This window comes from Sphingomonas chlorellae, assembly GCF_056485145.1.
The window spans coordinates 109665-216964 of record NZ_JBQXXM010000005.1; the positions used below are offsets into that span (position 1 = coordinate 109665).

A 107300-nucleotide genomic window follows, 5' to 3' on the forward strand; every position below is an offset into this window, starting at 1 on the left:
CTCTTCACCGTGTCGGCCACGGCGTTGCTGCCCACCGCGATCAAGGTGCTCGAGCGCAGCGGCCTCGAACGGCTCGTCGTCGGATCGGTCGCGGGGGCGCTGCCCGCCGCCAAGTCGATCGCCTATCGCCTGTTCCGCCGCAACGAAGTCGCGCCGCGCCCCGACGATGCGCGCATCACCGCCTTTTCCAGGCTGATCGCCAATGACGGCCGCTTCCCCGTTCCCACGATCGATCCCGAAAACGACCTTGCGCTGATCCAGTATACCGGCGGCACCACCGGCACGCCCAAGGGCGCCATGCTGACGCACCAGAACCTGTCGGCCAATGCCCGGCAGGTCGCGCGGCTCGACCCCGACATGGGCCACACGGTCGACCGTATCCTGGGCGTGCTGCCCTTCTTCCACGTCTTTGCGAATACCTGCGTCCTCAACCGCACCGTCGTCACCGGCGGCGAGATCGTGATGCTGCCGCGCTTCAACGCCGCCCAGACGATCGAGGCGATGCGCCGCACCCGCCCGCGCGCGCTGCCCGGCGTGCCGACGATGTACCAGGCACTGCTCGACGTGCCGGGGATGAAGGCCGCCGACTTTTCCAGCCTGCGCTTCTGCATCTCGGGCGGCGCGCCGCTGCCCGAACAGCTCAAGCAAGCGTTCGAGCGCATCACCGGCGCGACGGTGATCGAGGGCTATGGCCTGTCCGAAACCTCGGGCGTGGTCTCCGCCAATCCCTATGTCGGGCTCAACAAGTCGGGCACGATCGGCCAGCCGATCGCGGCGACGAGCGTGCGGCTGGTCGACAAGGAAGACCCCACCCGCCCGCCGCCGCCGGGCGAACCGGGCGAGATCGTCGTTTCGGGGCCGCAGATCATGCGCGGCTACTGGAACCGCCCCGATGCCGATGCCGGCGTGTTCGTCGACGGCCGCTGGCTGCGCACGGGCGATGTCGGCGAGATCGACGAGGACGGCTATATCCGCATCGTCGACCGGCTGAAGGACATGATCGCCGTCGGCGGGTTCAAGGTGTTCCCCAGCCACATCGAATCGGTGCTCTATTCGCACCCGGCGGTGAAGGAAGCGCTCGTGATCGGCCTTCCCGACGCCTATCATGGCGAGCTGCCGCACGCCTATGTCACGCTCAACGAGGGCTCGCATGTCGAGGGGCCGGAGCTGTGCATGTGGCTCAACAGCCGCGTCGGCAAGCATGAGCGCGTGACCGAACTGGTCGTGCGCGATGCGCTGCCCAAGACGATGATCGGCAAGCTGAGCCGCAAGGACCTGATCAACGAGGTCAAGGCAGAGAAGGAAGCCCGCGCGGCGTCCTGATCCACGCCGGTCGCAATGCCGGGGGGAGCGCGTCGGCAGCGGCGCGCTCCCCCTTTTTCGTTGCGGTTCAGTCGCCCGCGCGCGGCCCCGTGACGCCCGCCTTGTCGGCGTACATCACCGATTTGAGGTTCATGAACTCGTGCAGCCCCCAGGGGCCGAGTTCGCGGCCATGGCCCGAAAGCTTGATGCCGCCGAACGGCGCCTCCGGCGTCGAGGCGAGCAGGCTGTTGACCGCCATCATCCCCGATTCGATGTCGCGGGCAAAACGCGCGACCTCGGCGCTGTCGGCGGTCCACACGCTCGCCCCCAGGCCATAGGGGACGTCGTTCGCCAGCGCGATCGCGGCATCGATATCGGCGGCGCGATAGACCGCGGCCACCGGGCCGAAAATCTCCTCGCGCGCGACGTCGAGCGTGGGATCGAGGTCGACGAGCACGCCCGGCGTCATCCACGCCCCCGGCCGGTCGATCTTCTCGCCGCCGACGAGCAGCCGGCCGCCGGCGGCCTTGGCGCGCATCACCTGGTCGAGCACGGCGTCGCGCTGCGCGACGCTCGACAGCGGGCCCATCCCCGTCGCCGCGTCCATCGGGTCGCCGATCTTCACCGCGGCCATGCCGGCGACGAAGCGTTCGAGGAACGCGTCATAGATGTCGGCATGGACGATCATCCGCTTGCCGCAGATACAGCTCTGGCCGGCATTCTGGACGCGCGCGGTCACTGCCGTCTTCACCGCCCGGTCCAGATCGGCCGAAGGCATGACGATGAACGGATCCGAACCGCCGAGTTCGAGCACGACTTTCTTGAGCGCCTGCCCCGCCGCCTGCGCGACCTTGGCGCCCGCCCCCTCGCTGCCGGTCAGCGTGACCGCGACGACACGGCGGTCGGCGATGATCGCGGCGACCTGGTCCGACTTGATCGGCAGGTTCTGGAACAGCCCGGCGGGCGCGCCCGCGGCCGTCGTCAGCTCCTCGATCAGCGCGGCGCAGCCCTGCACGCTCGACGCGTGCTTGAGCAGGCCGACATTGCCCGCAAGGATCGTCGGCGCCAGAAAGCGCACGACCTGCCAGTACGGGAAGTTCCACGGCATCACCGCCAGCACCGGCCCGATCGGCAGCCAGTGCGCGACGGCATGGCCGCTCGCGGTCGCGATCTCCACCGGCGCCAGATGCCGCGCGCCCTCACGCGCATAATAGCGCCAGCCGGCAATGCACTTTTCCACCTCGCCGATCGCGCCGGTGATCGTCTTGCCCATTTCGCGCACCGCGGTCTCGGCAAGGCGGCGCTTGTTGGCCTCCCACTGGTCGGCGATCGCGTCGAGCAGCGCGGTCCGCCGTTCGATCGGCGACGTGCGCCACTGCCGATAGCCCGTGGTCGCGGCGTCGAGCGCGCGTTCGATGGCGTCGGCGTCGAAGGCGGCGAACGATTCGCCCGACTCGCCGGTGGCGGGATTGATGCTGGTGAACATGCAGAAAGACTCCTTTCGCCCGGGCTTCCAACCGATTGCGGCGACGACGGTTGCAAAGCGAACCTCGCCTGCCGCATAGCAGCAGCCATGGCAGAGGAAGCGGATATCGCCGCGCTGTCCTTCGAGGAAGCGCTTCGCGAACTGGAACGGATCGTTGGTCGACTGGAGAGCGGCGAGGCCGAGCTCAAGGAGGCGATCGAGCTTTACGAACGCGGCGACCGGCTGCGCCGGCAATGCGCCGCGCGGCTCGACGAGGCACAGGCACGGATCGAGGCGATCCGCACCGACGCGGAGGGGCGGCCGACCGCGGCCGTTCCCTTCAACGCCGGCTGAACCGATGGCCGCCACCGTGCCCGATGCCAGCCTGACGCTCCGATCGGCGCTCCAGCAGGTCTCCGAAGAGATCGACCGCCAGTTCGACCGCCTGCTCGCGGTTCCCGGCGATCCGCGCGCCGCGCTCTACCGCGCGATGCGCCACGCCGCGATCGGCGGCGGCAAGCGGCTGCGCCCGCTGCTCGTCTTTGCCACCGCGCAGCTCTTCGGCGTCGACCGCGGCTGCGCGGCGCGCGTCGCGACCGCGCTCGAGTGCATCCATGTCTATTCGCTGGTGCATGACGACCTGCCCGCGATGGACGACGACGACATCCGCCGCGGCAAGCCGACCGTGCACAAGGCGTTCGACGAGGCGACGGCGATCCTGGCCGGCGACTGCCTGCACGCGCTCGCGTTCGAGATTCTCGCCGACGAGGCGACGCATCCCGACCCGTTCGTGCGCGTCGAGCTGATCGGCGCGCTGGCCCATGCCTCCGGCCCCGCGGGCATGGCCGGCGGGCAGATGATGGACCTCGAGGCCGAACGGTCGAGCTTCGACCTTGCCACCGTCACCCGGCTTCAGGCGCTCAAGACCGGCGCACTCATCAGCTGCGCGGTCGAATCGGGCGCAATCCTGGGCCGTGTCGCGCCTGAAGGGCGCACGGGCCTGCGCGGCTATGCGCGCGATATCGGGCTCGCCTTCCAGATCGCCGACGACATCCTCGATGCCGAAGGCGACGAGGCGCTGGCGGGCAAGAAGCTCCGCAAGGACGGCGCGCGCGGCAAGGAAACCTTCCTGACGCTGCTCGGCCTCGAACGCGCACGCGACCAGGCGCGGCTGCTCGTCGATCAGGCGGTCGCGCACCTCCACCCCTATGGCGCCGAGGCCGAGCTGTTGCGCGACATCGCGCGCTTCGTGCTCGAACGCGATCGCTGACGCCCCACCCCATCCTGCCTCCCCCAGGCGCGACGAGAGACTGGCCATGACCCTTCGCACCGGCGTCTATCCCGGCACCTTCGACCCGATCACGCGCGGCCATATGGACATCATCCGCCGCGGCGCGAAGCTGGTCGACCGGCTGGTGATCGGCGTGACGACCAATCCGTCCAAGTCGCCGATGTTCTCGATCGAGGAGCGCATGGCGATGGTCCAGCGCGAGGTCGCGGGCATTTCGGGCGAGATCCACGTCGTCAGCTTCGATTCGCTGCTGATGGACTTCGCGCAGCGTGAAGGCGCGAGCGTGATCGTCCGCGGGCTGCGTGCCGTCGCTGATTTTGAGTATGAATATCAAATGGCAGGGATGAACCAGCAGATCAACGACCGGATCGAAACGGTCTTCCTGATGGCCGACGTCTCGCTCCAGCCGATCGCCAGCCGGCTGGTCAAGGAAATCGCCCTCTATGGCGGGCCGATCCGCAAGTTCGTCTCCCCCGCGGTCGAGGCCGACATGATCGCGCGCGTCGCGCAGATCGGGCGCAAGGGGAGCTGAACGCCGCCGGCCGCGCCGCCCGAAAGGCTGCGCGCCGACCCTTTCCGCGGCGCGGCGATTGCTCTAGACCCCTGCCCAACAAGCCATTCCGATTGGGGACGTTGATGCGTTTCGTTGCCGCGCTGGCCGCTCTGGCCGCCATCTTCTCCGCTGCGCCCGCCGCGGCGCAAAAAGGCCCCGCCGCCAAGCCCGAGGTCCAGGTGCTGCGCGGCGTCGAGGCTGCCAAGGAGGCGGTGGTCCCCGTCAATGTCGGCGCCGATCCCGACAATACCTGGGTGCTCGACCTGTCCACCGGCGGCCGCGTGCTCGTCCGGCTTCGCCCCGACGTCGCGCCGAAGATGGTCGAGCGGATCAAGGTGCTGACGCGCCGCAAATTCTACGACAACACGATCTTCCACCGCGTCAACGACGCGCCCGAGAACATGGCGCAGGGCGGCGATCCCACCGGCACCGGCACCGGGGCGTCGGACCTGCCGAACCTGCCCGCCGAGTTCAGCAACCTGCCGCATGTGCGCGGCGCGGTTTCGGCGGCACGCGCGACCGATCCGAACAGCGCGAACAGCCAGTTCTTCATCATGTTCGGCGCGCATCTGGGCTTCGACCACGACTATACCGTGTTCGGCCGCGTGATCGACGGCATGCAGTGGGTCGACAAGATCGAACGCGGCGAACCGCCCGCGCGTCCGACCCGGATCATCCACGCCTATATCCTGGCGGACAACCCCCCGCCCTATCAGCCCGCGCCGGTGAACGTCCCCGCGCTGCCGGCGGGCGAGACCAAGGCCGTGCTGCCGCAATAATGGCTGCCCGCCCGTGAACGTCGACCTTTTCGATTTCGACCTGCCCAACGACCGGATCGCGCTGCGCCCCGCGGTGCCGCGCGATTCGGCGCGACTGCTGGTGGTCGAGCGCGCGGCGATGCGCGACGCCGTCGTGCGCGACCTGCCGACGCAGCTGCGCCCCGGCGACCTGCTCGTGTTCAACGACACGCGCGTCATCCCCGCGCAGCTCGAGGGCATGCGCGGCGAGGCGCGGATCGGCGCGACGCTGCACAAGCGCGAGGGGTTGCGCCGCTGGCGCGCCTTCATCCGCAACGCCAAGCGGCTGCACGACGGCGACGTGATCGATTTCGGCGAAGGCGTCACGGCGGTCGCGCACGACCGTGCCGAGGACGGCAGCTTTGCGCTCGATTTCGCGGGCGACGAGCCCGTCGAACTGCTTCTCGAACGCTGCGGCCGGATGCCGTTGCCGCCCTATATCGCCTCGAAACGGCCCACCGACGCGCGCGACGCGCAGGATTATCAGACGATGTTCGCGCGTGAGCCCGGCGCGGTGGCGGCGCCCACCGCCGCGCTCCACTTCACGCCGGATCTGCTCGACGCGCTCGCCGCGGCGGGCATCGGCCATGCGACGCTGACGCTCCATGTCGGCGCGGGCACCTTCCTGCCGGTCAAGGCCGACGATACCGACGATCACCGGATGCACGCCGAATGGGGCCGCATCGACGCCGCGACCGCCGACCGGCTCAACGCCGTCCGCGCGGCGGGCGGACGCATCATCGCGGTCGGCACCACCAGCCTGCGCCTGATCGAAAGCGCCGCGGGCGACGATCGCGTCATTCGTCCGTTCGAAGGCGATACCGCGATCTTCATCACCCCCGGTTATCGCTTCAAGGGGATCGACGGGCTCGTCACCAACTTCCATCTCCCGCGATCGACGCTGTTCATGCTCGTGTCAGCGCTGATGGGTATCGACCGCATGCAGGCGGCCTATTCCCATGCGATTGAAAATCATTATCGCTTCTATTCCTATGGGGACGCGTCGCTCTTGCTTCCCTGATCCGCGTTGCGACACATTCGCAACCAAGGAGATTCGTCCGATGCGCGTGCTGCCGATCCTTGCCCTGCTGATCGCCCCGCTGCCCGCCGCGGCACAGGACCAACCGGGCACCCGCGCGATCGTCGCGGTGCCGCCGGGGCCGGGCGGCAAGCCGGGGATGCCGCCGATCCGTGGCGCCGAACCGGCGGCGTTGTTCATCGCCGGCTGCGACGCCGACGGCGACGCGCACGTCACCCGCGCCGAACTGTCTGCGTGCATCGAACGCAGCTTCGAACGGTTCGACCCGCGCCGGACCGGGGCGATGGGCTATATCGGCTTCTCGGACTGGTCCGAACGCTATCTGGGCGACCGCAACACCGTCCCCAGCCCGTTCGAGGTCGATCGCGACGGCGACAACCGCATCACGCTCGCCGAGCTCAAGGATCGGTTCGAGGCCTATTTCGTCCGCTTCGATGCCGACAAGGACGGAACGGTGACGCGCGCCGAACTGTTGACGATCCAGCCGCAGATGCCGGGAATGCCCGGCCGCGGCCGCGGCCGCGACGGCCGTCGCGGTCATTGACGGGAACCCGCCGCGCATGACGCCTCCCGCCCCGCCCCATAATGACGCGCATGGCCACGATCCCGCGCACGATCACGCCGCGCCGCACAGCCATGCTGGCGCCGGTCATGGCCATTCGCACGATCACGGCCATGCCCATGGGCTGGGGCACAGCCATGCGCCCGCCGATTTCGGCCGCGCCTTTGCCATCGGCACCGCACTCAACCTCGGATTCGTTCTGGTCGAGGGCGCGGCGGGCTTCATCACCGGCTCGGTCGCGCTGCTCGCCGATGCCGGGCACAACCTGTCCGACGTCCTCGGCCTGCTGATCGCATGGGCGGGCGTCGAGCTCGCGCGGCGCCCGGCGCCCAAGCGCTTCACCTATGGCCTCGGCGGCAGCTCGATCCTCGCGGCACTCGCCAACGCGCTGCTGCTGCTCGTCGCAGTCGGCGCGATCGCGTGGGAGGCGGTTCAGCGCCTTGCCGATCCGCCCGCGGTCGCCGGCGTGCCGGTGATGATCGTCGCGGCGATCGGCATCGTCATCAATCTCGGCACCGCACTGCTCTTCGCACGCGGGCGCAAGGGCGACGTCAACATCCGCGGCGCATTCCTGCACATGGCCGCCGATGCGGCGGTCTCGGCCGGGGTCGTGGTCGCGGCGGGGCTGATCCTCGTCACCGGCGCCCGCTGGCTCGACCCGGCGATCAGCCTGGTGATCGTCGCGGTGATCCTGTGGAGCAGTTGGGGGCTGATGCGCGATTCGACCGCAATGGCGCTCCAGGCGGTGCCGCCGGGGATCGACGCCGATGCGGTGCGGACCGCGCTCACCGCGCTGCCCGGCGTGTCGCGCGTCCACGATCTGCACATCTGGTCGATGAGCACGACCGAAGCGGCGCTCACCGCGCATCTGGTGATGCCCGCCGGGCACCCGGGCGACGCCTTTCTCGACGCGCTCCAGCACCGGCTGGCGCATGATTTCAACATCGAGCACAGCACCGTACAGATCGAACTCGGCGACGGCGCCGAATGCCGAATGCACGGCCATCGCCATGCCTGAGCCGTCGGCAGCGCCCGTCCGGCTGGTCATTTTCGACTTTGACGGGACGCTGTCCGACAGTGGCGACTGGTTTCTTTCGGTCGTCGACGATCTCGCGCGCCGCTATCGCTTCCGCACGATCGCGCCCGACGAGGTCGAGCATCTGCGCCACCGGTCGAGCCGCGAGGTGATCGCGCATCTGGGCATCGCGCGGTGGAAGCTGCCGCTGATCGCCCGCCATCTGCGCCGCCGTGTCGCGCGCGAGGCGCACCGGATCGAACTGTTTCCCGGCACGCCCGACCTGCTCGAGCGGCTGGCGGCGATGGGCGTCCGCATCGCGCTCGTCTCGTCCAATTCGGAGGCGAACGCGCGCGCGATCCTCGGCCCGGCGCACAGCGCGCGGATCGAGCTGTTCTGTTGTGGTTCGTCGCTGTTCGGCAAGGCGCCCAAGTTCCGCCGCGTACTCCGGCGGCTGGGCGTCGCGCCCGAACACACGCTCGCGATCGGCGACGAGACGCGCGACATCGACGCCGCGCGCGAAGTCGGGCTGCGCGCCGGATCGGTACTGTGGGGCTATGCCAGCGCAGAGGTGCTGCGTGCGCTCGGCCCCGATGCGCTGTTCGCGACGCCGCACGACATTCTCGACTATGTCGCGGCGCATCGCCCGGACGCGGGGCGCGGCGAGGCGCCCTGACCCCGCGCGGCGTCAGGCGCCGCCGATCCCCTCGATCACCCGGCCGGTGCCGCCGCAATCGGGGCAGTCGTGCTGGTCGATTCGGCCGCTGCCGCCGCAACGGGGGCACAGATTCTCGCCCGTTCCCGGCGTTCCCGGCGCGGCCTCGTCGCCGGGATTGGTCGGTTGCGGCGTCGCGGATCGCTGCGTCATCGGCGGTTCCTCATTCCAGATGCACTGCCAGCCAAACACTCGGGCGATCGCTTGCGGTCCATGTCACCCAGTGTTTCTGCCCGCGCGGGATGAACAGGTGGTCACCCGGGCGCAGCGTCACCGCCGCCATGCCCTCGATCCGCAGCCCCGCCGCGCCGGCGAGCAGCACCACCCATTCATCCTGCGCCTGCACCATCGGCGCGTCGGCGGGCGTCGCCTGGCCGTGCGACACGATGCGCTCGATCCGCACCCCCGGCCGTTCGAGCAACGCCTCGAACGCCTCGGCGTCGCGCGCAGGCGGCAAGGCCGCGAACAGGTTGGCGACGGGCGGCGGTGGCGGCGGCGGCGGCGGGACGACCGGCGCGGCCGCGGCGCGCGGCGGCCGCGACCGACGCCGCGCCTTCCCCGTTCCGCCCGCCGATTCGCCCCAGCTTGCGACTGCCGCCGCGTGGAGCCAGTCGGCGATTGCGGCCGCATCGGCCGTCAGCGTCCCATCCGCCGCGATCCCGAACACCGCCGCGCCCGCCGCGTCGCGCAGCCCGTACCGCCCGTAATCGCCGCCGGGCCTGCGCCGCCGCGACTTGACCAGCTTCAGCCCGCGATGCGCGGCCAGCGCGCGCAGCGCCGCATCGTCTGCCATCCGCCTCTCCCCTTTCCGCCCGCGCCGCCCGGCCCGCCGCCGGGCGCACGGCCCTTGCTCCACTCGACTTCGCCGCACGAACGCGGCAAGGGCTGTCCATGCCCCGTTTTCAGTTCACCATCCACGCCACCGACGGCAAGGCGCGCCTCGGCACGATCGCGATGCAGCGCGGCGAGATCCGCACCCCCGCCTTCATGCCCGTCGGCACCGCCGCCACGGTCAAGGCGATGAAGCCGCAGGACGTGCGCGCCGCGGGCGCCGACATCCTGCTCGGCAATACCTATCACCTCATGCTGCGCCCCACCGCCGAGCGCGTCGACCGGCTGGGCGGGCTGCACCGCTTCATGGGCTGGGACCGGCCGATCCTCACCGATTCGGGCGGCTATCAGGTGATGAGCCTGTCCGATCTCACCAAGCGCTCCGAAGAGGGCGTGGCGTTCAAGTCGCATCTCGACGGTTCGCGCCATCTGCTCAGCCCCGAACGCTCGATGGAAATCCAGCGGCTGCTCGGCTCGGACATCGTCATGGCATTCGACGAACTCGTCCCCACCACCTCGACCCGCGAGGTTCAGGCGCGCGCGATGGAGCGATCGATGCGCTGGGCGCGGCGTTCGCGCCAGGGCTTCGACGCGGGCGGCGCGCATGCCGAACGCGCCGCGCTGTTCGGCATCCAGCAGGGCGCGCTCGACGAGGGGCTGCGCAAGGCGTCGGCCGACGCGCTGAAGGACATCGGCTTCGACGGCTATGCGGTCGGCGGCCTCGCGGTGGGCGAAGGCCAGGAGGCGATGTTCGGCGTGCTCGACTATGCCCCGGGCCAGCTCGACGCGAGCAAGCCGCGCTACCTGATGGGCGTCGGCAAGCCCGACGATATCGTCGGCGCGGTCGAACGCGGCATCGACATGTTCGATTGCGTGCTGCCCACCCGTTCGGGGCGCACGGGCCAGGCATTCACGCGCACCGGGCCGATCAATATCCGCAACGCGAAGTTTGCCGAGGATCAGGGGCCGCTCGATCCCGAATGCGGCTGTCCGGTGTGCCGCCAGTGGAGCCGCGCCTATCTCCATCATCTCGTCCGCGCGGGCGAGATCCTGGGCGCGATGCTGATGACCGAGCACAATCTGTGGTTCTATCAGCAGTTGATGGCCGATCTGCGCGCCGCGATCGGCGACGGGCGCCTCACCGCCTTCGCCGATGATTTCCGCCGCCGCTATCACGGCGACAAGGCGGCGGGCTGATCGGCGCCGGCCGCACCGGCGGTCGCGACATGGTAAGCGGGACGTTGGCTTAACCATCTTCTGTTCCGCCGCGGGACGGTGCCGAATCGCCCCGCGCCGCGGCGGTCGATCTGGGCTATAGCCGCGCGCGACGGACGCTCGGGTCCGTCGCGGCGGCAGGAGCGACAGGCAGGGTGGCACGGTGGCGGATCGAGGCACGCGGCGTCGCGGCGGCGCTGGTCGCGTCGCTGATCGGCGCCGGCTTTTCCGCACACGCGCTCGGCCCGGCGCCTGCCGTCGCGCGCGCCGACGCGCCGCGCACCGGCTATGAGGCCGACGATCATTTCCCCGGCGCCGCCTATTTCACCGCGGTCGACGACAATGCCGCCGCCGCGCGCGGCAGCACCGGCACCGCGACGCTGCCCGACCTGCCCGTGCCGCACGATTTGGCGAGCGACGGCACGGTGCACCCCGCCCTCCCCTTCGTGTTTCGCGGCAGCACGGCCGACCGCGCCCGCGCGCTCCAGTGCCTGACGAGCGCGATCTATTACGAGGCCGCGACCGAACCCGACGACGGCCAGCGCGCGGTGGCGCAGGTGATCCTCAACCGCGTCCGCCATCCCGCCTTTCCGGCGACGATATGCGGCGTCGTCTATCAGGGCTCGGAACGGCGCGGTTGCCAGTTCAGCTTCGCCTGCGACGGCGCGATGGCGCGCGCGCCCGCACGCGCCGCGTGGCTGCGCGCGTGGCGCGTCGCCGACGCCGCGCTTTCGGGCAGCGTCTTCGCCCCCGTCGGGCTGGCGACGCATTACCACACCTATGCCGTCACACCCGCCTGGAACCGCAGCCTGGTGATGACCGGCGTGTTCGGCGCGCACTTCTTCCACCGCTGGCAGGGCTGGTGGGGCACGCCTGCCGCGTTCAGCCAGCCCTATCGCGGCGGCGAACCTGCGCCCGGCCCGCACGCCGCGCCCGAATCGCCCGCGCTGATCGTGGCGGCCGCACAGGCCGCATCGGTCGCCCCGTGGACCGCACCGGCGTCGCCGCATCCCGCCGCCGCCGTGGCCGCGTCACCGGCGCCGGTTCCGGCTCCTGCGCGCGACGCGGTTCAGCCCGGCTATGGCGACAGCGGCCAGATCCAGCCCGCCTATGCCGCACCCGTCACCCCCGATTCGCAGATCCTCGATCGGTGGAAGGACAGCGGCAAGCCGATCCGCTGACGGCAAACGGCCCCGCCTGAACCGGTCAGGCGGGGCCGAATGCGTTCGGCTTGGTCGCGCGATCAGCGGCGATGGCCGTTGCGGTCGTGCTTCTCGAACCGGATCCGCGCCGACAGCGCGTCGAAACGGCGGTCGAGGTCGCGGCGTTCGCTCATCGACAAGCCGCCGCCCGACCGGCGATACTGCGCCTCCAGCCGTTCGAGGCGGCGGAAATCGCTGCGCAGCTGCACCGCCTCGCGGTGCGACAGCGCGCCCGAACGGACGCCGCGGTCGATCCGCGCCTCCAGCCGCGCCTGCCGCGCATTGATGTTTTCCCAGCCGCGCTGAAACGCCGGTGCCGGCGCGAATGTCGCGGCGCTGGCGACGGCGGGGGCGCCGGTGGCGGCAAGCGCGATCGCGGCGGCGATGGGGGCAAGGAACTTCATCGGTCTCTCCTCTGGCAAATTCGCGGCCGGCGCACCGGCCATGCAGGGAGGTATGAAACGCATCTGTCGCGCGGCTGTCCCACGGACGGCGCGAAACTGTCACCGATTGTCGCAACTGCGCGCGCTTCGTTCAGCTTCGGTGTCCCGCGCCCGCGCTCAGTCGGCGGCGAGCAGCCGTTCGGCCTGCGCGCGCGCCTCGGGCGTGATTTCGGCGCCCGACAGCATCCGCGCGATCTCCTCGCGCCGCTCGGCGGGCGACAGCGGCGTGACGCCGGTGCGCGTGACGGTGCCGTCATGGCTCTTGGCGATCAGCAGATGCTGGCTGCCGCGCGCCGCCACCTGCGGACTGTGCGTCACCACCAGCAGCTGCGCGTGCCCCGCCAGCCGCGCGAGCCGCTCGCCGATCGCGCTCGCCACCGCGCCGCCGACGCCGCGGTCGATCTCGTCGAAGATCAGCGTCCGTGCGCCGCCTTCCTCGGCCAGCGACACCTTGAGCGCGAGGATGAAGCGCGACAATTCGCCGCCCGACGCGATCTTCATCAGCGGCGCGAACGGTGCGCCGGGGTTGGTCGAAACCTCGAACTCCACCCGGTCCATCCCCGCCGCGGTCCACTGGCCGGGATCGAGCGGCTCGACGACGGTGCGGAAGCGCGCCGCGTCGAGTTTGAGCGGCTTCAGCTCGCCCGCCACGGCCGCATCGAGCCGCGCCGCCGCGGCGATGCGCGCCGCCGACAATGCCTCGGCCGCCGCGCGATACGCCGCCTCGGCCTGCGCCAGCGCGCGTTCCAGCGCGGCGATTCCCGCCCCGCCGCTCTCCACCCGCGCCAGTCGCCCAGCCAGTTCCTCGAGCAGCGCGGGCAGGTCGTCTGGCTGGACGCGATGCTTGCGCGCCAGCCCGCGCAGTTCGAACAGCCGCGCCTCGTCGGCCTCGAGCGCGGCAGGATCGAATGCCAGCGCGTCGGCGGCCTCGTCGATCCGGCCTTGCGCGGCCTCTCCCTCGATCAGCGCCCGGTCGATCGCCGCCAGCGCCTCGCCCAGCGCGGGATGGTCGTCGGCGATCCGTCCCAGGATGCGCGCCGCCTGGCGAAGCTGGCTCAACCCGCCGTCGGAGCCTTCGAGCAGGTCGGCAATCCCCTGCAATTCGCCCGCGATGCGTTCGCCGCGCTGCATCGCCGCGCGCCGTTCGGCAAGCTGCGCCTCCTCGCCCGGCTGCGGGTCGAGCTTGCGCAGCTCGGCGACGGCATGTTCCAGCCATTCGCGATCGCGCTCGGCCAGATCCTGTTCGGCGCGCGCCACCGCCAGCGCACCCTCGGCGTCGCGCATCGCCCGGTGCGCCTGCGCCACGCCGCCATGGTCGAGCCGCCCGAATGCGTCGAGCAGCGCGCGGTGGCCGCGCGGATTGAGCAGCCCGCGATCGTCGTGCTGGCCATGGATCTCGACCAGGTGCGGTGCCAGTTCGCGCAGCAGCCCCGCCGATGCGGGCTGGTCGTTGACGAAAGCGCGGCTGCCGCCGTCGGCCTTGACGATGCGCCGGATCATCAGCGGCTCGCCGGGATCGAGCGTCAGCCCGTTCTGCGCCATCAGGTTGGCGACGCCGCCGTCGGGCGCGGGCGGATCGAAGCTCGCCGTCACCACTGCCTGCGCCGCGCCCTGCCGGACCAGCCCCGAATCGCCGCGCGCGCCCAGCGTCAGCCCCAGCGAATCGAGCAGGATCGACTTGCCCGCGCCGGTCTCGCCGGTCAGCACGCCAAGCCCGTTACCGAATTCGAGGTCGAGCGCCTCGATCAGCACGACGTCGCGGATGGACAGAGCGGTCAGCATGGCCTTGCCCTATTACAGGAACGGAGCAAGAACGGAAGAGCCCGCCGCGCGGGTTCAGCCCGCCTTGGCGGGCGCCGGGGCCGGCGCGGTTTCGCCGGCGGCCGGCACGGCAGCGGCAGGCGCGGCGGCGGGGGTGACGCCCGCAACGCCCGGCACCTTCGCGACCAGCCCCTGATTCGCCTGCATCAGCTCATAGGCATGCTTGTACCAGTCGGTGCCCGGATAGTTGGCGCCCAGCACCGCCGCGGCCTTCTGCGCCTCGCCCGGCATGCCGAGCGACAGATAGGTCTCGGTCAGCCGCATCAGCGCCTCGGGGACGTGCGTCGTCGTCTGGTACTTGTCGACGACGGTGCGGAACCGCGACGCGGCGGCAAGCCACTGGCCGCGCTTCTCATAGAAGCGGCCGATCTCCATGTCCTTGCCCGCCAGGTGGTCGCGCACCAGGTCGATCTTCAGCCGCGCATCGGCGGCATAGCGCGTGTTGGGATAACGGCGCGCCAGCTCGCCCAGCGAATCGAGCGCCTGCTGCGTGATCTTCTGGTCGCGCGTGACGTCCGAGATCTGCTCGTAATAGCACAGGCCGATCAGGTAATAGGCATAGGGCGCGTCGCGGTTGCCGGGGTGAACCGACAGGAAGCGCTGCGCCGACGCGATCGATTCGGTGTAGTCACGATTCAGATAATAGGAAAACGCGCCCATCAGCTGCGCGCGACGCGCCCAGACCGAATAGGGGTGCTGGCGCTCGACTTCGTCGAACAGCGCCGCCGCCAGCTTGTACTGGTGCTGGTCGAGCCGCTGCTTCGCCGCGCTGTAGAGCGTGCCGACGTCGCGGGCCACATAGGGCAGGTCTTTCGGTCCGGTGCGCTTGGCGCAACCGGCGACCGTGAAGGCAAGCATCGGGACAAGGGCGAGCGCGAAAAGGCGTGCAGGGCGGTTACGCATGGCGCGGGTCTTAGCCGAGGGCGATGGCCGCAAACAATCCTTTTCGGGGCGGGATTGCGGCGGAGCGTCCGACGCGCCAAGTCGTTGGGACGCGGAGCCATGTTCGAACCGCAGGGAGATTCGCTCAATGCCCGCTTTTCTGCTCGCCACGCGTCGCGTCGAAAAGCCCTGGGGACGGCACCGGCTGTGGCCGGGCTTCGCCGATCCCGCCGCCGACGGCGCCCCCGTCGGCGAAATCTGGTTCCAGGCGCCGGCGGGCGCCCCTGCCGACATCCTCGTCAAATATCTGTTTACCGGCGAGAAGCTGTCGGTCCAGGTCCATCCCGACGACGATCATGCCCGCGCGCACGGGCTGGCACACGGCAAGGACGAATGCTGGCTGATCCTCGACGCCGCCCCCGATTCGACGATCGCGCTCGGCCCGCGCGAACCCGTCGCCGCCGATGCGCTGCGTGCCGCGGCGCTCGACGGCACGATCGAGGCGATGCTCGACTGGAAGCCGGTCCGGCCCGGCGATTTCCTCTATGCCCCTGCGGGCACGATCCACGCGATCGGCGCCGGAATCACGCTGATCGAGGTTCAGCAGAACAGCGACACCACCTATCGCCTCTATGACTATGGCCGTCCGCGCGACCTGCATCTCGACGATGCGCTCGCGGTCGCCCACCGCACGCCTTATGTCGCGGCGCGCGCGCCGGCGGTGATCGCTCCCGACCGGATGCTTCTGGTCGAAGGGCCGAAGTTCGTGCTCGAACGCCGCAAGGGCGGGCGCCACGACTTCACGCTGCCCCCCGGCGTCGCCGGCTGGCTGGTCGTCGTCGCGGGCGACGGCGTGGTCGACGGCGTCGCGTTCGGTGCGGGCGAATGCCTCCGGCTCGACGGCGCCTGCGCGCTCGAAGCGTCGATGGGCAGCGACCTGCTGCTCGCCTATCCCGGCACGGCGCGGCTCTGACGCACGAACCCGATCGGCTGGCGCGATCCTGAACGGGCGGTAGTTTGCGGTTCACGCAACCGCGCCGCGCGACGGCGCGTTGGCCCCGCATCTGAAACGATCGGGAGTACGATCATGCGCATTGTCCTTGCCGCCACGCTGGCGGCGCTGGCGCTGCCTGCCGCGGCGCCCGCCGCCGCCGGCCCGGCGCCCACCGCCGTCGCCACGCTCGCCGCCGCGGCGCCGCTCCAGGACTGGCGCGACCGCGACCGCGACCGCCACGATCGCTGGGAACAGGGGCGCGACAATCGCTGGCAACGCGACCGCGACGACCGCTGGACCCGCGATCGCAACGGCGACTGGCGGCGCGATTGGCGACGCTGGCGCAACTATGACTATAACCGCCCGCCGCGGGGCGAAGGTCGTTACTGGGCCGACGATTATTATCGCGACGGCCGCTACTATCGCGAGCGCCGCCTGACGCGGTACGACCGCATCTATCGCGGTCGCGACGGCCGCTATTATTGCCGCCGGACCGACGGCACCACCGGCCTGATCGTCGGCGGTGTCGCGGGCGGCCTGCTCGGCAACGCGCTGTCGAGCGGCGAATCCTCGACGCTCGGCACGCTGCTCGGCGCGGCGGCGGGCGCGGCGCTCGGCTCGTCGGTCGATCGCGGCCAGGTCCGCTGCCGCTGACGGTGGATCGCCGGGGCGCGGGATCGCCCGCCCCCGGCGGCACGGCGGTCGCGAAGCCGCCTAGAAGATGAAACCGCCCATCCACAGCCGGGCACAGCCGATCACCAGCACCAGCATGTTGAGGTTGCGCCCGGCATTGCCCGACGAAAGCGTCCCGAACGCCAGTCCGACGATCGCGAGCGGCAGCACGGCATAGTTGAGCCAGCCCAGCAACGGCACCAGCGCCACGAGCATCACCGGAAAGGCCATCAGGCCGAACAGCAACGAGATCAGGTTCAGCATGGCGGCAACATGGGATCGCCGCGCTGTCTTATCAAGATAAGACACGCTCGCTTCGTCGCATCGCGCGCCGCCCCGGCCGGCGCCGCACCGGGCTGCCGCCGCGCCCATGTCCAAGCCTTCCTTAACCTTCCTTCGCCATGGTCGCCGCGCCCTGCCCCGGGCCGTCTGCATGGAGCGTCGCTTGGCCCCCCGATCCGCCCTTTTGCCGATCCTCGCGCTCGCACTGGCGGGCTGCTCGGGATCCGCGCCCGCGCCGCAGAACGAGGCAGAGGTGCCCAATGTCGCCGATCCCGCGATCACCGCCGCGCTTCAGCAGGCGATCATGGTCGATCCGCAGCTCGGGCGACAGGCCAACGGCCAGGCGATCCGCCCGCCCGCGCAGCCGGCGACGGGCGGCGTCCCCGACGATGCGGTGGCTACCAACAACGGCCGGGTCGACAGTGCGGGGCTGCGCCATGCGCCGCCGCCCTTGGCGCCCGGCGGCGGCTGTCCGCGCTGCGCCGCGGCGCGCCGATCGGTAACGCTGGGCGGGCTCGCCGCGAAACAGCCCGATCCCCGGACGCGCGACTGCGCCGCCGGGCTCCGCTATTCGGCCGACTGGGCCGCGCGCCTGCCCGCCGACCTGCCGCTCTACCCGCGCGCGCGCGTGGTCGAGGCGGCGGGCAACACCGCGGGCGGCTGCCGCCTGCGCGTCGTCAGCTTCTCCGCGCCCGAGCCGCTCCAGACGATGCTCGACTGGTATTACACGCGCGCCCTCGCCGCCGGTTACGATGCCGAGCATCAGGCCGAGGGCGGCGAGCATGTCCTGGGCGGCACCCGCGCGCGCGACGGCGGCGCCTATGTGCTGTTCCTGCGCGCGCGCCGCGACGGCGGCACCGACGTCGATCTGGTCGCCAACAACGGCAGTTGAGCCGCCCGCGCGCCGCCGGGTCGCGCATGGGGGCTTTATGTCGGCGCCCGGTCACGCTACCGGCGCACGATGCCCAGCCTTTTTCTCGTCATGCTCGGCGGCGCCCTCGGCTCCGCTGCGCGCTATCTCACCGGCAAGCTCGCGCTCGCCTGGTTCGGGCCGGCCTTCCCGTGGGGAACGCTGGCGGTGAACCTGATCGGCGGCCTCGCCATGGGGCTGGTCGCGGGCTCGCTCGTCCGGCTGGGCGAGGCGTCGGAGCCGTGGCGGCTGCTGCTTGCGGTCGGCGTGCTCGGCGGCTTCACCACCTTCTCTTCCTTCTCGCTCGAACTCGTCACGATGCTCGAACGGGGCGACTGGCTGCTCGGAATCGGCTACGTCCTCGCTTCGGTGATCGGCGCCGCCGCGGCGGTCGCGGCGGGGCTCGGCATCGCACGGGGGCTCGCATGACCGATATGGTGCGCCAATTCACCGTCGCCGCCGACGACGACGGCATCCGGCTCGACCGCTGGTTCAAGCGGCACATGCCCGACGTCAGCTTCAACACCGTGTCGCGCTGGGCGCGTACCGGCCAGCTTCGCGTCGACGGCGCGCGCGCGACGCCGGGCGACCGCATTACCGAGGGACAGGTGCTGCGCATCCCCCCCGCCGAGCCGGTCGCGCCCGCCGCCGCCGCGCGGCCCCGCACGCCGCGCGTCACGCTCACCCCCGAACAGGTCGAGTTCGCGCAGAGCCTGGTGATCCACCGCGATCCCGCCGCGATCGTCATCAACAAGCCCCCCGGCCTCGCGACTCAGGGCGGCACGCGCACCACCGAGCATGTCGACGGCCTGCTCGACGCGCTCCAGTTCGAGGCGGAGGGGCGCCCCAAGCTCGTCCACCGGCTCGACAAGGACACGTCGGGCGCGCTGCTCGTCGCGCGCAGCGCCCGCGCCGCGGCCTATTTCTCCAAGCATTTCTCGGGCCGCAGCGCGCGCAAGGTCTATTGGGCGATCGTCGTCGGCGTCCCCGATATCGAGGACGGCATGATCGAGCTGCCGATCGCCAAGCAGCCGGGCACCGGCGGCGAGAAGATGCAGGTCGATGAGGAAAACGGCCAGCCCGCCCGCTCGCGCTACCGCGTCATCGAACGCGCGGGCAACCGCGCCGCCTGGGTCGAGCTTCAGCCGCTCACCGGCCGCACGCACCAGTTGCGCGTCCATATGGCCGCGATCGGCCACCCGATCGTCGGCGACGGCAAATATGGCGGGCAGGACGCGTTCCTCACCGGCGGGATCAGCCGCAAGATGCACCTCCATGCGCGCCGCATCCGCATCGACCATCCCGACGGCGGCAAGATCGACGTCCGCGCCGCGCTGCCCAACCATTTCGCCGAGTCGCTGACGATGCTGGGCTTCGACCCGGCGCTCGGCGACGCGCTGCCGCTCGACGACGGCCCGCCCCCGCCCTCGCGCGAACAGCTCAAGGCGCGCGCGCGGGCGCATGCCAAGACGATCCGCAAGGAACGCCGCGGCGAACGTCGCACGCGCAGCCGCCGCTGACGGGGGCGCGCGCATGAACCGCCTCGCGATCTTCGACTGCGACGGCACCCTCGCCGACGGCCAGGCCAATATCTGCCGCGCGATGGCGCAGTGCTTCGCCGATGCCGGGCTGCCCGAACCCGATCCGCTCGCCGTGCGCCGGATCGTCGGGCTCAGCCTGGTCCCCGCGATCGCCACGCTGCTGCCCCAGGCAGCACCTGCCGACCATGCCGCGCTCGCCGATGCGTACAAACGCACCTTCTTCGCGCTGCGCAGCGACGGCGCGCTCGACGCCGAACCGCTGTACGAAGGGATCGCCGAGGCGATCGCCGCGCTCGATGCCGACGGCTGGCTGCTCGGCGTCGCGACGGGCAAGTCCGATCGCGGGCTGCTGCGCGTGCTCGATCATCACGGGCTGCGCCACCATTTCGTGACGCTCCAGACCGCCGACCGCCATCCGTCCAAACCGCATCCCTCGATGCTCGAAACCGCGATGGCCGAAGCCGGCGCCGCGCCCGAAACGACGGTGATGATCGGCGACACCAGCTTCGACATGCAGATGGCCGCCGCGGCGGGCGCGCATGCGCTCGGCGTCGCCTGGGGCTATCATCCGCCCGAGGAGCTGATGGCGGCGGGCGCCGCGCAGGTCGTCGGCCATGCCCGCCAGATTCCGCCCGGCCTGGCACAGTTGATCGAGGGGGTTCGATGACCGAGACGGAACGACTTGCCGCCCGGCGCTATTATGTCCTCACGGGCGTCAACCTTGCGGGCGCGCTCGGCGCGGTCCTGGGTCTGCTCGTGGCCGGCCGCTCCCACACGACCGCGCAGACGCTGCTGGGCGGCGCGCTGGTCCTGTCGGCACTCTATGTGATGGCCGTGGTGCCGCGCGCGCTGGCCCGGCGGTGGAAGACACCGGAGTGAGCGTGAGACGATTCTGGAAAGAGGTGAGCGTCACGCCCGAAAACGGCGTCGCGCTCGACGGCAAGCCGGTCCGCACGCCCGGCCGCGCGCTGCTCGCCGCGCCCACCTCGCGGCTGGCCGAAGCGATCGCCGACGAATGGCGCAGCGTCGGCGAAAGCGTCGATCCGCGCGCGATGCCGATGACCGGGCTCACCAACGCCGCGATCGACCGGATCGGCGCCGACCCGCGGCGCTTTGCCGAGGGGCTGGCGGGCTATGGCGAGACCGACCTGCTCTATTACCGCGCCGATTCGCCCGCGGGGCTCGTCGCGCGCCAGGCGGCGCTGTGGGATCCGCTGCTCGACTGGGCGCGTGATCGCTACGACGTGCATTTCGACCTGCGCATCGGCGTGATCCACCAGCCCCAGCCGCTCGCGACCGCACGTCGCCTTGCCGATGCCGTCACCGCGCTCGATCCGTTCCGGCTCGCCGGACTGTCGCCGCTCGTCACCGTGTCGGGCTCGCTCGTCGCCGCGCTCGCGCTGCTCGAAGGCGCCGCCACCGCCGATGCCGTATGGCAGGCGGCGATGGTCGACGAGGACTGGCAGGCCGAACAATGGGGCGCCGACGATCTCGCCGCCGCCGCGCGCGCGGTGCGCCGCGCCGATTTCGACGCGGGCGCCCGCTACCTCGCGCTGCTCTGAACCCCCGGCGCCGCGGGCGCGGGCAGGAACCAGCGCGACAGCACCAGCCCGGCGACGGTCCAACTCGTCCAGTCCGCCGCCAGCGCGAACAGGAAATAGCGCCACGGCGCGTGGTTGTAGATCGGCTGGCCGATCGCGCCATAGCCCACGATCGCCAGCGCGACGATCGCGACCAGCCGCGCCCGCCCGCCCCAGTCGAGCGGCACCCGCCACAGCGCGATCGCGAGCAGCAGTGCGCAGCCGATCGAAAGTCCCAGCCCGATCAGCAGCGCCGCGGTATCGACCGCGGGCAACCCCGCATTGGTGAAGAAGATCGTCGCGACCGGCCCGCCCGCGTGCAGGATCGTCCCCGCCGTCGTCGCGGGCGACGGCACGACGTAAACGCCCGTCCCTGTCGGCCCCAGTTGCGCGCGCAGCACCGCCTGGATCGCCTCGGCATTGGCGTCGGGCGTCACCGAATAGGGGATCCACCCCAGCAGCGGCCCCCAGAAGACAAAGCCCACCAGCCACATCGCAAAGCCGGCAGCCACGCTGCCCAGCACCAGTCGCCGTATCACGGCCATGTCCGCCTCCTGTTCGCGCCCGTCGTCATCATCGAACGCATGGGGGCGCCGATCAAGGGCGTCGATCAACCGCGCGCGCGGCGGAAAAGGTTCAGGATTTGACGAGGCTGCGGATGAAACCGATCAGGCCGGTCTGGCGCGAACGGCGCAGCCGCTCGGCCTTCAGGATCGTGTGGACCGACTGGAAGCAGCGCTCGACATCGTCGTTGACGAGCACATAGTCATAGCCGTCCCAGTGGCTCACCTCGTTCGCCGCGCGCGACATGCGGGCGTCGATCACCGCCTCGCTGTCGGTGCCGCGGCGCTTCAGCCGCTCGTGCAGTTCCTTGAACGACGGCGGCAGGATGAAGATGCGGACGACATCGCCCCCGGCGAGCTGGAAAAGCTGCTGCGCGCCCTGCCAGTCGATGTCGAACAGCACGTCGCGCCCCTCGTCGAGCATCTTCTCGACCGGCCCGCGCGGGGTGCCGTAACGATTGTCGAACACGTGCGCCCATTCGAGGAACTCGTGGTTCGACACCATGTCGCGAAACTTTTCGAGGTCGACGAAATGATAGTCGACGCCGTCCTGCTCGCCCGGGCGGATCGGACGGGTGGTATAGGAAACCGACATCTCGAGGAACGGATCGGCCGCCAGCAGCTTGCGCGCGATCGTCGATTTGCCCGCGCCCGATGGCGAGGACAGGACGAACAGCACGCCGCGCCGGCGGAATTTATGGGGATCGTTCTCGAGGTCGTGAGGCATGGGCGCTACTGGCGCGCGCACCCCCCGTCCGTCAAGCAGCTAGATGCGGCCCGGCGGATCGATCCGGGGCAACCGCCCCCCTTTTGCGCTGTTCCGCGTCAGGCGCGGCCGGGCTGGCCCAGCTTGCGCTGGATGACGTGCGCGCCATAGGCGGCGGCGCCCAGCACCAGCGCGGCGGGCACCACGCGCTTGCCCACTTCCCACACCGCGACTCCGGCAAGCGCGCCCAGCGCGCCGCCTTCGCCGTCACGGGCGTCGATCTTCGCGCCCAGCCACCCTGCGATCGCCTTGCCGATCATCGCCTGCTCCTTTTCGCAAAAGCCTTTGGCCGTTCAACCGGCGGGCGCACGCAGGGTTCCGTGGCTTCCGTGGCGTCAGCGCCCCACCATCGTCTCGGGCCGCACCAGCCGGTCGAACGTCGCGGCGTCGATCAGCCCCAGCTTCAGCCCCGCCTCGCGCAGCGTCAGCCCCTGCTGGTGCGCGGTCTTGGCGATCTTGGCGGCGTTGTCGTACCCGATCTCGGGCGCCAGCGCCGTCACCAGCATCAGCGACCGCTCGACCAGCTCGGCGATCCGCCCCTCGTTCGCGCGGGCGCCCTCGACCGCGCGTTCGGCAAAGCTCGTCATCGCCACCGACAGCAGGTGGATCGAACGCAGCACGTTGGCGCCGATCAGCGGCTTGAACACGTTGAGCTCCAGATGCCCCTGCATCCCGCCGACGGTCACCGCCATGTGATTGCCGATCACCTGGCCCGCGACCATCGTCAGCATCTCGCTCTGCGTCGGGTTGACCTTGCCCGGCATGATCGAGCTGCCGGGCTCGTTGGCGGGCAGTTCGATCTCGCCCAGCCCCGATCGCGGGCCGGAGGCGAGCAGCCGGACGTCGTTGCCGATCTTGGTCAGCGATACCGCCAGCGTGTTGAGCGCGCCCGACAGGAACACCAGCGCGTCCTTCGCCGCCAGCGCCTCGAACTTGTTCGGCGCGGTGACGAAATTCAGCCCCGTGATCGCCGCGATCTCGGCCGCCATCGCGACGTCGAAGCCCTTGGGCGCGTTGAGCCCGGTGCCGACGGCGGTGCCGCCCTGCGCCAGCTTCAGGATGTTGCCGTCGACTGCGCCGCGCAGCCGGTGGCGCCCCGCGACGAGCTGCGCGGCATAGCCCGAAAACTCCTGCCCCAGCGTCAGCGGCGTCGCGTCCTGCAGGTGCGTGCGCCCGATCTTGACGATCGCGTCCCAGGCCCGCGCCTTGTCGCCCAGCGCGGTCTCGAGCCGGTCGAGCGCCGGATAGAGCTGGTCGTGGACGGCGCGCGCCGCGGCGATGTGGAGCGCGGTCGGGAACGAATCGTTCGAACTCTGGCCGCGATTGACGTCGTCATTGGGGTGCACCGGCTGCTTGCCGCCGCGCTTGCCGGTCAGCATCTCGTTGGCGCGGCCGGCGATCACCTCGTTGACGTTCATGTTCGACTGGGTGCCCGACCCGGTCTGCCAGATCACCAGCGGGAACTGGTCGTCCAGCTTGCCCGCGATCACCTCGGCCGCCGCCGCCTCGATCGCGTCGGCCTTTTCGGGCGCCAGCCCGTGCTGCCGGTTCACCCGTGCCGCCGCCTGCTTCACGATCGCGAGCGCATGGACGATGCCGATCGGCATCCGCTCCATCGCGCCGAAGGGGAAGTTCTCGATCGAACGCTGCGTCTGCGCGCCCCAATAGGCGTCGGCAGGAACCTCGATCGCGCCGATCGAATCGGTTTCGGTGCGGGTGGCGTGGGTCACGTGGGCATGCCTTCCGTGCTGGGCCAGCGATGGCCGTGGCTGAACGCCGCCCGGCCGGGCGGCCTGTCCCCGCGATTTAGCGCGCGGCGACGTCCCCGCAACCCCGCGCCGTCGCCATGCCCCCGGCACGGCGCGGCGCATCGGGCACGAAAAGGCTTATTTCTTGCGCTTGAAGTCGACCGAAACGACGTTCGATCCGTCCTCGACGGGCTTCACCGCGGGGCCGTCATTCTCGGCCTCGTCGTGCGGCTCGGGGCCGTCGGGCATGTCGCTCACCTGGAAGCGCAGCTCGAAATTGACCGCGGGGTCGTGGAAACCGGTGATCGCCGCGAACGGGATCGTCAGCAGCGCGGGCACCTGGTTGAAGCTCAGCCCCACCGAAAAGCGCTGACCCTCGACCTTCAGGTCCCAGAAACGGTGCTGGAGGACGATCGTCATCTCGTCCGGGAAGCGCTCGCGCAGCCGGTCGGGGATGTCCACGCCCGGCGCATGCGTCTTGAAGGTGATGTAGAAATGGTGCGTCCCGGGCAGCACGCCCGTTTCCGCCACCGATCCCAGCACACGTCCTACCACGGCGCGCAGGGCTTCCTGCACGATCTCGTCATAGGGAATCAGGCTGTCGGGCACGTTGCCAGTCATGCCCCCTTCGGTAACGGTTCGGGACGAAGGGTCAAGATTGCATGATGCGGACGACACGCTATGTGCGAAGGATGATGCGGACAGCCACCCTCTCGCGCACCACCCACGAAACGTCGGTCGACGTGACCGTGAACCTCGACGGCACCGGGGAATATTCGATCTCGACCGGGATCGGCTTTCTCGACCACATGCTCGAACAGCTTTCGCGCCATTCGCTGATCGACCTCCAGGTGCGCACCGTCGGCGACCTCCATATCGACCAGCATCACACGACCGAGGATACCGCGCTCGCGATCGGCGAGGCGGTCGCGCGCGCGCTGGGCGACAAGAAGGGCATCCGCCGCTACGGCGACGCGCTGTCGCCGATGGACGAGACGCTGACGCGCGTCGCGCTCGACATTTCGGGCCGCCCCTATCTCGTCTTCCGCTGCGCCTTCTCGCAGCCGCGGCTCGGCGAGCTCGATACCGAGATGTTCGAACACTGGTTCCACAGCTTCGCGCAGACCGCGGGGCTGACGCTCCATGTCGAGACGCTCTACGGCCACAACAACCACCATATCGCCGAAAGCGCGTTCAAGGGCCTCGCCCGCGCGCTGCGCACCGCGATCGAGATCGACCCGCGCAAGGCCGATTCGATCCCCTCGACCAAGGGAACGCTCGGATGATCGTCGTCCTGCTCGAATACAAGGTCGGCCTCGACGTGATCGACGGTCTGCGCGCCGCGCATCTCGACTGGCTGCGCGAGGCGATCGCGGCGGGCCGCCTGCTCGTCGCCGGCCCGCAATCGCCGCGCACCGGCGGCATGTTCATCGCGCGCGGCACGCTCGACGAGATCCGCGACTGGGCGGCGAACGATCCGTTCGCGCTGGCCGGCGCCGCCGACTACCGCTTCATCGAGGTGACGCCCTCGCTCGTCGCGCCGGGGCTCGAGGCGCTCGCACAATGAACGTCGCGCTGATCGATTACGGCGCGGGCAACCTCCATTCGGTCCACAACGCGCTGCGGGCGGCGGGCGCCCCCGACATCGCCGTCACCGCCGATCCGGCGGTGGTCGCGGCGGCGGACCGGATCGTGCTGCCCGGCGTCGGCGCGTTCGGCGCGTGCATGGCCGGGCTCGCCGCGATCCCCGGCATGGTCGACGCGCTCGAACGCCGCGTGCGCGAACAGGGCGCGCCCTTTCTCGGCGTGTGCGTCGGGATGCAGTTGCTCGCCGAACGCGGCGAGGAACTGGGCGAGCATCGCGGGCTCGGCTGGATTCCGGGCACCGTCGCCGCGCTCGCCCCGTCGCACGACGCGCGCGTGCCGCACATGGGCTGGAACGACGTCGTGCCCGTCGCCGATCATCCGCTGATCGTGCCCGGCCAGGCCTATTTCCTCCACAGCTTCGCCTTCACCGGCGCGGGCGACGCGGTGCTCGCGACGACGCAGCATGGCGGTCCCGTCACCGCCGCGATCGGCCGCGACAACATCGTCGGCGTCCAGTTCCACCCGGAAAAGAGCCAGCGCTACGGCATCGCGCTGCTGGAAAAGTTCCTGCAATGGCGGCCCTGACCGGCCCGCGCGCCCTTTTCCGTCCTGCCCCTGCCCGCCCCTTCCCCGTCGCGGGAACGGCGAACCGGATCTGATCCCATGTCGCTCATCATCTTCCCCGCCATCGACCTCAAGGCCGGCCAGGTCGTCCGCCTCGCCGAGGGCGATATGGCGCGCGCCACCGTCTATGGCGACGATCCCGCCGCCCAGGCCGAACGCTTCGGCCAGGCCGGCGCCGAATGGCTGCACGTCGTCGATCTCGACGGCGCCTTTGCCGGCGAATCGGTCAACGGCACCGCCGTCGCGGGCATCCTGTCGCGCTTTCCGGGCAAGGTTCAGCTCGGCGGCGGCATCCGCAACCGCGACTCGATCGCGCGCTGGCTCGATCTGGGCGTCACCCGCGTCGTGATCGGCACCGCCGCGCTCGAAAATCCCGATCTCGTCCGCGACGCCGCGCGTGCGCATCCCGGCCGGATCGTCGTCGCGGTCGATGCGCGCGACGGCATGGTCGCGACGCATGGCTGGGCCGATGTGTCCGACGTCAGCGTCGTCGATCTCGCCCGCCGGTTCGAGGATGCGGGCGTCGCCGCACTCCTCTTCACCGATGTCGGCCGCGACGGGCTGCTCAAGGGGTGCAATGTCGACGCGACCGTGGCGCTCGCCCGCGCCGTGTCGATCCCGGTGATCGCCAGCGGCGGCGTCACCGACATCGACGACATCCACGCGCTGCGGCGCCATGTCGACGACGGCATCGAAGGCGTCATCTCGGGCCGCGCGCTCTATGACGGGCGGCTCGACCTCGCCCGGGCGATCGAGGCGGCGCGATGACCGTCCGCGCGCGCGTCATCCCCTGCCTCGACGTCGCCAACGGCCGCGTCGTCAAGGGCGTCAACTTCGTCAACCTCGTCGACGCGGGCGATCCGGTCGAACAGGCGCGCGCCTATGACGCCGCCGGCGCCGACGAACTCTGCTTCCTCGACATCACCGCCAGCCACGAGGCGCGCGGCACGCTGCTCGACGTGGTGCGCCGCACCGCCGAGGTGTGCTTCATGCCGCTCACCGTCGGCGGCGGGGTGCGCACCGTCGACGATGCCCGCGCGCTGCTGCTGGCCGGCGCGGACAAGGTCGCGGTGAACAGCGCGGCGGTGTCGCGCCCGGAAGTGGTCGCCGAGATCGCCGACCGCATGGGCAGCCAGTGCGTCGTCGCCTCGGTCGACGCGCGGCGCACCGGCGACGGCCGCTGGGAAGTGTTCACGCATGGCGGCCGCCGCGCGACCGGCATCGACGCGGTCGAACATGCGCTGCGCCTTGCCGAACTCGGCGCGGGCGAGCTGCTCGTCACCTCGATGGACCGCGACGGCACGCGCGACGGCTATGACCTGGAGCTGATCCGCACCATCGCCGACCAGGTGACGGTGCCGGTGGTCGCCTCGGGCGGCGTCGGCGGGCTCGACGATCTCGTCGCGGGCATCCGCGACGGCCATGCCTCGGCGGTGCTTGCCGCCTCGATCTTCCATTTCGGCCATGCCTCGATCGCCGACGCACATGCCGCGCTCGCCGCGGCGGGGATTCCGGTCCGCGACCCGCAGCGCCCGGCTTAACGCTTTCTGCGCGGATCGGGGTTAGGACGGCGGCACCATGGCCCTGCTCCGTGTCCTGATCCGCGCCCTGATCCTCGCGCCGTTCGCCGCCGCGCCCGCCGTCGCCCAGTCGCTCGCGCACAGCGGCGCGGTCAGCCAGCGGCGCATGCCCGAACTGTCCGACATCGCGCTGTTCGTGTTCGCCGCCTTCGCGCTGTGGTTCGTCCGCCGCGCGCTGCGCGCCCGCTTCCGCCGCACGCGCCGCGACTGAACGCGCGGCCGAGGATTGACACGGCGCGCGCGCTCGCTCAGCCGAGTGGCCATGCCCGACTCTGCCGATATCCTCGCCACGCTCGAAACCACGATCCGCACGCGCCGCGGCGCCGATCCCGAAACATCCTATGTCGCCCGCCTGTCCGCGCGCGGCCGCGCCAAGATGGCGCAGAAGGTCGGCGAGGAAGCGACCGAGGCCGTGATCGCCGCGATCCAGGACGACCGCGCCGAGATGGTCAAGGAATCGGCCGACCTCCTCTTCCACCTGCTCGTGCTGCTCGCCGACATGGGGCTCGGCCTCGACGATGTCCGCGCCGAGCTCGCGCGGCGCGAGGGGCTTTCGGGCATTGCCGAAAAGGCCGCGCGGGGGGCGTGAGCCTGTCGGCGCCTTTCCTTCCTTCCCGTTCCCGGGCGGATCTGAACTACGGAGCACCCAATGCCGATCGACGCCACGCTGCCCTATGATCCCGACAACATCTTCGCGCGCATCCTGCGCGGCGAGATTCCGGCGCGCACCGTCTATGAGGACGATCACGCGCTCGCCTTTCACGACATCAATCCGCAGGCGCCGCACCATATCCTCGTGATCCCGCGGGGCGCCTATGTCAGCTGGGACGATTTCTCGGCACGCGCTTCCGATGCCGAAATCGCGGGCTTCGTCCGTGCGGTCGGCAAGGTCGCGCGCGATGCGGGACTCGTCGCCGACGGCTATCGGCTGCTCGCCAATATCGGCGGCGATGCCGGGCAGGAGGTGCCGCATCTTCACGTCCATCTCTTTGCGGGACGCCCGCTGGGACCGATGCTGGCGCGCTGAAGCCCGCTCGCGCAATATCCTTACAAAGCGGCTCCGGACGGCACGAAAGACCGTACAGTAAGGGATTGCACGTGGTCATTTTGCGTTTAGGCTTGCGCCTTCGCAAAAGGGGCGGCGCGTCACGCGTCGCAAAGGGGATCACCTAAATGATATTCGGGCGCATCAAGCCACTCGATGCCATCCTCGCCACCGCCGAAAAGAAATCGCTCCATCGCTCGCTCGGCGCTTTCCAGCTGACCATGCTGGGCGTCGGGGCGATCATCGGCACCGGCATCTTCGTTCTGACCGCGGAAGCCGCGCAAAAGGCCGGCCCCGGCATGATGCTCAGCTTCGTCATCGCCGGTTTCGTGTGCGCGGTCGCCGCGCTCTGCTATTCCGAAATGGCCTCGATGGTGCCGGTTTCGGGTTCCGCCTACACCTACAGCTACGCCGTGATGGGCGAACTGGTCGCCTGGCTGGTCGGCTGGGCGCTCGTGCTCGAATATGCGGTCGCGGCCGGCGCGGTCTCGGTCGGCTGGTCGGGCTATTTCGTCGGGCTGCTGCGCGAATATCTGGGGGTCCATCTGCCCGGCGCGCTCGTCAACGCCGACGCGCTGATCGCGCATATCCAGGTGGCGTTCGGCGCCGCCCAGACCGACGCGATCCGCACCGCGCTCGAACATGGCGGCTATGTCAACCTGCCCGCGATGCTGATCGCGCTGCTCATCACCTGGCTGCTGATCGTCGGCACCAAGGAGAGCGCGGCGGTCAACGCGGTGCTCGTCGTCGTCAAGATCGCGGCGCTGTCGCTGTTCGTCGTGCTCGCGCTGCCGGTGATGAAGTCCGAACATTTCCACCCGTTCGCGCCGCTCGGCTTCGGGGGCATCTCGGCCGCTGCGGCGTCGATCTTCTTCGCCTATGTCGGCTTCGACGCGGTCTCGACCGCGGCGGAAGAGACCAAGAACCCGCAACGCAACATGCCGATCGGCCTGATCGGCAGCCTCGCGATCTGCACGCTCTTCTACATGCTCGTCGCCGCCGGCGTGATCGGCACGGTGGGCGCCCAGCCGCTCGTCGATGCGGCGGGCAAGGGCATTTCGCCGGGCAGCACCGAACTCGCCGCCGCCTGCGCCAATATCGGCAGCCAGGCCGTCGTCTGCTCGAAGGAAGCGCTCGCCTGGACGCTGCGCGAAATCGGCTGGCGCCAGATCGGCAACCTCGTCGGCCTCGCCGCGGGCATCGCGCTGCCTTCGGTCATCCTGATGATGATGTTCGGCCAGACGCGCATCTTCTTCGTGATGAGCCGCGACGGGCTGCTTCCCGAAGTGCTCAGCCGCGTTCACCCCAAATATGGCACGCCGCACGTCGTGACGGTCATCACCGGCGTGTTCGTCGCGCTGTTCGCGGCGCTGTTCCCGGTGGGCGCGCTTGCCGACATCTCGAACTCGGGCACGCTGTTCGCCTTCGCGATGGTCGCGGTGGCGGTGATGGTGCTGCGCCGCACCGATCCGAAGCGGCATCGCCCGTTCCGTACCCCGGCGGTGATGATCGTCGCGCCGATCGCGGTGCTGGGCTGCGTCTATCTGTTCCTCAGCCTGTCGCTCTACACGCTGTCGCTCTTCTTCGGCTGGGCGTTCATCGGGCTGATCGTCTATTATCTCTACAGCCGTAACCACAGCCATGTCGGCCGCGGCATCGTCGAGATCCACGAGGCGGATGCCGACGCGCCGCCGCAGCCGGTCGCGCCGATCGGCGACGCGCACACGCCGGGCTATCGCGACGCCTGACGCCGGCGACGCGTACCGCAACCGAAAAGGCCGGGGGAAACCCCGGCCTTTTTGTTTGCCCCGGCGCCTCCCCCGGGCGCCGGGCGGGTCACAGCCCGGCGGCGTCCATCTTCGGCGCTTCATAGGCGCCGTCCTCGCCCGGATAGCGCAACCGCGCGTCGAACCGGCCGTCCGCTTTCGCCAGCGACCAGACCAGGCTCTGCCCTGCGGGCAGCACGTCGGGCGCGCGCGCGAACAGCGGCGCGGCAAAGGCCGTTTTCGCGTCGATCAGCCGCCAGCCGCGCGCGCGGAACATCGCCAGCATGTCGTCGAGGAACAGCCCCGTCGTCAGCCGGTGGTGGAGCAGGATCGTGTGGTCGATCGAATGGCCGAACAGCGATTGCGCCAGCCCGTCATAAAAGGTCGCGCGCTCCCAGATATGGTCGAGGTACAGGCGCCGGTAAGGCCCCAGCGGCGTCGCCGGCGCGGCCGCGAGCCGCGTCTTCAGCCGGTTGTCGATATACCAGTCGGACGTGTCGATCGTCACATGCGCGTTGGCATAGCCATGTTGCGTCAGCAACGCGCGCATCCGGTCGCGTCCCGCCGCGGTTCGCCCCTCGGCCAGAAAGGGGAAACGGAACAGCCTCGTGAAACCGGGATAGCGCGACAGCAGCGGCTCGCACCGCAGGATGTCGGCCATCAGCGCGTCGGGGTCGGCGCCGCTGAAATTACGGTGCGAAAAGCTGTGATTGCCCAGGATATGGCCGTCGGCCGACCATGCCGACAGGACGCGCGGGCTCCGCTCGGCATCGACATATTTGCCCGCGACGAAGCCGGCGGCCTTGATCCCGTGGCGCCGCAACGCGGCACGGATCGCCGTGTCGCGTTGCGCGCCGCCCATCAGGGCGGTGTCGGACAGGTCGAAATCGTCGATCGTGACCGCGATGCCCGGCCTGCGCCCGCCCCGCGCGCGGCCTGCCGCCGGCGCGCCGGCGACCAGCCCCAGCGCGGCAAGCCCGGCCAGGAGCGACCGGCGATCGACCCGCAACGACATCCGCCTTCCCCCTCTCGCCGCTGCGCCGTGCGCGCAACGATCCCGGCGTGCGGCGATGTCGGGCCTTGCGCAACGCGCGTCGCGGCCGGGCAGGGTCGAGCGCCGCTTCGCCGCGACGAACCGCGCCGCACATGAAAGGGGGCCGGAAGGCGCCTGCCCCCCGGCCCCGCTTTCGGTACGTGCCCGCCCCGTCCGGGGGCGGCGGCGGCGTCAGCCCAGCTTCTGCTCGGCCAGCGCTGCCAGGTCGACTTCGGCGCGCGCGCCATAGTGCGAGATGATCTCGGCGGCACAGATCGCGCCCAGCCGCAGCGAATCGACCAGGCTGCGCCCCTGCGCCTGGCCGTGCAGGAAGCCCGCCGCGAACATGTCGCCCGCGCCCGTCGTGTCGACCACTTTCTCGATCGGCTCGGCCGGCACCGCGACGCGCTCGCCGCCCGCCACCGCGATCGCGCCCTTTTCCGAACGCGTCACGACCAGCAGCGGCACCTGCCCCGCCATGTGCGCCACCGCGGTCTCGAAATCCTCGTGCTGGCACAGCGCGAGCAGCTCGTTCTCGTTGGCGAACAGGATGTCGATCTGCCCGTCGGCGATCAGCTTGCGGAAATCGTCGCCATGGCGCGAGATGCAGAACACGTCGGACAGCGTGAACGCCACCTTGCGCCCCGCCGCGCGCGCGATGTCGATCGCGGCGCGCATCGCCCGGCGCGGTTCCTCGGGATCCCACAGATAGCCTTCGAGGTACAGGATCGCGCCCTGCTCGATCAGCGCGCGGTCGAGCGCGGCCTCGGGCAGGAACTGCGACGCGCCCAGAAAGGTGTTCATCGTCCGCTGGCCGTCGGGCGTGACGAAGATCAGGCAGCGCCCCGACGAAGGCGCCCCGTTGCGCGCGGGCGTATCGAAATGCACGCCCGCCGCGCGGATGTCGTGCGCGAACACGCTGCCGATCTGGTCGTCGGCGACCTGGCCGATAAAGGCCGAACGCCCGCCCAGCGCGGCGACGCCCGCGACGGTGTTGGCGGCCGAACCGCCCGAAACCTCGCGCCCCGGCCCCATCTTGGCATAGAGCGCGTCGGCCTCCTCGGGCGAAAACATCAGCTGCATCGATCCCTTGGGAACGCCGATCTCGTCGATGAAGCTGTCTTCGGCCTGGGCAAGAATATCGACGATCGCGTTGCCGATCGCGACAACGTCAAAGGCAGGGCTGGTCAATGCTGGGCTCCAATTGGGTTGCGCAATCGCCCTATAGGGCGGCATGGGCGGATGCAACCAAGGGCCCTGCCGGCAAGGCGGCGGCGACAAGGGATCGCAGCATGGGAGAAACCGCGATGAAGTTCTGGCCGATCGCCGCCGCCGCGCTGGCGCTCACGGGATGCAGCGGCGAGATCGTGCCCGCCGCGCGCCCCGCGGGGCATGTCCCCGTCCCCGGCACGCGCCCGGCCGTCCCCGTCCAGCCGCTCGGCCCCGGCGCCGCGGCGCTCATCGGCCAGACGGCGCCGCGGCTGATCGCCCAGCTCGGCCGCCCCCAGCTCGACGTGACCGAGGGGCCGGCGCGCAAGCTTCAGTTCGCGGGGCCGATCTGCGTGCTCGACGCCTATCTCTATCCGCCCGCGCGCGGCCGGGGCGAGGCGGCGGTGACGCATATCGACGCGCGCGAGCGCGACGGCAGCCCGATCGACCCGGCAAGCTGCGTCGCGGCGCTCGGCGCGCGCCGCGGCCGCTGAAGGTTCAGAGCGGCAGGCCCAGCCGCGGCCCGATCCAGCGCAGCGCGAGGTACAGCGCGATCGTCAACGCGCACCCCGCGCCCAGCGCCGTCCAGAAACCGGCGCCGCGGCGCAACAGCATCGGGATCAGCAGGAACATCGGCAGCGACGGCAGCACGTACCAGAAGGTCGCCTCGGCATGCGCGGCCATATTGTCCGCATCGGGTTTCTCGCCCCACAGCCACATCATCCCGACGACCGAGACCAGCGGCAGCGACGCGATCAGCGCGCCGACACCGGGATAGCGCCGCGCGATCGTCGACGCGGCGGCGATGAGCACGCCCGACAGCGCGGACTTGATGGCAAGATACAGCATCGCGCCATGCTAGGGCGTTTTACCCCCGGGTGAACACGCTCCTTTTTGGGCGGTCGCATTTTCGGGGTCGTCGCCCGTGGACGGGTCGGGCCGGAATGGCGCCCGCCCGCACCGCGCCCGGCGCCGACGGCGCGTCAAGCCGCGGGGGCGTGCCGCTCCAGGCATCCGCGCAACAGCTTTTCGAGCGCCATCGTGTTGCGCTCGCGCTGCAGCCGCTCGGCCAGCGCGCGCGTCTGCGGCGCCACCTTGTCGAGCCAGGCGCGCCCGCCCTGCTTGTCGATGATCGTCTTCTGCCGCGCGGCCATCTCGCGCGCGAGCGGCTGGTTGCCCAGCCCCATCGCCTCCATGCTCGTCGCGCGAAAGATCGCGAGGCACTGCGCGGGGTCGCTGCTGTCATATTCGAGCGAGGACAGGTCGCCGCATCCCGCCAGCGCCGTCGCCACTACCAACCATCCGGCCCAACGCATCGACAATCCCCTCTCGTTACCGTCCTTGGGGCCACGGAATGAACAACCCGTTACCCATCGAATCCGCCCCCACCCCGCCGCCGAACAGCCGCCCCCCAAAATCCTCCCCGGCCCCGCCGGGGAGGGGGACCACCGGCCGCCAGGCCGGTGGTGGAGGGGCCGCGCCGCCAGGCGCGGAAACCCCCGCGCCACGACGCCCCCCGCCGAACGCCCTACCCCAGCCACTCGCAACGCACGCCGTCGTCCGTCTCGCCCGCCAGCCGCGCGTCGCGCATCGCCGCCCACGCATCCGGCGCCAGTTGCGCGAGCGCCCAGACGGCGGCCCCGCGCACCACCGGCGCGGGATCGTCGAGCAGCCGCCGCACGCGCGGCAGCAGCGCGGGCGCCCCGCTGTTGCCCGCCGCGATCAGGCAGTTGCGCACCATCCGGTCGCGCCCGATCCGCTTGATCGGCGACCCCGAAAACACCGCGCGGAACCCCGCATCGTCGAGGTCGAGCAGGTCGGCGAGCATCGGCACGGTCAGTTCGGCGCGCGGCAGGAACGCGCGGTTGGCCTGCGCCGCCGCGGCGAACTTGTTCCACGGGCACACCGCCAGGCAGTCGTCGCAGCCATAGATGCGGTTGCCGATCCCGGCGCGCAGCGCGTGCGGGATCGGCCCGGCATGTTCGATCGTCAGGTACGAGATGCAGCGCCGCGCATCGAGCCGATAGGGCGCGGGGAACGCGTCGGTCGGGCACGCGCGCTGGCACGCGTCGCACCGCCCGCACCGGTCGCGCCCGCCCGCATCGGGGGCGAGCGTCAGCGTGGTATAGATCGCGCCCAGGAACAGCCAGCTGCCGTGGCTGCGGCTGACCAGATTGGTGTGCTTGCCCTGCCAGCCCAGCCCCGCCGCCTCGGCGAGCGGCTTTTCCATCACCGGCGCGGTGTCGACGAACACCTTCACATCGGCATCGGCGATCCCCGCCTTCGCCGCCGTCTCGACGATGAAGCGCGCCAGCGCCTTCAGCGCGCGCTTGACGACGTCGTGATAGTCGGCGCCCTGCGCATAGACCGAGATCCGCCCCGCCTCGGGCACCGCCGCGAGCGCGAGCGGGTCGGCGGCGGGGGCATAGCTCATCCCCAGCGCGATCACGGTCTCGACCGCGGGCCACAGCCCGCGCGGGCTTTCGCGGTGGTGCGCGCGGCTTTCCATCCACAGCATCGACCCGTGCGCGCCGTCGTCGAGCCAGGCGCGCAGCCGCTCGGCGGTGCGCGGCGCCGCGTCGGCGCGCGCGAAGCCGCACGCGGCGAACCCCAGTTCGGCCGCCTTGGCGCGGATCGCCGCTTCAAGTGACTTGCCTTCGTACATCACCGCCCGCTAGCATAACCCGAAATGCGAGGGGCCTGAAATTGCGCGACGATCTGGCGGTATCGGCCACGGCACTGGTCAAGCGGTTCGGCGCGCGCAACGCGGTCGACGGCGTCGACATCGCGGTGCCGCGCGGGTCGATCTATGGTGTGCTCGGCCCCAACGGCGCGGGCAAGACGACGACGCTGCGGATGCTGCTCGGCATCATCGAGCCCGATGACGGCGAACGCCGCGTGCTCGGCGAATCGGCGCCGCGCCGCGCGAGCGACCGGATCGGCTATCTGCCCGAGGAACGCGGCCTCTATCCGGGGATGAAGGCGCGCGAGGCGATCGCGTTCATGGGGGCGTTGCGCGGGCTGCCCTGGGCGGTCGGGCGCAAGCGCGCAGTCGCGCTGCTCGCCGAGGCGGGGCTCGCCCACGCCACCGACGAAAAGATCCGCAAGCTGTCGAAGGGCATGGCGCAGTTCGTCCAGTTGCTCGGCGCGGTGGTCCACGAACCCGATCTGCTCGTGCTCGACGAACCCTTTTCGGGGCTCGATCCGGTCAACCAGGAACGGCTCGAACGGCTGATCCGCGCCCAGCGCGACCGCGGCGCGACGATCCTGTTCTCGACGCACGTCATGGCGCATGCCGAACGGCTGTGCGACCGGCTGTCGATCATCGCGGGCGGCACCGTCCGGTTCGAGGGCACGGTCGAGGCGGCGCGCGCGACGCTGCCGCTCCAGGCGCATTATGTCCCGCGCGCCGACGCCGACGGCGCGGCGGCGCTGCTCCCGCCCGATGCGCGGCGCGACGGCGCGGGCTGGCGCTTCGCGATGCCCGATGCGGGAATCGAATCGGTGCTCGTCCGGCTGATCGAGGCGGGGCACGGCATTTCGGGGCTGTCGATCGAACGGCCGGGGCTTCACGACGCCTTTGTCCGCATCGTCGGCGCGGCGGCGATCCAGGACGACACGACGGAGACGGCGGCATGAGCGATTTGACCCGGATGCTGCGCCAGACGCTCACCGTCGCGCGGCGCGATTTCGTCGCGACGGTGTTCACGCCCACCTTCCTCGTCTTTCTCGCCGCGCCGCTGATGATGGTCGCGTTCGGCGCGGTGGGCGGGCTCGGCGCGCGCCAGGTCGCGGCGTCGGCGGGCGACCGCACGCACATCGTCGCGATCGCCGGCGGCGCCGATGCCGCGTCGCTCCAGGCGGCCGACACCGCGCTCCGCCGCCTCTATCGCAGCGACGAGGGGCCGCCCGCGCTCCGGATCGAGGCGCCCGGCGCCGATCCGCTGGCGCAGGCGCGCGCGCTGCTCGCGGCCAAGGGCGGTGCGGCCACCGCCGCGCTCGCCGGGCCGCTCGAACGCCCGCACCTCTATTATGTCGCGCCCAGCGCGCGCCATGCGACCTATCTCGGCCAGCTCGCCGAGGATGCGCTGCGGCTGCGGTCGAACGGCGGCAAGGCGATGTCGGTGCCGGTGGTCGAGCCGGTGCGCCGCAGCGGCGCCAGCCGCGTCGCCGAGGGGGCGGCCTCTTATCTCGCGGTCGTCGCGCTGTTCGTGCTCAGCCTGATGCTCACCAGCCAGGCGGTGGGCACGATGGCCGAGGAACGCTCGAACAAGGTGATCGAGGTGCTCGCCGCCGCGGTCCCGCTCGAGGCGGTGTTCCTCGGCAAGCTCGTCGGGATGTTCGGCGTCGCGCTCGTGTTCATCGGCTTCTGGGGCACGGTGATCGGTCAGGGCGGCGCGCTGCTCCCCGGCCCCGTCGCCGCGCTGATGGCCGAGGCGTCGCCCGCGACCGGGGCTGCCTTCCCCTTCATCTTCTTCGCCTATTTCACCATGGCCTATCTGCTGCTCGGCGCGGTGTTCCTCGGCATCGGGGCGCAGGCGTCGACCCCGCGCGAGATCCAGATGCTGTCGCTGCCGATCACCTTCTTCCAGATGGGGATGCTCGGCTTCGCGACCGCGGCGGCGAGCCAGCCCGAGTCGTGGATCGCGCGCGCGGCGGAGATCTTCCCGTTCAGCTCGCCCTTCGCGATGGCGGCGCGCGCGGTCGCGCGGCCCGAATTGTGGCCGCACCTCGTCGCGCTCGGCTGGCAGGCATTGTGGGTCGCGGCGACGGTCGCGCTCGGCGCCGCGCTGTTCCGCCGCGGCGTGCTCAAATCGGGCAGCCCCCGCCGCACCCGCCGCAACGCCGCCGCCTGAACACGCCCGCCCGCGCCGCCGCACGGCGCGGGCGGCGACGGACCGACACGCCGCGCGACCGGCAGCAAAGGGCACCCCCCGCCGGCCACCTGCACCAAGCGCGCCGCCCCTCGCGGAACGGCAGCGGGACGACCCGCATCACCGCCCCGATCGGCGCCCAGCGCGCCGCCCACATCACCGGCCGCGCACGGCAACGATTCGCGCCCGCAGCCACGCCGCCGCCGGACCACGCCGCACAACCCCCGCACCGCGCACCCACCACCGCAGCGGATCGCCGCCCCGCCGCAGCCGACGACCACCCTCAGCGATCGGCAGCACGCCCGGCGCGGCCCACGGCGAAAGGCGAGCCCCGGCCGGCGACCTGCGCCACGCGCCTCGCACCTCGCGAAACGGCAGCGCCGCGACCCGCATCACCGCCCCGATCGGCGCCCAGCACGCCGCCCACATCGCGGGCTGCGCACCGCGACGATTCGCGACCCGGTCCCCATCGCAATCGCCACCCACAGCCGCGCCGCCGCCGGACCACGCCGCACCACCCCCGCATCGCGCCCCCACCACCGCAGCGGATCGCCGCCACGGCCGCCCCGGCTTCCCCACCTCCCCGCGGCCCGCCCCAGCCGGGCCACCTTCGCCTGCCGCCCCGCCGCAGCCGAGGACCGCCCCTCGGCGATCGACGGCGCGACCGGCGCAGCGCACGGCGGCCGGGGCGAGGCCAGCGGCGACCGGCAGGCGCAGTGGCCCCGGGGCGGCGTTCAGGATTTATCGGATCAACGCGTGCGACGGCGCGCATCCATGAACTTCATCCGGGAATCGGTGGCGCGAGGCGGTGCGTCATCGGCGTCCTCGCAACGGCAGGATTTGCGTGTGTAACGACGCGTTTCGCTACCCCGAATGCGCGAAAATGCCGACCGCAGCGTGCGATCGGCATGTCTTGTCCTGTCGTTGAGGCGGGGCGACGGCGCGGCCGCCGCTCGCGGGACCACCGATCAGTTGGCGGCGGTCTTGAGGTCGCTCAGGTCGAGTTCGAGCGAGGCGACCAGCACCTTGTCGCTCTTCTTCGCCATCTCGATGCGCGGCGAATTGTCCGAATAAATGAAGCCGTTGACCGGATAGACCGACGTGCCCAGATCGCCCGTCGGCGCGAACCAGACGCGCACTTCGCTCCAGTCGCCCGCCGGCGAAACGTCGATCGCGCGCACGTCGCGCTCGATCCCGCCGCGATGCGACCAGTTGGCATGCGTCAGCAGCACTTCGCGCTCGCTGATGACCTTCGAAACCATCGCGACATGGCCGAACGGCATCTTGCCGGTGCGCTGGAACGACATCACCGCACCGACGCGCGGCGCCGAACCGCGGGCATAGCGGCCCTCGGCCTGGCTCCACCAGGTCCAGGCGTTGCCGTACAGATCGATACCCGAAACTTCCCGTGCATAGGGCGCGCACTGCAGATAGCCACCCTTGGCCTCGGCGGGCACGGTGGTGATCAGGGCGCAAGCCGCCATCAGCGCAAAACGCGCTGCAAAAGCACGGAAATTCATAGACCCCCCGGTCAAGGAAGCGGTGTTGCCATCTTCGTAGCGGGGCGATCGGAGCGGAAAAAGCCCTGCGGCTCGTCGATCCGACGAACCGTTGCGGTGAGCCGATGGACCGATGGAACGCGCTTTGCGGCGCCGCCCGGCCCTCCGCAACGGTACGGAGCTACGCCCGCGGATCACCGTTTTCCTACCTAAAGCATCTTCCACGAGCAGCGCCCGCGCCCCCGGCGGCGCTAGGCTTTTCTCACAGGATCGTTACCTATCGACATCAGATCACGACATAAGTTTTCTTGCTGGTGGGGCTAGCGCGCAATTTTTGTTGCGTCGCAGCACGAATCACGGTCCTATAATGGGAGAAACCGGAGGCGCGCATGCGGGTCGTGTTAACCATTTCGACGCAAGGTCGGGCATCGGTTTCCAGCGGGTGGGAGTAAGACAATGACGTCAAGAATGAAGCCGGCCGAAGGTGCGATGACGCTGGCTGAAATGAAGGAATTCGCCGGCTTCACCGCCGCGACGCAGCGCTATATCCGTCGCTCGCTCGACGTCGGGCTCGAACGCGAGGACGCGCTCGCCCGCTGGTCGCGCGACGTCGTCGAAGCCGCCAGCATCCGCGCCCAGTCGCGCGTCTATGAGCGGCTGAACGAGGTTCGCGCGCTCCTTCCCGACGATTCGTCGCTCGAAGCGGTCGAGACGTTCATGGCGCCGCTGATCGCGGTCTCCGCCTTCGATCTGACGCAGGGCCGACTGACCAGCTTCTCGGCCTATCGCTTCCTCTACGAGCGGCTGATCGGTGCCGAGGCGCGGCCATGGCTCCCCGCGTCGTTCTGCGCGGCCGCCGCGCTGCCCAATCTCCATCCCGAATTGCGCCGCGGGCTGCTCCAGTCGATCAGCGAGGCCGCGGCCACCGCGTCGGGCTGGTCGAACCGCCAGCCGGCCTTCTTTCCGCAATGGGTGGAAAAGGTCGATCCGCGCTCGCTGCCGAACTGACCTTCGCGCCGGAACCGCCGCCCCCCACCGGCGGCGGTCCCCCGCCCCCGCCTGCGGTCGGTTCAGCCGCGGCGCGCCACCGCGAAGGGCTCGCTCGTCACCGGATAGCCAAGCCCTTCGGGAATGCACAGATGCTCGGCCCCCGCACGCTGCTCGATCCAGGGGGTGATCGTCTCGATCGGATGCGCACGGGCATGCGCAACCGCCGCATCATAGCTGGGCAAGGTCGCCAGCCGTTCGACATTGCGCCGCGTCGGATAGATCAGCGTCGCCCGCCCGGCATCGGCTTCGGCCAGCAGCGCCGAGGCGCTTGCCCAGAACAGCCGCACATTCTCGCCGCCGTCGGGCGTCGCCGTCGCCGTCCCGGGCGCACGCGCCAGATAGAAGCGCGTGTCGAACACGCGGCTGGGCAGGCCATAGGGCAGCCAGCGCGCAAAGGGTTCGAGCATGTCGAGCGTCAGCTTCGCGCCGGCGCGCGCGACCGCCTCGGCAAGTGTCTGCCCCTCCAGCAGCCATGCCCGCATCGCCGCCGCCGCCTCGTCGGGCGCCGCCAGCCCGATCGCGAGCCCCGCCTCCTCCAGCGTCTCGCGCACCGCTGCCAGCCGCGCAGCATTCTCGTCGCGATCGCCGGGCAGTTCGGCTGCCCATTCGCGGTCGGCCGGGTCGACGCGGCCGCCGGGAAACACCAGCGCGCCGCCCGCAAAGACCAGCGAAGCGGCGCGTTCGAGCATCAACAGTTCGGGCGGCCCGTCGCCGCGTTCGCGCATGACGACGATCGTCGCGGCGGGAATCGGGGAATCGCCTGCCCGCGCCGATGCACCGGCGCCCGGCTTGCCCCCGCTCGGCCCATCGTCGCGCATCGTTCCTCTCCCGGCCATCCGATTCATTCCCCCGCCGCGATCGCCGCCACCGCTTCCCCGGTGCGCCCCGTCGGCAAGGACACGCGCGCGAGCAGCCCGCCATTGGGCTGGTTGGCCAGCACGACCTCGCCGCCGTGCGCGCGCGCCATCGCCTGCACGCTCGCCAGCCCCAGCCCCAGCCCGCCGGTATCGCGGTTGCGCGATCGCTCGCCGCGGAAAAACGGGTCGAACGCGTGCGCCAGATCGTCGTCGCACATCCCCGGGCCGCGGTCGCGCACCTCGATGATCGCCGATCCGTCGCGGGTCTCCAGCAGCACTTCGGCGCCGCCGCCATATTTGACGGCGTTGGAAACGAGGTTGGCGAGCATCGTCTTCAACCCGGCGGCATAGCCGTCGATCACCAGCGGCGCGCCCGGCAACAGCGTCACCGGCAACCCGGCATCGGCCATCTCGTCGATCAGCGTCTCCGCCAGCGACCGCAGGTCCAGCCGCCGACGATGCGCCGTCACCCCCGCCTCGCGGACATAGCCGATCGTCGCCGCGATCATGGCGTTCATGTCGCGAATATCGCTCTCGCACGCGGTCCGGATCGAATCGGGCGCGTCCTCCAGCCGCAGCGCCAGCCGCATCAACGGCGTCCGCAGGTCGTGCGCCAGCGCGCCGATCACCGTGGTCCGGTCGTCGATATAGCGGTTGAGCTGCGCCTGCATCCGGTTGAACGCGGCGGCGGCCTCGGCAATCTCCTCGGGGCCCTCGATCATCATCGGCGCCGCACGCGGATCGCGTCCCAGCCGCTCGGCGGCAGCGGCGAACAACCCGAACGGCCGCGCGACGCGCTGCGCGAGCAGCCAGGCAAAGGGCGTCACCGCCACCAGCGTCGCGGCGAGCCAGAACAGCACGAACCAGCGCCACGGCCCCAGTTCGGCGGTGGGCCGCACGCGTACCCAGCGGCCGTCGGGGCGCTGCCATGCCGCCCAGAAATCGTCGGTGAGCACGAAGCCGCGCGCGACATCCTTGCTGATCGGCACCTCGGGGATCGGTGGTCCCCGGTCGAAACGCGGCTGGCGCTGGAACGGCGGCGGCTCGAACCGCACGCGCACGCGGTCGCGCGGCACGTCGAGCAGTGTCGCGATCGCCATCGCCATCCGCTCGCTGCGCGGGTTCCACGGCACCGGCTCGATCGAATCGACGATGATGCGGTCGATCCGCGGCGCGGCCGGCGTCGGATCGCGGAGCGCATCCGCGACCTGCTCCGCGGTAAAGAACTCCGCCCGGGGGGCCTGCGCCGCCATCAGAGCGACGAGGTTCAACACCTGCGCCGCCGCGACACAGGCAAGCATCAGCAGAAAGATGCGCAGGAACAGCGGCGATCGCCCGCCGCCCGCTTGGCTCACAGGCGAACCACGCGCGGGACGAACAGATAGCCCTCGTTGCGGACCGTGCGGATGATCTCGTCGCCGCTCGCGCGCAGCTTGCGACGCAACCGGCTCACCTGGACGTCGATCGCGCGGTCATAGGCTTCCGAATCGGGACCGCGTGCCGACTGCAACAGCACCTCGCGCGACAGCACGCGCCGCGGCCGCTCGATGAACACTCGAAGCACCGCGAATTCGCCGTCGGTCAGGCCGACCAGCACGCCGTTCGGATCGAACAGCTCGTGCGAGCCCAGGTCGATCCGCCACCCGTCGAAACTATAGGCCTCGGGCGTGGGCGCCGGCGCGGCATGGCGCTTGCGCAACGCGGCGCGCACCGTCGCCAGGATCTCGCGCGGGCTGCACGGCTTGGTCAGATAATGTCCGGCGCCGACCTCAAGCCCCAGGATCCGGTCCTGTTCCTCACCCAGCGCGCTCAGCAGGATAATCTCCGGCCCGCCGTCACGCGCGATCCGGCGACACGCCGACAGCCCGTCCTCGCCCGGCATCATCACGTCGAGGATGATGAGGTCGACGGGCATCCGCCCAAGAATTTCGTCCATTTCGGCCGCCGAGGCCGCGGTTTCGACATGATAGCCGCGCGCGCCAAGCGAATTGGCGAGCAGTTGACGAATTTCGCGGTCGTCATCGACGACCAGCAATGTCGCGGCGTCCTGACTTACCTGGGGAGCTCCAAACATCTGCGTCCTTGCCAACCGTTATTCTGCATTTTTTGCCCCCGCAACGATTGCGCCTTACAGCAGCGCCGCGGACGTGAACAGCCGTTCTCGTTTCCGCATCCGCGCAAGCCTGAAGAAGCCGACGCGCGGACCGCCCCTCGGTATATCCCCTGTTCACGACGCCATGGAAACGGCGTATGGCGCGCGCGACTCTGTGAATGACTGCGTATTGACCCCGACGCATCTATAATGCCGCCATCCCCAAGGGCGCGGTCGAAGGCCGAAGTCACGGCCCCCCCCCCGCACGCCCGCCGGGACGCATAGGGAAGAAAACTCTCTTGGACACGCTCGCACCCGCTGCCGCAGGGCAGTCTCAACCCGCCGCGCAGGCGGCCCCGGCCGCGGCGCCGCACGCCACGCACGACGACAGCTTCACCGCGCTGGCCGTGGGCGCGATCGGCGTCGTGTTCGGCGACATCGGCACCTCGCCGCTCTATGCGCTCAAGGAAAGCTTCATCGGCCATCATCCGCTGGCGGTCGACCGGCTCCACATCTTCGGCGTGCTGTCGCTCGTCTTCTGGACGATGATGCTGATCGTCACTGTCAAATATGTGCTCATCATCCTGCGCGCCGACAACAAGGGCGAAGGCGGCAGCCTGGCGCTGCTCGCGCTGATCGGCGCACGGCTGGGGCAGAGCCGCTGGACGCCGCTGATCGCCGCGCTCGGCATCATCGCCACCGCGCTCTTCTATGGCGATGCGATCATCACCCCCGCGGTGTCGGTGCTCTCGGCAGTCGAGGGGCTGACGGTGGTCGAGGACAATCTGGCGCCGCTCGTGCTGCCGATCACCATCGTCATCCTCATCGGGCTGTTCGCGATCCAGTCGCACGGCACTGCGCGCGTCGGGCGGCTGTTCGGGCCGGTGATGCTCGTATATTTCCTCGTGCTGGCGGTGCTGGGCATCAACGGGATCGCCCGCGCGCCCGAAGTGCTGCTGGCGCTCAACCCGTGGCACGCGATCGCCTTCTTCCTCGCCGATCCGCGCCTCGCCTTCCTCGCGCTCGGCTCGGTGGTGCTGGCGGTGACGGGTGCCGAGGCGCTCTATGCCGATATGGGGCATTTCGGACGCCGCGCGATCATGGTGTCGTGGCTCTACATCGCCTTCCCGTGCCTGATGCTCAACTATCTGGGCCAGTCGGCGCTGCTGCTGCACAGCCCTGAGGCGGTCGAGAACCCGTTCTTCATGATGGCGCCCGACTGGGCGCGGCTGCCGCTCGTCGGCCTCGCGACGATGGCGACGATCATCGCCAGCCAGGCGGTGATCTCGGGCGCCTTCTCGGTCTCGCAACAGGCGGTCCAGCTCGGCTTCCTGCCGCGGCTGCGCATCCTCCACACCAGTGCCAAGGCGGCAGGACAGATCTATGTTCCGCTGGTCAACTGGGCGCTGCTCGTCCTCGTCATCCTGCTCGCGCTCGGCTTCAAGAGCTCGAGCAACCTCGCCGCGGCCTATGGCATCGCCGTCACCGGCACGATGTTCATCACCGCGTGCATGCTCGGCGTGCTGGCCTTCGCCGTGTGGCGCTGGTCGCCGTTCGTGGCGATCCCCGTCACCGGGCTGTTCCTGGTGATCGACGGGCTCTATTTCGCGTCGAACGTCACCAAGATCCCCGACGGCGGCTGGTTCCCGCTGCTCGTCGCCGCGGTCGCCTTCACGATCCTCACCACCTGGTCAAAGGGTCGCAAGCTGATGCGCGACCGGCTGCGCGAAAGCGCGATCCCGATCGAGGTGTTCGTGCGCTCGACCGGCCAGTCGGTTCAGCGCGTGCCCGGCACGGCGGTGTTCCTCGCCTCGACGGTCGACGACATCCCCCCGGCGCTGCTCCACAACCTCAAGCACAACAAGGTGCTGCACGAGCGCGTCGTGGTGCTCACCGTCGCGATCCAGCCCTTCCCCCATGTCAGCGCGGGCAACCGCACCGACGTCAAGGCGCTGGGCGACGGCTTCTATCGCATCGTGCTGCGCTACGGCTTCATGGACGACGTCAACGTCCCAGCCGCGCTCGCCGCCATCACCAGCGCGGGAACGCCGTTCAAGCCGATGGAGACCAGCTATTTCCTCGCCCGCCAGACGCTGATCGCGTCGCAGCGGCCGGGAATGGCGATCTGGCGCGAAAAGCTGTTCGCCTGGATGGTGCGCAACGCCGAAAGCGCGATGCAGTTCTTCAAGCTGCCGACCAACCGCGTCGTCGAACTGGGCAGCCAGCTCGAAATCTGATCGGGCGTCGCCGGGACAGCCTGTCCGCGCGAACAGGCTGTCCTGCCCGGTGGAGCGGGCTAGTGCCCGGCCATGCCGCGAATGGTCAGGAAACGCGATCTGCCGAGCAAGCCCTGCGCCCGCTGCGGCCGTCCGTTTACGTGGCGGCGCAAATGGGAACGCGACTGGGACGCCGTCAGATATTGCTCGGATCGTTGCCGCGCGGGGAAAGCGAACTGAGGAACGCCTCGGCATCCGCCGCGATTTCGGCCTTCCGCGCCGCGCTGAAACGGTCATAGCCGTTGACGATCTGCGCCATGCGCGGGTTGCCGCGCAGCCGGTCGCGATGCCGCGCGATGAAATCCCAGTAGAGATAGTTGAACGGGCACGCCTGCGCCCCCGCCTTGCGCTTCACGTCGTACCGGCACGCCCCGCAATAATCGGACATGCGGTCGATATAGGCGCCGCTGGCGGCATAGGGCTTCGACGCGAGCAGCCCGCCATCGGCGAACTGGCTCATCCCGACCGTATTGGGCAGCTCCACCCACTCATAGGCGTCGGCATAGACCGCCAGATACCATTGATGGAGCGCGTGCGGGTCGATCCCCGCGAGCAGCGCGAAATTGCCCGTGACCATCAGCCGCTGGATATGGTGGGCATAGGCTTCGCGCCGCGTCTGATCGACGCAATCGCGCACGCACGCCATTCCCGTTTCGCCGGTCCAGTAGAAATCGGGGAGCGGCCGCTGCGCCGCCAGCGCATTCTCGCGGTCATAGCCCGGCATCTTCAGCCAGTAGATGCCGCGCACATATTCGCGCCACCCGATGATCTGGCGGATGAACCCCTCGGCAGCGTTCAGCGGAACCCGGCCGGCCCGGTATTCGGCCTCGACCCGCCGGCACAGCGCGCGCGCGTCGAGCAGCCCGCAATTGAGGTACAGCGCCACGACGCTGTGGAACAACGTCGGTGCGCCCGCGCGCATCGCGTCCTGGTAATCGCCGAAATGCGGCAGCGCGTGCGTGACGAAATGGTCGAAGGCGGCCTCGGCGCCCTTGCGCGTCGTCGCGAACCAGAACGGTTCGAGATCGCCGAAATGATTGTCGAATCGCACCGCGACGAGCGCCAGCACATCTTGCGTCACCGCATCGGGCGCCTCGCGACGGGGCTGCGGCACGGCGAGCGCGGGCGGCAACGGCTTGCGGTTGTCGGCGTCCAGGTTCCACTTGCCGCCCGCCGGCTCGCCGCCGTCCATCAGCAGCCCCGTGTAGCGGCGCATCTCGCGATAGAAATACTCCATCCGCAGCGACTTGCGCCCTGCGGCCCATCCGGCGAATGCCGCGCGGCTGGCGATGAAACGGTCGTCGGGCAGCACCTCGACGCCGGGGATCGCGCGCAACGCCGCGTCGAGCCGCCATTCGCCGGGCTCGGTGAGCCGCACAGGGCGCGTGCCGTGCCGCGCCTGCGCGCGTGCCACCTCGCCGATCAGCGATCCGCTGTTGGCCGGATCGTCCAGCGTGACATAGTCGACCGTCCAGCCTCCGGCGCGCAGCTCATCCGCAAAATGGCGCATCGCCGCAAACACGAACGCGATCTTCTTCTTGTGGTGGCGGACATAGCCGGCCTCCTCGGCCACTTCCGCCATCAGCACGACCGCCGCGCGCGGATCGATGCCGCGCAGGCTCGACAACTGCGGACTCAGCTGGTCGCCCAGCACCAGGATCAGGGGGCCGTTCATCGCGTCTTTCGCCATCGCCTCGGGGAAGCCCGATGCCCTATCGCAGCGGCACCGCCCCGCCCCGATGGCCGTTGGTGCAGCTTGCGGATTCACGTCCCCCTCCCCAATCGGGCAGCATGCAGGGACAAGCGTTTTCGTTGCCGCGCCGTGCGGTCGGTCTCGGCCTCGCCGGGCTCATTCCCCAGCTTGCCGCGTTGGCGATCGCGCTGGGCGGCGGCCTCGACGATCACTGGATCGCGGTGGCGGCGGGCTATGGCTATGCCGCGCTGATCTTCAGCTTTCTGGGCGGGCTGTGGTGGGGAATTGCGCTGGTCCGCCCCGATGCGCCGCGCTGGCTTTTCTACGTCGCCGTGCTGCCGTCGCTGATCGCCTTCGCCACCTTCGTGCCGTGGTTGTGGGGTCAGGGCGTGCCGCGCGGATCGCTGTTCGTGCTCGCGCTGTGCCTGTTCGCCTCGCCGCTCGTCGATCGCGTGGTCGCGCGGCGCCTCGGCCTGCCCGCCGAATGGCTGGTGCTGCGCTTCGCGCTGTCAGCCGGCCTGGGCGTGACGACGGCGGTACTGGGTCTCGCCTGAAAGCCCGGTGACGCGCCGCGCCAGATCGCGGCCCGAGCACCAGGCCAGCTCGACGCGCGGGCCGATCAGCCAGTCGCCGCACGCCCCCAGCAGCATCGTCGCGTCCCACAGCGCGTGGTCGCCGCTCCCCTGCGCCATGGCAAAGCGCCAGCGGTGGCCGATCGCCAGTTCGGGTGCCGGCAGCGCCTGACCCAGCGCCTCGCCGAGCGCCTGCGCCAGCGCGCGCGCGACCCAGTCCGCCTCGGCCTCCAGGTGCCGGGCCGACCAGTCGGCGCGGGCATGGACGACCCAGTTCTCATGCCCCGCATCGCCGCCGCCATGCCCGGGCTTCGCACTGTCTCGGCACGCCCACACGATCGGGCCCGATTCGCGCACCACATCGGGCACGCCCGCAATTGGCGCGGGGAAGCGCAGCATCGCGGCCCAGCACGGCTGCGATCGCGCCGCCATCGCCCGCCGCGCGAAATCGAAATGATGCAGCGACAGGAGCGGTGCCGCCTGATCGCACGGCACGGCGACGATCACCGCGTCGAAACCGCCGGCGGCACCGCCTTCGTGCGCCACCGACCATCCGGTCGCCGTCCGCGCGATCCCCGTGACGCGGCATCGCCATTCGACGCGGTGCCTCGCGGCCATCGCCCGGATCGGCGCGTTCATGCCGGGCGTCCCCACCCAGGCATCCGCGCCCAGCGCGGGCCAGCGCGCGACATGCCCCTCGGCCTGCCAGCGGGCGACCGCTGCCGCGAAACCGGGATCGCGCACCGTGAAATACTGCGCGCCATGGTCGAAGCTGGTCGGTCCGTCGGCCAGGTCGACCCGGCGCGTCGACATCCGCCCGCCGGGGCCCCGCCCCTTGTCGAACAGCGTCACGCCATGCCCCGCAGCGACCAGCCCGTCGGCACAGCTCAGCCCGGCGATACCCGCCCCGATGATCGCGAAATCCACGCGCCGACCCTCTCGCCTGCGGTCAATAACCCATCAGCGACAGCACTTCGCGGCGGCTGCGCGCATCGTCCCGGAAACAGCCGAGCATCCGGCTGGTGACGGTGCCGACGCCGTGCGTCCGCACGCCCCGGCCGCTCATGCAGCCATGTTCGGCGTCGATCACCACCGCAACGCCGCGCGGCTGGAGGTGCTGCCAGATGCAGTCGGCGACCTGTGCGGTCAGCCGCTCCTGCACCTGCAGCCGCCGCGCATAGCCGTGGAGCACGCGCGCCAGCTTCGAAATGCCCACCACCCGGTCGCGCGGCAGATAGGCGATCGACGCGGTGCCGGTGATCGGCGCCATGTGATGCTCGCAATGCGACTGGAACGGGATCTTCTTCAGCAGCACGACGTCGTCATAGCCGCCGACTTCCTCGAAGGTGCGCGCCAGATGCGCGCCGGGATCCTCGTGATAGCCCTGGCAATATTCCAGCCAGGCGCGCGCCACGCGCTTGGGCGTGTCGATCAGCCCCTCGCGCGCCGGATCCTCGCCGGCCCAGCGCAGCAGCGTGCGCACCGCTTCCTCGACTTCGCGCGGCACATCCGGCTTCGCACCGCCGCCATGCGCGCCGGCTTCCTGGGGATCGAAATACATGAAACGCCTTCCCGCTCTGCGCCCGCTGGACGAATGGCTGCATCCGTCCCATGTTCGGGCCCGTATCTCCGATGCGCTGCCGGGCGGTTTCCGGCAACATGGCTTAAGGGGAACGTCCGCTTTGGCGGACGAGGAAGCGAGGGAATTCAGGAATGTCGTTGTCCGACATGATCGCCGCCAGCCCGATTGCGGCTGTCATCAGCAATCCGCGGCTGCCCGATAATCCGATCATCGACTGCAACGATGCGTTCATTCAGCTCACCGGCTATGCGCGCGACGAGATTCTGGGGCGCAATTGCCGCTTCCTCCAGGGGCCGGAGACCGAACCCCAACTCAGCGCGACGATCCGCGACGGCGTCCACACCAAGCGCCCCGTGCTGGTCGAAATCCTCAACTACAAGAAGGACGGCACGCCCTTCCGCAACGCCGTCCTCGTCGCGCCGATCTTCGATGCGGAGGGCGAGCTTGAATATTTCCTCGGCTCGCAGATGGAGATCGACGATCCCGGGCTCGGGGCGGCGACGCGCCGCGGCGAGGCGCAGGCAAAGATCGACGCGCTCTCGCCGCGCCAGCGCGAGGTGCTCGTCCACATGGCCGCGGGCAAGCTCAACAAGCAGATCGCCTATGAGCTCGGCCTGACCGAACGCACCGTCAAGATGCACCGCGCCGCGCTGTTCAAGGCGCTGGGGGTCAAGGCAAGCGCCGACGCGATCCGCCTGGCGATCGAGGCCGGCTACTGACCGGTCCGCCGGGCGCCCCGGGTTTCAGGTCCGGGTTTCGGGCCCGGTTTCAGGGGTGCCGCGGCCGCGCCTCGCGACAGAACAGCGCATGCACCGTCTTTAGCAGCCGCGCCGCGTCCTCGCTGGCCAGCGAATAGAAGATCCGCTGCCCCTGCCGCCGCGCGCGCACCACATGCTCGCGGCGCAGCAGCGCCAGTTGCTGCGAGACCACCGTGTCGCGCGCGCCCGTCAGCCGGACGAGTTCGGCGACCTGCTTCTCGCCGTCCTGCAGGTGGCACAGGATCATCAGGCGGCTGCGACCCGAAAGCGCCTTGAGCAGCACCGATGCCCGGTCGATCGCGCCCAGCAATTCGGTCGTCATCGCAGCTCTCCGCCTTTCGGGGGCAAGGCTAAGCCCATGGTTCACAAGGATCAATACGGTGACGCAACGATATTGCGCACCTGGCGCAAACACGGCAGGGTCGCTGCCCCCCGGCCGTTTCGGGGCCGCAGGGGCGGAATCGCGCCGTTGCGTCGGCGCACCGGGGGCGTAAAGCGGGCGGCATGACCGCCGCGATCGAACCCTTTCACGCCATTGCCATCAGCCGCCTCGCGCATCAGCTCGAATCCGAAGGCCGCTCGATCCTGCACATGGAGTTCGGCCAGCCCTCCACCGGCGCGCCCGCGCGCGCGATTGCCGTTGCGCATCAGGTGCTCGACCGCGATCCGATGGGCTATTGGGAAAGTCCCGCGCTGCGCCGGCGGATTGCGCGCCATTATGCGGATCGGCACGGTGCCGCGGTCGATCCCGAACAGGTGCTGCTCACCTGCGGCGCGTCGCCCGCGCTCGTGCTGGCGCTTGCCACCGCCTTTGCGCCGGGCGCGCGCGTCGCGCTCGCGCGGCCCGGCTATGTCGCCTATCGCAACACGCTGCGCGCGCTCCACATGGTCCCGGTCGAAATCGAATGCGGCGCCGATACGCGGTTCCAGCTCAGCGCCGAAGCCGTCGCCGCGCTCGATCCCGCGCCCGACGGGCTGATCCTCGCCAGCCCGGCCAACCCCACCGGCACGATCCTCGCCGATGCCGAAATGGCGGCGATCATCGCGCTGTGCGCCGAACGCGGCATTCGTCTCGTCTCGGATGAGATCTATCACGGCATCAGCTTCGCAGGCCCGACGCGCTCGGTGCTCGAATGGACTGCCGACGCGCTGGTGGTGAACAGCTTTTCCAAATATTTCAGCATGGCGGGCTGGCGGCTTGGCTGGCTCGTCGCGCCGCCTGCGCTGGTCGCGCCCGCGCGCGCCCGCATGGGCAACCTGTTCCTCACCCCACCGGTGCTCAGCCAGCACGCCGGCTTGGCGGCGTTCGACTGCCGCGACGAGCTCGAGGCGCATGTCGCGACCTATGCGCGCAACCGCGAACGCCTGCTCGACGCGCTGCCGCGGCTGGGGCTCGCGCGGATCGCGCCGCCCGACGGCGCCTTCTACGTCTATGCCGATATCGGCCATCTGACCGATGACAGCCTCGCCTTCTGCGAACGGCTGCTCCGCGATACCGGCGTCGCCACCGCCCCGGGCATCGACTTCGATCCCGTCCACGGCCACCGCTTCATGCGGTTCAGCTTCGCGGTCTCGACCGCGCAGGTCGAGGATTCGATTGCGCGGATGATCCCCTGGTTCGCCGACCGCGCGCGCGAGGCGGCTGCCGCCCGCTGATCGCGCCCGGCCCGGGCGGGGCGATCAGGCGGCGAGCGCCGTGGGTGCGGTCTCGGCATCGCCCTGCGCCCTGCCGCCCAGGATGCCCGCGTCGGGGGCAAGCAGCCCGGCGCGGCGCGCGACGATCGTGGGCACCAGCATCTGACCCGCGACGTTCACCGCGGTGCGCCCCATGTCGAGGATGGGGTCGATCGCCAGCAACAGCCCCACGCCTTCGAGCGGCAGCTTGAGCGTCGAAAGCGTCAGCGTCAGCATCACCGTCGCGCCGGTCAGCCCCGCCGTCGCCGCCGACCCGATCACCGAAACGAACACGATCAGCGCATAATCACCCAGGTGCAGCGGCACGCCGAAGAACTGGGCGACGAAGATCGCGGAAATCGCCGGATAGATCGCCGCGCACCCGTCCATCTTCGTCGTCGCGCCCAGCGGCACCGCAAAGGCGGCATAGGCGCGCGGCACGCCCAGCCGGGTCTCGGTCACCGCCTCGGTCACCGGCAGCGTCCCGACCGACGAGCGCGACACGAAGCCAAGCTGGATCGCCGGCCACGCCGCGGCAAAGAAGCGCAGCGGGTTGAGCCCGTTGGCCGCAAGCAGCGCCGGATAGACGACCAGCAGCACCAGCCCCAGCCCCAGATAGATCGCGCCCGCATAGCTGCCGAGCGCCGCCAGCGCCTCCCAGCCATAGCGCAGCACTGCGTCACCGATCAGCGCCGCGGTCCCGATCGGCGTCAGCGCGATCACCCAGCGCAGCAATTGCCGGAATACCGCCAGCGCCGACGCGTTGAACGACAGGAAACCCTCGCCCGCCTTGCCGACCCGCACCGCCGCCGCGCCCACCGCGATCGCGGCGACCAGGATCTGGAGCACGTTGAACGACAGCGCCGTCGTCGCATGGCCGTCGCCGCCGATCGTCGTCGCCGCGCCGAGGCCCAGGAAGTTGACCGGCACCAGCCCCTTCAGGAAATCGAGCCACGACGCGCTCGTCCCGGGCGCCTTCGCCGCGGCAAGGTCTACGCCGGCGTGCAGCCCGGGCTGGATCGTCACCCCCAGCACGATGCCGATCAGCACCGCGATCAGCGCGGTGATCGCGAACCACAACAGCGTCTGCGCCACCAGCCGCGCCGCATTGTCGAGATCGCGCAGCGCCGCGATCGACGCGACGATCGCGGTAAATACCAGCGGCGGCACCAGCGCCTTGAGCAGTTGGACAAAGATCTGGCCGAGCGTCTTCAGCGTCTCGCCCAGTGCCGCGGCGGCCGGCGCATCGCCCAGCGCCCGCGCCGCCAGCCCCAGCGCCAGCCCCGCCGCCATGCCGATCGCCACCTGCGCGGCAAAGCTGGGGGCGCGGCGCGCGCGCGGACGGGTCTGGGGGGCGGCCATGGCATTCTCCTGGGCGGCGGGATGACCGGGCCAAGGATATTCCACCGCATCGCTAGGTGAACAAAGTTTTGCTTGGCCGTCCCCGCGTCCGGCTTTGCAGCGGCTAGCCCCGCTTCGCCGCCAGTCCCGCCGCGATTGCAGGACCGATCGCCGGGGCGATCAGCGGAGCAAGGCCGATCCCATTGGTCGGGTGTGCGATACTGTCGGTCGACACGACGCGCAGCGGCCCCGCAGCGCACAGTGCGGCATGGGCATCGCCCGCGAACACCGGATGCACCGCGATGCACACCGGCGAACGCCCGGTCGCGGCGCGCAGCCGCTCGACCGCCTCGATCATCGTTCGCGCGCTCGATGCGATGTCGTCGACGATCACCGGCGTTTCGTCCGCGCCGATCTCGGGCACCGCACCCGCAATCGCGACGTCATAGTCGCCGCGGCGCGTCTTGCGCAGCACTGTCGCGCGCGCGCCCGCCAGCGCCGCGATCCGCTCGACCCATTGCGCGCTCTCCTCGTCGGGACCGATCAGCACCGGCCGCACCACCTCGGCCTTCAGCCATTCGGCCACCGCCGTCGCGGCGGTCAGCGCAAAGGCGGGAATCGCATAGACGACGTCGAGCGTCGGGTGGCGATGCAGATGCGGATCGACCGTCACCAGCCAGTCGACCGCGCGCGACAGCATCGCGCCATAGCTCACCGACGTCACCGCCTCGCCCGGCTGGAACGCCTTGTCCTGCCGCATATAGCCCAGATAGGGCGCGACCAGCCCGACGCTCCGCGCGCCCTGCCCCCGCGCCGCATCGGCGGCAAAGATCAGCGCCAGCGTCTTCTCGTCGGCGCGATCGAGCGTGCACAGCAGCAGCACGTCGCGCCCCGCCACCGGCGTGTCGAACCGGACATAGCTTTCGGCGTCGGGAAAGCGACGGACGGTGATCGCTCCCACCGCCAGCCCGGCCTGCGCCGCCAGCGCATCGGCGAGCGACGGCGCCGCGTCGATCGTGAACATCAGCGGCGCGGTCATCGCGAACGCACCCGCACCACCGCGCCGTGATTGGCCTCGGCAAAGGCCAGCGCATAGTCGAGCTCGCCGCGGCTCTCGGCGTGCAGCGTCATCACCGGCTGCCCCGCCATCACCGTCTCGCCCAGCTTGACGTGCAGTTCCAGCCCAGCGGTCGCCGCCTGCGGCGCCCCGGCGAGCTTGGCGACCCGCGCGAGCAGCCGGTTGTCGATCGCGCGGACCACGCCGGCGTGCGGCGCGGCGATGACATGGCGCAGCGGCGCGCTTCCCGGCTCGCGAAAGCCGCCCTGCGCCTCACAGATCGCCATGAACTTGGCCAGCGCCCGCCCGTCGTCGAGGATCGCCGTCGCCAGTCCGTGCCCCGCCCCTGCCGGCGCCGCGCCGCCCAGTTCGATCAGCTCGCCCGCGAGCAGCAGCGCCCGCGCGCGCAGGTCGGCGGGCGCCCAGGGCGCGCCGCGCAGCACCGCCAGCACGTCGCGCGCCTCCAGCGCGGGGCCGATCCCCACGCCCACCGGCTGCGTGCCGTCGGTCAGCACCGGGCGCACCGTCTGGCCGAATGCGCCCGCGACGGCACGCAGCACGGCTGCCAGTCGATGGGCATCGTCCTCGGTCCGCACCTTGGCCGTGGGGCCGATCGGCAGGTCGAGCAGCACGTGCGTCGATCCTGCGGCAAGCTTCTTCGACAACACCGACGCGACCAGCTGCGCCTCGCTGTCGAGGTCGAGCACCCGCTCGACGCGGATGAAGATGTCGTCGGCGGGGCTCAGCCGCACGCTGCCGCCCCACGCGATGCACCCGCCCTCGCGCTCGACGACGCGACGCATCGTCGGCAGGTCGAGGTCGACCGGCGCCATCGTCTCCATCGTGTCGGCGGTGCCCGCCGGACTGGTGATCGCGCGCGACGAGGTCTTGGGGATCGTCAGCCCCGCCGCCGCCGCGATCGCGACGACCAGCGGCGTCGTCCGGTTGCCGGGCAGTCCGCCCACGCAATGCTTGTCCGCGACCAGCGGCGCCGGCCACGACAGCCGATCGCCCGCCTCCAGCATCGCGCGCGTCAGCGCGATCGTCTCGGCAAGCTGCGTCGGCTGCGCCGAAAAGGCGGTGATGAACGCCGCGAGCTGCACGTCCGAATAGCGTTCGGCGACGACGTCGGCGACGATCGCCTTCAGCCGCGCATCGTCGAGCCGATGGCCATAGACCTTGGCGCGCACCGCGCTCATCGATTCGATCGGGCGGGCGTGGCGCACCTGCACCGGGCTGCCCTCGGCTGCTCCCAGCCGCCGCCACGCGACTTCGGAAAGGCCCACCTCGCCCGGCGCCAGCATCCCGTCGGTGACGAGGTACAGCGTCGCGATCACGCTGCGCCCGCCCGCCTCCAGCTCGACCTGGCTGCGTGCGGCGACGCCCTCGGCACGGCCCACCGGGCAGTCGGCGCGCATCAGCACCACCGGCTCGCTCTGCGTCTCCAGCCCCAGCCGACGCAGGCACAGCGGCGCCCGCGCCGCGGCGGCGATCGCGTCGGGGGCGGCCGTCGTCTCGGCCGTCGCGCTCACGCCAGCACGACCTTCTCGCCCTGTTCGGGCACGCGCGCGGCCCAGCCGAGCGTCTCGGTGATGGTGCGACGGAAGCTGTCGGAAGCCTCGGCCTCGCCATGCGTGACAAAGGTCATGCGCGGTGCCGCCTCGAACCCGCCCAGCCAGCGCAGCAGCTCGTCGCGATCGGCATGCGCCGACACCATGTCCAGGCTCGCCACCTCGGCGCGCACGGGCACGTAATCGCCGTGGATCTTCAGTTCCTGCGCCCCGGCCTTCAGCGACGCGCCGCGCGTGCCGCCGGCCTGGAATCCCGCCAGCAGGATCGTGTTGCGGCGCATCGGCGCATAGTGGCGCAGGTGATACAGGACGCGCCCGCCGGTCGCCATGCCGCTCGCCGAAATGATGACCTTGGGCGTCGGGTCTTCGTCCAGCGCCTTCGAATCCTCGGTCTCGCGCGTGTAATGCACCATGCCGAACGCTTCCTGGCACTGCGCCGCGCTCAGCCGGTGCTCGCCCGCGAACTGGCAGAAGATCTCGCTCGCATTCACCGCCATCGGGCTGTCGAGATAGACGGGCACGTCGACCAGCTTGCCCTGCCGGCGCAGCACGCTCAGATGATAGATCAGCGACTGGGCTCGCCCCACGGCAAAGGCCGGGATCACCACCGTGCCGCCGCGCTGCACCGTGCGGCCGATAATGTCCTCCAGCACCGCCTCGACCGAGCCATGGTCGTGCAGCCGGTTGCCATAGGTCGATTCGACGACGACGTAATCGGCATGGTGCACCGGCGTCGGCGGCACCATCGTCGCCGAGTCATACCGGCCGACATCGCCCGAAAAGACGATGCGCAGCCCCTCGCACTGCAATTCGATGTTGGCCGCGCCCAGAATATGCCCCGCGGGGCGGAAGATCGCGCGGCAATCCTCGGTCACGTCGACGGGCTTGTCGAAATCGTGCGTGCGGAACGGGCGCAGCGCCGCCTCGGCATCGCGCTGGGTATACAGCGGCAGCGCCGGGTTGTGCCGCGTAAAGGCGCGCTCGTTGGCAAAACGCGCATCGGCTTCCATCAGGTGTCCGCTGTCGGGCAGCAGCAGTTCGCACAGCCGCTTGGTCGCGTGCGTGCTGTGGATCGGCCCGCGATACCCGTCACGCACCAGCGCCGGCAGATAGCCCGAATGGTCGAGGTGCGCGTGCGTGATCAGCACCGCGTCGATCGACGAAGGCGCGACGGGCAACGGCGCCCAGTTGCGCTCGCGAAGCTGTTTGAACCCCTGGAAAAGCCCGCAATCGATCATGATGCGGCTGCGATCGGTCTCGATCAGATATTTGGACCCGGTCACCGTGCCGGTGCCCCCCAGAAACTGCAGCGAGACGCCCATGCGCTTCCTCTTCCCGATCGTGACTCTTGACGATGCGGGGCTAGCGCGAGGCGGGGTGCCGACGCTCTACGTGGAGTTCCTGAACACGCACCGCACGAACCGTGCGCGCGGCGTGGGCGGGCAAAGCACCCGGGCTGCCCAAGGTGCTGTCATGCCATTGATTTTTTTGGAAAAGAAGTGGGCGGCTGGTGGAGCTGAGGGGAATCGAACCCCTGACCTCTGCAGTGCGATTGCAGCGCTCTCCCATCTGAGCTACAGCCCCGCCGCCGGACCCGGCATCGCCGGGAGGCGCACCCCTTAGCGGCGTCTTTCGGGCGATGCAACAGGGTTGATGCACTTTTCTCGACGCTTTTTGCGCGATGCTCCATTGCCTTGCGTCGCGCGACACCTCCGATTGCGGCGGGCGCCCCCGCCCGGCACGACGAACAGTGCGCCCCTGCGCCGAAATCCGGAACGAAATGCGCTTCCGCTCGCTCAGACGATCGAGGCTGTCGCCGCCCGCAATGGCGGACAAGACGGCCCCGACGTAAAGTCAAGCAGGAGATGATCGACATGGACGACCGCACCAATCGTTACGGTCAGCGCGATGAAACGCGCGGCGGATTCGATCAGGATTATGGTCAGGATTTCGGCTCCGGCCGCAACTACAGCTATTCGAGCGCGCGTGACTATGCCGCCGCGGGCGCATTCGATCGCGACGATGGCTGGCGTGGCCGCGGCGGCCGCGGGCGCGACGAGTGGAGCGGCGAGGGCCGCGAGCGCGGCAGCTATCGCCAGGGCGGCCAGGGCTATGGCCGGGGCGGCTATGGCGGCGGCTATGGCGGTTTTGGCGGCCGCGATCAGGACGAGTTCGGCGGCTATGGGCCGGGCAGCTACGGCGCCGGGGGCTATGGTCAGGGCGGCTATGGCCAGGGCGGCTATGGCCAGGGCGCCTACGGACAAGGTTACGGCTCGGGCGGCGCCGCGGGCTATGGCGGCTATGGCGCCCAGTATCGCGGCGGCTGGCGCGACGACGTCCCCAATCGCGAGCGCAGCCGCGACTGGGGCCATGACGCCGCGCACCGGCGCAACGATCCGCGCGACCGCGGCTTTTTCGAACGCGCCGGCGACGAGGTCCGCTCGTGGTTCGGCGACGAGGATGCCGAACGTCGTCGCCTGATGGACCAGCGCTATGACGAATCCCGTTCGCGCAGCGAAGGCCATGGCGACAATCATTACCATTCGTGGCGCCGCCAGCGCATCGCGGAGCTCGACCGCGACTATGACGAATATCGTCAGGAAAACAGCCAGCGGTTCGAAAACGAGTTCAACAACTGGCGCACCGACCGTCAGGGCCAGCGCGAAAGCCTGCGCAAGGTCGAGGAGCATATGGACGTCGTCGGGTCCGACGGCAGCCATGTCGGCACGGTCGACAAGGTGCGCGGCGACCGGATCATCCTGACCAAGAGCGATACCGACTCGGGCGGGCACCACCACTCGATCCCGTCGCGCTGGATCCAGTCGGTCGACGACAAGGTGACGCTGCGCAAGACCGCCGAAGAGGCCAAGGCGCACTGGCGTGACGAGGAACGCGCGGGCGCGCTGTTCGGCGAGGACGGCGAGCGCGCCACCAGTGACCGCATCGGCGGCGAGCGGACCGGCGACCGCGACCGCCAGCAGGGCGAATGGTCGACCGGCGGCAATTTGAACCGCAGCTTCTCGGGCACCTACTGAGCCCCGGCCGCCGATCGCGGCGGCCACCCCTTTCCTCCCAACGCCGCCTCGAGCCCCGCTCGGGGCGGCCGCGGGCGGATCACGATATGCCGCGCAGCCGGGGAGCCGCCGCGACGCGCTCGACGCGCCGTCAGAACGCCTCCCGGCACGTTGCGCCCACATCCGCGTCGCCGGCCGCTTTTCGCCCGCGTCCGCGTCGATCCGTGGGCAAGGCGCCGCCCGGCATCGTCACCGCGCAGGATGCCCCGCCCGCAACGCTGCGCCCGCTACCCCGCAAAGGCGGCGTCCGCCCCTTTCCGCCCGGCGACCAAGTCGCGGGCCGGGCTCAGGCGGCCTCGACGCTGCCGATCCCCTCGGCATCCGCCGGTGCGGAAAGGTTGCGCGCCTCGGGGCTGCGATCGACATGCCACGCATCGAAATCGCGAAACATCGGCGCGCCGCATCCCGTGCACCATGAACGGAACTGCTTGCCGTCGAACCAGGCCCGCCGCCGATCACGATGATGTTTTCCACAAGCACAGGCGACGAGCTGGAGAATCGACATACACGAACCCCATGACCGGATGGCGTTGCGCGCCAGCGACCAACAGGGTCGCCCATCGATTTTTACATCAACACCTGCGAATAATCAACAAGATGATCGTGATGATTCGCGAAGTCGTTCGACGATTGCAGCGGCTGCAATACTCAGCGTATCGTCACGTGCGCCCATGATGACGATGCGGTCGCCGGACTTCGCGACTTGCAACAGCGAAAGTAATGCCGCATCGCGATCGGCGATATGGCGTGCCGCATGGCCGGCCGCAACAATATCGCCGACGATATCGGCGCTCGTGACTTCCCGCCGCACCGTTCCGCCATGATAGACCGGATCGGGCAGCACCAGCTGGTCCTCGGGCGCCAGTCGCTTCGCGAACATCGCCACCAGTTCTTCGCGCATAACCTTCAACGGGCCATAGCCGTGCGGCTGGAACAGCACGAGCAACCGCCCGGGAAAGGCGTGGAGCGTATCGAGCGTCGCGGCGATCTTTTCGGGATTGTGCCCGAAATCGTCGATCACGGTCACGCCGCCGGCCTCGCCCACCACGTCGAAACGGCGCTTGAGCCCGGCAAAGCCCGCGATCGCCGCCACCGCCTCGTCCAGCGGCACCCCCGCCGCGTCGGCTGCGGCGAGCGCGGCGAGCGCATTCTGGACATTGTGGCGCCCCGGCACCTGCAACGCCACCGGCCGCCGCACCCCGTCGGGGGTCACCAGCACGAAGCGCACGGCAAAGGGCGCCGGCTCGATCGCCTCGGCGCGATAATCGGCCGCGGCGTCGATCGCGAAGCGCCGCACGCGCCCGGGCGGGAGTTGCGCCGCCAGCGCCGCGCTCTCGGCGTCGTCGGCATTGACGATCGCCACCGCGGCGCGCCCGATGAACCCGCCGAACAGCGCGCGCAGCTCCTCGAGCGACTTGTGGTCGAGGCTCACATTGTTGAGCACCGCGATGCGCGGATGATAGAGCGCGATCGACCCGTCGCTTTCGTCGACCTCGCTGACGAACGGCGCCCCCGTCCCCACCAGCGCGCCGGCAAAGGGTGCGTCGGGCGCGGCGAAGTTCTTCATCACCGCGCCGTTCATCACCGTCGGCGCGCGGCCGCAGGCGTGGAGCAGCCAGCCGATCATGCCGGTCACCGTCGACTTGCCGCTGGTGCCCGCCACGCCGATCGGCAGTTCGGCCGCGTCGAACAGCCGCGCGAGCAGTTCCGCGCGTGTCATCCGCGCCGCGCCGATCTGCGCCGCGGCGACCATGTCGGGCACGTTCGCCTCGACCGCCGCTGATGCGACGACGATCTGGTCGGCGCTGGTGATGCCGCTGCCGTCCTGCGGGAACAGCGCGATCCCCAGCCGGCGGAGATGGTCGAACTTGGCGGTCAGCCGCGCCTGGTCCAGGCTGCGGTCCGATCCCGCGACCGTCGCGCCGCGCGCCGCAAGGATCATCGCCAGCGGCATCATGCCCGAACCACCGATGCCGACGAAGAAGTAGGATTTGCCGTGCTCCATGGCCTCGGGCTATCGGCGCTTTGGCGGCAGGGGGCAAGGCTCTGCCGGGATCATGCGGGGAATGGCGAATGCGTATCGGCGTGGTGGCACCGGCTCGGCCCGTCAGCAGGGAGGGCTCGCTGCGTCTCTCGGCGCTGATGGCGCTCACCTATCCCCAGCACGAGATCGTCTTTCACCCGCAATGCTATCTGTCCGAGGGGCATTTCGCCGGGCCGGACGCGGTGCGCGCCCAGGCGTTCCTCGATTTCGCCAACGATCCCGCGTTCGACGCGATCTGGTTCGCGCGCGGCGGCTATGGCTCGAACCGCATCCTGCACCAGGTGATGCCGCAACTCGGCCCGGCGGCGCGCGACAAGACCTATGTCGGCTTTTCGGACATGGGCTTCCTGCTCGCCGCGCTCTATGCCCGGCGGATCGGGCGCCAGGCGCATGGCGCGATGGCGAGCAGCCTCGGCATCAACGATGCGGGCGAATCGACCGGCTGGGTGCTCGGCTGGCTGATCGAAGGCGATCGCCAGGGGCTCGAGCCCAGCCTTGCCGACGGCCGCCCGGCGGTCGCGTTCAACCTCGCGATCCTCAACGCGCTGATCGGCACGCCCTGGCTGCCCGACCTCACCGACCATGTGCTGATGATCGAGGAGGTCTCTGAACCGCTCTACCGGATCGACCGGATGCTGTTCCAGATGGCGCATGCGACGCAACTGCGCGGCATCGCCGGCGTGCGGCTGGGCGAGGTCACCGACATTCAGGAAAACGACCCCCCGTTCGGCGAGTCGATCGAAACGATGATCGTGCGCTGGTGCGGCGAAATGGGCGTGCCCTATCTCGGCCGCGCCCAGATCGGCCATGTCGAACGCAACCGCATCGTCCCCTTCGGGGTCGCCTGAGCCCCGCCGGGGCGCTTTTCGCCCTTGCCGGCGCTTGCCTATCGCGCCCGGGCAGGGGCATAAGCCCGGCTCCATTTCTCCAATGAAAGCGAGTGATCCCGTGTCCGAGATGTTCCGCATAACGCTGCCCGACGGTTCCGTCCGCGAGGTAGCCCCGGGGACTACCCCGGCGGACATCGCCGCGGCGATCGGCCCCGGCCTTGCCAAGGCGGCGCTCGCCGCGCGCGTCGACGGCGAATTGCGCGACATCGGCCGTCCGTTCGAGGGCGACGCAAGCCTCGCGCTCGTCACCGCCAAGGACGAGGCCGACGCGCTCGAACTCGTGCGCCACGACTATGCGCACATCCTCGCCGAGGCGGTGCAGAAGCTGTTCCCCGGCACGCAGATCACCTTCGGCCCGTCGACCGACGACGGCTTCTATTACGACTTCGCCCCCAAGGACCGCCCCTTCACCGAAGAGGACCTGCCGGCGATCGAGGCGGAGATGCGTCGCATCATCGCCGCCGACCAGCCGCTGATCCGCGAAGTCTGGTCGCGCGCCGACCTGATCGCGCGCTGGAAGGCTCAGGGTGAGACGTTCAAGGCCGAATGGGCCGCCGAACTGCCCGAGGGCGAGGAACTCACCGTCTACCGCGCCGGCAAGGGCGACGACGCCTGGCTCGACATGTGCCGCGGCCCCCACCTCGCCTCCACCGGCAAGGTCGCGGCGGATGCGTTCAAGCTGACGCGCGTGTCGGGCGCCTATTGGCGCGGCGACCAGAAGAACGCGATGCTCAGCCGGATCTACGGCACCGGCTGGCTCAACAAGAAGCAGCTCCAGGAGCATCTGACGCGGCTGGAGGAAGCCGCCAAGCGCGACCACCGCAAGCTCGGTGCGGAGATGGACCTGTTTCACCTCCAGCAGGAGGCGCATGGCTCGGTGTTCTGGCACCCCAAGGGTTTCCGCATCTATCGCGAGCTCGAGGCCTATATGCGCCGCGCGATCGACGCCGCCGGCTATCGCGAGGTCAAGACGCCGCAGGTGATGGACGCGCGCCAGTGGGAACAGTCGGGCCACTGGGGCAAGTATCGCGAGAACATGTTCGTCATCCCCGACGAGGTGCCCAACACCGAGGATGAGGGCCCGATCGTCTCGAACGACGCCGAGTGGATGGCATTGAAGCCGATGAACTGCCCGGCGCACGTGCTGATCTTCCGCCAGGGCATCAAGTCGTATCGCGACCTGCCGCTGCGCCTGTACGAAAACGGCTGCTGCCACCGCAACGAGCCGCACGGCGCGCTCCACGGGCTGATGCGCGTCCGCCAGTTCACCCAGGACGACGCGCACATCTTCTGCCGCGAGGACCAGATCGTCGACGAGGTGCGGGCCTTCTGCGCGCTCGCCGACCGGATCTACAAGGATTTCGGCTTCACCTACGCGATCAAGCTCGCGCTGCGTCCCGAAAAGCGCTTCGGCACCGACGAGATGTGGGACAAGGCGGAGAACGAGCTGCGCAACGCGGTGGTCGCCGCCGGTCTCGCCACGCCCGAATATGGCTGGGAAGAGCTGCCCGGCGAAGGCGCCTTCTATGCGCCGAAGCTCGAATGGCACCTCACCGACGCGATCGGCCGCACCTGGCAGGTGGGCACGATCCAGTCGGACCGCGTGCTGCCCGAACGGCTCGATGCCGCCTATATCGGCGAGGATGGCGAGCGCCATCGCCCGGTGATGCTCCACCGCGCGATCTTCGGCTCCTACGAACGCTTCATCGGCATCCTGATCGAACATTTCGCCGGCAAGCTGCCGACCTGGCTCGCGCCGGTACAGGCGGTGGTCGCCACGATCGTATCCGACGCCGACGATTATGCCCGCGCGGCGGTGGCCAGGCTCAAGGCCGCCGGGATCCGCGTCGAGAGCGACCTGCGCAACGAGAAGATCAACTACAAGGTGCGCGAACACTCGCTCGCCAAGGTTCCCAACCTGCTCGTCGTCGGCAAGCGCGAGGCGGAGGAAGGCACCGTCGCGCTGCGCGTGCTCGGCAGCCAGGGGCAGACGATGCTCTCGCTCGACGAGGCGATCGCGCGGCTCACGGCCGAGGCGACCGCACCCGATCTCGCCTGATTCCCGCCCCTCCCCCGCCATGGGGAGGGGCGCTCGCGTCCTTCCCCTTGCGCCGGCGCCGTTCCGCGCCGATATAGTCTGCCTGTCCCTTGGTTGCGCAGGCGCCACGCCCGCGGGTTTTTCCGCGCAATTTGTTGCAGCGGGCTACCGTAACGCGCGCAATCGCGTTATTATGCGCACGAATAGGCAATAACGCACAGGAGCAAGTCCTATACGTCCTCCCATGTCCCGGCGCCCGATGGCGCCGCAGATGCCGCTCAACGGACCGCGGTTCAACGAATTCATCCAGTCGCCCAAGGTTCGGGTGATTGACGAGAATGGCGACAATCTCGGCGTGATGTACACGCGCGAGGCGATGGAGCAGGCGCGCGAGGTCGGTCTCGACCTGGTCGAGGTGTCGCCCAACGCCGATCCGCCCGTCGCCAAGTTTCTGGACGTCGGCAAGTTCAAGTATGAGGCCCAGAAAAAGGCCAATGCTGCGCGCAAGACGCAACGGACGCAGGAGATCAAGGAGATCAAGATGCGCCCGAACATCGACGACCATGACTATGACGTCAAGATGAAGGCGATCCACAAGTTCATCGGCGAAGGCGACAAGGTCAAGGTCACGCTGCGCTTCCGCGGTCGTGAGCTTTCGCATGGGCAGCTCGGCATGCAGCTTCTTCACCGCGTCCAGCAGGATGCCGCCGAAGTCGCGAAGGTCGAAAGCTATCCGCGCATGGAAGGCCGTCAGATGCTGATGGTGCTCGCGCCCAAATAAGCGCGGCCTTTCCCGACGCATCGGGACTTGCGAACAGGGGCGCTCCGGCGATGGCCGCGGCGCCCCTTTTGCATCAGGCCTTTGCATCCGGGCCTTTTGCATCAGGCCCTTTTGCATGCGGACCTTCGCATCGCGGCCCTGCCCCGCTGCGGCCGCGCGAATCGGGGCGCGGGGCGCGGCAACGCCGCTGCCCCTCCGGCGCCGGTCTGTCGGCGGCGGTCAGTCGGCGTCGGACGCGGGCGGCTCCCACAATTCGATCGGATTGCCCTCGGGATCGTGGATGCGGGCAAAGCGCCCCATTTCCGGCGCATCCCAGTCGGGGTTGGTCGTCACCGCCACGCCGGCGGCGTTGAGCTGCTCGAGCAGGCTGTCGAGGTCGCGCACGCGGAAATTGAGCATCAACGGCTTGTCGGCTGCGAAATAGTCGCTGTCGCGGCGGAACGGCTCGAACACGATCGGCCCCGCGCTTTCGGGAAACCAGGACCAGTCGCTCGATGCGCCTGCGGCATCGGTCCCGCACCCGCCGCCGACGCCCAGCATCTCGCGATACCAGCTCTTCAGCTCGTCGGGGTCGTTCGCGCGAAAGAAGATGCCGCCCAGTCCGGTCACGCCCATCCGTCGTCCCTCCCCGGTTCAGGCCGCCTGGGTCGTCTCCTCCCCGGCCGCTGCCTCCAGCAGGCGTCGTTCGATCGTCCGCAACCGCGACGCGGAAACGATCTTATCACCAATCAGGTCAGTCAGATAGAAAGTATCGACCGCGCGCTCGCCATAGGTGGCGACGTGCGCCGAATGGATCGTCACCTTCGCCTGGAACAGCACATGCGCCAGGTGATAGAGCAGCGCGGGCCGGTCGCGCGCATTGACTTCGACGACGGTGAAGCGGTTCGACGCCTTGCTGTCGATCAGCACATTGGGTTCGATCGGGAACGCATCGGCGCGCAGCCGCGGCAGCGGCCGCGTCTTCAGCCGTTCGGTCAGCTTGGCGCGGTTGGCGAGCGCGTCGGCGATCGCCGCCTTCAGCCGCTCGATCCGGTCGGCCTCGTCGAACGGCCGGCCCAGCGGGTCCTGCACCAGGAAATTGTCGAGCGCCATGCCGTCGCGCGTCGTATGGATGCGCGCGTCGATGATGTTCGCTCCCGCGACATGGATCGCCCCCGCGATGCGATAGAACAGCCCCGGATGGTCGGCGGCATAGACGGTGACGAGCGTGGCGCCGCGCTCCTTGTCGATCGCCGCCTCGATCGTCAGCGGCGCGCCGTCGGCGGCGTCGATCTGGCGTGCGTTGCGTTCGAGCACGTCGACGGGCTCGGCGATCCAATAGGCGTCGGTCAGCCGCTTCTTCAGCGCCTCGATCCGCGCGGGCGTCCAGCCCAGCCGCTCGGCGAGCGCGGCCTGCTTGGCGGCGATGCGCTCGCTGCGTCCCTTCTGCTTGTGGCCCAGCCGCAGCACTTCCTCGGCCGCCTCGTACAGGTCGCCGAGCAGCTGGCGCTTCCATCCGTTCCACACCCCCGGTCCCACCGCGCGGATGTCGACGACGGTCAGCACCAGCAACATGCGCAGCCGCTCGGGGCTCTGCACCTGCTCGGCGAAATCGAGGATCGTCTTGAAATCGGCGAGGTCGCGCTTGAACGCCGTCGCCGCCATCAGCAGGTGGTGGCGCACCAGCCACGCGACCGCCTCGGTCTCGGCGGGGGTCAGTCCGAAGCGCGGGCACAGCCGCTCGGCGACTTCGGCGCCCAGCACCGAATGGTCGCCGCCGCGCCCCTTGGCGATGTCGTGGAGCAGCACCGCGACGTACAGCGCGCGGCGCGACACGATCTGGTGCATGATCTCGGTGGCGACCGGGTGGTCGTCCTTCAGCTCGCGCTTCTCGATCCGGTTGAGCAGCCCGATCGCGCGGATCGAATGCTCGTCCACCGTGTAATGGTGGTACATGTCGAACTGCATCTGCGCGACGACGCGGCCGAAATCGGGAACGAAGCGGCCGAACACCCCCGCCTCGTTCATCCAGCGCAGCACCGTCTCGGGGTCGCGCGGGCTGGTGAGCACGTCGAGGAACAGCGCGTTGGCGCGCGGATCGGTGCGGACGTCGTCGACCAGCTTGGCGTCGCGCGCCGCCGCGCGCATCGTCAGCGGGTGGATCTCCAGCCCGTGCAGGTCGGCAAGCTGGAACAGCTCGATCAGCCGCACCGGATCGTCGCGGAAAAACCCGTCATGCGGCAGCGCGAGCCGCTGGCGGTCGAGCCGGAACCCCTTCAGCTTGCGCGGCCGGCGGAACAGTTGCGGAAAGCCGAAGCGCGATCCGCGCGCGGCGAACTTCTCGTCCAGATGCGCCAGGAACACGCCGGTCAGGTCGCCCACCACCTTCGCCTGAAGGAAGTAGAACTGCATGAACCGCTCGACCTTCGACTTGCCCGGCCGGTCGGCATAGCGCATCCGCTCGGCGATCTCGCGCTGGACGTCGAAGGTCAGCCGGTCCTCGGCACGGCCGGTCAGGATGTGGAGGTGGCACCGCACCGCCCACAGGAAGTTCTCGGCGCGGCGGAACTGGCGATATTCGTCGGCGGTCAGCAGCCCCGCGCCCACCAGCTCGGCGGGCTCGCCGACATGATAGGCATATTTGCCGATCCAGAACAGCGTGTGGAGGTCGCGCAGCCCGCCCTTGCCTTCCTTCACATTGGGCTCGACGACGTAGCGGCTGTCGCCCATCCGCTTGTGGCGCGCGTTGCGCTCCTCCAGCTTCTGGGCGATGAACGCGCGCGCCGTGTCGTGCTGGACCTCCGCCTTGAAGCGCGCGGCGGCCTCGTCGTACAGCCCGGTGTCGCCCCACACATAGCGCGCTTCGATCAGCGCGGTGCGCACCGTCACGTCGGCACGCGCCTCGCGCACCATCTCGTCGAGCGAGCGCGACGAATGGCCGACCTTCAGCCGCATGTCCCACAGCGCATAGAGCATCGATTCGATGACCTGCTCGCACCAGCCCGTGACCTTCCACGGCGTCAGGAAACCGATGTCGATGTCCGAATGCGGCGCCATCTCGCCGCGGCCATAGCCGCCCACCGCGATCAGCGTCATCCGCTCGGCGGCGGTGGGGTTGGGGTTGGGGTGCAGCCGGTCGATCGTGAAGTCCCACAACAGCCGCAGCAGCTGGTCGATCAGGAACGCGCCCGCCGCCGCGGTCTCGATCCCGCGCGACGGATGCTCGGCCAGCCGCCGCGCGATCTCGGCCTGGCCGGCGTCGAGCGCGGCCTTCAGCGTCGCGGTCGCGGCGCGACGCAATGCGGTGGGATCGGTGCCGTCGATCGCGGCCAGGCGATCGGCGATCTCGCGCCGGTTGATGATGGCGCGGCGGTTGGGGACGGAATCGAAGCGACCGGGCATGGTTCCAGCGATACGCGCTGGCGCGCGGGCGCGCCAGCCGGGTTCACCCCGCCCGGCGGCGCTCGCTTTCGGCGACCAGCAGCGCGATCTCGGCGGTGAGCGCGTCGATCTTGGCGTGGAGATGGTCGATCTGCGCCTCGGCGCGCTGGTTGGTCTCGTAATCCAGCCGCGCCTCGAACCGGTCCTTCGCCGCCTGGCGGTTCTGGCTCATCATGATGATCGGCGCCTGCAACGCGGCCAGCATCGACAGCATCAGGTTGAGGAAGATGAAGGGAAAGGGGTCGAAGGCGTGGCGCGCCAGCACCACCGTGTTGATCGCCGCCCAGGCGAGCAGGAACAGCGTGAAGCCGATGATGAACGACCACGAGCCGCCGACCGCGGCGACCCGGTCGGCCAGCCGCTCGCCGAAGCTCAGCCGTTCATCGAAAAGGGTGTTGGGATCGCGGCCCACGCCGCCCAGGCGGCGCAGATCGGCGAAAAAGCGGATCGCTGCATTCATCGTACACCTCGCTGTCGACCGGCCGCTCCGGGCCGGGACGCGAGGCCAACTCCGGCAAGGGGGTCAGCGGCGCGGCGCGGGTGCCCGGAACGGCACGGTCGATCGACTATGGTCGTTGCTGGACATGACCCTCTCGGGGGTTGTGGAAAAAGGGCGCGGGGTTCCGCGTCCGGGGGCGCAAATGGTCGCGCGGGGCGCAAAGGTCAAGCGCCGCTCGCCCGCACGCGATGCAAAAACGGGGCAAAAACGGGACGCCCCCACCCGCGGCGGGCGCGCGGCGGGCGACATGCCCGTCCGCGGCGCGGGGACGATCGGCGGATCAGTCGGGCTTCTTCGCCACGCCCACCAGCGCGGGGCGCAACAGCCGGTCCTTGATCATGTAGCCCGACTGGATTTCCTGGACGACGGTGCCGGGCTCGGCGTCGGCGCTCGGCACTTCCATCATCGCCTGGTGGCGATTGGGGTCGAGCATCTCGCCCAGCGCCGCCAGCTTCGAGATGCCGTGCCGCCCGAACACCGATTCGAGCTCGCGCCCCGTCGCCTCGATTCCGGCGACCAGTCCCTTCAGCTTCTCGTCCTCGCGCAGCTCGGCCGGGATCGCCATCAGCGCGCGGGCAAGATTGTCCGCCACCGACAGCACGTCGCGGGCAAAGGCGGTGGCGGCATAGACGCGCGCGTCCTGCGCCTCCTTCTCGGCGCGGCGACGCACATTCTGCGTCTCGGCCTGGGCATAGAGCACGGCCGCGCGCGCCTCGGCCAGCTGCGCCTCCATCTCGGCCAGCTTGGCCGCCGCATCCGCCTGGGGCGCGGCCTCGGCTTCGGCCGTGGCGGTCTGCGCGTTGTTGTCCAGCTCGGCGCTGCTCGGGGTCTGTTCGTTCGACATCATCTTCCGTTCGTACTTCAGGCTAGTAACCGGGCCAAGGTGGCCGCCGTGAAATCCACCATGGGTACGACGCGCGCATAGTTCAACCGGGTGGGGCCGATCACGCCCACCACGCCCACCACGCGCCCGTCGAGCGCGCGCACCGGCTTGGCGATCACCGACGATCCCGACAACGCGAACAGCTTGTTCTCCGATCCGATGAAGATGCGCGTCGCCTCGCCCTCGCGCGCGCTGTCGAGCAGCCGCGCGATCTCTTCCTTGTCCTCCAGCTCGTCGAGCAACTGGCGCACGCGGTCCAGATCCTCCGCCGCGGTGCCGTCGAGCAGGTGCGCCTGGCCGCGCACGATCAGCACGGGGCGGCGGTTGCCGTCCTCGCTCCACACCGCCAGCCCGCGCTGCACCAGCGTCGCCGCGGCCGAATCGAGCGCGGCGCGATGCGCGTTGAGGTCGCGCTCGATCCGCTCGCGCGCCGCGCTCAGCGTCAGCCCGCCCAGCGTCGCGCTCATGAAATTCGCCGCCTGCTGCAGCACCAGCGGGTCGATCCCGGCGGGCAGCTCGATCACGCGGTTCTCGACCGATCCGTCCACGCCGACCAGCACCGTCAGCGCGCGGTCGCGGCTCAGCGGAACGAAGCTCACCTGGCGCAGCACCGGCTCGGCCTTGGGCACCAGCACCAGCCCGGCGCATGCCGACAGTCCCGAAAGCGTCGCGGTGGTGTTGGCCAGCGCGTCCTCCACCGGCCCGCCCTGCCCCGCGCGCGCCTCGATCGCGGCGCGTTCCTCGGCCGACGGCTCGTTCGCCTGCATCATCCCGTCGACGAACAGGCGCAGCCCGCTGTCGGTCGGCATCCGACCCGCGCTCGTGTGCGGCGCGGCGAGCAGCCCCAGTTCCTCCAGATCCTGCATCACGTTGCGGATCGACGCGGGCGACAGGTTCAGCCCCGAAATCTTCGAGATCGTGCGCGATCCCACGGGCGCGCCGGTGTCCAGATAGGATTCGACGACAATCCGGAACACGTCGCGGGCACGATCGGTCAGCTCATGGATCGGCGGCGTCATCATGCGATGCTATTTAGCGCGCAGCGCCGCCGCCACAACGGGGCCGCCGCAACCGACGGCCGATGATCGCGTCGCCGCGGCGGCGCTCATTGCCCCTCGCCGATCAGCGCCGCGATCGGCAGCAGCGCGGGTGCGCCGGCCAGCGCCTCGGCCATCGCCGCGTTCGCCGCCATGTCGCAACCGCGATAATATTCCAGCCGCTGATCGCCGCCCGCGCCGCCGCTCCAGCGGATCGTCAGGCTCGGCTGGTCGGTGGCCACCTGGCTGCATTCGGGCGATCCGGGCACGATGCGGCGGTCGCCTCTCGCGGGACGATAGGGGGCGAGCGCCTCGGCAAAGGCGCGCACCTGCGCAGGGGTCGCCGCGATCGCGAAACTGCCCGTCTGCGCGGTGTGGCGGATGCCGGTGAACATGCCCGTGCCGTCGGGCTGGATCGTCAGGCGATAGACCGGGCACGCCCCCATGCACGGCCCGGTTTCATAGGTGATGCGCTCGGGCTGCGTCACCCGCACGGGGCCGGGCGCCGGACGTTCGCCGCGCGAACAGCCGCCCACCGCCGCCAGCATCGCCAGCGCGCCTGCCGCTGCCCATTTCCGTCCTGCCGCCTTCGCCTGCACGTCGCTCCCTTCCCGCTTTCCGCCCGTCGCCGGGGCGGCGATACTGGCGCATGGCGGCGCCAGCGTCTACGGGCAGGGCTTAAGGCTTTTCATGGAGATTCCCCAATGCGCCCATCCGGTCGCGCGCCCGACGAAATGCGGGCCATCACCATCACCCCCCATTTCACGCGTCATGCCGAGGGGTCGGTGCTGATCGGCTTCGGCGACACGCGCGTGCTCGTCACCGCCAGCGTCGAGGAACGCGTGCCCCCCTTCCTGCGCGGCAAGGGCGAAGGCTGGGTGACGGCCGAATACGGCATGCTGCCCCGCGCGACGCACACGCGCGGCCAGCGCGAGGCGGCCAAGGGCAAGCAGTCGGGCCGCACGCAGGAGATCCAGCGGCTGATCGGCCGCTCGCTGCGCGCCGTCACCGATCTCAAGAAGCTGGGCGAGCGCCAGATCACGCTCGACTGCGACGTGCTCCAGGCCGACGGCGGCACGCGCACTGCGGCGATCTCGGGCGCCTGGGTGGCGCTGCGCCTGGCGGTCAACAAGCTGATGGCCGAAGGCGCGATCACCGTCGATCCGATCACCACGCAAGTCGCGGCGGTGAGCTGCGGCATCTATCAGGGCACGCCGGTGCTCGACCTCGATTACCCCGAGGATTCGGCCGCCGATGCGGACGCGAACTTCGTGCTGCTCGCCAACGGCAACATCGCCGAGGCGCAGGCCACGGCCGAGGGTGCGACCTATGACGAGGAAGGGCTGCTCCGCCTGCTCCGCCTCGCGCGGATCGGCTGCACGCAGATCTTCGAGGCGCAGCGAAAGGCCGTCGGATGAGCGCCGCCGACGACGCCACGCCGCCCCAGGCGATCCGCAAGCTCGCGCCCGGACGGCTGGTGATCGCCAGCCACAATCCGGGCAAGGTGCGCGAAATCCGCGCGCTGCTCGGCGCCTACGGCATCGAGCCGGTGTCGGCGGCCGATCTCGACCTGCCCGAGCCCGAAGAGACGGGCACCACCTTCGTCGCCAATGCCGAGCTCAAGGCGCTGCAGGCCGCCGATCTGTCGGGGCTGCCCGCGCTCGCCGACGACAGCGGGCTGTGCGTCGATGCGCTCGGCGGCGATCCGGGCATCTTCTCGGCGCGCTGGGCGGGGCCGGACAAGGACTTCGCGCTCGCGATGCGCAAGGTCGAGGACGCGCTCGCCGCGCTGCCGCCGGGTACGCCGCGCACCGCCCACTTCGTCTGCGCGCTCGCGCTCGCCTGGCCCGACGGGCATGTCGAATGGTTCGAAGGGCGCGTCGACGGCACGCTCGTCTGGCCGCCGCGCGGCGATCACGGCTTCGGCTATGATCCCGTGTTCGTGCCGCTCGGCCACGAACAGAGCTTCGGCGAGATGGACCCGGCGGCCAAGCACGCGATGAGCCACCGCGCCGACGCGTTCCGCCAGCTCGTCGCGGCGGTATTCTGAACGCGGCGCCGGTGCGGCCGGGGCCTGCCCCGCCGCACCGGCCCCATGCGCCGCACGGGGCCGGTCGGGGCGCGGCCGGCAATCGGAAATCGACAAAAATGCTGCCGCACGACAACGGCCGCACGACAACCGTGCCGCACGACAACGACGCCGACGCTGCTGCGGGCTGTCCAGTCTGTCGCTTTTCGGATGGGGTCGCGCTCGACGCGGCGTGGTGGACAGGGCTAGATTCGAACTAGCGTAGGGCGAAGCCCGGCAGATTTACAGTCTGCTGCCTTTAACCACTCGGCCACCTGTCCCCAGGTCGCCGCGTCGAGCGGAGGCGGCCCAATGCCTCAGCGATCCGGGGCTGTCAACGCCTTGCGCGCAAGTTTTTGGGCGCATAGCCTCGCCCCCCATACAAACAACGGATTTTCAGGGAGTCTCATGCGCCTTTTCGCCGGCATTGCCGCCGCCGCGCTGCTTTCAGCGCCGCTCGCCGCCCAGACGATCGACTCGACCGCGGTGACGCGCATCCTCGACGAAGGTTTCAACCATTCGGAGGTGATGCAGACTGCCCAGCATCTCAGCGACGTGATCGGCCCGCGCCTCACCAATTCGCCGGGGATGCGCGCGGCCGAGGCGTGGACGCTCCAGCGCTTCCGCCACTACGGGCTCCAGAACGTCCACAAGGAGGGGTTCGATTTCGGCCGCGGCTGGTGGATCGAGCGGTCGAGCGCGCGCATGGTCAGCCCGCGCGCGGTCGCGCTCACCGCGATCCCGATCGCCTGGACGCCCGCGACGCCGGGCCGCGTCAGCGCGCCCGTGATCGTCGCGCCGATCGCCAGCCCCGCCGATTTCGCGCGCTATCGCGGCAAGCTCAACGGCCGCATCGTGATGATCTCGCGCCCCGACGACGGCTCGGAACCGGGCGACGCGCCCTTCCGCCGCTGGTCGGCCGACGATCTCAAGCGCTTCGACAGCTATGAACAGCCGAGCTACGATCCGGGCGCGACCGATCGCCGGATCAAGCGGCTCGACTTCTCGGCCAAGCTCGACGCCTTTCTGAAGGCCGAGGGCGCGGTCGCCTATGCCACCCAGTCGGCGCGCGACGGCAAGCTCGTCCACGGCACCGGCTATCTGTTCGGGGTCGGCGAGACGCAGCAGGTGCCCGGCGTCGAACTCGCCGCCGAGGATTATCGCCGCCTCGCCCGCCTCGCGCGCACCGGCCCCGCGCCGGTGGTCGAGCTCGAAAACGTCGTCCATTTCGAGGATGGCGACACGCGCGCCTACAACATCCTCGCCGATATTCCGGGCAGCGACCGCAGCGGCGCCTATGTCATGGCGGGCGCGCATCTCGACAGCTGGGTCGCGGGCGACGGCGCGGCCGACAACGGCGCCGGCGTCGCGATGGTGATGGAGGCCGCGCGCATCCTTCAGAAGATGGGCGTGCGCCCGCGCCGCACGATCCGCTTCGCGCTGTGGGCGGGCGAGGAACAGGGCCTGCTCGGCTCGATGGCCTATGTCGAACAGCATGTCGCCACGCGCCAGCGCAAGCCGGGCCAGCCGACCACGGGGCTCGCGGGCTTCTATGGCTGGTCGAACCGCTGGCCGATCACGCCGCTGGCCGATCACGGCAAGCTGTCGGCCTATTTCAACCTCGACAACGGCTCGGGGCGCATCCGCGGGATCAACGCCGAACGCAATCCGGGCGTGGTGCCGATCTTCCGCAACTGGCTCGCCCCGTTCGCGTCGATGGGCGCCGATACCGTCGCGATCCGCAGCGTCGGCGGCACCGACCATGTGTTCTTCTCGGCGGTCGGCATCCCGGCGTTCCAGTTCATCCAGGATCCGCTCGATTATGGCAGCCGCATCCACCACACCAGCGCCGACACCTTCGACCATCTGAAGGCCGCCGATCTGCGCCAGGGCGCGGCGATCCTTGCCGCCTTCCTGCTCGAGGCGGCGAATGCCGAAAAGCCGCTGCCGCGCCTGCCGCTGCCCACCGAACCCTCGGCGACCAATCCGTTCGGCGCCGATGCGGGGGATCAGGACTGATGGCCCGCCGCGCCGGACATCGTCCCAGCCAGGCGTCCGCCTCGCGCCCGCGCTTCTACGGCCGTCACGCGGTGCTCGCCGCGCTCGCCAACCCCAACCGCGTGGTGCGCAAGCTGTGGGGCACGCGCGAGGCGCTGTCGGCGCTCGACCTGCCGCCGGTGCTGCCGATCACCTATGCCGAGGCGGCCGATCTCGGCCGGCTCGTTCCGGCCGACGCCCCGCACCAGGGGCTCGTCGCCGAGGTCGACCCGCTCGAGGAGATCTGGCTCGGCGACCTGCTCGAACAGGGCAATGCGCCGGGCGACCGGCGCCCGCTGCTCGTGCTCGACCAGGTCACCGATCCGCACAATGTCGGCGCGGTGCTCCGCTCGGCGGCGGCGTTCGACGCGCTCGGCATCGTCACCCAGGATCGCCACGCGCCGCCCGAATCGGGCGCGCTCGCGCGCTCGGCCTCGGGCACGCTCGAAGTCGTGCCGTGGGTCCGCGTCGTCAATCTCGCCCGCGCGCTCGATGAGATCGCCGAGGCGGGCTATTGGCGGATCGGCCTCACCGGCCATGCCAAGGGCACGCTTGCCGAGGTGATGGGCGATGCCCGCGTCGCGCTCGTGCTCGGTGCCGAGGGCGAGGGGATGCGCCAGAATACCGAGGCGCATTGCGACGAGCTCGCCCGCCTCCCCATCTCGCCGCGTGTCGAAAGCCTCAACGTGTCGAACGCCGCGGCGGTCGCGCTTTACGCCATCGCCACGCGTCCTTAACGTCACGCGAACGGCGCCGTTTCGCATCGCAACGGCGCCGTTCGGCCGGGTCTTGGCGCGCTGCGCCCGCGAACGGAGGAAAATGGTGACGATCGACCTGCGATTGACGCGCCTGCTCGTGGCGCTCGGCCTGTTCCCGCTGCTGCTCGCGGGGTGCCTGTTCCTTCCCGGCAAGTTCGAATCGGCGCTCGTCATCCACGCCGACCGCAGCTTCACCTACAGCTACAAGGGCGAGGTGCTCGCGATCGACGTGTCGGCGCTGATGGGCAAGGCGGTCGCCGCGGGGATCGAGGCGAGCGCCAAGGGCGACAAGAACAAGCCCGGCAAGACCCCCGACCTCGCGCTCACGCCCGATGAAAAGGCGAAACAGGATGCGCAGTTCCGCGAAATCGCGGCACAGGTCGCCAAGGAATCGGGCTATCGTACCGTCGAATATCGCGGCGACGGCGTCTTTTATGTCGACTATTCGATTTCGGGAAAGCTGACGCACAACTTCGTCTTTCCCTATAATCAGGACGCCCAGATGATCTTCCCCTTCCTCGCGATCGAGCTGCGGGGCAAGGATCAACTGCGGGTCAAGGCGCCCGGCTTCGCGCAGCAGGGGGGACGCAGCACGCCCGGCATGTCCGGCATGGGCACGCCCGACACCTCCGCCAGCATCGGCAAGGCGCTCGGGCTTGGCAGCGGCAAGACGATCGACGGCGTGTTCACGCTCACCACCGACGCCGAAATCGTCAGTCAGAACAACGAGGACGGCGCCGTCGCCGGTCCCGCGGGCCGCACGATCCGCTGGCACGTCACGCCGCGCACCACCGACGCACCGATGGCGATGCTCCGCGTCGCGCCGATGTGAACGGCCGGCCGCACCGGGCTTGCCAAGCGGCCGGAGTTCTGATTTTGTTCCACCATGCCCGCCGCTTCCGCCCTGCCCCCGGCGTCCCGCGCCCCGTCCTGCGACGGGGCAGACCGGACCTGTCCGGGGCGGGGGAACGGCGCGGCGCGGCCGCGCCGGTCAGTCCTCGGCGGCGATGGTGACGCGCAGCCCGTCGAGCGCCGGCCCGAACTGAAGCTGGCACGAAAGCCGCGAGGTCGCGTTGCGATCGCCCGAGCTGTCGAGCAGGTCGTCCTCGTCGGCGCTCATCTTGGGCAGCCGGTCGAGATAGGCTTCGTCGACATGGACATGGCACGTCGCGCAGCTGCAGCAACCGCCGCACAGCGCAAGCAGTTCGTCGAAGCCGGCATCGCGGATCACTTCCATGACGCTCAGCCCCGTCTCTCCCTCCACGGTGCGTTCGGTTCCATCGCGAGTGACGACGACGAGCTTGGGCATGTTTTCCTCCGGTTGCGCGGCTCTCCTTGCCGCCGATCCCGTCAATGTTCAAGGATGTCCGAATGGCGCTGACCGCCGACCATCTGCGCCGTGCGCTCGACGCGCTGGCGGCGATCGAACCGGCCTTCGCCGCGGGGATCGCCCGCGCCGGCTATCCCGCCCCGCGCGACCGTCCGCCCGGCTATGCCACGCTGCTGCGCACGATCATCGGGCAACAGGTCAGCGTCGCGGCCGCGCAGTCGATCTGGAACCGGCTCGAAGCCGCGCTGGGCGCGCTCGACGATCCGGCGGCGATCGCCCGCGCCGGGGACGAGGCGCTGCGTGCCGCCGGGCTGTCGCGGCAAAAGGTCGCCTATGCGCGCAGCCTCGCCGACGAGGTGGCGAGCGGCCGGCTCGACCTTGCCGCGCTCCCCGCCGATGACGAGGCGGCGATCGCCGCGCTCACGCGGATCAAGGGGATCGGGCGCTGGTCGGCCGAAATCTACCTGCTCTTTGCCGAAGGGCGGCCCGACGTCTGGCCCGCGGGCGACCTGGCGGTGCAGATCGAGGTGGGGCGGCTGCTCGGCCATGCCGAGCGTCCTTCCGAACGCCAGTTGCGCACGCTGGCCGAGGCGTGGCGCCCGCATCGCGGCGCCGCGGCGATCTTTGCCTGGCATCATTACAAGGTCGACATGGAAGTCATCTGACGGCGGGGATCGGCCCCGCCCGGCACCTGCCCGTTCAGTCCTGCGGACGCGCCCGGTCGGTCAGGCTGACAAGGGCGAGCGCCGCCATGAAAACGAGCATCGCGCCCGCCGTAACAAACAGATAATAATGGCCGATTACCGCAAGCACGGGCCTCTCCTGCCGCTGCGAAACAGCCGCGATCCTGCCCCTGCCCCGACCCGCCGCCTTGATCTCGATCAACGCCCGCCACCCCCGCGCCGGAGAGGATCGGCGCCGACATGCACCGCTTCCTGCCCGACCTCGCCGACCGCTCGGCGCCGCGCTACACCAGCTATCCCACGGCCGCCGAGTTTCACGAGGGCGTCGGTGCCTCCGATCAGGCGCAGGCGCTGCGTTCGGTGACGCCCGACGCGCCGGTCGCGCTGTATCTCCACATCCCCTTCTGCCACGAAATCTGCTGGTATTGCGGGTGCAACACCGGCGCGCTCGGTCGCGGCGACCGGCTCGCCGCCTATCGCGACGCATTGCTGCGCGAGATCGAGACGGTCGGCGCCCAGATGCGCGGGCGCGTCGTCAGCGTCCATCTTGGCGGCGGCAGCCCCAATGTCCTCGCGGCCGAGGATCTGATCGAAATCAGCCGCGCGCTGCGGCTGCGCTTCGACATCGCGCCCGATGCCGACTGGGCGGTGGAGATCGACCCGCGCAGCATGGATGCCGATCGCGCGGTCGCGCTCGCGGCGGCGGGGATCAACCGCGCCAGCCTGGGCGCCCAGACCTTCGCGCCGCACGTCCAGTTGCGCATCGGCCGCATCCAGCCGTTCCGTCAGGTCGCGCGCGTCGCCGGCGCGCTGCGCGCCGCCGGGATCGAACGGATCAGCCTCGACCTGATGTACGGCCTGCCGGCACAGCGGCTCGACGACATCGCCGGCACGATCGCGCACGCGCTGTCGCTGCGCCCCGATCGCATCGCGATGTTCGGCTATGCGCACATGCCGCACCGGATCGCGCGCCAGCGGCGGATCGACCCGCACATCCTCCCCGATGCCAAGGCGCGGTTCTGGCAGAGCGCGCTCGCGCACGACCTGTTCGTCGAGGCGGGTTTCGAACCCGTCGGCTTCGACCATTTCGCGCGCCCCGACGATCCGCTCGCGGTCGCCGCGCGCGACGGCACGCTGCGCCGCAATTTCCAGGGCTTCACCGCCGATCGCGCCGCCACCGTGATCGGGCTCGGCGCCTCGTCGATCAGCCTGTTCGACGGGCTGATCGTCCAGAACGAGAAACATTTCGGCCGCTATCGCATGATGGCGGGCAACGGCATGCTCACCGGCGTGCGCGGCGTCGTGCGCTCGGCGGAGGACCGGATGCGCGGCACGGTGATCGAACGGCTGCTGTGCGACGGTGCGGTCGACGCCGCGGCGGTCGCGGCACAGCATGGCGGCTCGACCGCCGCCTTTGCCGCGGGCCTGCCGCTGCTCCGCCGGCTGGCCGCTGCCCAGCTCCTCACGCTCGACGGCTGGCAGATCCGGCTCACCCCGTCGGGCCGCGCCTATGCGCGAGTCGCGGCCAGCGCGTTCGACGGCTATCGCAACGGCGCGGTGCATCGGTTCAGCCGCGCCGTGTGAAGCGCCTGGATTCGTTCGGTCCGCGCCAAATCGTGCGGATGAATCGCCGTTCGCCGCGCCCGGCATCGCCCCCGCGCATTCCTTGGTAGATTTCCCGATATTCGCTCCGGCACCCGCTCCGTAGCTTTGCGACATCTTCGAACAGGGAGCCGACCCATGAAGAATGTTCTGGTGCTGATCCACGATGACGCCGGGCAGGAAGCGCGACTTCAGGCAGCGCTGGACCTTACCCGCACCCTCAACGGTCATCTGACCTGCCTCGACGTGGCGATCGTGCCCGTGATGGTCGATGACTATGTTCCCAATGGCGGCACCGCGCTGCTGCTGGCGGACGAACGGGCGCGCGAGGGCGAAAACGGCGCCCGCGTCCGCGAACGGCTGGCGCACGAAGACGTCAATTACGACTGGAAGGAAATGATCGGCGATCCGGCCGAGGCGCTGCGCGAACATGCCGGCCTTGCCGACCTGATCGTCATCAACCGTCAGCTCGACGGCATTTCCTATCCCGACATGCGCGGCATTGCCGGCGACCTGCTCCAGCGGACGCAGACGCCCGTGCTCGCGGTGCCCGAGGCGGCGCGCGCCTTCGACGCGACCGGCCGCGCGCTCGTCGCCTGGGACGGGTCGCAGGCGGCGCAGGAAGCGCTTCAGGCGGCGGTGCCGCTGCTCAAGCTCGCGAACAACGTCACGCTCGTCGAGATCCACGACAACAGCCACAAGTCCCCGGCCGAGGACGGCGCGGCCTATCTGTCGCGGCACGGGATCGAGCCGGTGGTGCGCCACATCCCGGCGACGACCGAAAAGACCAGCGACATGCTGCTGGGCGAAATCGCCAATGCCAAGCCCGCCTATGTGGTGATGGGCGGCTATGGCCATGCGCGGGTGATGGAGGCGATCTTCGGCGGGGTCACGCGCCGGCTGCTCACCGAAAGTCCCGTTCCCCTGTTCCTCGCGCGCTGATCGCGCGTTTGCAGGAGCGATGTTGCGTTTGATGGAGTAGATGATGCCCCCGTCCCATCCGGAGTCGATCCGTCACCTGGTGGTGCTGGGGCATCCGTCCGCATCCAGCTTCAACCGGGCGGTCGCGGAAACCTATTGCGCCGCGGTGCGCGATTGCGGCCAGATCCCGATGCTGCGCGACCTTTACGCAATGGGTTTCGACCCGCTGCTCAAGGCCGATGAGCGCGCGGGCGACGATATCGGCACCTCGCCCGACGTCGCCGCCGAGCTCGAGATGCTGCGCGCCGCCGACGCGGTCGTGCTTGTCTATCCGATCTGGTTCGGGCTGCCGCCCGCGATCATCAAGGGCTATGTCGACCGCGTGCTCGGCGCGGGCTTCCGGGCGGGCGCGCTCGCCGCGGGCAAGCCGCATCCGCTGCTGGCGGGCAAGCGGCTGCTGATCCTGTCCTCGTCGGCGACGACGCGGCCCTGGCTCGAGGAACGCGGCCAGTGGCAGGCGCTGCGCCAGGCGTTCGACCGCTATCTGGTCGATGCCTTCCACATGCATTCGAGCAAGAGCCTCCATTTCGACGCGGTCGTCGAAACGATGGAGGAACGCGTCGTCTACGAGCATCTCGAAGAGGTGCGCAACGCCGCCTTCGCGCTGTCGAGCGCGCTGCTCAGCGAGCACCGCGGCGCCGAGGCGCAGGCCGCCGTCCGGCGACGTGGCAGGGAAACGCCCGCAGCACGCGAAAATTAAGGGTTTTCCCGCTCGAACGCGGCGCGCGAAACGGCTAAAGCGGGCGGATGAACGATCGCCGCGCGGTGGATGCCGAAACGCTTGCCCTTTTCGTCGACAGCGCGACCGATCGCGCGCTGTTCCTGCTCGATGAACACGGCAACATCAAAAGCTGGAACCGCGGTGCCGAGCTGCTGATCGGCTGGGGCCGCGACGAGATTCTGGGGCGCGACGGCGCGCTGCTCTATCCCCCGCCCGGCGCCGCGGCCAAGGCCGCCGCCGATCTCGCCCGCGCCGCCAATACCGGCCGCATCCGCGAGGAAACGTGGCGCGTGCGCAAGGACGGGTCCGAATTCCTCGCCGACGTGACGATGACGACGATCCGCTCCGACGAGGGCGTGCTGCGCGGCTACGGCATCGTCCTCTACGACATCACCGATCGCAAGGCCGCCGAGACCTCGATGGAACGCAGCGCGCTCCACCTGCGCTCGATCCTCGCGACAGTCCCCGACGCGATGATCGTCATCGACGAACGCGGCACGATCCTCTCGTTCAGCGCGGCGGCGGAACGGCTGTTCGGCTATGGCGAGCACGAGGTGATCGGCCGCAACGTCAACATCCTCATGCCCTCCCCCGACCATGAGCGGCACGATGCCTATATCGAACGCTATCTCGCCACCGGAAAGCGGCGGATCATCGGCATCGGCCGCATCGTCGTCGGCCGCCGCCGCGACGGCACCGACTTTCCGATGGAATTGTCGGTCGGCGAGGCGAGCACCGAGGGGCATCGCATCTTCACCGGCTTCATCCGCGACCTCACCGAAAAGCAGCGTTCCGAACTGCGGCTCAAGGAGCTCCAGTCCGAACTGATCCACGTCTCGCGCCTGTCGGCGATGGGCACGATGGCGTCGACGCTCGCGCACGAACTCAACCAGCCGCTCACCGCGATCGCCAATTATCTCGAGGCGGGGCGCGACCTGCTCGATGCCGATTCGGACGATCCCGAGGATCGCGCGATGCTGCGCGAGGCGATCGACGAATCGGCCAAGGAGGCGCTGCGTGCGGGCAACATCGTCCGCCGCCTGCGCGATTTCGTGTCGCGCGGCGATGTCGAAAAGCATGTCGAGGTGCTGCCCAAGCTGATCGAGGAGGCCAGCCGCCTCGCGCTCATCGGCGCCAAGGAACGCGGCGTCCGCGCCTTCTTCAACCTCGACCCCGAGGTCACCAACGTGCTGTGCGACCGCGTCCAGATCCAGCAGGTGATCGTCAACCTCGTCCGCAACGCGATCGACGCGATGGAGCATTCGCCGGTGCGCGACGTCACCGTCGCGACCGCCCCCGATGCGCGCGGCATGGTGCGCGTTTCGGTCGCCGATACCGGGCCGGGGATCGAGCCCGCGCTGCGCGCCAAGCTCTTTGAGGCCTTTACCAGCACGAAGGAGCGCGGCATGGGATTGGGTCTCTCGATCTGTCGGACGATCGTGGAATCGCATGGGGGGCGGATCTGGGCAGAACCGCGCGCCGGCGGCGGCACGATCTTCCACTTCACGATCATGGGAGCTGGTACGGAGGAGCCGAATGACGGAAAAGCGGATTATCCACCTCGTTGACGACGAGGAATCGATCCGGCGCTCGGCGGGCTTCATGCTGCGCACCTCGGGCTTCGACGTAAAGGCGTATCCGTCGGGAGTCGATTTCCTCAAGGATGTGAAACAGGCCGATCCCGGCTGCATCCTGCTCGACGTGCGGATGCCGCTGATGGACGGGCTCGAGGTTCAGGCCGAACTCAACGCGCGCGGCGTCGCGATGCCGGTGATCGTGCTCACCGGGCATGGCGACATCAACACCGCCGTCACCGCGATGAAGGCGGGCGCGGTCGATTTCATCGAAAAGCCGTTCGAAAAGGCAACACTGCTCCAGGCGATCGAAACCGCGTTCCAGCGGCTTCAGCATCTCGAGGAGGGCACCTCGTCCGAACAGGAGGCCAAGGTGCGCCTCGCCGCGCTCACCCCGCGCGAGCAGGACGTGCTGCGCGGGCTGGTCCGCGGCCATCCCAACAAGACGATCGCCTATGATCTGGGCATCTCGCCGCGCACGGTCGAGGTGCATCGCGCCAATGTGATGAGCAAGCTCGGCGTGCGCAGCCTGTCGGAGGCGCTGCGCATCGCCTTCGCCGCGGGGCTCGACGGCGGCGAGGCCTGACGCGGCCGGCGGGCCGCCGCCATGGGGGGCCCGGCGTCGCGACGGAATCCGGAGGTTCACGTAACGACGCCGCCCGGTCGATGGGGCAAGACCCGCCGACACAGAGCAGGCACCCCATGCACAATACGTCTTCCGAACCCCGTACTCGCGTCCTCCTGGTCGAGGATGATGATGGCGTGCGGCGCTCGATGCACCTGATGCTGCACGGGCGCGGCTATGAGGTCCGGTCCTATTCGGCGGCCGGGCCGCTCCTTGCCGATCCCACGATCAACGAGGCGAAGTGCCTCATCGCCGACTATCGCCTGCCCGACAGCGACGGGCTGGGCGTGCTGCGCGCGCTGCAACGCAACGGCTGGGAGGGGCGCTCGGTGCTCATCACCGCCTTTCCGTCGTCGACGCTGCGCGAGGCCGCGCAGGCGTGCGGCTATGACGCGATTCTGGAAAAGCCCGTCCGGCAGCACGAACTGCTCGGCGCGCTCGACCATGGGGGGCAAGATTGATGTACCTTCAGCCCGCGATCCGCGAAGGCGGCGGCACCGCACCGGCACGTAACCAGAGCTGTTCCGGCTGTTCGGCCAAGGACCGGGCGATCTGCGCCTCGCTCAGCGATCCGGTGCTCGACACGATGTACCGCATCGGCCGCACCGAATTGCTGCGCCGGGGTGAAACGCTGATCTGGGAAAGCGACGACGCGGTCGTCGTCGGCACCGTGCGCTCGGGGCTGCTCAAGCTCACCGCCTCGCTCGACGACGGGCGCGAACAGATTCTCGGCCTCGCCTTCCCCGGCGATTTCGTCGGCCGGCCCTTTGCCAGCAAGACCGGGCATTGCGTCACCGCGCTCACCGACACGCGGCTGTGCGTGTTCCGCCGCACCGCGTTCGACAATTTCGCGCGCGAGCATGGCGAGATCGAACATGCGCTGCTGTCGCGCACGCTCGACGAACTCGACCGCGCGCGCCGCTGGATGCTGCTGCTCGGCCGCAAAACCGCGTGCGAGCGCGTCGCCAGCCTGCTGCTCGAGATCGAGGAACGCAACGGCTGCGACACCACCGGCCGCGTCGAGCTGCCGCTCACCCGTCAGCAGATGGCCGACCTGCTCGGCCTGACGATCGAAACCGTCAGCCGCAACATGACCAAGCTCAAGACCTCGGGCGTGGTCCACCTGCCCGACGTGCGCAGCTACAAGATCCTCGATCGCGAGGCGCTCGCCCGCATCGCCGGCGGCTGATCCCGCAGCGCGGGCGGCCGATCCCGCGCAGCCGATCCAGCATCGCGGGCGGCCGATCGCTTCGAGGGCGCCCGCCCCGCCCGGCCCGCGCCCGCCCGGCCGTGCCGCCGCCGTTTCCGCGCCGCCCGCGCTTCAGTCGAACCGCACCACCAGCCGTTCGGCAAAGCCGCCATTCTTGCGCAGATGCCCCGCCGACCCCGGCGCGCGGCGCAGGCCGTCGCGCGCGAGCAGCGGCTTGAGCATCCGGTGCAGCGTCGCATGGTTGATGTGGCGCCCGAAGCATTCGTGCAGCCCGTAACCGAAATGGATATAGTCGCTCGCGGGCCGCGCGGCGACGAAACGGCGCGGATCGGCGACGCGGCGCGGGTCCATCATCGCCGAGGCAAAGGCCGCCAGCACCTGCGCACCCTTGGGGATCGCCGTCGCATGGTCGGTCCCTTGCGCGATCACCGTGTCGGCCAGCGCGACGCGCGGCAGCCCGGGCGCCAGCGGGTCGAACCGCATCGCCTCCCACACATGGCCGCGCAGCCGGTCGTCGTCGCCCGCGCGCGCCGCGGCCTGCGCGCCCGCCAGCGCGTCGGGACGGCGCAGCAACTGCTCCAGCGCCTGCGGCACCACCATCGGCGGCTGCGGCGGCCCGCCGACGATGAAACCCATCAGCGCGGTGCGGATCTGCACGTCGCTGTAACCCGGCTGCCCCGCGCGCTGCGCGTCCAGGCAGCGGCCGAGCACGTCGTCGCGCGGCGGCGCGGCGTGGCGCTGCGCGATCGTGGCGTCGAGGTGCGCGCGCAGCGCGGGGGCGATCACGTCGACCTCGCGCCGCAACGCCGGGTCGTCGCCCTGGTCGGCGAACTGGAACTCGAACAGCCGCGTCGCCCATACGCGCAGGTCGCCGTTCGCGGGCGGCGGCACGCCCAGATAATCGGCGAGGAAGTCAAAGGTGACGCGCCGCACCAGCGTGTCGACCACCTCGATCTCGCCGCCGCTCGCCGCGACGATCGCCGCCGCCTGCGCCTCGACCGCGTCGCCCAGCCGGGGCAGGTCGTCGGCGCGCACGACGCGGCGCATCGCGTCGACATCGGCATGATATTGCGGCGTGTCGCCCATCCCCAGGAAGAACGGCTCGCCGCCCATGATGACGGCCAGCTTGGGGGCATAGATCACGCCGAACCGGCGGTCGTCGCCGAACACCTCGCGCACGTCGTCATAGCGCGAGGTAAGCGTCATGCTCCCCAGCCGCATCACCGGCTTCACCCGCCGCAGCACGCTGAAGAACCACGGCATCGCGGCAAAGACCAGCCGCTGGATCGCGCCGCGCAGCCCTGTCGCGCCGGGGCGCAGCACCGCGGTCGATCCCAGGATCGCCGCCGCGTCGTCGGACACGCCCGGCGCCGCGCCGGTGCCCCCCGCCGCTCCAATCCCCGCCTTCACGGTCACAACGCCTCCAGATAGGCGAGCGCCGGCATGCTCGGCAGAAAGAAATACTCGCCGCCGGCCATCTTGATGAACGTGTCGACCTTGATGATCCGGCGCAGCGGCGTCTCGGGGATCGTCATCGTTCCGGCGGGGCCGATCAGCGGATCGGTCTCGTCGTACAGAAAGGCGAAATTGGGGTTGAGCATCCACGTCTGCTGGACGAACTCGAACTGGCGCGTGATGTCGGTGTTCAGACAGATGAACAACAGCCCGCGTTCCTTGCCGTCGTCGACGCGCGGGTCGGCGATGTCGGGGCCGAACTTGCGGCCGCGGCGCAGGATGCGGTGGTTGTTCGCCGCGTCGAGCAGCGTCTGGCGATCGCTCGGCTTGGGGGCCAGCCCGTCGCGCGGGTTGCCGCGGCGGACATGGCTTCCCATCGGACAGCCATGGCCGTGGCGGTCGCGATCGAAAAAGCCGAAATCATTGTCGGGCTGGTCATAGGCGTTGGGCGGCAGCACCCCCGCCGGGCACAGCAGGTTGCCGTCGCGGTCGCGCCCGATCACGCGGCTGGCGATCCAGTCGGCATCGATGGGCTTGCCGCCGACGGGGTCGCTCGCGTTGATCCGCGCCGCGCCCGCGTCCATCGACTTCCAGAACGCGCTGACATCCTGGTGCAGCTCGCGCACCACCATATAACTGCCGTCGAGCCCCAGGTCGCGAAAGCCTTCGCCGCGCGGATGCGCGGGCAGCCCGGCCGCCTGCGCCCTGGGCGTATCGCGCACCACCGGGCCGGGCGCGATCTCGTTATGACCGTTGCGATGGCCCATCAGGATCTCGCCCAGCGGCACGCCGTTCCATGGGTCGTGCGGCGCATCGCTGCCGTCGGGCATCGTCACCACGCCGGGGGCATAGGGCACGGGCTGCGACACGCCGTCGGCAAAGCCGAAATGCTCGCGCGCGATTCCGCGTTCGTCGGGGCGCAGGTCGAGCGGCAGCGACCGCACCGTCCGCACGCCGTGCGGCGTCAGCGCGGCGTCGACCGTGCGGCACCAGGCGTCGGCCTGGTCCTCGTCGGCGGCATAGAGCAGCAGCATCGCGTGCACCGTCAGCGGCGTCGTGATCCGCTGTTCGGACACGTCGGGGCCGTCGTCGGCAAAGGCGTGCGCGGCGGCGTCGCGCGCGGCGGCGTCGAGCGGGGTGTTGCCGCTCCAATGCGGCCCGCCCTCGATCACCGTCGGCAACCAGTCGTCGCCGCGCCGGTCGCCCAGCCGCCGCAGCCGGTCCTCCTGGAACATGCCTTCCTTGAACGGCCGGTCGAAACTCTCCAGCGCGTTGGCGTCGAGGCCCATCTTGCGCAGCCCCTGCCAGGTCAGCCCCAGCGACGAACAGCGCGGGTCGCGGCCGTCGGCGTCGGTCACCGGCGCGACTTCGCGCAGCGCCTTCAGCCAGGCGCCGCCGCCCTCGCGGCGGATGCCGTCCCATTCGAACTGCAGGAACAGCGCGCGGCCGGTGGGCAGCGCGCCGAAGCCGCTCACCACCATGCCCTGCGCCAGCTTGTCGTGCGGCGATGCCAGCCGCCAGCTCGGCGGGCCCTTGCTCGCCGGCGCGTTCGCCGGCGCGCTCACAGGTCGTTGATCCACGTCGCGGCTTCCTTTTCGGAAAGAGCGGTTTTGCGGAGGCCGAGGGCGATGCGATAGTTGCGCTCGACCTGCTCGGTGGTGAGGTCCTTGTACGCCGAATACCAGAATCGGCTGACCGTCATCGAATGGCGCGCCCATTCCTTGAACTGGCGGCCATGGCTGGCGCCGTCATAGATCAGGAAGCGCGCGGGCGGGAAACCGACGCCGCAGCACCAGGCGAGCGTCAGCCCGGCGTGCGCCTTCTCGATGAAGTCGTCGAGATAGCTTTCCCAGGTCTGGTCGAAATTGGAAAAGAACATCAGCCGGCTCTGGTTGTTGACCATCGCCCAGTGCGCGAAATGGATCGTGCGCATCGACCCCAGATAGCCGTCGCGCGCGATGATGCGCAGCAACAGCCCCAGCCCCAGATGCCCCGCGCGGATCAGCACCGCGCGCAGGATGCCGGGCTTGATGAGCACGATCGACCCCATGTGGTTCTGCGGGATCCAGTCCTCGCGCCGCGCCATCTCGCGCAGCATCCGCGGGTCGACGGGCGGGGCGTCCTGCGAACTGTCGTTGCGTTCGAGCACGCGCAGCCAGAACAGCACCGCGACCACCGTGACCGGCACGCTCGCCAGTCCCCAGCCGAGCCAGGCGATCACCTCTTGCCATGCGCGCGCGGCGCCGGTGCCGCGCAACAGCATCGCCGCCGGCGTCGCGATCGCGCCCGCGATCAGCAGGTACAGGCCGATGAACACCAGCACGGGGAGGAGCTGGCCGAACAGGAACCGTGCCAGGCTGAACCGCGTCGGCGTCGCGGTGCCGGGCAAGGCGCCCGCGACGCGGCCCAGCGCAATGCCGAAGCCGAGCAGCAGCACGCCCAGCAGGATCAGGTAACGCTCCCACGGCAGCGCGAGCACGAGCACCAGTCCGGGCAGCGACACCGCGAACAGCGTCGCGACGACGAACGCGATCATGTTGGCCCAGTCGCGCAGGTTGACCGACAGCGGGATGCGCTTGGGCGCGGGCTGGTCGAGCCACGGGAACCGCTCGATCAGCGCCCCGCGCAGCCGCGCGTGGATCGCCGCGGGGGTCAGCCGGCGATAGCCGGGCTCGTCGCTCGCGATCTCGACGCGCGTCGCCAGGAACAGCGCGCGCTCGTTCAGGATGCGGTCGCGGTTCATGCCGCGGTTGCCGTGGTGGAACACCGTCGGCGTCAGCGCCTGCGCCTCCAGATAGGGGGCGACCGGCGCGCGCGATCCGGGGGCCGTCACCGCATCGAACAGCGTGCCCCAGCGGTTGAGCGGGCGCTTGCAGCAGCGCAGATAGGCGCGCAGCTCCTCGCCGATCGCCGCCTCGAGCTGCGCCCAGAACGGGCCGGGCTCGCCGTCGAAATTGGCCTCGATGACGAACAGCGGGTCATAGTCGTAACCCGGAAAGACGCTCAGCGACATGAAGTGCAGCACGGGCACCGATGTCAGGAATTCGGCAAACGGCCCCTCGCCGCCCGCCGGGTCCGTACTTCGTCGATCGCGCAACGCGTCGAGCAGCGCGGACAGATGGTCGTAGCTCTCGGGCTTGACCTCGAGTGCGACCGACAAGGTCGTCTGGCGCATATTTTCCCCCTCGTCGCCCGATCGACCCGGGTGCCCCCGCGGGTACGTCGTGCGATTCGGGTATAATCTTCCACAGGATTTCCAACAATCCCAGCAACGTTTTGCGAACGACGCGAATTTGCTCGCGAACGGCGGCAAACTTCATCCGAAATGCGCGATTTCGTCGCTTTTGTTCTGTGAACGGGGGGATTGGTTCTTGCGTTGAGCGCAATCGCGGGCGCCGCACGGGCGCCCGCGGCGCAATTACCGGGCGGCGAGCGCCGCCGCGGCCTCGGGCTCGCCGGTCTCGGCGGGGCCATAGAAACGGTCCAGATAATGCCCCGCCAGCAGGTAATGCGCCCTTACGGCGGCGGGGTGGTCGGCCATCTGCGCCAGCCGCAACTCGGCTTCGGCGCGGTCGTAATAATAGTCGTCGGGTTCGGCAGTCATGTCGTCCTCACTGGCAACGGCGACGGCCCGCGCGGCGCCTCTGGGCGACGCGCGATCCGCCGATCCGTCTGCCGCAACAACCAGCCGCGCCGCCCGGCGTTCCGCGTTGCGGCAGATCAGTCTTGCCGCAGCAGTGACGAAAAAGGCCGTGAATCGAGCCGCCTGCGCGACGGACTGCTCATGCCGGCGTGCGCGAATAGGCGGGCGGATCGCTCGCCGGGAACGATTCATCCGATCCCTGGTCGACCGCGTCCCACACCGCGCCGTCCTCGTCGCGGATATTGTCCGGGCCCGCGTCGCGCGTCTGGTCGAACCCGCCGCGCACGCCCGCCGGCTGGGCAAAGGCGGCCGGTGTCGGCCCCGCGCCCTCCGCGTCGCCGTCCGTGCTCTTGCGCCGGCGGCGTCGGATCAACAGCCCCGCCGCGACCCCTGCGGCCACCAGCATCCCCGTCCCGATCAGCCCGATCGTGCGCGCCGCCCGCGTGCCCCGGTCCATTCCCATCACCATTGTCGCAGCTCCTGTGATCGCCCGCTCCGGCACGGTTTCCACCATCGAAACCCGCTGCCGCAATCTGGACAATTCCCAATCGCGCCCGCCGTTCCGCTGGGCGAGTCTGCCCGCGTCCTCGGCCCATGCCGGGCGTTTCGACAGGAGCCGATCATGACCGTCTACCCGCCCCGCGCCTCTTCCGCCGCGCCGCATGCCTTCAGCTTCGCGTTGGGCCAGGGGTGGCAGATGCTCGCCCTCCGCGGCGTCCTGGCGATGCTCTTCGCCGCCATCAGCTTTGCCGCGCCCGCCGCGACGCTCGACGCGCTCGCGCTCGTGTTCGCCGCCTATATGCTCGTCGACGGCGTCCTGGCGCTCGCCGCCGCGATCCGCGCCGCCCGCGCGCACCGGGCCTGGCTGTGGCTGCTCGCCGAGGCGCTGCTCGATCTGGCCGCGGGCGTCATCGCCGCAATCGCGCCTGCGGTCGCGATCTTCGGACTGGTGCTGCTGCTGGCGTTCTGGGCGATCCTCAGCGGCGTCGCGCTGATCGTCGCGTCGACGGGCATGGCCGAGGGGCGCTGGGCGATGGCGCTGGCGGGGCTGGTATCGGTCGTCTGGGGCCTGCTCTGCGCCGTCAAGCCGGTGGCGGGCGCCTATGCGATGGCGCTGTGGATCGGCGCCTATGCACTGTTCTTCGGCGTGCTGATGCTCGTCCTCGCCTTCCAGATCCGCGCCGCGGGGCGCGCGATCGGCGTGTTGCACTGATCGCGCGCGGCGGATGCTCAGCGGCGGCGGATAACGTGCCCGAAGCCGATATGCGCCCCGTGATCCTGCCCGCATTCCTTCTCCAGCCGGTCGCGGATGCGGATCAGTTCGGCCTCGCTCAGATGTTCGATCCCGATGAAGTCGTTGCGCGCCTCGCCCACCGCGCGGATCACCTCGTCGAGCTTGGCCTGGATCGCGGCGGCGTCGCGATTCTGGGCGTTCTGGATCAGGAACACCATCAGGAAGGTGATGATCGTGGTGCCGGTATTGATGACGAGCTGCCAGGTGTTCGACCATTGAAACACCGGGCCGGTAATGCCCCAGACGAGCACGATCAGCACCGCCAGCACAAAGGCGGGCGGCCGCCCTGCCCAGCCCGCAACCGCCTGGGCAAAGCGTTCGAACAATTCACCGATCATCTTCTTCCTCTCCCTGGCCACGCCCGCTCGCGCGGCCGCGGGCGAGCCTAGGCGATCGGCGCCGCGCCGCAAATGCCAGATCCCGGAAACGCACGCGCCGCCTCCGCACGGGGGCGGAGACGGCACCGGCATGAACGACGCTTCGAGGCTCAGAAGGCGAGCTGGATCCCCGTGCGCGCGGTGAAGCTGTACCGCTCGTTCTCGACCAGTTGGTTCGACTTGCCGATATAGCGGCGCCACGGCGCATCGGTGAGGTTGCTGCCCTCGACGAACAGCACCGCCTGCGGCACGATCGCAAAGCTTGCGCGCGCGTCGAGCTGCCCGTTCGACGCGGTATAGATGTCCTGCGCCGCCGTGACGCCGACCGTGTCGAGATAGCGCGAACGATACGAATAGGCGACGCGAAGCGCGACGCGCCCCTGCTCGTAATAGAGCTGCGCCGAGGCGACGTCGCTCGACTGAAGATAATTGTCGGCCTTCCCCGAACGACCGGGAATCCCGCTGCTGTGACCGCCGGTGTGGGTATAGTTGAGGTTGACACCCAGCCCCTTGAGCACGCCCAGCAGGAAGGTGAGCGGCACCTGCACATTGGCCTCGACGCCATAGACGAGCGCCCGTTCGCCGTTGACCTTCTGCGTCACATTGGCGCTGGTCAGCGCGACGCCGCCCCAGCTTCCCGCCACGCCCGTCTGCCCGAACGAGAAGATCGGATCGTCGATCGACTTGTAGAAGGCGGCGACCGAGATCAGCCCCTTGTTCGACAGATAATATTCGGCCGACAGGTCGAGATTCTTCGAACGCAGCGGCTTCAGGCCGGCGTTGCCAAGCTGGACCGTGCCCTTGCCGTTGTCGATGTCGGTCACCGAGGTGAACGGCGCGATGTCCTGATAATTGGGCCTGCCGATCGAGGTCGTCGCGCCGCCGCGCAGCACGACGTCGTTGCCCAGGTCGTAACGCAGGTTCAGCCCCGGGAACACATCGGTATAGGACTTGCGCGCCTCGGCGTTGAAGCCGGGGTCCGCCGTCATCGCCGCGTTGAACGCCTTGCCCTGGTAGCGGCCCTTGGTGTGTTCGACGCGAACGCCGGGGATCACCGTCAGGCTGCCGAAATTGAGGACTGCGCTGGCATAGCCCGCGAAGATGTCCTCCTTGACCCGATAGTCGTTCGCGAGCGTGCTGGCGATGCTGTCCGCGGCGCTCAGCTTGGCCGAGGACGGGTTCGCCGCGATATAGGCCGCCACCGCATCACGATCGACCAGCGGGCCGAAGACATAACGGCTGCCATAGAGCGTGTCGCCGATCCCCGGGCTGATCCCCGGCGTCGCAAGCGTGAAGCCGCTCAGCGCATATTGCTGATAGTCGCGGTCATTGTCCTTCTTGCGGCCCAGATATTTGAAGCCGAACTTGACCTCGGAGTCCTTGCCCAGCGACGCGATCGGCAGCGTGTAGTCGGCACGCGTCTGGATCACGCGCTCGGCGGCGCGGCGGTTGTCGAAGCTGATCTGGTTGGCCTTGAACAGGCTGGGATTATAGCCCGCAGCATTCGGCGTGGCGTTGAACACCGTCTGCGACAGGTCCAGATCGGCGAGCAACGCGCCCTTGTCGGTACGGAACTGCGCGTCCGAACGCAGCGGGTCCTTCTTCATCGCCTTGGAATAGCTCGCCTCGACGTTGAGCTTCCCCGTCCCCAGCGCGAACTTGCCGCCGCCCTGGATCGTATAGGTCTCGTCATTCTCGACGCGGCGGCGCTGGTAGCGCGTGCCGCGCGCCTTGATCCCGGTGGTTGCGTCGGCGGTGTTGCCGCTCACGTCGACACGGAACTGGTCGCGCGTCTCGTTGTCCTTGAACTCCGAATAGAGCGTGCGGAGATAAAGGTTCACGTCGTCGCTCGGGCGATAGTCGATATTGGCGACGAGCCCGAGCCGCTTGCGGACCAGATTATAGTCGCGCAGGCGGAAATCGTCGGGAATGCCCTTGGCGCTCCAGTTGGTCGAACCCTGGACATTCTGCGATTCGATCGGCCGCCACGAATAGTTGCCCGACAGCACGATGCCGAGCGCATCGCCCAGCCGCGTCCCGATCGTCGCATCGGCCTCCCACGGGTTGCGCCCGCTCAGATTGTTCGCGCCCAGCGCGCCGCGCGCATAGACAAAGGTACCCGGACGGTCGAACGCCGACAGCGTCTTCACATCCACCTGCCCCGCGATGGCATTGGCATCGCGATCGGCGGTCAGCGACTTGACCACGTCGACCGAACCGATCAGCGACGAGGGCAGGTCATCGAGCTTGACCTGGCGTCCCTCCGGCTCGGGCGCCGCCGCGGTCTGGCCGTTCAGCGTGACGTTGGCCAGATTGGGGTCGACGCCGCGGATGATGACATAGCGGCCCTCGCCCTGGTCGTTCGCGATCGAGATGCCCGGCAGCCGCTTGACCGCCTCGGCAACGTTCTGGTCGGGCAGTTTGCCGACGTCGGTCGATCCGACGCTGTCCTGGATCGTGCGGGCGCGGCGCTTGGCTTCGACGGCACGGATCTCGGCCTCGCGCTGGCCGGTCACGACGATGCTGTCCGCATCGGCCTCGACCGCCGAAACGTCGCCGGCGGCGATGTCGGACCGCTGCTGCGCCGCGGCGGGCAGCGCGCCTGCGGCCGACATTGCCGTCGCCAGAGCCAGAAGCGAGGCGCTGCGGCGCCCGCGCATGCCAATCGTCATCGCATGATCCCCCTGCAAAGCCGGCACCCCCGTGCCGCAATTGCGCCCGCGCCTAGGGATCGGCGGTGACGAAGCCGCGTCAAAGCCGTTGCAATTGCGTGACAAAGAACCTGCGTACCCGGATTGGCACAGCCGTTATTCCGCCGCCGCCGGTTGCATGGGCGAGCGGCGTTGCGCACGCCGCACGGCTCGCCTAGAGCCGCCCCCGCCGCACCAAGGGGGAATGCCGCGATGCTGTTCACGCCGATGCTGTCGACCGCACTGATGCTGTTCCAGGCCGGAGGAACGACACCACCGCCGCCCGCGCCCGCCACCGCCGCGGCCACAATGGACGTGCGCGCGCTGCGCGAGACCCAGGCCGTGGCCAGCGCCAAGGATGCCGCCGACGATCCCGCGATCTGGCGCGATTCGCTTCATCCCGAACGCAGCCTGATCGTCGCCACCGACAAGAAGGCGGGGCTCAACGTCTATGACCTGAGCGGCCGGCTGCGCGCGAGCTATGCCGCAGGCCGCGTCAACAATGTCGACCTGCGCGAAGTGAGCGTGCCCGGCGGCCGGCGGATCATCGTCGCGGCGAGCGACCGCAACGACAAGACGCAGGGGCACGTCGCACTGTTCACGCTCGATCCGGCCACGGCCGCGCTGACCCCGCTCGCGCGGATCCCGGCAGGCCCGGGCGAAGCCTATGGCTTCTGCCTCTATCGCCCGCGGCGCGGGCCGCTCCAGGCGTTTGTGGTGATGAAGGAAGGCGCGATCGTGCAGCTGTCGATCGACCCGATCGCCGCCAATGCCAAGCTGTTGCGCACGATGAAGCTCGCGACCCAGTCCGAAGGCTGTGTCGCCGACGATCGCACCGACACGCTGTACGTCGCCGAGGAGGATGTCGGCATCTGGCGCTTCGATGCGCGCGCGGAGGGGGCACGCGAGGGCAAGCTGGTCGCGCCCGCCGATGGCGTGCGGCTGGTCGCCGACACCGAAGGGCTGGCGATCGCCGCCCGCGGCCGTCACGGCGGCTGGCTGCTCGCGTCGAGCCAGGGCGACTCGGCCTATGCGGCGTGGCGGCTGCCCGACATGCGCTATGCCGGGCGCTTCCGCGTGGTCGACGGCGTGGTCGACGGAACGAGCGAAACCGACGGCATCGAGGTTTCGACCAAGGGCTTCGGCCCCGATTTCCCCAGGGGCATCATGATCGTTCAGGACGGCGACAACGCACCCGAGGCCCAGAATTTCAAGCTGATCCGCTGGGATGCGGTCCGGCGCACGCTGCGCCGCTGATCGCGGATGCCGGGCGCGCCGCCTTTGGCGCGCCCGGCTGCGGCGTCACTGCGCCTTTTCGAACGCCCCGACGATGTCGAGCCGGACTTCGTCCGACACGAACGGGATCGCGTAGCTGACGTTGAAGTCGCTGCGCTTGATCGTGGCCATTCCCTCGAAGCCGACCGTCTCCGCCTTCGACATCGGGTTGGTCCCCGCGCCGGTGAACTTGACCGCGAGCGTCACGGGCTTGGTCACGCCGTTGAGCGTCAGGTTGCCGGTAACGTCGGCCGCGGTGGCGCTGCGCGGCGTGACCTTGGTCGAGACGAAGCGCGCGTCGGTGACCGTCGGGCCGAAAAAGTCCTTGGTCATCAGGTGCTGCGCCAGATGCTGGCTCGCGACGGTCACCTTTGAAACGGGAATCGTCACGTCGAGCTTGGCTGCCGCGATATTCTTGGGATCGAGCGCCAGCGTGCCGGTCACGTCGCCGAACATGCCGAAATAGTCGGTGAAGCCGAAATGGTTGACGCGCCAGCCGACCAGCGTGTGCGCCGGATCGACCTTGTAGGTGCCGGCGGCGACGCGGCTGGTATCAACCGCACCCGGCAGCTGCGGCGCGGCCTGCTGCGCGACAAGCGGGGTGGCAATGGCAAGGCCGGCGACCAGAATTGCATGACGAAGACGCATGATGTGCTCCCGAACAGGATTGAACGCCCCTGATGTCCTCCGTCCCCGACGGAGGGTCAAAGCCCAAGTTGGAAACAGACCGTTTCGCCGCCGGGGCGGCGCAGCGTCCGTTCAGATCCCGCCTTCCACCGCAACCAGCCCGCGCGCGACGAGACCGTCGCGAAGCGCCGCCGCGCAGCCGGCGAGCACCGCCGGATCGACGGCGCGGATCACGAAATTCGCACCGATCTTGCCTTCCCGAAAAAACGGATAGCTGCCGATCGCGGTTCCGGGATGCGCGCGTTCGGTCTCGCGGAGCAACTCGGCCACCTCGCTTTCGGGCACCCAGCTTCCCAGTGTCTGCGACAACAACGGGCGCCCGCCCTCGATCGTGCCGGTCAGCGCGTCGAGCATGTCGGTGACGATCCGCGGGATGCCGGCGAGGATGAACACGTTGCCGTGACGGATGCCGATCGACCCCGAACGCGGATTGCGGATGATCGATGCCCCTTCTGGGACGCGCGCCATCAGCAGGCGCGTGTCGGTAAGCCCGCCGCGCGTCGCGTAATAGGCTTCGAATACCGCACGCGCCTCCGGATGGATGACGACCGGCACGCCCAGCGCGACCGCGATCGCCTCGACAGTGATGTCGTCATGCGTCGGCCCGATCCCGCCGGTGGTGAACAGATAGTCGTTGCGGGTTCGCAGCGCGTTCACCGCCTCGACGATCGCCGCCTGCGTGTCCGGAACGATGCGGACCTCGCGCAGCCGGATACCCTGTGCGTTCAGCCAGGTCGCGAGCTGTGCGACATTCTGGTCCTGCGTCCGGCCCGAAAGGATCTCGTCGCCGATCACCAGCACTGCCGCGGTCCAGATACGCTCGTTCATGCGCATTCCTTAAACCTCGCATTGTCGCGCGCAAACGCCTATATCGCCCGCCATGACCGAATATGTGCATGTAACGGCCGACATGCCGCAGGCGCGCACCGGCGCGATCAAGCTGCATGGGCCGGAAGGCTTTGCGGGGATGCGCAAGGCGGGGCGGCTTGCGGCCGAAATCCTCGATGCGCTGGTGCCGCACGTCGTGCCCGGCGTGACGACGGGCGAACTCGACGACATCGTGCGCGAGATGAGCTTTGCCGCGGGCGGGGTTCCCGCAACCTTGGGCTATCGCGGCTACACGCATAGCTGCTGCATCTCGATCAACCATGTCGTCTGCCACGGCATTCCGGGTGATCGCGCGCTGAAGGACGGCGACATCGTCAACATCGACGTGACGCCGCTGCTCGACGGCTGGCATGGCGATTCGAGCCGCATGTTCCTTGTGGGCGACGTGCCGATCAAGGCACGGCGGCTGGTCGAAGTGACCTATGAATGCCTGATGCTCGGGCTCGAACAGGCCAAGCCGGGCAACCATCTGGGCGACATCAGCCATGCCATCCAGCATCATGCCGAAAAGCATCGCTATGGTGTCGTGCGCGACTTTTGCGGGCACGGCGTCGGCCAGATGTTCCATGATGCGCCCGAGGTGGTCCATGTCGGCCGCCCCGGCACCGGGCCGGAGCTGCGCCCGGGCATGATCTTCACCGTCGAACCGATGATCAACATCGGCCGCGCCGATGTGAAGGTGCTCGACGACGGCTGGACCGCGGTGACGCGCGACCGTTCGCTGTCGGCACAGTTCGAACACTCGATCGGCATCACCGAAACGGGCTGCGAGATCTTCACGCTGAGCCCCAAGGGCCTGCACTGCCCGCCTTACGCCGCCTGAACGGCGGCACTACCGGCGCAACCCAAGCAAAAGGGCCGCGGAGGAGGATCCCCGCGGCCCTTTTTGATTCGGTCGACGCCGATTCGGCTGGGTCAGTCGACGAACGCGCGCTCGATCACGAACTGACCGGGTTCGGCGTTCGAGCCTTCCTTGAAGCCCGCCCCCTCGAGATAGGCTGCGAATTCGCGGATCATCGCCATGCTGCCGCACAGCATCACGCGATCGGTCTCGGGATTGAAGGCGGGGGTGCCGGGCAGGCCGTTGAACAGCGCGCCGTTGTCGGCCAGCACGTTGATGCGCTGCGTCGTGTGGAACGGCTCGCGCGTGACGGTCGGCACGTAATGGAACTGGGCGGCCGCCTGGTCGGACACGAGCGGATCCTCGGCGAGCTTGGCTTCCATTTCGGCACGATAGGCAAGGTCGCTGACCCGGCGGACCGAATGCACGACGACCACCTGATCGAAACGATCATAGATGTCGGGGTCGCGCATCAGGCTGAGGAACGGTGCGAGCCCCGTCCCGGTCGACAGCATGAACAGCCGCGAGCCCGGCAGCAGCGCATCGGCGACGAGCGTGCCGGTGGACTTCTTGCCCAGATAGAGTTGATCGCCCGGCTGGATGAGCTGAAGCTTCGAGGTCAGCGGACCGTCCGGCACCTTGATCGAGAGGAACTCGAGCTCCTCCGCCCAGGCGGGGCTGGCGATCGAATAGGCGCGCATCAACGGCTTGCCCGCCTCGTCGAGCATGCCGATCATCACGAACTCGCCCGAACGGAAACGGAAGCTTGCGGGGCGGTCGACCGCGAAGCTGAACAGATGTTCGTTCCAGTGGCGGACCCACTTCACCTCAACGGTGACAAAGGCCTTCTGCTCGGGCAACTGCGCCGCAGGGCGCGCAACAAGTTCCATCGGGCGACTGTTCCTGTCATTGGCGGGCGATCGCGGTGTAGCCAGAGCGACCGTCACGCATCTGCCGCCGTCTCGCGGCAAAACGCGCCCCCTAAAGGGGGATTTTGCGGCCGGACGCAAGAGGTGATCGCGAACATCCGGAAATGTCCGATGTCCGGCGGGCGTGGCGCGACCGGCATTTCGCCGCCGACGCCGCGGAAACCGGCACTGCTCCGCAATCGGGCAGCGGCGCCGCGCGTGCCCAATTGCTAGGCACTTGCGCAAGCCCCCTGCCCGCGCGCACTATCGCAGCCAGTCTCGTTCCCGGGTGGCACGAATGTTGCTGCACCGCGCGTTACGAGGATGTGCCGCACCATTCGGGGGTCAACGTGAAAAAGATCGAAGCGATCATCAAGCCGTTCAAGCTCGATGAGGTTAAGGAAGCGCTGCACGAAGTGGGCGTGAGCGGGATCACCGTCACCGAAGCCAAGGGCTTTGGCCGCCAGAAGGGCCATACCGAGCTGTATCGCGGCGCCGAATATGTCGTCGACTTCCTGCCCAAGGTGAAGCTTGAGGTGGTGGTCGAGGACGCCCTGGCCGAACGGGTCGTCGAGGCGGTGGCCGCGGCGGCGCAGACCGGGCGCATCGGCGACGGCAAGATCTTCGTCATTCCGGTGGAGACCGCGCTGCGGATTCGCACCGGCGAGCGCAACGAAAACGCGATTTGACGCAATGCAGCGCAGGCCCGATGCTGGCCTGCGCAAGGGGTTAGGGCGACCCGAGTCGACGGGTCCGGGAACGAGAGCGAAAGGGTTATTTCATGGCGAATACGGCCAGTGACATCCTGAAGATGGTCGAAGAGAAGGAGATCGAGTGGATCGACCTCCGCTTCACCGATCCCAAGGGCAAGTGGCAGCACCTGACGATGGTCGCGTCGGTCATCGGCGAGGACGAGCTTACCGACGGCCTGATGTTCGACGGATCGTCGATCGCCGGCTGGAAGGCGATCAACGAATCGGACATGATCCTGAAGCCCGATCTCGACGCGGTGTGGGTCGATCCGTTCTCGGCCACGCCGATGCTGATCCTGGTGTGCGACGTCGTCGAGCCTTCGACCGGCGAACTCTATGCCCGCGATCCGCGCTCGACCGCCAAGCGCGCCGAGGCCTATCTGAAGGCGACCGGCGTGGGCGACACGGTCTATGTCGGCCCCGAGGCCGAGTTCTTCATGTTCGACGACGTCCGGTTCGAAAACAGCTATTCGACCAGCTATTACAAGATCGACGACATCGAACTGCCGACCAACACCGGCCGCGAATATGAGACGGGCAACCTTGCCCATCGCCCGCGTGCCAAGGGCGGCTATTTCCCCGTCGCGCCGGTCGACTCGGCGGTCGACATCCGCGGCGAGATGGTTTCGACCATGCTCGAAATGGGCCTGCCGTGCGACAAGCATCACCATGAGGTCGCCGCTGCGCAGCACGAGCTGGGCCTGACCTTCGGCACGCTGGTCGAAACCGCCGACCGCATGCAGATCTACAAGTATGTCGTGCACCAGGTCGCGCACGCCTATGGCAAGACCGCGACGTTCATGCCGAAGCCGATCAAGGAAGACAACGGCTCGGGCATGCATACGCACATGTCGATCTGGGAAGCGGGCAAGCCGCTGTTCGCGGGCAACGGCTATGCCGGCCTGTCGGATACTTGCCTTTACTTCATCGGCGGCGTCATCAAGCACGCCAAGGCGCTCAACGCCTTCACCAACCCGACCACCAACAGCTACAAGCGGCTGGTGCCGGGCTATGAGGCGCCGGTGCTGCTCGCCTATTCGAGCCGCAACCGCTCGGCGTCGTGCCGCATCCCCTATGGCGCGGGCGCCAAGGCGAAGCGCGTCGAATTCCGCTTCCCCGACGCGATGGCCAACCCCTATCTTGCCTATGCGGCGCTGATGATGGCGGGTCTGGACGGCATCCAGAACAAGATCCATCCGGGCGAGCCGATGGACAAGAACCTGTACGACCTGCCGCCGGCCGAGCTGGAGCAGGTGCCGACGGTGTGCGGTTCGCTGCGTGAGGCGCTGGACAGCCTGGAAGCCGACATGGACTTCCTGCTGAAGGGCGACGTGTTCTCGAAGGACCAGATCGCGGCCTATATCGAGCTGAAGCGCGAGGAGGTCGCCCGCTGGGAAATGACGCCGAGCCCGGTCGAGTACGACATGTACTATTCGGCCTGAACCGGCCCCAATCGGCGGCAGATGCCGCCGTTCGGATGCAGAAAGGCGCCCCGATCCCGCGATCGGGGCGCTTTTTCATGTCGTTCGCGGGCAAAACGCGCCGTTCGCAGGAACATCGAGTCCATGCCCCGATTCCTGGCCGCGCGCCCGGCCAGCAGCCGGTCAGCGCCGGGTCAGCGATTGCCGCCGATCAGGTCGCCGAGCCCGCCGAGCACCGACCCCTCGCCGCGATTCTGGCCGCCGCTGCTCCCCGCCGCCGCGAGCATGCGGCCGGCGAGGCGCGAGAAGGGCAGCGACTGGATCCACACGCGCCCCGGCCCGGTGAGCCGCGCGAAGAACAGCCCCTCGCCCCCGAACAACATGCTGCGCACGCCGCCCGCGCCGACGAGGTCGAACGACACGTCGGGGGTGAAGGCCGCGACGCAGCCGGTATCGACGTGCAGTTCCTGCCCCGGCGCGAGCGTGCGTTCGACGACGGTGCCGCCCATCTGGACGAACACCCAGCCGTCGCCTTCGAGCTTCTGCATGATGAAGCCCTCGCCGCCGAACAGCCCGGTCATCACGCGGCGCTGGAAATGGATGCCGATCGACACGCCGCGCGCCGCGGCGAGGAAGCTGTCCTTCTGGCAGATGAGCGTGCCGCCGACATCGGTGAGCTTGATCGGGAGGATCGCCCCCGGCGTCGGCGCGGCGAAGGCGACGCGCGCCTTGCCCGACCCGTGATGCGTGAACACGGTGGTGAACAGGCTCTCGCCGGTGAGCAGCCGCTTGCCCGCCCCCAGCAGCTTGTCCATGAAGCCGCCGCCCGCCGCGCCGCTGCCGTCGCCGAACACGGTGGTCATGCCGATGCTGGCATCTTTCCACACCAGCGCCCCCGCCTCGGCCACCGCGCTTTCGCCCGGATCGAGCTCGATCTCGACGAACTGAAGCTCCTGCCCCTTGATCTCGAAATCGACATCGTCGGCGGTCGCCGCGCTGCGATGATGCTGCCAGGGACTCTGCTGCCACGGATTTTGCGACATCGAACGACTTCCTCCCGCCATGTTCCGAACCGCGCCGGATCGCGCGCGGCGGAAGGTGCCCGCAGCCGGCGGCAGGCACAAGCGGCGCGATGGCGGCGGCGCGGGGCGCGGGGTGCGGGTTGCAGCTTGCAACGCAATCGCCGCCTGCCCATGTTCGGCGCCGTCAAACCGGCCGCAACGCCAGCCAAGAACGCCAGCCAAAGAGGATGAGGATGCGCAGCTTTCCCCAGCATTATATCGACGGCGCCTGGACCGACAGCGAGGGTGGCGTGCGCCACACGGTCATCAACCCCGCCACCGAAGCGCCCGCGAGCGAGATCGTGCTGGGCACCGCCGCCGATGTCGACAAGGCCGTCGCCGCCGCCCGCCGCGCCTTTGCCCGGTTTTCGCGCACCGACGTCGCCGAGCGGATCGCGCTGCTCGAGCGCGTGCTGAGCGTCTACAAGGCGCGCGCGGGCGAGATCGCCGAGGCGATTTCGACCGAGATGGGCGCGCCGATCGCGCTGGCGCGCACCGCGCAGGTCGGCAGCGGCATCGGCCATTTCAAGGCGACGATCGACGCGCTGCGCAACTTCACCTTCGAGGAGCGCGTCGGCAACGGCGCGGTGGTCCACGAACCGATCGGCGTCGTGGCGATGATTACCCCGTGGAACTGGCCGCTCAACCAGATCGTGTGCAAGGTCGCCCCCGCGCTGGCGGCGGGATGCACGATGGTGCTGAAGCCGTCGGAGGAATGCCCGACCTCGGCCGCGATCTTTGCCGACGTGCTGCACGAGGCGGGCGTGCCCGCGGGCGTGTTCAACCTGGTGCAGGGCGACGGGCCGGGCGTCGGCACCGCGCTGTCGCGCCACCCCGATGTCGACATGGTGAGCTTTACCGGATCGACCCGCGCGGGCATCGCGGTCGCGCGCAACGCCGCCGACACGGTGAAGCGCGTCCACCAGGAACTGGGCGGCAAGGCGCCGTCGCTGGTGCTGGAGGGCGCCGACCTCGACCGCGCGGCGCAGGCGACGTTGCAGAGCGTGCTGATCAATTCGGGCCAGAGTTGCATCGCGCCCACCCGCCTGCTCGTCCCGCGCGACCGGCAGGACGCGCTCGTCGCGCGCGCCAGGGCGGTGATGGAAGCGACCGAAGTGGGCGACCCCGCCGTCGACGGCCGCCATATCGGCCCGCTGGTCAACCGCGCGCAATGGGACAAGGTGCAGCGGCTGATCGAGAGCGCGATGGCCGAGGGCGCGACGCTGGTGACGGGCGGCCCCGGCCTGCCCGGCGGCGTCAACCGCGGCTATTATGTCCAGCCGACGCTGTTCGCCGACGTGACCAACGACATGACGATCGCGCGCGAGGAGATTTTCGGCCCGGTCGTGACGATCATGCCCTATGACGGCGAGGACGAGGCGGTGCGGATCGCCAACGACACCGTTTACGGCCTGTCGTCGGTGGTGTTCGGCGACGAAGCCGCGATCCGCCGCGTCGTGCCGCAACTGCGCACGGGCATGGTCTATGTGAACGGCGGCCAGCCCGATCCGAGCCTGCCCTTTGGCGGGTACAAGCAGTCGGGCAACGGCCGCGAGCATGGCCGGTTCGGCCTGGCCGAGTTCCTGGAGACCAAGGCGGTGGTCGGGCTTTACGCCTGATCGCCCCGCCTGCCCCGGCCCAGCCTGCCCCGGCCCGGCCTGCACCGCCCCGCCTGCCGCGCCCCCACGGGTGCGGCGGCGGCGCGGCGGGGTTCAGGGGACGAGGATGCTCGACCCCGTCGTCTCCCCCGCCTCGAGCGCGCGATGCGCCTCGGCCGCGTCGGCAAGCGCGAAGCGGCGACCGATCCGCACGGTGAGCGCGCCGCTGGCGATCATGCCGAACAGCCGTTCGACCCCGGCGGTGCGTTCGGCGGGATCGACATAGTAATCGAACAGCTTGGGCCGGGTGACGAAGAGCGAGCCGTGGCTGTTGAGCGTGGCGAGCGCGACGCCTTCGACCGGGCCGCTGGCATTGCCGTAGCTGACGACGAGCCCGCGCCGTGCGGTCGCGGCGAGCGAGGCAGCCCAGGTGGCGCGGCCGACGCCGTCGAACACGACGCGCACCCCCGCCCCGCCGGTGAGCGCGCGCACGCGCCCGGCCAGATCGTCGTCGTGCGACAGCAGGACATGGTCGGCGCCCGCCGCGCGCGCGACGGCGACCTTGGCCTCGCTGCCGACGGTGCCGATCACTTCGGCGCCCAGCAGCTTGAGCCATTGCACGAGGAGCTGGCCGACGCCGCCCGCCGCGGCGTGGACGAGCACCGGCCAGCCGCGTTCGACGCGCGCGCAGCGTTCGGCGAGGAACTCGGCGGTGCAGCCCTTGAGCAGCGCGGCGGCGGCGACGTCGTCGTCGACCCCGTCGGGCAGGCGGAACAGCGCCGCCGCAGGCAGGTTGCGATGCGTCGCATAGGCGCCGAGCGCGGGGCCGAAGGTGGCGACGCGATCGCCGGGGGCAAGGCCGGCCACGCCATCGCCGACCGCCTCGACCACGCCCGCCCCCTCGCTGCCCAGCCCGCTGGGGAGCGGCACGGGATAGAGGCCCGAACGCTGATAGGTGTCGATGAAGTTGAGCCCGACCGCGGTGGTGCGCAGCCGGACCTCGCCGGGGCCGGGCGGCGGCAGCACGACATCGTGCCAGCCGATCACCTCCGGCCCGCCGGTCCGTTCGATCCGCGCCGCCCGCGCCGTCACATCCTGTGCCATCCGCCTGTCCTCCCTGGCCCGTTCGCGCGCGGCCGGGCGCGCGCGCCGATCAATGCACCGGCCATACCCATAGGATCAGCGGCGTGCCGAGCACCAGCACCAACAGCGACAGCGGCGCGCCGAGCCGGGCATAGTCGCCGAAGCGATAGCCGCCCGGCCCCATCACCAGCGTGTTGCACTGATGCCCGATCGGCGTGAGGAAATCGCACCCCGCGCCCACCGCGGTCGCCATCAGGAACGCTTCGGGCCGATAGCCGAGCGTGCTGGCGAAGGTGGCGGCGATCGGCGCCATCACGAGCACGGTGGCGGCGTTGTTGAGGAAGGGCGTCACCGCCATCGCCGCGGCGAGGATCAGCGCGACCGCCCCCCAGGGCGGCAGCGTCGCCGCGAAGTGCGACAGCCAGTCGCCGATGAGCATGCTGGCGCCCGTCGTGCGCAGCGAATCGCTGACCGGGATGAGCGCGCCGAGCATCACCAGGATCGGCCATTCGATGTGCCGATACGCCTCGCGCACCGGCAGCGCGCCGGTGAGCACCACCACCCCGGCGGCGGCGAAGAAGGCAACCGCGACGGGCACCCAGCCGAACGCGGTGGCGATCATCGCCGCGGCGAGCACGACGAGCGGGAGCAGCCCCTTGCGCGCGCTGCCGAGGCGCAGCTCGCGCTGGGCGAGCGGCAGGCAGCCGAGATCGCCGAGCCGTTCGAACAGCGTGTCGAGCGGCCCCTGGAGCACGATGACGTCGCCCGCGCGCAGTTCGATCTCGCCCAGCCGCCGGGCGAGGCGTTCGCCCTGGCGCGACACCGCGATCAGGTTGACGCCGAAGCGTTCGTGGAGACCGAGCCGCCCGGCGGACAACCCGATCATCAGGCTGTCGGTGCCGATCACCGCCTCGATCACGCCGGTTTCGCCCTGTTCCTGGTCGCGTTGCGAGCGTTCCTCGCCCTCGAGCGTCAGCCCGTCGCTGGCGATGACGCGTTCGAGGCTGTCGGGCGCGCCGGCGAGGATGAGCACGTCCTCGGGCTTGAGCACCGTGTCGGGAAAGGGCGTGCTGCGGATGCCCGCGCGCAGGATCGCCGAGACGGTGATTTCATGGTCGTGGCGCGTGCGGAAGCCGGCGACGGTTTCGTCGATCGCGGGCGAGCCGGCGGGAATCGCGGCCTCGGTGACGTAATCCTCGATGTCGAGCGCCTCGCCGAGCGTGGGCGCGGCGCGGCGTTCGCGCGGGAGCAGCCGATAGGCGAGCGGCAGGAACACCAGCCCCATCAGCGTGAGCCCCAGCCCGACCGGCGCATAATCGAACATGCCGAAGGGCCGGCCGGTCATTTCCTCGCGCACGCGGCTGACGATGATGTTGGGCGAGGTGCCGATCAGCGTCATCAGCCCGCCGAGCAGCGAGGCGAACGACATCGGCATCAGCAGCGCCGAGGGCGAGCGGCCGGCGCGGCGCGCGGTCTGGATCGCGACCGGGATGAGCATGGCGAGCGCGCCGATATTCTTGACCAGCGCCGAGGCGAAGCCGACGCTGGCCGAGAGCAGCAGCACCTGCGCCCGCTCGCCGCGGATGCGCCGCTGAAGCCCCTGCATCACGCGTTCGATCAGCCCCGAGCGCTGGACCGCCGCCGACAGCACCAGCGCCGAGGCGACGATGATGACGATATCGTCCGAAAAGCCGCTGAAGGCATCGGCAGGCTTGACGATGCCGGTGGCGAGCGCGGCGAGCAGCGCGACCACCGCGACCATGTCGTAGCGCAGCCGCCCCCAGACGAAGAGCAGCATCATGCCGGCAAGCACGCCGACGGACAGCATTTGGGGAAGCGTCATCAAACCTCGAACCGATCATCGCCAGGCGCAGCGCGTAACGCGCCATCGGGCGGAACGGGTCCGTGACGATCCGGCGGCGGCGTCCGGTCAGTGGACGGTGGCGTCGTCGGCAGGGCGGCCCATCAGCGCGATCATCCGTTCGATCTGGCGCCAGCGGCAGAAATGAAGGTGGTTGCCGAGATCGCGGCTGCGTTCGGCGCGCGCGGCGGCGACCGCGGCGGCGCCGGGGCCGAATTCGCGGACGAGCGCGAGCGCGTCGGCAGCCTCGGCACGGTCGGCGAGGAAGGGCAGGCTGTCGGGCGAGGCGGGCATGACCCGGGGCTATGCCAGCGCGGCGTTGCCAAATCACCCAACGAGCAGCGTGAACGCGCGTCAACCATGCCCGCGCGGCGGCGCGGCAGGTGCTGGCGCGGCGCGGGCGGGCGTGGCAGGAAGCGGGCATGACCGGACCCAATTCCCGCACGCCGCAGGCCGGCGGCTTCCTGATCGCCGTCGGAGTGCTGATCGGCGTGTTCGTCGGCGCGAGCAAGGGGCAGGCGTCGATCGGCTTTCTGGCCGGGCTGGGCGCGGGCGTGGTGCTGGCGCTGATCGTCTGGCTGATCGACCGGGCGCGCCGCTAGACGAGCGCGCGGCCGAGCCAGACCACCTGCCCCACCACGACGACGCGCGCGGGGGCGACGCAGCGCGGCGGATAGGCGGGGTTGTCGCTGACGACCTCGATCCCGCCGACGGCGCGGCGCAGGCGCTTGACCATCAGCTCGCCGTCGAGGCGCAGCACGAACACGCCCGCGCCGGGCGCGGTGCGGTCATGGTCGACCAGGATCTCGTCGCCGTCGTGGAGCAGCGGCTCCATCGAATCGCCCGCGACGCGGATGATCGACGCCGCCGCCGGGCGGACGCCGAGCAGGCGGAGCAGCGATTCGGACAGGAGATGCGGCGCGGCGGCGCGATCCTGGACGACGCGCCCCGGCCCCGCCGAGGCATCGACGTCGAGGCGGGCGACCGCGACCAGCCCCTCCCCCCGCCCCCCCGGGCCGCCGAGTACCGATTCGGGGATGTCGAGATAGCGCGCGAGGCGGCCGCGATCGGCCTCGGTCAGCACGCGCGGGGTGCCGCGGTGCAGAAACTGCTGAAGATAGGCCGGGTTACGGCCGAGCACGCGCGAGAGGCGCGCGAGGCTGATGCCCCGTTGCTCGACAAGCGCGGCGAGCGCGGCGCGTTGGGCGTCGGGTTCCATGACCGCACCCTAGCCATAGGATTTTTCCTAGACAAGTAGGATTTGGAGAACAAAACAGGATCA

General features: G+C 69.8%; 115 protein-coding genes and 2 tRNA genes (1 of these 117 only partly in view). 61 read left to right on the forward strand and 56 right to left on the reverse strand.

What is annotated here, in order from left to right:
- Positions 1-1323: the 3' portion of an AMP-binding protein gene (locus ACT3CF_RS13880; protein ID WP_478423707.1), read on the forward strand. The gene continues 375 nt to the left of window position 1, outside the view; 1323 of the gene's 1698 nt are visible here — the last part of the coding sequence; its start codon lies off the left edge, out of view; its stop codon occupies positions 1321-1323.
- Between the two features lie 67 nt (positions 1324-1390).
- On the opposite strand, the gene ACT3CF_RS13885 is transcribed toward ACT3CF_RS13880, so the two are convergent.
- Positions 1391-2788, reverse strand: coding sequence for an NAD-dependent succinate-semialdehyde dehydrogenase (locus tag ACT3CF_RS13885; protein WP_478423708.1), 1398 nt, complete (start codon positions 2786-2788; stop codon positions 1391-1393).
- An 87-nt stretch (positions 2789-2875) separates the two neighbouring features.
- On the opposite strand from ACT3CF_RS13885, the gene ACT3CF_RS13890 reads away from it, so the two are divergent.
- The 8 genes from ACT3CF_RS13890 to ACT3CF_RS13925 all read left to right on the forward strand — a co-directional run bounded on the left by ACT3CF_RS13890 (position 2876) and on the right by ACT3CF_RS13925 (position 8700).
- A complete protein-coding gene (locus ACT3CF_RS13890) occupies positions 2876-3121 on the forward strand; it encodes an exodeoxyribonuclease VII small subunit (RefSeq protein WP_478423709.1) in 246 nt (81 codons plus the stop codon).
- 4 nt (positions 3122-3125) lie between these two features.
- The gene (locus ACT3CF_RS13895) at positions 3126-4037 is read left to right on the forward strand and encodes a polyprenyl synthetase family protein (RefSeq protein WP_478423711.1); all 912 of its coding nucleotides are present in this window, start codon (positions 3126-3128) and stop codon (positions 4035-4037) included.
- A 46-nt stretch (positions 4038-4083) separates the two neighbouring features.
- On the forward strand, positions 4084-4590 hold the full coding sequence (gene coaD, locus ACT3CF_RS13900) for a pantetheine-phosphate adenylyltransferase (protein ID WP_478423713.1): 507 nt from the start codon (positions 4084-4086) through the stop codon (positions 4588-4590).
- A gap of 104 nt (positions 4591-4694) precedes the next feature.
- On the forward strand, positions 4695-5390 hold the full coding sequence (locus ACT3CF_RS13905; protein WP_478423714.1) for a peptidylprolyl isomerase: 696 nt from the start codon (positions 4695-4697) through the stop codon (positions 5388-5390).
- A gap of 13 nt (positions 5391-5403) precedes the next feature.
- The gene (queA, locus tag ACT3CF_RS13910; RefSeq protein ID WP_478423716.1) at positions 5404-6429 is read left to right on the forward strand and encodes a tRNA preQ1(34) S-adenosylmethionine ribosyltransferase-isomerase QueA; all 1026 of its coding nucleotides are present in this window, start codon (positions 5404-5406) and stop codon (positions 6427-6429) included.
- Between the two features lie 40 nt (positions 6430-6469).
- A complete protein-coding gene (locus ACT3CF_RS13915; protein ID WP_478423717.1) occupies positions 6470-6991 on the forward strand; it encodes an EF-hand domain-containing protein in 522 nt (173 codons plus the stop codon).
- Between the two features lie 16 nt (positions 6992-7007).
- On the forward strand, positions 7008-8027 hold the full coding sequence (locus ACT3CF_RS13920; protein WP_478423719.1) for a cation diffusion facilitator family transporter: 1020 nt from the start codon (positions 7008-7010) through the stop codon (positions 8025-8027).
- Entirely contained in the window at positions 8020-8700 is a 681-nt protein-coding gene (locus ACT3CF_RS13925) for an HAD hydrolase-like protein (protein WP_478423721.1), read from the forward strand. The genes ACT3CF_RS13920 and ACT3CF_RS13925 overlap by 8 nt, the downstream gene beginning before the upstream one ends.
- A gap of 12 nt (positions 8701-8712) precedes the next feature.
- Here ACT3CF_RS13925 and ACT3CF_RS13930 read toward each other — a convergent pair whose 3' ends face one another.
- Positions 8713-8892 carry a hypothetical protein gene (locus ACT3CF_RS13930; protein ID WP_478423723.1) on the reverse strand — a complete coding sequence of 60 codons (180 nt, stop codon included), beginning with the start codon at positions 8890-8892 and terminating at the stop codon, positions 8713-8715.
- A 10-nt stretch (positions 8893-8902) separates the two neighbouring features.
- Positions 8903-9532, reverse strand: coding sequence for a cupin domain-containing protein (locus ACT3CF_RS13935; RefSeq protein ID WP_478423725.1), 630 nt, complete (start codon positions 9530-9532; stop codon positions 8903-8905).
- 98 nt (positions 9533-9630) lie between these two features.
- On the opposite strand from ACT3CF_RS13935, the gene tgt reads away from it, so the two are divergent.
- Positions 9631-10767, forward strand: a complete 1137-nt coding sequence (gene tgt, locus ACT3CF_RS13940; RefSeq protein ID WP_478423726.1) for a tRNA guanosine(34) transglycosylase Tgt — start codon at positions 9631-9633, stop codon at positions 10765-10767.
- 173 nt (positions 10768-10940) lie between these two features.
- Complete coding sequence (locus ACT3CF_RS13945; RefSeq protein ID WP_478423727.1) at positions 10941-11966, forward strand: cell wall hydrolase; 1026 nt, start codon at positions 10941-10943, stop codon at positions 11964-11966.
- A 62-nt stretch (positions 11967-12028) separates the two neighbouring features.
- On the opposite strand, the gene ACT3CF_RS13950 is transcribed toward ACT3CF_RS13945, so the two are convergent.
- The 3 genes from ACT3CF_RS13950 to ACT3CF_RS13960 all read right to left on the reverse strand — a co-directional run bounded on the left by ACT3CF_RS13950 (position 12029) and on the right by ACT3CF_RS13960 (position 15154).
- Complete coding sequence (locus ACT3CF_RS13950; RefSeq protein WP_478423728.1) at positions 12029-12391, reverse strand: hypothetical protein; 363 nt, start codon at positions 12389-12391, stop codon at positions 12029-12031.
- A 156-nt stretch (positions 12392-12547) separates the two neighbouring features.
- Positions 12548-14212 carry a DNA repair protein RecN gene (recN, locus tag ACT3CF_RS13955; protein WP_478423730.1) on the reverse strand — a complete coding sequence of 555 codons (1665 nt, stop codon included), beginning with the start codon at positions 14210-14212 and terminating at the stop codon, positions 12548-12550.
- 54 nt (positions 14213-14266) lie between these two features.
- Entirely contained in the window at positions 14267-15154 is an 888-nt protein-coding gene (locus ACT3CF_RS13960) for an outer membrane protein assembly factor BamD (RefSeq protein ID WP_478423732.1), read from the reverse strand.
- Between the two features lie 127 nt (positions 15155-15281).
- On the opposite strand from ACT3CF_RS13960, the gene ACT3CF_RS13965 reads away from it, so the two are divergent.
- Together ACT3CF_RS13965 and ACT3CF_RS13970 are read left to right on the forward strand one after the other, a co-directional pair.
- Positions 15282-16106, forward strand: coding sequence for a class I mannose-6-phosphate isomerase (locus ACT3CF_RS13965; protein WP_478423733.1), 825 nt, complete (start codon positions 15282-15284; stop codon positions 16104-16106).
- Positions 16107-16220: 114 nt separating this feature from the next.
- Positions 16221-16781 carry a glycine zipper 2TM domain-containing protein gene (locus ACT3CF_RS13970; RefSeq protein WP_478423735.1) on the forward strand — a complete coding sequence of 187 codons (561 nt, stop codon included), beginning with the start codon at positions 16221-16223 and terminating at the stop codon, positions 16779-16781.
- A gap of 60 nt (positions 16782-16841) precedes the next feature.
- On the opposite strand, the gene ACT3CF_RS13975 is transcribed toward ACT3CF_RS13970, so the two are convergent.
- On the reverse strand, positions 16842-17063 hold the full coding sequence (locus tag ACT3CF_RS13975) for a hypothetical protein (protein WP_478423737.1): 222 nt from the start codon (positions 17061-17063) through the stop codon (positions 16842-16844).
- Between the two features lie 181 nt (positions 17064-17244).
- Here ACT3CF_RS13975 and ACT3CF_RS13980 point away from each other — a divergent pair, with 181 nt between their 5' ends.
- The 6 genes from ACT3CF_RS13980 to ACT3CF_RS14005 all read left to right on the forward strand — a co-directional run bounded on the left by ACT3CF_RS13980 (position 17245) and on the right by ACT3CF_RS14005 (position 21094).
- A complete protein-coding gene (locus tag ACT3CF_RS13980) occupies positions 17245-17973 on the forward strand; it encodes a hypothetical protein (protein WP_478423739.1) in 729 nt (242 codons plus the stop codon).
- A 69-nt stretch (positions 17974-18042) separates the two neighbouring features.
- Positions 18043-18420, forward strand: a complete 378-nt coding sequence (gene crcB, locus ACT3CF_RS13985) for a fluoride efflux transporter CrcB (RefSeq protein ID WP_478423740.1) — start codon at positions 18043-18045, stop codon at positions 18418-18420.
- On the forward strand, positions 18417-19511 hold the full coding sequence (locus tag ACT3CF_RS13990) for an RluA family pseudouridine synthase (RefSeq protein WP_478423741.1): 1095 nt from the start codon (positions 18417-18419) through the stop codon (positions 19509-19511). The genes crcB and ACT3CF_RS13990 overlap by 4 nt, the downstream gene beginning before the upstream one ends.
- A 13-nt stretch (positions 19512-19524) precedes the next feature.
- The gene (locus ACT3CF_RS13995) at positions 19525-20199 is read left to right on the forward strand and encodes an HAD-IA family hydrolase (RefSeq protein WP_478423742.1); all 675 of its coding nucleotides are present in this window, start codon (positions 19525-19527) and stop codon (positions 20197-20199) included.
- Entirely contained in the window at positions 20196-20411 is a 216-nt protein-coding gene (locus ACT3CF_RS14000) for a hypothetical protein (protein ID WP_478423743.1), read from the forward strand. The genes ACT3CF_RS13995 and ACT3CF_RS14000 overlap by 4 nt, the downstream gene beginning before the upstream one ends.
- Before the next feature lie 2 nt (positions 20412-20413).
- Complete coding sequence (locus ACT3CF_RS14005) at positions 20414-21094, forward strand: ATP12 family chaperone protein (RefSeq protein WP_478424128.1); 681 nt, start codon at positions 20414-20416, stop codon at positions 21092-21094.
- Here the strand turns inward: ACT3CF_RS14005 and ACT3CF_RS14010 are convergent.
- The 5 genes from ACT3CF_RS14010 to ACT3CF_RS14030 form a co-directional block, all read right to left on the reverse strand.
- On the reverse strand, positions 21076-21657 hold the full coding sequence (locus ACT3CF_RS14010; protein WP_478423745.1) for a hypothetical protein: 582 nt from the start codon (positions 21655-21657) through the stop codon (positions 21076-21078). The genes ACT3CF_RS14005 and ACT3CF_RS14010 overlap by 19 nt on opposite strands.
- A gap of 91 nt (positions 21658-21748) precedes the next feature.
- The gene (gene gmk / locus ACT3CF_RS14015) at positions 21749-22402 is read right to left on the reverse strand and encodes a guanylate kinase (protein ID WP_478423747.1); all 654 of its coding nucleotides are present in this window, start codon (positions 22400-22402) and stop codon (positions 21749-21751) included.
- Between the two features lie 98 nt (positions 22403-22500).
- Entirely contained in the window at positions 22501-22701 is a 201-nt protein-coding gene (locus ACT3CF_RS14020; RefSeq protein WP_478423748.1) for a hypothetical protein, read from the reverse strand.
- A gap of 75 nt (positions 22702-22776) precedes the next feature.
- Entirely contained in the window at positions 22777-24171 is a 1395-nt protein-coding gene (fumC, locus tag ACT3CF_RS14025) for a class II fumarate hydratase (RefSeq protein ID WP_478423750.1), read from the reverse strand.
- 156 nt (positions 24172-24327) lie between these two features.
- Entirely contained in the window at positions 24328-24810 is a 483-nt protein-coding gene (locus ACT3CF_RS14030; RefSeq protein ID WP_478423752.1) for an SspB family protein, read from the reverse strand.
- Positions 24811-24884: 74 nt separating this feature from the next.
- Here ACT3CF_RS14030 and hisB point away from each other — a divergent pair, with 74 nt between their 5' ends.
- The 9 genes from hisB (at position 24885) to ACT3CF_RS14075 (ending at position 30773) form a co-directional block, all read left to right on the forward strand.
- Positions 24885-25475 carry an imidazoleglycerol-phosphate dehydratase HisB gene (gene hisB, locus ACT3CF_RS14035; protein WP_478423754.1) on the forward strand — a complete coding sequence of 197 codons (591 nt, stop codon included), beginning with the start codon at positions 24885-24887 and terminating at the stop codon, positions 25473-25475.
- On the forward strand, positions 25472-25756 hold the full coding sequence (locus ACT3CF_RS14040; protein WP_478423756.1) for a YciI family protein: 285 nt from the start codon (positions 25472-25474) through the stop codon (positions 25754-25756). Before hisB ends, ACT3CF_RS14040 begins: the two co-directional genes overlap by 4 nt.
- Positions 25753-26361, forward strand: coding sequence for an imidazole glycerol phosphate synthase subunit HisH (gene hisH / locus ACT3CF_RS14045; RefSeq protein ID WP_478423758.1), 609 nt, complete (start codon positions 25753-25755; stop codon positions 26359-26361). The genes ACT3CF_RS14040 and hisH overlap by 4 nt, the downstream gene beginning before the upstream one ends.
- Before the next feature lie 78 nt (positions 26362-26439).
- Entirely contained in the window at positions 26440-27168 is a 729-nt protein-coding gene (hisA, locus tag ACT3CF_RS14050; protein ID WP_478423760.1) for a 1-(5-phosphoribosyl)-5-[(5-phosphoribosylamino)methylideneamino]imidazole-4-carboxamide isomerase, read from the forward strand.
- Entirely contained in the window at positions 27165-27941 is a 777-nt protein-coding gene (hisF, locus tag ACT3CF_RS14055; RefSeq protein WP_478423762.1) for an imidazole glycerol phosphate synthase subunit HisF, read from the forward strand. Before hisA ends, hisF begins: the two co-directional genes overlap by 4 nt.
- A 37-nt stretch (positions 27942-27978) precedes the next feature.
- Positions 27979-28191, forward strand: a complete 213-nt coding sequence (locus ACT3CF_RS14060; protein WP_478423764.1) for a hypothetical protein — start codon at positions 27979-27981, stop codon at positions 28189-28191.
- Between the two features lie 51 nt (positions 28192-28242).
- Positions 28243-28569, forward strand: a complete 327-nt coding sequence (locus ACT3CF_RS14065; RefSeq protein ID WP_478423766.1) for a phosphoribosyl-ATP diphosphatase — start codon at positions 28243-28245, stop codon at positions 28567-28569.
- A 60-nt stretch (positions 28570-28629) separates the two neighbouring features.
- Complete coding sequence (locus ACT3CF_RS14070; protein WP_478423768.1) at positions 28630-29007, forward strand: histidine triad nucleotide-binding protein; 378 nt, start codon at positions 28630-28632, stop codon at positions 29005-29007.
- 146 nt (positions 29008-29153) lie between these two features.
- Entirely contained in the window at positions 29154-30773 is a 1620-nt protein-coding gene (locus ACT3CF_RS14075) for an amino acid permease (protein WP_478423769.1), read from the forward strand.
- Between the two features lie 88 nt (positions 30774-30861).
- On the opposite strand, the gene ACT3CF_RS14080 is transcribed toward ACT3CF_RS14075, so the two are convergent.
- Together ACT3CF_RS14080 and ACT3CF_RS14085 are read right to left on the reverse strand one after the other, a co-directional pair.
- Positions 30862-31806, reverse strand: coding sequence for a polysaccharide deacetylase family protein (locus ACT3CF_RS14080; RefSeq protein ID WP_478423771.1), 945 nt, complete (start codon positions 31804-31806; stop codon positions 30862-30864).
- A gap of 210 nt (positions 31807-32016) precedes the next feature.
- Complete coding sequence (locus ACT3CF_RS14085; RefSeq protein ID WP_478423773.1) at positions 32017-33015, reverse strand: adenosine kinase; 999 nt, start codon at positions 33013-33015, stop codon at positions 32017-32019.
- A 101-nt stretch (positions 33016-33116) separates the two neighbouring features.
- Between ACT3CF_RS14085 and ACT3CF_RS14090 the strand changes: the two genes are divergently transcribed.
- Positions 33117-33527 (forward strand): hypothetical protein, encoded by a 411-nt coding sequence (locus ACT3CF_RS14090; RefSeq protein WP_478423775.1) that lies wholly within the window; start codon positions 33117-33119, stop codon positions 33525-33527.
- Positions 33528-33531: 4 nt separating this feature from the next.
- Here ACT3CF_RS14090 and ACT3CF_RS14095 read toward each other — a convergent pair whose 3' ends face one another.
- From ACT3CF_RS14095 to queG, 3 genes are all read right to left on the reverse strand, one after another.
- Positions 33532-33882, reverse strand: coding sequence for a DUF3147 family protein (locus ACT3CF_RS14095; protein ID WP_478423777.1), 351 nt, complete (start codon positions 33880-33882; stop codon positions 33532-33534).
- 134 nt (positions 33883-34016) lie between these two features.
- Positions 34017-34355, reverse strand: coding sequence for a hypothetical protein (locus tag ACT3CF_RS14100; protein WP_478423779.1), 339 nt, complete (start codon positions 34353-34355; stop codon positions 34017-34019).
- 206 nt (positions 34356-34561) lie between these two features.
- On the reverse strand, positions 34562-35698 hold the full coding sequence (gene queG, locus ACT3CF_RS14105) for a tRNA epoxyqueuosine(34) reductase QueG (protein ID WP_478423781.1): 1137 nt from the start codon (positions 35696-35698) through the stop codon (positions 34562-34564).
- A 35-nt stretch (positions 35699-35733) separates the two neighbouring features.
- Between queG and ACT3CF_RS14110 the strand changes: the two genes are divergently transcribed.
- Positions 35734-36672 carry an ABC transporter ATP-binding protein gene (locus ACT3CF_RS14110; RefSeq protein ID WP_478424130.1) on the forward strand — a complete coding sequence of 313 codons (939 nt, stop codon included), beginning with the start codon at positions 35734-35736 and terminating at the stop codon, positions 36670-36672.
- On the forward strand, positions 36669-37889 hold the full coding sequence (locus ACT3CF_RS14115) for an ABC transporter permease (RefSeq protein ID WP_478423783.1): 1221 nt from the start codon (positions 36669-36671) through the stop codon (positions 37887-37889). The genes ACT3CF_RS14110 and ACT3CF_RS14115 overlap by 4 nt, the downstream gene beginning before the upstream one ends.
- Before the next feature lie 986 nt (positions 37890-38875).
- Here the strand turns inward: ACT3CF_RS14115 and ACT3CF_RS14120 are convergent.
- On the reverse strand, positions 38876-39427 hold the full coding sequence (locus ACT3CF_RS14120; protein ID WP_478423785.1) for a CHAP domain-containing protein: 552 nt from the start codon (positions 39425-39427) through the stop codon (positions 38876-38878).
- A gap of 435 nt (positions 39428-39862) precedes the next feature.
- On the opposite strand from ACT3CF_RS14120, the gene ACT3CF_RS14125 reads away from it, so the two are divergent.
- Positions 39863-40414 (forward strand): hypothetical protein, encoded by a 552-nt coding sequence (locus ACT3CF_RS14125; RefSeq protein WP_478423787.1) that lies wholly within the window; start codon positions 39863-39865, stop codon positions 40412-40414.
- Between the two features lie 62 nt (positions 40415-40476).
- Here the strand turns inward: ACT3CF_RS14125 and ACT3CF_RS14130 are convergent, their stop codons facing one another.
- The 3 genes from ACT3CF_RS14130 to ACT3CF_RS14140 are packed head-to-tail and all read right to left on the reverse strand — an operon-like array spanning position 40477 to position 43387.
- Complete coding sequence (locus tag ACT3CF_RS14130) at positions 40477-41274, reverse strand: NUDIX hydrolase (protein WP_478423788.1); 798 nt, start codon at positions 41272-41274, stop codon at positions 40477-40479.
- Positions 41275-41297: 23 nt separating this feature from the next.
- Positions 41298-42668: a sensor histidine kinase gene (locus ACT3CF_RS14135; protein ID WP_478423790.1), complete on the reverse strand. Its 1371-nt coding sequence runs from the start codon at positions 42666-42668 to the stop codon at positions 41298-41300.
- Positions 42665-43387: a response regulator gene (locus ACT3CF_RS14140; protein ID WP_478423792.1), complete on the reverse strand. Its 723-nt coding sequence runs from the start codon at positions 43385-43387 to the stop codon at positions 42665-42667. Before ACT3CF_RS14140 ends, ACT3CF_RS14135 begins: the two co-directional genes overlap by 4 nt.
- A 317-nt stretch (positions 43388-43704) precedes the next feature.
- Here ACT3CF_RS14140 and ACT3CF_RS14145 point away from each other — a divergent pair, with 317 nt between their 5' ends.
- Both ACT3CF_RS14145 and ACT3CF_RS14150 read left to right on the forward strand, forming a co-directional pair.
- Positions 43705-45642, forward strand: a complete 1938-nt coding sequence (locus ACT3CF_RS14145) for a potassium transporter Kup (protein WP_478423794.1) — start codon at positions 43705-43707, stop codon at positions 45640-45642.
- A 72-nt stretch (positions 45643-45714) separates the two neighbouring features.
- On the forward strand, positions 45715-45861 hold the full coding sequence (locus tag ACT3CF_RS14150; RefSeq protein ID WP_478423796.1) for a DUF2256 domain-containing protein: 147 nt from the start codon (positions 45715-45717) through the stop codon (positions 45859-45861).
- Here ACT3CF_RS14150 and ACT3CF_RS14155 read toward each other — a convergent pair.
- Positions 45818-47356 carry a cryptochrome/photolyase family protein gene (locus ACT3CF_RS14155; RefSeq protein ID WP_478423798.1) on the reverse strand — a complete coding sequence of 513 codons (1539 nt, stop codon included), beginning with the start codon at positions 47354-47356 and terminating at the stop codon, positions 45818-45820. The genes ACT3CF_RS14150 and ACT3CF_RS14155 overlap by 44 nt on opposite strands.
- 137 nt (positions 47357-47493) lie before the next feature.
- On the opposite strand from ACT3CF_RS14155, the gene ACT3CF_RS14160 reads away from it, so the two are divergent.
- Positions 47494-47928: a DUF3429 domain-containing protein gene (locus ACT3CF_RS14160; RefSeq protein WP_478423800.1), complete on the forward strand. Its 435-nt coding sequence runs from the start codon at positions 47494-47496 to the stop codon at positions 47926-47928.
- Here ACT3CF_RS14160 and ACT3CF_RS14165 read toward each other — a convergent pair.
- Both ACT3CF_RS14165 and folE read right to left on the reverse strand, forming a co-directional pair.
- On the reverse strand, positions 47884-48873 hold the full coding sequence (locus ACT3CF_RS14165) for an NAD(P)/FAD-dependent oxidoreductase (protein ID WP_478423802.1): 990 nt from the start codon (positions 48871-48873) through the stop codon (positions 47884-47886). The two genes, ACT3CF_RS14160 and ACT3CF_RS14165, sit on opposite strands and share 45 nt — an antisense overlap.
- A gap of 22 nt (positions 48874-48895) precedes the next feature.
- Entirely contained in the window at positions 48896-49507 is a 612-nt protein-coding gene (folE, locus tag ACT3CF_RS14170; protein WP_478423804.1) for a GTP cyclohydrolase I FolE, read from the reverse strand.
- A 152-nt stretch (positions 49508-49659) separates the two neighbouring features.
- Between folE and ACT3CF_RS14175 the strand changes: the two genes are divergently transcribed.
- On the forward strand, positions 49660-50247 hold the full coding sequence (locus ACT3CF_RS14175) for a response regulator transcription factor (protein WP_478423806.1): 588 nt from the start codon (positions 49660-49662) through the stop codon (positions 50245-50247).
- Between the two features lie 49 nt (positions 50248-50296).
- Here the strand turns inward: ACT3CF_RS14175 and ACT3CF_RS14180 are convergent, their stop codons facing one another.
- Positions 50297-50608 (reverse strand): ArsR/SmtB family transcription factor, encoded by a 312-nt coding sequence (locus ACT3CF_RS14180; RefSeq protein ID WP_478423808.1) that lies wholly within the window; start codon positions 50606-50608, stop codon positions 50297-50299.
- A 182-nt stretch (positions 50609-50790) separates the two neighbouring features.
- Between ACT3CF_RS14180 and ACT3CF_RS14185 the strand changes: the two genes are divergently transcribed.
- On the forward strand, positions 50791-51942 hold the full coding sequence (locus ACT3CF_RS14185) for an aminotransferase class I/II-fold pyridoxal phosphate-dependent enzyme (RefSeq protein ID WP_478423810.1): 1152 nt from the start codon (positions 50791-50793) through the stop codon (positions 51940-51942).
- A 24-nt stretch (positions 51943-51966) separates the two neighbouring features.
- On the opposite strand, the gene ACT3CF_RS14190 is transcribed toward ACT3CF_RS14185, so the two are convergent.
- The 5 genes from ACT3CF_RS14190 to ACT3CF_RS14210 form a co-directional block, all read right to left on the reverse strand.
- Positions 51967-53322: a dicarboxylate/amino acid:cation symporter gene (locus ACT3CF_RS14190; protein WP_478423812.1), complete on the reverse strand. Its 1356-nt coding sequence runs from the start codon at positions 53320-53322 to the stop codon at positions 51967-51969.
- 103 nt (positions 53323-53425) lie between these two features.
- On the reverse strand, positions 53426-54340 hold the full coding sequence (locus ACT3CF_RS14195; protein ID WP_478423814.1) for a ribose-phosphate diphosphokinase: 915 nt from the start codon (positions 54338-54340) through the stop codon (positions 53426-53428).
- Positions 54337-55890 carry a thymidine phosphorylase family protein gene (locus ACT3CF_RS14200; RefSeq protein ID WP_478423816.1) on the reverse strand — a complete coding sequence of 518 codons (1554 nt, stop codon included), beginning with the start codon at positions 55888-55890 and terminating at the stop codon, positions 54337-54339. Before ACT3CF_RS14200 ends, ACT3CF_RS14195 begins: the two co-directional genes overlap by 4 nt.
- Entirely contained in the window at positions 55887-57251 is a 1365-nt protein-coding gene (locus tag ACT3CF_RS14205; protein ID WP_478423818.1) for an MBL fold metallo-hydrolase RNA specificity domain-containing protein, read from the reverse strand. The genes ACT3CF_RS14200 and ACT3CF_RS14205 overlap by 4 nt, the downstream gene beginning before the upstream one ends.
- A gap of 186 nt (positions 57252-57437) precedes the next feature.
- Positions 57438-57513, reverse strand: a tRNA-Ala gene (locus tag ACT3CF_RS14210).
- Positions 57514-57794: 281 nt separating this feature from the next.
- Here ACT3CF_RS14210 and ACT3CF_RS14215 point away from each other — a divergent pair.
- Positions 57795-58964 carry a DUF2171 domain-containing protein gene (locus ACT3CF_RS14215; RefSeq protein WP_478423820.1) on the forward strand — a complete coding sequence of 390 codons (1170 nt, stop codon included), beginning with the start codon at positions 57795-57797 and terminating at the stop codon, positions 58962-58964.
- Between the two features lie 325 nt (positions 58965-59289).
- On the opposite strand, the gene ACT3CF_RS14220 is transcribed toward ACT3CF_RS14215, so the two are convergent.
- Together ACT3CF_RS14220 and ACT3CF_RS14225 are read right to left on the reverse strand one after the other, a co-directional pair.
- Positions 59290-59508 carry a hypothetical protein gene (locus ACT3CF_RS14220; RefSeq protein WP_478423822.1) on the reverse strand — a complete coding sequence of 73 codons (219 nt, stop codon included), beginning with the start codon at positions 59506-59508 and terminating at the stop codon, positions 59290-59292.
- Between the two features lie 84 nt (positions 59509-59592).
- Positions 59593-61008: a UDP-N-acetylmuramate--L-alanine ligase gene (locus tag ACT3CF_RS14225; protein ID WP_478423824.1), complete on the reverse strand. Its 1416-nt coding sequence runs from the start codon at positions 61006-61008 to the stop codon at positions 59593-59595.
- Between the two features lie 68 nt (positions 61009-61076).
- Between ACT3CF_RS14225 and ACT3CF_RS14230 the strand changes: the two genes are divergently transcribed.
- The 3 genes from ACT3CF_RS14230 to infC all read left to right on the forward strand — a co-directional run bounded on the left by ACT3CF_RS14230 (position 61077) and on the right by infC (position 64756).
- Positions 61077-61895, forward strand: coding sequence for an LD-carboxypeptidase (locus ACT3CF_RS14230; RefSeq protein ID WP_478423826.1), 819 nt, complete (start codon positions 61077-61079; stop codon positions 61893-61895).
- A gap of 109 nt (positions 61896-62004) precedes the next feature.
- Positions 62005-63996 (forward strand): threonine--tRNA ligase, encoded by a 1992-nt coding sequence (gene thrS, locus ACT3CF_RS14235; RefSeq protein WP_478424132.1) that lies wholly within the window; start codon positions 62005-62007, stop codon positions 63994-63996.
- A 223-nt stretch (positions 63997-64219) separates the two neighbouring features.
- Positions 64220-64756 (forward strand): translation initiation factor IF-3, encoded by a 537-nt coding sequence (gene infC, locus ACT3CF_RS14240; RefSeq protein WP_478423828.1) that lies wholly within the window; start codon positions 64220-64222, stop codon positions 64754-64756.
- Positions 64757-64975: 219 nt separating this feature from the next.
- Here infC and ACT3CF_RS14245 read toward each other — a convergent pair whose 3' ends face one another.
- The 6 genes from ACT3CF_RS14245 to ACT3CF_RS14270 form a co-directional block, all read right to left on the reverse strand.
- Entirely contained in the window at positions 64976-65371 is a 396-nt protein-coding gene (locus tag ACT3CF_RS14245) for a VOC family protein (RefSeq protein WP_478423830.1), read from the reverse strand.
- Between the two features lie 18 nt (positions 65372-65389).
- Positions 65390-68137: a [protein-PII] uridylyltransferase gene (locus tag ACT3CF_RS14250; protein ID WP_478423832.1), complete on the reverse strand. Its 2748-nt coding sequence runs from the start codon at positions 68135-68137 to the stop codon at positions 65390-65392.
- Positions 68138-68180: 43 nt separating this feature from the next.
- Positions 68181-68636 carry a DUF1003 domain-containing protein gene (locus ACT3CF_RS14255; RefSeq protein WP_478423834.1) on the reverse strand — a complete coding sequence of 152 codons (456 nt, stop codon included), beginning with the start codon at positions 68634-68636 and terminating at the stop codon, positions 68181-68183.
- Between the two features lie 319 nt (positions 68637-68955).
- Positions 68956-69522: a nucleotide exchange factor GrpE gene (grpE, locus tag ACT3CF_RS14260; RefSeq protein WP_478423836.1), complete on the reverse strand. Its 567-nt coding sequence runs from the start codon at positions 69520-69522 to the stop codon at positions 68956-68958.
- Positions 69523-69536: 14 nt separating this feature from the next.
- On the reverse strand, positions 69537-70580 hold the full coding sequence (gene hrcA / locus ACT3CF_RS14265) for a heat-inducible transcriptional repressor HrcA (protein WP_478423838.1): 1044 nt from the start codon (positions 70578-70580) through the stop codon (positions 69537-69539).
- Positions 70581-70663: 83 nt separating this feature from the next.
- Positions 70664-71194, reverse strand: coding sequence for a DUF6438 domain-containing protein (locus tag ACT3CF_RS14270; RefSeq protein WP_478423840.1), 531 nt, complete (start codon positions 71192-71194; stop codon positions 70664-70666).
- A gap of 105 nt (positions 71195-71299) precedes the next feature.
- Between ACT3CF_RS14270 and rph the strand changes: the two genes are divergently transcribed.
- Both rph and rdgB read left to right on the forward strand, forming a co-directional pair.
- A complete protein-coding gene (rph, locus tag ACT3CF_RS14275) occupies positions 71300-72013 on the forward strand; it encodes a ribonuclease PH (RefSeq protein WP_478423842.1) in 714 nt (237 codons plus the stop codon).
- A complete protein-coding gene (gene rdgB / locus ACT3CF_RS14280) occupies positions 72010-72645 on the forward strand; it encodes an RdgB/HAM1 family non-canonical purine NTP pyrophosphatase (RefSeq protein WP_478423844.1) in 636 nt (211 codons plus the stop codon). Before rph ends, rdgB begins: the two co-directional genes overlap by 4 nt.
- A gap of 212 nt (positions 72646-72857) precedes the next feature.
- Here the strand turns inward: rdgB and ACT3CF_RS14285 are convergent.
- Positions 72858-72944 (reverse strand) — tRNA-Tyr (locus ACT3CF_RS14285).
- Between the two features lie 127 nt (positions 72945-73071).
- On the opposite strand from ACT3CF_RS14285, the gene ACT3CF_RS14290 reads away from it, so the two are divergent.
- From ACT3CF_RS14290 to ACT3CF_RS14300, 3 genes are all read left to right on the forward strand, one after another.
- A complete protein-coding gene (locus tag ACT3CF_RS14290) occupies positions 73072-74682 on the forward strand; it encodes a M20/M25/M40 family metallo-hydrolase (RefSeq protein WP_478423846.1) in 1611 nt (536 codons plus the stop codon).
- Positions 74682-75437, forward strand: a complete 756-nt coding sequence (rlmB, locus tag ACT3CF_RS14295; protein WP_478423848.1) for a 23S rRNA (guanosine(2251)-2'-O)-methyltransferase RlmB — start codon at positions 74682-74684, stop codon at positions 75435-75437. Before ACT3CF_RS14290 ends, rlmB begins: the two co-directional genes overlap by 1 nt.
- 82 nt (positions 75438-75519) lie before the next feature.
- Positions 75520-76290, forward strand: coding sequence for a hypothetical protein (locus ACT3CF_RS14300; RefSeq protein ID WP_478423850.1), 771 nt, complete (start codon positions 75520-75522; stop codon positions 76288-76290).
- 159 nt (positions 76291-76449) lie between these two features.
- Here ACT3CF_RS14300 and ACT3CF_RS14305 read toward each other — a convergent pair whose 3' ends face one another.
- Positions 76450-76767, reverse strand: a complete 318-nt coding sequence (locus ACT3CF_RS14305; RefSeq protein ID WP_478423852.1) for a 2Fe-2S iron-sulfur cluster-binding protein — start codon at positions 76765-76767, stop codon at positions 76450-76452.
- A 62-nt stretch (positions 76768-76829) separates the two neighbouring features.
- On the opposite strand from ACT3CF_RS14305, the gene ACT3CF_RS14310 reads away from it, so the two are divergent.
- A complete protein-coding gene (locus tag ACT3CF_RS14310) occupies positions 76830-77453 on the forward strand; it encodes a DNA-3-methyladenine glycosylase family protein (protein ID WP_478423854.1) in 624 nt (207 codons plus the stop codon).
- A gap of 34 nt (positions 77454-77487) precedes the next feature.
- Here the strand turns inward: ACT3CF_RS14310 and ACT3CF_RS14315 are convergent, their stop codons facing one another.
- Complete coding sequence (locus ACT3CF_RS14315) at positions 77488-77673, reverse strand: hypothetical protein (RefSeq protein ID WP_478423856.1); 186 nt, start codon at positions 77671-77673, stop codon at positions 77488-77490.
- 38 nt (positions 77674-77711) lie between these two features.
- On the opposite strand from ACT3CF_RS14315, the gene hemN reads away from it, so the two are divergent.
- From hemN to ACT3CF_RS14350, 7 genes are all read left to right on the forward strand, one after another.
- Positions 77712-79055, forward strand: a complete 1344-nt coding sequence (gene hemN / locus ACT3CF_RS14320) for an oxygen-independent coproporphyrinogen III oxidase (RefSeq protein WP_478423858.1) — start codon at positions 77712-77714, stop codon at positions 79053-79055.
- Positions 79056-79211: 156 nt separating this feature from the next.
- Positions 79212-80015 (forward strand): universal stress protein, encoded by an 804-nt coding sequence (locus ACT3CF_RS14325; RefSeq protein WP_478423860.1) that lies wholly within the window; start codon positions 79212-79214, stop codon positions 80013-80015.
- Positions 80016-80058: 43 nt separating this feature from the next.
- The gene (locus ACT3CF_RS14330) at positions 80059-80754 is read left to right on the forward strand and encodes an NAD(P)H-dependent oxidoreductase (protein WP_478423862.1); all 696 of its coding nucleotides are present in this window, start codon (positions 80059-80061) and stop codon (positions 80752-80754) included.
- A 47-nt stretch (positions 80755-80801) separates the two neighbouring features.
- Positions 80802-82343: a PAS domain S-box protein gene (locus tag ACT3CF_RS14335; protein ID WP_478423864.1), complete on the forward strand. Its 1542-nt coding sequence runs from the start codon at positions 80802-80804 to the stop codon at positions 82341-82343.
- Positions 82312-82935, forward strand: coding sequence for a response regulator transcription factor (locus ACT3CF_RS14340; protein ID WP_478423866.1), 624 nt, complete (start codon positions 82312-82314; stop codon positions 82933-82935). The genes ACT3CF_RS14335 and ACT3CF_RS14340 overlap by 32 nt, the downstream gene beginning before the upstream one ends.
- Before the next feature lie 116 nt (positions 82936-83051).
- On the forward strand, positions 83052-83435 hold the full coding sequence (locus ACT3CF_RS14345; RefSeq protein WP_478423868.1) for a response regulator: 384 nt from the start codon (positions 83052-83054) through the stop codon (positions 83433-83435).
- On the forward strand, positions 83435-84163 hold the full coding sequence (locus ACT3CF_RS14350) for a Crp/Fnr family transcriptional regulator (protein WP_478423870.1): 729 nt from the start codon (positions 83435-83437) through the stop codon (positions 84161-84163). Before ACT3CF_RS14345 ends, ACT3CF_RS14350 begins: the two co-directional genes overlap by 1 nt.
- A 132-nt stretch (positions 84164-84295) precedes the next feature.
- Here ACT3CF_RS14350 and ACT3CF_RS14355 read toward each other — a convergent pair whose 3' ends face one another.
- From ACT3CF_RS14355 to ACT3CF_RS14375, 5 genes are all read right to left on the reverse strand, one after another.
- Positions 84296-85600 carry a cytochrome P450 gene (locus ACT3CF_RS14355; protein WP_478423872.1) on the reverse strand — a complete coding sequence of 435 codons (1305 nt, stop codon included), beginning with the start codon at positions 85598-85600 and terminating at the stop codon, positions 84296-84298.
- A complete protein-coding gene (locus ACT3CF_RS14360; protein WP_478423874.1) occupies positions 85597-87219 on the reverse strand; it encodes a Dyp-type peroxidase in 1623 nt (540 codons plus the stop codon). The genes ACT3CF_RS14355 and ACT3CF_RS14360 overlap by 4 nt, the downstream gene beginning before the upstream one ends.
- The gene (locus ACT3CF_RS14365) at positions 87201-88814 is read right to left on the reverse strand and encodes a hypothetical protein (RefSeq protein WP_478423876.1); all 1614 of its coding nucleotides are present in this window, start codon (positions 88812-88814) and stop codon (positions 87201-87203) included. The genes ACT3CF_RS14360 and ACT3CF_RS14365 overlap by 19 nt, the downstream gene beginning before the upstream one ends.
- 243 nt (positions 88815-89057) lie before the next feature.
- Positions 89058-89243 (reverse strand): hypothetical protein, encoded by a 186-nt coding sequence (locus tag ACT3CF_RS14370; protein WP_478423878.1) that lies wholly within the window; start codon positions 89241-89243, stop codon positions 89058-89060.
- Between the two features lie 178 nt (positions 89244-89421).
- A complete protein-coding gene (locus ACT3CF_RS14375; protein WP_478423880.1) occupies positions 89422-89751 on the reverse strand; it encodes a hypothetical protein in 330 nt (109 codons plus the stop codon).
- Between the two features lie 153 nt (positions 89752-89904).
- Here ACT3CF_RS14375 and ACT3CF_RS14380 point away from each other — a divergent pair, with 153 nt between their 5' ends.
- The gene (locus ACT3CF_RS14380) at positions 89905-90495 is read left to right on the forward strand and encodes an HdeD family acid-resistance protein (RefSeq protein ID WP_478423882.1); all 591 of its coding nucleotides are present in this window, start codon (positions 89905-89907) and stop codon (positions 90493-90495) included.
- A gap of 17 nt (positions 90496-90512) precedes the next feature.
- Here the strand turns inward: ACT3CF_RS14380 and ACT3CF_RS14385 are convergent, their stop codons facing one another.
- Both ACT3CF_RS14385 and ACT3CF_RS14390 read right to left on the reverse strand, forming a co-directional pair.
- Positions 90513-90911 (reverse strand): low affinity iron permease family protein, encoded by a 399-nt coding sequence (locus ACT3CF_RS14385; RefSeq protein ID WP_478424134.1) that lies wholly within the window; start codon positions 90909-90911, stop codon positions 90513-90515.
- 152 nt (positions 90912-91063) lie between these two features.
- Positions 91064-93568 carry a TonB-dependent receptor gene (locus ACT3CF_RS14390; protein ID WP_478423884.1) on the reverse strand — a complete coding sequence of 835 codons (2505 nt, stop codon included), beginning with the start codon at positions 93566-93568 and terminating at the stop codon, positions 91064-91066.
- 288 nt (positions 93569-93856) lie between these two features.
- Between ACT3CF_RS14390 and ACT3CF_RS14395 the strand changes: the two genes are divergently transcribed.
- Positions 93857-94900, forward strand: a complete 1044-nt coding sequence (locus ACT3CF_RS14395; protein ID WP_478423886.1) for a phytase — start codon at positions 93857-93859, stop codon at positions 94898-94900.
- Positions 94901-94945: 45 nt separating this feature from the next.
- On the opposite strand, the gene ACT3CF_RS14400 is transcribed toward ACT3CF_RS14395, so the two are convergent.
- Together ACT3CF_RS14400 and ACT3CF_RS14405 are read right to left on the reverse strand one after the other, a co-directional pair.
- Positions 94946-95566, reverse strand: coding sequence for a YceI family protein (locus tag ACT3CF_RS14400; RefSeq protein ID WP_478423888.1), 621 nt, complete (start codon positions 95564-95566; stop codon positions 94946-94948).
- Positions 95567-95677: 111 nt separating this feature from the next.
- Positions 95678-96433 carry a competence/damage-inducible protein A gene (locus ACT3CF_RS14405; RefSeq protein ID WP_478423890.1) on the reverse strand — a complete coding sequence of 252 codons (756 nt, stop codon included), beginning with the start codon at positions 96431-96433 and terminating at the stop codon, positions 95678-95680.
- A gap of 52 nt (positions 96434-96485) precedes the next feature.
- Between ACT3CF_RS14405 and map the strand changes: the two genes are divergently transcribed.
- A complete protein-coding gene (gene map, locus ACT3CF_RS14410; protein ID WP_478423892.1) occupies positions 96486-97316 on the forward strand; it encodes a type I methionyl aminopeptidase in 831 nt (276 codons plus the stop codon).
- Between the two features lie 92 nt (positions 97317-97408).
- Here map and ACT3CF_RS14415 read toward each other — a convergent pair whose 3' ends face one another.
- Positions 97409-98224 (reverse strand): ferredoxin--NADP reductase, encoded by an 816-nt coding sequence (locus ACT3CF_RS14415; RefSeq protein ID WP_478423894.1) that lies wholly within the window; start codon positions 98222-98224, stop codon positions 97409-97411.
- A 368-nt stretch (positions 98225-98592) separates the two neighbouring features.
- Here ACT3CF_RS14415 and ACT3CF_RS14420 point away from each other — a divergent pair, with 368 nt between their 5' ends.
- Together ACT3CF_RS14420 and glnA are read left to right on the forward strand one after the other, a co-directional pair.
- Positions 98593-98931: a P-II family nitrogen regulator gene (locus tag ACT3CF_RS14420; RefSeq protein WP_478423896.1), complete on the forward strand. Its 339-nt coding sequence runs from the start codon at positions 98593-98595 to the stop codon at positions 98929-98931.
- Between the two features lie 92 nt (positions 98932-99023).
- Positions 99024-100436, forward strand: a complete 1413-nt coding sequence (gene glnA / locus ACT3CF_RS14425; RefSeq protein WP_478423898.1) for a type I glutamate--ammonia ligase — start codon at positions 99024-99026, stop codon at positions 100434-100436.
- Positions 100437-100609: 173 nt separating this feature from the next.
- Here glnA and ACT3CF_RS14430 read toward each other — a convergent pair whose 3' ends face one another.
- Positions 100610-101458 (reverse strand): TIGR00266 family protein, encoded by an 849-nt coding sequence (locus ACT3CF_RS14430; RefSeq protein ID WP_478423900.1) that lies wholly within the window; start codon positions 101456-101458, stop codon positions 100610-100612.
- Positions 101459-101670: 212 nt separating this feature from the next.
- On the opposite strand from ACT3CF_RS14430, the gene ACT3CF_RS14435 reads away from it, so the two are divergent.
- The gene (locus ACT3CF_RS14435; RefSeq protein ID WP_478423902.1) at positions 101671-103095 is read left to right on the forward strand and encodes an aldehyde dehydrogenase family protein; all 1425 of its coding nucleotides are present in this window, start codon (positions 101671-101673) and stop codon (positions 103093-103095) included.
- 93 nt (positions 103096-103188) lie between these two features.
- Here ACT3CF_RS14435 and ACT3CF_RS14440 read toward each other — a convergent pair whose 3' ends face one another.
- The 3 genes from ACT3CF_RS14440 to ACT3CF_RS14450 all read right to left on the reverse strand — a co-directional run bounded on the left by ACT3CF_RS14440 (position 103189) and on the right by ACT3CF_RS14450 (position 106312).
- Positions 103189-104178, reverse strand: a complete 990-nt coding sequence (locus ACT3CF_RS14440; RefSeq protein WP_478423904.1) for a quinone oxidoreductase family protein — start codon at positions 104176-104178, stop codon at positions 103189-103191.
- 49 nt (positions 104179-104227) lie between these two features.
- A complete protein-coding gene (locus tag ACT3CF_RS14445; RefSeq protein WP_478423906.1) occupies positions 104228-106000 on the reverse strand; it encodes an SLC13 family permease in 1773 nt (590 codons plus the stop codon).
- Positions 106001-106087: 87 nt separating this feature from the next.
- On the reverse strand, positions 106088-106312 hold the full coding sequence (locus ACT3CF_RS14450) for a hypothetical protein (protein ID WP_478423908.1): 225 nt from the start codon (positions 106310-106312) through the stop codon (positions 106088-106090).
- 128 nt (positions 106313-106440) lie between these two features.
- On the opposite strand from ACT3CF_RS14450, the gene ACT3CF_RS14455 reads away from it, so the two are divergent.
- Positions 106441-106620: a hypothetical protein gene (locus tag ACT3CF_RS14455; RefSeq protein ID WP_478423910.1), complete on the forward strand. Its 180-nt coding sequence runs from the start codon at positions 106441-106443 to the stop codon at positions 106618-106620.
- On the opposite strand, the gene ACT3CF_RS14460 is transcribed toward ACT3CF_RS14455, so the two are convergent.
- Positions 106617-107237, reverse strand: a complete 621-nt coding sequence (locus ACT3CF_RS14460) for a S24 family peptidase (RefSeq protein ID WP_478423912.1) — start codon at positions 107235-107237, stop codon at positions 106617-106619. The genes ACT3CF_RS14455 and ACT3CF_RS14460 overlap by 4 nt on opposite strands.
- Positions 107238-107300 lie beyond the last annotated feature (63 nt).

What these genes read in the sequence shown, in the direction of transcription:
- ACT3CF_RS13885 (WP_478423708.1), bottom strand. Translation starts at nt 2,788, where the DNA reads ATGTTCACCAGCATCAATCCCGCCACCGGCGAGTCGGGCGAATCGTTC.
- ACT3CF_RS13890 (WP_478423709.1), top strand. Translation starts at nt 2,876, where the DNA reads ATGGCAGAGGAAGCGGATATCGCCGCGCTGTCCTTCGAGGAAGCGCTT.
- ACT3CF_RS13895 (WP_478423711.1), top strand. Translation starts at nt 3,126, where the DNA reads ATGGCCGCCACCGTGCCCGATGCCAGCCTGACGCTCCGATCGGCGCTC.
- coaD (WP_478423713.1), top strand. Translation starts at nt 4,084, where the DNA reads ATGACCCTTCGCACCGGCGTCTATCCCGGCACCTTCGACCCGATCACG.
- ACT3CF_RS13905 (WP_478423714.1), top strand. Translation starts at nt 4,695, where the DNA reads ATGCGTTTCGTTGCCGCGCTGGCCGCTCTGGCCGCCATCTTCTCCGCT.
- ACT3CF_RS13915 (WP_478423717.1), top strand. Translation starts at nt 6,470, where the DNA reads ATGCGCGTGCTGCCGATCCTTGCCCTGCTGATCGCCCCGCTGCCCGCC.
- ACT3CF_RS13920 (WP_478423719.1), top strand. Translation starts at nt 7,008, where the DNA reads ATGACGCCTCCCGCCCCGCCCCATAATGACGCGCATGGCCACGATCCC.
- ACT3CF_RS13925 (WP_478423721.1), top strand. Translation starts at nt 8,020, where the DNA reads ATGCCTGAGCCGTCGGCAGCGCCCGTCCGGCTGGTCATTTTCGACTTT.
- ACT3CF_RS13930 (WP_478423723.1), bottom strand. Translation starts at nt 8,892, where the DNA reads ATGACGCAGCGATCCGCGACGCCGCAACCGACCAATCCCGGCGACGAG.
- ACT3CF_RS13935 (WP_478423725.1), bottom strand. Translation starts at nt 9,532, where the DNA reads ATGGCAGACGATGCGGCGCTGCGCGCGCTGGCCGCGCATCGCGGGCTG.
- tgt (WP_478423726.1), top strand. Translation starts at nt 9,631, where the DNA reads ATGCCCCGTTTTCAGTTCACCATCCACGCCACCGACGGCAAGGCGCGC.
- ACT3CF_RS13950 (WP_478423728.1), bottom strand. Translation starts at nt 12,391, where the DNA reads ATGAAGTTCCTTGCCCCCATCGCCGCCGCGATCGCGCTTGCCGCCACC.
- recN (WP_478423730.1), bottom strand. Translation starts at nt 14,212, where the DNA reads ATGCTGACCGCTCTGTCCATCCGCGACGTCGTGCTGATCGAGGCGCTC.
- ACT3CF_RS13960 (WP_478423732.1), bottom strand. Translation starts at nt 15,154, where the DNA reads ATGCGTAACCGCCCTGCACGCCTTTTCGCGCTCGCCCTTGTCCCGATG.
- ACT3CF_RS13965 (WP_478423733.1), top strand. Translation starts at nt 15,282, where the DNA reads ATGCCCGCTTTTCTGCTCGCCACGCGTCGCGTCGAAAAGCCCTGGGGA.
- ACT3CF_RS13970 (WP_478423735.1), top strand. Translation starts at nt 16,221, where the DNA reads ATGCGCATTGTCCTTGCCGCCACGCTGGCGGCGCTGGCGCTGCCTGCC.
- ACT3CF_RS13975 (WP_478423737.1), bottom strand. Translation starts at nt 17,063, where the DNA reads ATGCTGAACCTGATCTCGTTGCTGTTCGGCCTGATGGCCTTTCCGGTG.
- crcB (WP_478423740.1), top strand. Translation starts at nt 18,043, where the DNA reads ATGCCCAGCCTTTTTCTCGTCATGCTCGGCGGCGCCCTCGGCTCCGCT.
- ACT3CF_RS13990 (WP_478423741.1), top strand. Translation starts at nt 18,417, where the DNA reads ATGACCGATATGGTGCGCCAATTCACCGTCGCCGCCGACGACGACGGC.
- ACT3CF_RS13995 (WP_478423742.1), top strand. Translation starts at nt 19,525, where the DNA reads ATGAACCGCCTCGCGATCTTCGACTGCGACGGCACCCTCGCCGACGGC.
- ACT3CF_RS14000 (WP_478423743.1), top strand. Translation starts at nt 20,196, where the DNA reads ATGACCGAGACGGAACGACTTGCCGCCCGGCGCTATTATGTCCTCACG.
- ACT3CF_RS14010 (WP_478423745.1), bottom strand. Translation starts at nt 21,657, where the DNA reads ATGGCCGTGATACGGCGACTGGTGCTGGGCAGCGTGGCTGCCGGCTTT.
- gmk (WP_478423747.1), bottom strand. Translation starts at nt 22,402, where the DNA reads ATGCCTCACGACCTCGAGAACGATCCCCATAAATTCCGCCGGCGCGGC.
- ACT3CF_RS14020 (WP_478423748.1), bottom strand. Translation starts at nt 22,701, where the DNA reads ATGATCGGCAAGGCGATCGCAGGGTGGCTGGGCGCGAAGATCGACGCC.
- ACT3CF_RS14030 (WP_478423752.1), bottom strand. Translation starts at nt 24,810, where the DNA reads ATGACTGGCAACGTGCCCGACAGCCTGATTCCCTATGACGAGATCGTG.
- hisB (WP_478423754.1), top strand. Translation starts at nt 24,885, where the DNA reads ATGCGGACAGCCACCCTCTCGCGCACCACCCACGAAACGTCGGTCGAC.
- ACT3CF_RS14040 (WP_478423756.1), top strand. Translation starts at nt 25,472, where the DNA reads ATGATCGTCGTCCTGCTCGAATACAAGGTCGGCCTCGACGTGATCGAC.
- hisH (WP_478423758.1), top strand. Translation starts at nt 25,753, where the DNA reads ATGAACGTCGCGCTGATCGATTACGGCGCGGGCAACCTCCATTCGGTC.
- hisA (WP_478423760.1), top strand. Translation starts at nt 26,440, where the DNA reads ATGTCGCTCATCATCTTCCCCGCCATCGACCTCAAGGCCGGCCAGGTC.
- hisF (WP_478423762.1), top strand. Translation starts at nt 27,165, where the DNA reads ATGACCGTCCGCGCGCGCGTCATCCCCTGCCTCGACGTCGCCAACGGC.
- ACT3CF_RS14060 (WP_478423764.1), top strand. Translation starts at nt 27,979, where the DNA reads ATGGCCCTGCTCCGTGTCCTGATCCGCGCCCTGATCCTCGCGCCGTTC.
- ACT3CF_RS14065 (WP_478423766.1), top strand. Translation starts at nt 28,243, where the DNA reads ATGCCCGACTCTGCCGATATCCTCGCCACGCTCGAAACCACGATCCGC.
- ACT3CF_RS14070 (WP_478423768.1), top strand. Translation starts at nt 28,630, where the DNA reads ATGCCGATCGACGCCACGCTGCCCTATGATCCCGACAACATCTTCGCG.
- ACT3CF_RS14075 (WP_478423769.1), top strand. Translation starts at nt 29,154, where the DNA reads ATGATATTCGGGCGCATCAAGCCACTCGATGCCATCCTCGCCACCGCC.
- ACT3CF_RS14080 (WP_478423771.1), bottom strand. Translation starts at nt 31,806, where the DNA reads ATGTCGTTGCGGGTCGATCGCCGGTCGCTCCTGGCCGGGCTTGCCGCG.
- ACT3CF_RS14090 (WP_478423775.1), top strand. Translation starts at nt 33,117, where the DNA reads ATGGGAGAAACCGCGATGAAGTTCTGGCCGATCGCCGCCGCCGCGCTG.
- ACT3CF_RS14095 (WP_478423777.1), bottom strand. Translation starts at nt 33,882, where the DNA reads ATGCTGTATCTTGCCATCAAGTCCGCGCTGTCGGGCGTGCTCATCGCC.
- queG (WP_478423781.1), bottom strand. Translation starts at nt 35,698, where the DNA reads ATGTACGAAGGCAAGTCACTTGAAGCGGCGATCCGCGCCAAGGCGGCC.
- ACT3CF_RS14115 (WP_478423783.1), top strand. Translation starts at nt 36,669, where the DNA reads ATGAGCGATTTGACCCGGATGCTGCGCCAGACGCTCACCGTCGCGCGG.
- ACT3CF_RS14120 (WP_478423785.1), bottom strand. Translation starts at nt 39,427, where the DNA reads ATGAATTTCCGTGCTTTTGCAGCGCGTTTTGCGCTGATGGCGGCTTGC.
- ACT3CF_RS14125 (WP_478423787.1), top strand. Translation starts at nt 39,863, where the DNA reads ATGACGTCAAGAATGAAGCCGGCCGAAGGTGCGATGACGCTGGCTGAA.
- ACT3CF_RS14130 (WP_478423788.1), bottom strand. Translation starts at nt 41,274, where the DNA reads ATGCGCGACGATGGGCCGAGCGGGGGCAAGCCGGGCGCCGGTGCATCG.
- ACT3CF_RS14140 (WP_478423792.1), bottom strand. Translation starts at nt 43,387, where the DNA reads ATGTTTGGAGCTCCCCAGGTAAGTCAGGACGCCGCGACATTGCTGGTC.
- ACT3CF_RS14150 (WP_478423796.1), top strand. Translation starts at nt 45,715, where the DNA reads ATGCCGCGAATGGTCAGGAAACGCGATCTGCCGAGCAAGCCCTGCGCC.
- ACT3CF_RS14155 (WP_478423798.1), bottom strand. Translation starts at nt 47,356, where the DNA reads ATGAACGGCCCCCTGATCCTGGTGCTGGGCGACCAGCTGAGTCCGCAG.
- folE (WP_478423804.1), bottom strand. Translation starts at nt 49,507, where the DNA reads ATGTATTTCGATCCCCAGGAAGCCGGCGCGCATGGCGGCGGTGCGAAG.
- ACT3CF_RS14175 (WP_478423806.1), top strand. Translation starts at nt 49,660, where the DNA reads ATGTCGTTGTCCGACATGATCGCCGCCAGCCCGATTGCGGCTGTCATC.
- ACT3CF_RS14180 (WP_478423808.1), bottom strand. Translation starts at nt 50,608, where the DNA reads ATGACGACCGAATTGCTGGGCGCGATCGACCGGGCATCGGTGCTGCTC.
- ACT3CF_RS14185 (WP_478423810.1), top strand. Translation starts at nt 50,791, where the DNA reads ATGACCGCCGCGATCGAACCCTTTCACGCCATTGCCATCAGCCGCCTC.
- ACT3CF_RS14190 (WP_478423812.1), bottom strand. Translation starts at nt 53,322, where the DNA reads ATGGCCGCCCCCCAGACCCGTCCGCGCGCGCGCCGCGCCCCCAGCTTT.
- ACT3CF_RS14195 (WP_478423814.1), bottom strand. Translation starts at nt 54,340, where the DNA reads ATGACCGCGCCGCTGATGTTCACGATCGACGCGGCGCCGTCGCTCGCC.
- ACT3CF_RS14205 (WP_478423818.1), bottom strand. Translation starts at nt 57,251, where the DNA reads ATGGGCGTCTCGCTGCAGTTTCTGGGGGGCACCGGCACGGTGACCGGG.
- ACT3CF_RS14215 (WP_478423820.1), top strand. Translation starts at nt 57,795, where the DNA reads ATGATCGACATGGACGACCGCACCAATCGTTACGGTCAGCGCGATGAA.
- ACT3CF_RS14220 (WP_478423822.1), bottom strand. Translation starts at nt 59,508, where the DNA reads ATGTCGATTCTCCAGCTCGTCGCCTGTGCTTGTGGAAAACATCATCGT.
- ACT3CF_RS14225 (WP_478423824.1), bottom strand. Translation starts at nt 61,008, where the DNA reads ATGGAGCACGGCAAATCCTACTTCTTCGTCGGCATCGGTGGTTCGGGC.
- ACT3CF_RS14230 (WP_478423826.1), top strand. Translation starts at nt 61,077, where the DNA reads ATGCGTATCGGCGTGGTGGCACCGGCTCGGCCCGTCAGCAGGGAGGGC.
- thrS (WP_478424132.1), top strand. Translation starts at nt 62,005, where the DNA reads ATGTTCCGCATAACGCTGCCCGACGGTTCCGTCCGCGAGGTAGCCCCG.
- infC (WP_478423828.1), top strand. Translation starts at nt 64,220, where the DNA reads ATGTCCCGGCGCCCGATGGCGCCGCAGATGCCGCTCAACGGACCGCGG.
- ACT3CF_RS14245 (WP_478423830.1), bottom strand. Translation starts at nt 65,371, where the DNA reads ATGGGCGTGACCGGACTGGGCGGCATCTTCTTTCGCGCGAACGACCCC.
- ACT3CF_RS14250 (WP_478423832.1), bottom strand. Translation starts at nt 68,137, where the DNA reads ATGCCCGGTCGCTTCGATTCCGTCCCCAACCGCCGCGCCATCATCAAC.
- ACT3CF_RS14255 (WP_478423834.1), bottom strand. Translation starts at nt 68,636, where the DNA reads ATGAATGCAGCGATCCGCTTTTTCGCCGATCTGCGCCGCCTGGGCGGC.
- grpE (WP_478423836.1), bottom strand. Translation starts at nt 69,522, where the DNA reads ATGATGTCGAACGAACAGACCCCGAGCAGCGCCGAGCTGGACAACAAC.
- hrcA (WP_478423838.1), bottom strand. Translation starts at nt 70,580, where the DNA reads ATGATGACGCCGCCGATCCATGAGCTGACCGATCGTGCCCGCGACGTG.
- rph (WP_478423842.1), top strand. Translation starts at nt 71,300, where the DNA reads ATGCGCCCATCCGGTCGCGCGCCCGACGAAATGCGGGCCATCACCATC.
- rdgB (WP_478423844.1), top strand. Translation starts at nt 72,010, where the DNA reads ATGAGCGCCGCCGACGACGCCACGCCGCCCCAGGCGATCCGCAAGCTC.
- ACT3CF_RS14290 (WP_478423846.1), top strand. Translation starts at nt 73,072, where the DNA reads ATGCGCCTTTTCGCCGGCATTGCCGCCGCCGCGCTGCTTTCAGCGCCG.
- rlmB (WP_478423848.1), top strand. Translation starts at nt 74,682, where the DNA reads ATGGCCCGCCGCGCCGGACATCGTCCCAGCCAGGCGTCCGCCTCGCGC.
- ACT3CF_RS14300 (WP_478423850.1), top strand. Translation starts at nt 75,520, where the DNA reads ATGGTGACGATCGACCTGCGATTGACGCGCCTGCTCGTGGCGCTCGGC.
- ACT3CF_RS14305 (WP_478423852.1), bottom strand. Translation starts at nt 76,767, where the DNA reads ATGCCCAAGCTCGTCGTCGTCACTCGCGATGGAACCGAACGCACCGTG.
- ACT3CF_RS14310 (WP_478423854.1), top strand. Translation starts at nt 76,830, where the DNA reads ATGGCGCTGACCGCCGACCATCTGCGCCGTGCGCTCGACGCGCTGGCG.
- hemN (WP_478423858.1), top strand. Translation starts at nt 77,712, where the DNA reads ATGCACCGCTTCCTGCCCGACCTCGCCGACCGCTCGGCGCCGCGCTAC.
- ACT3CF_RS14325 (WP_478423860.1), top strand. Translation starts at nt 79,212, where the DNA reads ATGAAGAATGTTCTGGTGCTGATCCACGATGACGCCGGGCAGGAAGCG.
- ACT3CF_RS14330 (WP_478423862.1), top strand. Translation starts at nt 80,059, where the DNA reads ATGCCCCCGTCCCATCCGGAGTCGATCCGTCACCTGGTGGTGCTGGGG.
- ACT3CF_RS14335 (WP_478423864.1), top strand. Translation starts at nt 80,802, where the DNA reads ATGAACGATCGCCGCGCGGTGGATGCCGAAACGCTTGCCCTTTTCGTC.
- ACT3CF_RS14340 (WP_478423866.1), top strand. Translation starts at nt 82,312, where the DNA reads ATGACGGAAAAGCGGATTATCCACCTCGTTGACGACGAGGAATCGATC.
- ACT3CF_RS14345 (WP_478423868.1), top strand. Translation starts at nt 83,052, where the DNA reads ATGCACAATACGTCTTCCGAACCCCGTACTCGCGTCCTCCTGGTCGAG.
- ACT3CF_RS14350 (WP_478423870.1), top strand. Translation starts at nt 83,435, where the DNA reads ATGTACCTTCAGCCCGCGATCCGCGAAGGCGGCGGCACCGCACCGGCA.
- ACT3CF_RS14365 (WP_478423876.1), bottom strand. Translation starts at nt 88,814, where the DNA reads ATGCGCCAGACGACCTTGTCGGTCGCACTCGAGGTCAAGCCCGAGAGC.
- ACT3CF_RS14370 (WP_478423878.1), bottom strand. Translation starts at nt 89,243, where the DNA reads ATGACTGCCGAACCCGACGACTATTATTACGACCGCGCCGAAGCCGAG.
- ACT3CF_RS14375 (WP_478423880.1), bottom strand. Translation starts at nt 89,751, where the DNA reads ATGGTGATGGGAATGGACCGGGGCACGCGGGCGGCGCGCACGATCGGG.
- ACT3CF_RS14380 (WP_478423882.1), top strand. Translation starts at nt 89,905, where the DNA reads ATGACCGTCTACCCGCCCCGCGCCTCTTCCGCCGCGCCGCATGCCTTC.
- ACT3CF_RS14390 (WP_478423884.1), bottom strand. Translation starts at nt 93,568, where the DNA reads ATGTCGGCCGCAGGCGCGCTGCCCGCCGCGGCGCAGCAGCGGTCCGAC.
- ACT3CF_RS14395 (WP_478423886.1), top strand. Translation starts at nt 93,857, where the DNA reads ATGCTGTTCACGCCGATGCTGTCGACCGCACTGATGCTGTTCCAGGCC.
- ACT3CF_RS14400 (WP_478423888.1), bottom strand. Translation starts at nt 95,566, where the DNA reads ATGCGTCTTCGTCATGCAATTCTGGTCGCCGGCCTTGCCATTGCCACC.
- ACT3CF_RS14405 (WP_478423890.1), bottom strand. Translation starts at nt 96,433, where the DNA reads ATGAACGAGCGTATCTGGACCGCGGCAGTGCTGGTGATCGGCGACGAG.
- map (WP_478423892.1), top strand. Translation starts at nt 96,486, where the DNA reads ATGACCGAATATGTGCATGTAACGGCCGACATGCCGCAGGCGCGCACC.
- ACT3CF_RS14415 (WP_478423894.1), bottom strand. Translation starts at nt 98,224, where the DNA reads ATGGAACTTGTTGCGCGCCCTGCGGCGCAGTTGCCCGAGCAGAAGGCC.
- glnA (WP_478423898.1), top strand. Translation starts at nt 99,024, where the DNA reads ATGGCGAATACGGCCAGTGACATCCTGAAGATGGTCGAAGAGAAGGAG.
- ACT3CF_RS14430 (WP_478423900.1), bottom strand. Translation starts at nt 101,458, where the DNA reads ATGTCGCAAAATCCGTGGCAGCAGAGTCCCTGGCAGCATCATCGCAGC.
- ACT3CF_RS14435 (WP_478423902.1), top strand. Translation starts at nt 101,671, where the DNA reads ATGCGCAGCTTTCCCCAGCATTATATCGACGGCGCCTGGACCGACAGC.
- ACT3CF_RS14440 (WP_478423904.1), bottom strand. Translation starts at nt 104,178, where the DNA reads ATGGCACAGGATGTGACGGCGCGGGCGGCGCGGATCGAACGGACCGGC.
- ACT3CF_RS14445 (WP_478423906.1), bottom strand. Translation starts at nt 106,000, where the DNA reads ATGACGCTTCCCCAAATGCTGTCCGTCGGCGTGCTTGCCGGCATGATG.
- ACT3CF_RS14450 (WP_478423908.1), bottom strand. Translation starts at nt 106,312, where the DNA reads ATGCCCGCCTCGCCCGACAGCCTGCCCTTCCTCGCCGACCGTGCCGAG.
- ACT3CF_RS14455 (WP_478423910.1), top strand. Translation starts at nt 106,441, where the DNA reads ATGACCGGACCCAATTCCCGCACGCCGCAGGCCGGCGGCTTCCTGATC.
- ACT3CF_RS14460 (WP_478423912.1), bottom strand. Translation starts at nt 107,237, where the DNA reads ATGGAACCCGACGCCCAACGCGCCGCGCTCGCCGCGCTTGTCGAGCAA.